127 protein-coding genes and 1 tRNA gene (2 of these 128 cut by a window edge) are annotated in these 108165 nt (G+C 70.7%); 26 read left to right on the forward strand and 102 right to left on the reverse strand.

Annotated elements, in window-relative coordinates:
* Together ACZ5VD_RS01390 and ACZ5VD_RS01395 are read right to left on the reverse strand one after the other, a co-directional pair.
* Positions 1-643, reverse strand: partial view of a hypothetical protein gene (locus tag ACZ5VD_RS01390; protein ID WP_468680033.1) — the 5' portion only. 599 nt of this gene lie to the left of the window's left edge; 643 of the gene's 1242 nt are visible here — the first part of the coding sequence; the start codon lies at positions 641-643; its stop codon lies beyond the left edge, outside the window.
* A complete protein-coding gene (locus tag ACZ5VD_RS01395; RefSeq protein ID WP_468550562.1) occupies positions 540-1505 on the reverse strand; it encodes a phosphatase PAP2 family protein in 966 nt (321 codons plus the stop codon). The genes ACZ5VD_RS01390 and ACZ5VD_RS01395 overlap by 104 nt, the downstream gene beginning before the upstream one ends.
* A 191-nt stretch (positions 1506-1696) precedes the next feature.
* Between ACZ5VD_RS01395 and ACZ5VD_RS01400 the strand changes: the two genes are divergently transcribed.
* On the forward strand, positions 1697-2290 hold the full coding sequence (locus ACZ5VD_RS01400) for a histidine phosphatase family protein (RefSeq protein ID WP_468680035.1): 594 nt from the start codon (positions 1697-1699) through the stop codon (positions 2288-2290).
* Positions 2291-2321: 31 nt separating this feature from the next.
* Here the strand turns inward: ACZ5VD_RS01400 and ACZ5VD_RS01405 are convergent, their stop codons facing one another.
* Positions 2322-3767: a hypothetical protein gene (locus ACZ5VD_RS01405; RefSeq protein WP_468550560.1), complete on the reverse strand. Its 1446-nt coding sequence runs from the start codon at positions 3765-3767 to the stop codon at positions 2322-2324.
* A 300-nt stretch (positions 3768-4067) separates the two neighbouring features.
* Here ACZ5VD_RS01405 and ACZ5VD_RS01410 point away from each other — a divergent pair, with 300 nt between their 5' ends.
* Complete coding sequence (locus ACZ5VD_RS01410; RefSeq protein WP_468550559.1) at positions 4068-4484, forward strand: hypothetical protein; 417 nt, start codon at positions 4068-4070, stop codon at positions 4482-4484.
* A 53-nt stretch (positions 4485-4537) separates the two neighbouring features.
* Positions 4538-5401: a spermidine synthase gene (locus ACZ5VD_RS01415; protein WP_468550558.1), complete on the forward strand. Its 864-nt coding sequence runs from the start codon at positions 4538-4540 to the stop codon at positions 5399-5401.
* 81 nt (positions 5402-5482) lie between these two features.
* On the opposite strand, the gene ACZ5VD_RS01420 is transcribed toward ACZ5VD_RS01415, so the two are convergent.
* Positions 5483-6016, reverse strand: coding sequence for a hypothetical protein (locus ACZ5VD_RS01420; RefSeq protein ID WP_468680036.1), 534 nt, complete (start codon positions 6014-6016; stop codon positions 5483-5485).
* A gap of 123 nt (positions 6017-6139) precedes the next feature.
* Between ACZ5VD_RS01420 and ACZ5VD_RS01425 the strand changes: the two genes are divergently transcribed.
* Both ACZ5VD_RS01425 and ACZ5VD_RS01430 read left to right on the forward strand, forming a co-directional pair.
* Entirely contained in the window at positions 6140-6844 is a 705-nt protein-coding gene (locus ACZ5VD_RS01425) for a response regulator transcription factor (protein WP_468550556.1), read from the forward strand.
* The gene (locus tag ACZ5VD_RS01430; RefSeq protein ID WP_468680039.1) at positions 6841-8250 is read left to right on the forward strand and encodes a sensor histidine kinase; all 1410 of its coding nucleotides are present in this window, start codon (positions 6841-6843) and stop codon (positions 8248-8250) included. Before ACZ5VD_RS01425 ends, ACZ5VD_RS01430 begins: the two co-directional genes overlap by 4 nt.
* Before the next feature lie 170 nt (positions 8251-8420).
* Here the strand turns inward: ACZ5VD_RS01430 and ACZ5VD_RS01435 are convergent, their stop codons facing one another.
* The 4 genes from ACZ5VD_RS01435 to ACZ5VD_RS01450 form a co-directional block, all read right to left on the reverse strand.
* Complete coding sequence (locus ACZ5VD_RS01435; protein ID WP_468680042.1) at positions 8421-9860, reverse strand: GH1 family beta-glucosidase; 1440 nt, start codon at positions 9858-9860, stop codon at positions 8421-8423.
* A gap of 185 nt (positions 9861-10045) precedes the next feature.
* A complete protein-coding gene (locus tag ACZ5VD_RS01440; RefSeq protein ID WP_468550553.1) occupies positions 10046-10960 on the reverse strand; it encodes a carbohydrate ABC transporter permease in 915 nt (304 codons plus the stop codon).
* 11 nt (positions 10961-10971) lie between these two features.
* Complete coding sequence (locus tag ACZ5VD_RS01445) at positions 10972-11985, reverse strand: carbohydrate ABC transporter permease (RefSeq protein ID WP_468550552.1); 1014 nt, start codon at positions 11983-11985, stop codon at positions 10972-10974.
* Between the two features lie 5 nt (positions 11986-11990).
* On the reverse strand, positions 11991-13322 hold the full coding sequence (locus ACZ5VD_RS01450) for an ABC transporter substrate-binding protein (protein ID WP_468680044.1): 1332 nt from the start codon (positions 13320-13322) through the stop codon (positions 11991-11993).
* Between the two features lie 355 nt (positions 13323-13677).
* On the opposite strand from ACZ5VD_RS01450, the gene ACZ5VD_RS01455 reads away from it, so the two are divergent.
* Positions 13678-14733 carry a LacI family DNA-binding transcriptional regulator gene (locus tag ACZ5VD_RS01455; protein ID WP_468550550.1) on the forward strand — a complete coding sequence of 352 codons (1056 nt, stop codon included), beginning with the start codon at positions 13678-13680 and terminating at the stop codon, positions 14731-14733.
* A 524-nt stretch (positions 14734-15257) separates the two neighbouring features.
* Here the strand turns inward: ACZ5VD_RS01455 and ACZ5VD_RS01460 are convergent.
* The gene (locus tag ACZ5VD_RS01460) at positions 15258-15746 is read right to left on the reverse strand and encodes a GNAT family N-acetyltransferase (RefSeq protein WP_468550620.1); all 489 of its coding nucleotides are present in this window, start codon (positions 15744-15746) and stop codon (positions 15258-15260) included.
* 482 nt (positions 15747-16228) lie between these two features.
* Between ACZ5VD_RS01460 and ACZ5VD_RS01465 the strand changes: the two genes are divergently transcribed.
* Complete coding sequence (locus tag ACZ5VD_RS01465; protein WP_468680046.1) at positions 16229-16465, forward strand: helix-turn-helix domain-containing protein; 237 nt, start codon at positions 16229-16231, stop codon at positions 16463-16465.
* Positions 16466-16533: 68 nt separating this feature from the next.
* Here ACZ5VD_RS01465 and ACZ5VD_RS01470 read toward each other — a convergent pair whose 3' ends face one another.
* The 40 genes from ACZ5VD_RS01470 to ACZ5VD_RS01665 form a co-directional block, all read right to left on the reverse strand.
* A complete protein-coding gene (locus ACZ5VD_RS01470) occupies positions 16534-16911 on the reverse strand; it encodes a hypothetical protein (protein ID WP_468680049.1) in 378 nt (125 codons plus the stop codon).
* On the reverse strand, positions 16908-17372 hold the full coding sequence (locus ACZ5VD_RS01475; protein WP_468680051.1) for a hypothetical protein: 465 nt from the start codon (positions 17370-17372) through the stop codon (positions 16908-16910). The genes ACZ5VD_RS01470 and ACZ5VD_RS01475 overlap by 4 nt, the downstream gene beginning before the upstream one ends.
* 87 nt (positions 17373-17459) lie before the next feature.
* Complete coding sequence (locus ACZ5VD_RS01480; RefSeq protein ID WP_468680053.1) at positions 17460-18302, reverse strand: helix-turn-helix domain-containing protein; 843 nt, start codon at positions 18300-18302, stop codon at positions 17460-17462.
* Positions 18299-18835 (reverse strand): DUF6879 family protein, encoded by a 537-nt coding sequence (locus ACZ5VD_RS01485; RefSeq protein ID WP_468680055.1) that lies wholly within the window; start codon positions 18833-18835, stop codon positions 18299-18301. Before ACZ5VD_RS01485 ends, ACZ5VD_RS01480 begins: the two co-directional genes overlap by 4 nt.
* Positions 18828-19046: a hypothetical protein gene (locus ACZ5VD_RS01490; protein ID WP_468680057.1), complete on the reverse strand. Its 219-nt coding sequence runs from the start codon at positions 19044-19046 to the stop codon at positions 18828-18830. Before ACZ5VD_RS01490 ends, ACZ5VD_RS01485 begins: the two co-directional genes overlap by 8 nt.
* A 158-nt stretch (positions 19047-19204) precedes the next feature.
* Positions 19205-19477, reverse strand: coding sequence for a hypothetical protein (locus tag ACZ5VD_RS01495; protein WP_468680058.1), 273 nt, complete (start codon positions 19475-19477; stop codon positions 19205-19207).
* Positions 19477-19905, reverse strand: a complete 429-nt coding sequence (locus ACZ5VD_RS01500) for a hypothetical protein (protein WP_468680060.1) — start codon at positions 19903-19905, stop codon at positions 19477-19479. The genes ACZ5VD_RS01495 and ACZ5VD_RS01500 overlap by 1 nt, the downstream gene beginning before the upstream one ends.
* The gene (locus ACZ5VD_RS01505; RefSeq protein WP_468680062.1) at positions 19905-20174 is read right to left on the reverse strand and encodes a hypothetical protein; all 270 of its coding nucleotides are present in this window, start codon (positions 20172-20174) and stop codon (positions 19905-19907) included. Before ACZ5VD_RS01505 ends, ACZ5VD_RS01500 begins: the two co-directional genes overlap by 1 nt.
* Before the next feature lie 17 nt (positions 20175-20191).
* Positions 20192-21112 (reverse strand): N-acetylmuramoyl-L-alanine amidase, encoded by a 921-nt coding sequence (locus tag ACZ5VD_RS01510; protein WP_468680064.1) that lies wholly within the window; start codon positions 21110-21112, stop codon positions 20192-20194.
* A gap of 62 nt (positions 21113-21174) precedes the next feature.
* A complete protein-coding gene (locus ACZ5VD_RS01515) occupies positions 21175-21462 on the reverse strand; it encodes a hypothetical protein (RefSeq protein WP_468680065.1) in 288 nt (95 codons plus the stop codon).
* A gap of 60 nt (positions 21463-21522) precedes the next feature.
* Positions 21523-22041, reverse strand: a complete 519-nt coding sequence (locus ACZ5VD_RS01520; protein WP_468680067.1) for a hypothetical protein — start codon at positions 22039-22041, stop codon at positions 21523-21525.
* Positions 22038-22478: a hypothetical protein gene (locus tag ACZ5VD_RS01525; protein WP_468680069.1), complete on the reverse strand. Its 441-nt coding sequence runs from the start codon at positions 22476-22478 to the stop codon at positions 22038-22040. The genes ACZ5VD_RS01520 and ACZ5VD_RS01525 overlap by 4 nt, the downstream gene beginning before the upstream one ends.
* Before the next feature lie 10 nt (positions 22479-22488).
* Entirely contained in the window at positions 22489-24933 is a 2445-nt protein-coding gene (locus ACZ5VD_RS01530) for a LamG-like jellyroll fold domain-containing protein (RefSeq protein WP_468680071.1), read from the reverse strand.
* A gap of 1 nt (position 24934) precedes the next feature.
* Positions 24935-28708, reverse strand: a complete 3774-nt coding sequence (locus ACZ5VD_RS01535; protein ID WP_468680074.1) for a hypothetical protein — start codon at positions 28706-28708, stop codon at positions 24935-24937.
* Positions 28709-28785: 77 nt separating this feature from the next.
* Positions 28786-29361, reverse strand: coding sequence for a hypothetical protein (locus tag ACZ5VD_RS01540; RefSeq protein WP_468680076.1), 576 nt, complete (start codon positions 29359-29361; stop codon positions 28786-28788).
* 11 nt (positions 29362-29372) lie between these two features.
* Entirely contained in the window at positions 29373-29885 is a 513-nt protein-coding gene (locus ACZ5VD_RS01545; RefSeq protein WP_468680078.1) for a hypothetical protein, read from the reverse strand.
* Between the two features lie 9 nt (positions 29886-29894).
* Positions 29895-30881, reverse strand: coding sequence for a phage tail tube protein (locus ACZ5VD_RS01550; protein ID WP_468680079.1), 987 nt, complete (start codon positions 30879-30881; stop codon positions 29895-29897).
* A 3-nt stretch (positions 30882-30884) separates the two neighbouring features.
* Positions 30885-31109 (reverse strand): hypothetical protein, encoded by a 225-nt coding sequence (locus ACZ5VD_RS01555; protein ID WP_468680080.1) that lies wholly within the window; start codon positions 31107-31109, stop codon positions 30885-30887.
* A 10-nt stretch (positions 31110-31119) separates the two neighbouring features.
* On the reverse strand, positions 31120-31593 hold the full coding sequence (locus tag ACZ5VD_RS01560; protein ID WP_468680082.1) for a hypothetical protein: 474 nt from the start codon (positions 31591-31593) through the stop codon (positions 31120-31122).
* Entirely contained in the window at positions 31593-32414 is an 822-nt protein-coding gene (locus ACZ5VD_RS01565) for a hypothetical protein (protein ID WP_468680083.1), read from the reverse strand. The genes ACZ5VD_RS01560 and ACZ5VD_RS01565 overlap by 1 nt, the downstream gene beginning before the upstream one ends.
* Positions 32415-32504: 90 nt before the next feature.
* Positions 32505-33176 (reverse strand): hypothetical protein, encoded by a 672-nt coding sequence (locus ACZ5VD_RS01570; RefSeq protein ID WP_468680085.1) that lies wholly within the window; start codon positions 33174-33176, stop codon positions 32505-32507.
* On the reverse strand, positions 33176-33583 hold the full coding sequence (locus tag ACZ5VD_RS01575) for a hypothetical protein (protein ID WP_468680087.1): 408 nt from the start codon (positions 33581-33583) through the stop codon (positions 33176-33178). Before ACZ5VD_RS01575 ends, ACZ5VD_RS01570 begins: the two co-directional genes overlap by 1 nt.
* A gap of 67 nt (positions 33584-33650) precedes the next feature.
* Positions 33651-34895, reverse strand: a complete 1245-nt coding sequence (locus ACZ5VD_RS01580) for a phage major capsid protein (protein ID WP_468680089.1) — start codon at positions 34893-34895, stop codon at positions 33651-33653.
* A 69-nt stretch (positions 34896-34964) separates the two neighbouring features.
* Positions 34965-36215: an HK97 family phage prohead protease gene (locus ACZ5VD_RS01585; RefSeq protein WP_468680092.1), complete on the reverse strand. Its 1251-nt coding sequence runs from the start codon at positions 36213-36215 to the stop codon at positions 34965-34967.
* Entirely contained in the window at positions 36215-37540 is a 1326-nt protein-coding gene (locus ACZ5VD_RS01590) for a phage portal protein (RefSeq protein WP_468680094.1), read from the reverse strand. The genes ACZ5VD_RS01585 and ACZ5VD_RS01590 overlap by 1 nt, the downstream gene beginning before the upstream one ends.
* Positions 37537-37776, reverse strand: coding sequence for a hypothetical protein (locus tag ACZ5VD_RS01595; RefSeq protein WP_468680095.1), 240 nt, complete (start codon positions 37774-37776; stop codon positions 37537-37539). Before ACZ5VD_RS01595 ends, ACZ5VD_RS01590 begins: the two co-directional genes overlap by 4 nt.
* The gene (locus ACZ5VD_RS01600) at positions 37773-39380 is read right to left on the reverse strand and encodes a terminase (protein ID WP_468680097.1); all 1608 of its coding nucleotides are present in this window, start codon (positions 39378-39380) and stop codon (positions 37773-37775) included. Before ACZ5VD_RS01600 ends, ACZ5VD_RS01595 begins: the two co-directional genes overlap by 4 nt.
* A gap of 545 nt (positions 39381-39925) precedes the next feature.
* Positions 39926-40366, reverse strand: coding sequence for an AAA family ATPase (locus ACZ5VD_RS01605; RefSeq protein ID WP_468680099.1), 441 nt, complete (start codon positions 40364-40366; stop codon positions 39926-39928).
* A gap of 36 nt (positions 40367-40402) precedes the next feature.
* Entirely contained in the window at positions 40403-40681 is a 279-nt protein-coding gene (locus ACZ5VD_RS01610; protein ID WP_468680101.1) for a DUF4873 domain-containing protein, read from the reverse strand.
* Between the two features lie 61 nt (positions 40682-40742).
* Positions 40743-40937: a hypothetical protein gene (locus ACZ5VD_RS01615; RefSeq protein WP_468680103.1), complete on the reverse strand. Its 195-nt coding sequence runs from the start codon at positions 40935-40937 to the stop codon at positions 40743-40745.
* A gap of 3 nt (positions 40938-40940) precedes the next feature.
* Positions 40941-41156, reverse strand: a complete 216-nt coding sequence (locus ACZ5VD_RS01620; RefSeq protein ID WP_468680105.1) for a hypothetical protein — start codon at positions 41154-41156, stop codon at positions 40941-40943.
* Positions 41153-41377 (reverse strand): hypothetical protein, encoded by a 225-nt coding sequence (locus ACZ5VD_RS01625; RefSeq protein WP_468680107.1) that lies wholly within the window; start codon positions 41375-41377, stop codon positions 41153-41155. Before ACZ5VD_RS01625 ends, ACZ5VD_RS01620 begins: the two co-directional genes overlap by 4 nt.
* Before the next feature lie 2 nt (positions 41378-41379).
* Entirely contained in the window at positions 41380-41595 is a 216-nt protein-coding gene (locus ACZ5VD_RS01630) for a hypothetical protein (protein ID WP_468680109.1), read from the reverse strand.
* Positions 41588-42001, reverse strand: coding sequence for a hypothetical protein (locus ACZ5VD_RS01635; protein WP_468680111.1), 414 nt, complete (start codon positions 41999-42001; stop codon positions 41588-41590). The genes ACZ5VD_RS01630 and ACZ5VD_RS01635 overlap by 8 nt, the downstream gene beginning before the upstream one ends.
* Positions 42002-42003: 2 nt before the next feature.
* Positions 42004-42219: a hypothetical protein gene (locus tag ACZ5VD_RS01640; protein ID WP_468680113.1), complete on the reverse strand. Its 216-nt coding sequence runs from the start codon at positions 42217-42219 to the stop codon at positions 42004-42006.
* 2 nt (positions 42220-42221) lie between these two features.
* Positions 42222-42467, reverse strand: a complete 246-nt coding sequence (locus ACZ5VD_RS01645) for a hypothetical protein (protein ID WP_468680115.1) — start codon at positions 42465-42467, stop codon at positions 42222-42224.
* 24 nt (positions 42468-42491) lie between these two features.
* Positions 42492-42890 carry a hypothetical protein gene (locus ACZ5VD_RS01650; protein WP_468680116.1) on the reverse strand — a complete coding sequence of 133 codons (399 nt, stop codon included), beginning with the start codon at positions 42888-42890 and terminating at the stop codon, positions 42492-42494.
* A 2-nt stretch (positions 42891-42892) separates the two neighbouring features.
* On the reverse strand, positions 42893-43183 hold the full coding sequence (locus ACZ5VD_RS01655) for an HNH endonuclease (RefSeq protein ID WP_468680118.1): 291 nt from the start codon (positions 43181-43183) through the stop codon (positions 42893-42895).
* A gap of 3 nt (positions 43184-43186) precedes the next feature.
* The gene (locus ACZ5VD_RS01660) at positions 43187-43549 is read right to left on the reverse strand and encodes a hypothetical protein (protein ID WP_468680120.1); all 363 of its coding nucleotides are present in this window, start codon (positions 43547-43549) and stop codon (positions 43187-43189) included.
* 229 nt (positions 43550-43778) lie between these two features.
* Entirely contained in the window at positions 43779-43994 is a 216-nt protein-coding gene (locus ACZ5VD_RS01665) for a hypothetical protein (protein WP_468680122.1), read from the reverse strand.
* A 125-nt stretch (positions 43995-44119) separates the two neighbouring features.
* Here ACZ5VD_RS01665 and ACZ5VD_RS01670 point away from each other — a divergent pair, with 125 nt between their 5' ends.
* Positions 44120-44362 carry a hypothetical protein gene (locus ACZ5VD_RS01670; RefSeq protein WP_468680124.1) on the forward strand — a complete coding sequence of 81 codons (243 nt, stop codon included), beginning with the start codon at positions 44120-44122 and terminating at the stop codon, positions 44360-44362.
* Positions 44363-44369: 7 nt separating this feature from the next.
* Positions 44370-45014, forward strand: coding sequence for a hypothetical protein (locus tag ACZ5VD_RS01675; protein WP_468680125.1), 645 nt, complete (start codon positions 44370-44372; stop codon positions 45012-45014).
* Between the two features lie 95 nt (positions 45015-45109).
* Here the strand turns inward: ACZ5VD_RS01675 and ACZ5VD_RS01680 are convergent, their stop codons facing one another.
* Positions 45110-45742 carry a hypothetical protein gene (locus ACZ5VD_RS01680; RefSeq protein WP_468680126.1) on the reverse strand — a complete coding sequence of 211 codons (633 nt, stop codon included), beginning with the start codon at positions 45740-45742 and terminating at the stop codon, positions 45110-45112.
* 141 nt (positions 45743-45883) lie between these two features.
* Entirely contained in the window at positions 45884-46045 is a 162-nt protein-coding gene (locus ACZ5VD_RS01685; RefSeq protein WP_468680128.1) for a hypothetical protein, read from the reverse strand.
* Positions 46046-46088: 43 nt separating this feature from the next.
* Between ACZ5VD_RS01685 and ACZ5VD_RS01690 the strand changes: the two genes are divergently transcribed.
* Positions 46089-46307, forward strand: a complete 219-nt coding sequence (locus ACZ5VD_RS01690; RefSeq protein ID WP_468680130.1) for a hypothetical protein — start codon at positions 46089-46091, stop codon at positions 46305-46307.
* Positions 46308-46401: 94 nt separating this feature from the next.
* On the opposite strand, the gene ACZ5VD_RS01695 is transcribed toward ACZ5VD_RS01690, so the two are convergent.
* The 5 genes from ACZ5VD_RS01695 to ACZ5VD_RS01715 all read right to left on the reverse strand — a co-directional run bounded on the left by ACZ5VD_RS01695 (position 46402) and on the right by ACZ5VD_RS01715 (position 50565).
* Positions 46402-46998 (reverse strand): hypothetical protein, encoded by a 597-nt coding sequence (locus tag ACZ5VD_RS01695; RefSeq protein ID WP_468680132.1) that lies wholly within the window; start codon positions 46996-46998, stop codon positions 46402-46404.
* Positions 46995-47507, reverse strand: a complete 513-nt coding sequence (locus ACZ5VD_RS01700) for a hypothetical protein (protein WP_468680134.1) — start codon at positions 47505-47507, stop codon at positions 46995-46997. Before ACZ5VD_RS01700 ends, ACZ5VD_RS01695 begins: the two co-directional genes overlap by 4 nt.
* Entirely contained in the window at positions 47504-48031 is a 528-nt protein-coding gene (locus ACZ5VD_RS01705; RefSeq protein ID WP_468680136.1) for a hypothetical protein, read from the reverse strand. The genes ACZ5VD_RS01700 and ACZ5VD_RS01705 overlap by 4 nt, the downstream gene beginning before the upstream one ends.
* Positions 48032-48161: 130 nt before the next feature.
* On the reverse strand, positions 48162-49811 hold the full coding sequence (locus tag ACZ5VD_RS01710) for a hypothetical protein (protein ID WP_468680139.1): 1650 nt from the start codon (positions 49809-49811) through the stop codon (positions 48162-48164).
* A gap of 463 nt (positions 49812-50274) precedes the next feature.
* Positions 50275-50565, reverse strand: coding sequence for a hypothetical protein (locus tag ACZ5VD_RS01715; protein ID WP_468680141.1), 291 nt, complete (start codon positions 50563-50565; stop codon positions 50275-50277).
* Between the two features lie 149 nt (positions 50566-50714).
* On the opposite strand from ACZ5VD_RS01715, the gene ACZ5VD_RS01720 reads away from it, so the two are divergent.
* Complete coding sequence (locus tag ACZ5VD_RS01720) at positions 50715-50972, forward strand: hypothetical protein (protein ID WP_468680143.1); 258 nt, start codon at positions 50715-50717, stop codon at positions 50970-50972.
* 41 nt (positions 50973-51013) lie between these two features.
* On the forward strand, positions 51014-51229 hold the full coding sequence (locus ACZ5VD_RS01725; protein ID WP_468680145.1) for a hypothetical protein: 216 nt from the start codon (positions 51014-51016) through the stop codon (positions 51227-51229).
* Between the two features lie 86 nt (positions 51230-51315).
* On the opposite strand, the gene ACZ5VD_RS01730 is transcribed toward ACZ5VD_RS01725, so the two are convergent.
* The 24 genes from ACZ5VD_RS01730 to ACZ5VD_RS01845 form a co-directional block, all read right to left on the reverse strand.
* Positions 51316-52002 (reverse strand): hypothetical protein, encoded by a 687-nt coding sequence (locus tag ACZ5VD_RS01730; RefSeq protein WP_468680147.1) that lies wholly within the window; start codon positions 52000-52002, stop codon positions 51316-51318.
* Between the two features lie 48 nt (positions 52003-52050).
* The gene (locus ACZ5VD_RS01735) at positions 52051-52407 is read right to left on the reverse strand and encodes a hypothetical protein (protein ID WP_468680148.1); all 357 of its coding nucleotides are present in this window, start codon (positions 52405-52407) and stop codon (positions 52051-52053) included.
* Complete coding sequence (locus tag ACZ5VD_RS01740; protein ID WP_468680150.1) at positions 52407-53096, reverse strand: hypothetical protein; 690 nt, start codon at positions 53094-53096, stop codon at positions 52407-52409. Before ACZ5VD_RS01740 ends, ACZ5VD_RS01735 begins: the two co-directional genes overlap by 1 nt.
* A complete protein-coding gene (locus tag ACZ5VD_RS01745; RefSeq protein WP_468680153.1) occupies positions 53093-53680 on the reverse strand; it encodes a hypothetical protein in 588 nt (195 codons plus the stop codon). The genes ACZ5VD_RS01740 and ACZ5VD_RS01745 overlap by 4 nt, the downstream gene beginning before the upstream one ends.
* A 15-nt stretch (positions 53681-53695) precedes the next feature.
* On the reverse strand, positions 53696-54136 hold the full coding sequence (locus ACZ5VD_RS01750; protein ID WP_468680155.1) for a hypothetical protein: 441 nt from the start codon (positions 54134-54136) through the stop codon (positions 53696-53698).
* Positions 54129-54455 carry a hypothetical protein gene (locus tag ACZ5VD_RS01755; RefSeq protein ID WP_468680157.1) on the reverse strand — a complete coding sequence of 109 codons (327 nt, stop codon included), beginning with the start codon at positions 54453-54455 and terminating at the stop codon, positions 54129-54131. Before ACZ5VD_RS01755 ends, ACZ5VD_RS01750 begins: the two co-directional genes overlap by 8 nt.
* A 94-nt stretch (positions 54456-54549) precedes the next feature.
* Entirely contained in the window at positions 54550-54684 is a 135-nt protein-coding gene (locus tag ACZ5VD_RS01760) for a hypothetical protein (RefSeq protein ID WP_468680159.1), read from the reverse strand.
* Positions 54681-55283, reverse strand: coding sequence for a hypothetical protein (locus tag ACZ5VD_RS01765; protein WP_468680160.1), 603 nt, complete (start codon positions 55281-55283; stop codon positions 54681-54683). Before ACZ5VD_RS01765 ends, ACZ5VD_RS01760 begins: the two co-directional genes overlap by 4 nt.
* Before the next feature lie 198 nt (positions 55284-55481).
* Complete coding sequence (locus ACZ5VD_RS01770) at positions 55482-56810, reverse strand: WhiB family transcriptional regulator (protein WP_468680162.1); 1329 nt, start codon at positions 56808-56810, stop codon at positions 55482-55484.
* A complete protein-coding gene (locus ACZ5VD_RS01775) occupies positions 56807-57787 on the reverse strand; it encodes a DNA-methyltransferase (protein WP_468680164.1) in 981 nt (326 codons plus the stop codon). Before ACZ5VD_RS01775 ends, ACZ5VD_RS01770 begins: the two co-directional genes overlap by 4 nt.
* Complete coding sequence (locus tag ACZ5VD_RS01780) at positions 57784-58101, reverse strand: hypothetical protein (protein ID WP_468680166.1); 318 nt, start codon at positions 58099-58101, stop codon at positions 57784-57786. Before ACZ5VD_RS01780 ends, ACZ5VD_RS01775 begins: the two co-directional genes overlap by 4 nt.
* Entirely contained in the window at positions 58091-59731 is a 1641-nt protein-coding gene (locus tag ACZ5VD_RS01785) for a hypothetical protein (protein WP_468680168.1), read from the reverse strand. The genes ACZ5VD_RS01780 and ACZ5VD_RS01785 overlap by 11 nt, the downstream gene beginning before the upstream one ends.
* 92 nt (positions 59732-59823) lie before the next feature.
* Complete coding sequence (locus tag ACZ5VD_RS01790) at positions 59824-60210, reverse strand: hypothetical protein (protein ID WP_468680170.1); 387 nt, start codon at positions 60208-60210, stop codon at positions 59824-59826.
* A gap of 78 nt (positions 60211-60288) precedes the next feature.
* Entirely contained in the window at positions 60289-60843 is a 555-nt protein-coding gene (locus ACZ5VD_RS01795) for a hypothetical protein (RefSeq protein WP_468680172.1), read from the reverse strand.
* Positions 60844-61084: 241 nt separating this feature from the next.
* Positions 61085-61924 carry a hypothetical protein gene (locus tag ACZ5VD_RS01800; protein ID WP_468680174.1) on the reverse strand — a complete coding sequence of 280 codons (840 nt, stop codon included), beginning with the start codon at positions 61922-61924 and terminating at the stop codon, positions 61085-61087.
* The gene (locus ACZ5VD_RS01805) at positions 61921-62457 is read right to left on the reverse strand and encodes a hypothetical protein (protein ID WP_468680176.1); all 537 of its coding nucleotides are present in this window, start codon (positions 62455-62457) and stop codon (positions 61921-61923) included. Before ACZ5VD_RS01805 ends, ACZ5VD_RS01800 begins: the two co-directional genes overlap by 4 nt.
* The gene (locus ACZ5VD_RS01810; RefSeq protein ID WP_468680178.1) at positions 62457-62825 is read right to left on the reverse strand and encodes a DUF6303 family protein; all 369 of its coding nucleotides are present in this window, start codon (positions 62823-62825) and stop codon (positions 62457-62459) included. Before ACZ5VD_RS01810 ends, ACZ5VD_RS01805 begins: the two co-directional genes overlap by 1 nt.
* Entirely contained in the window at positions 62825-63277 is a 453-nt protein-coding gene (locus ACZ5VD_RS01815; protein WP_468680182.1) for a hypothetical protein, read from the reverse strand. The genes ACZ5VD_RS01810 and ACZ5VD_RS01815 overlap by 1 nt, the downstream gene beginning before the upstream one ends.
* Positions 63277-63885 (reverse strand): hypothetical protein, encoded by a 609-nt coding sequence (locus tag ACZ5VD_RS01820; RefSeq protein ID WP_468680184.1) that lies wholly within the window; start codon positions 63883-63885, stop codon positions 63277-63279. The genes ACZ5VD_RS01815 and ACZ5VD_RS01820 overlap by 1 nt, the downstream gene beginning before the upstream one ends.
* The gene (locus ACZ5VD_RS01825; RefSeq protein ID WP_468680188.1) at positions 63885-64169 is read right to left on the reverse strand and encodes a hypothetical protein; all 285 of its coding nucleotides are present in this window, start codon (positions 64167-64169) and stop codon (positions 63885-63887) included. The genes ACZ5VD_RS01820 and ACZ5VD_RS01825 overlap by 1 nt, the downstream gene beginning before the upstream one ends.
* On the reverse strand, positions 64166-64735 hold the full coding sequence (locus tag ACZ5VD_RS01830; RefSeq protein ID WP_468680189.1) for a hypothetical protein: 570 nt from the start codon (positions 64733-64735) through the stop codon (positions 64166-64168). Before ACZ5VD_RS01830 ends, ACZ5VD_RS01825 begins: the two co-directional genes overlap by 4 nt.
* Positions 64732-65220: a hypothetical protein gene (locus ACZ5VD_RS01835; RefSeq protein WP_468680191.1), complete on the reverse strand. Its 489-nt coding sequence runs from the start codon at positions 65218-65220 to the stop codon at positions 64732-64734. Before ACZ5VD_RS01835 ends, ACZ5VD_RS01830 begins: the two co-directional genes overlap by 4 nt.
* Before the next feature lie 80 nt (positions 65221-65300).
* Positions 65301-65579 (reverse strand): helix-turn-helix domain-containing protein, encoded by a 279-nt coding sequence (locus ACZ5VD_RS01840; protein ID WP_468680192.1) that lies wholly within the window; start codon positions 65577-65579, stop codon positions 65301-65303.
* Entirely contained in the window at positions 65576-65878 is a 303-nt protein-coding gene (locus ACZ5VD_RS01845; RefSeq protein WP_468680194.1) for a helix-turn-helix domain-containing protein, read from the reverse strand. The genes ACZ5VD_RS01840 and ACZ5VD_RS01845 overlap by 4 nt, the downstream gene beginning before the upstream one ends.
* Before the next feature lie 266 nt (positions 65879-66144).
* On the opposite strand from ACZ5VD_RS01845, the gene ACZ5VD_RS01850 reads away from it, so the two are divergent.
* The gene (locus ACZ5VD_RS01850) at positions 66145-66549 is read left to right on the forward strand and encodes a hypothetical protein (RefSeq protein WP_468680196.1); all 405 of its coding nucleotides are present in this window, start codon (positions 66145-66147) and stop codon (positions 66547-66549) included.
* A gap of 480 nt (positions 66550-67029) precedes the next feature.
* Entirely contained in the window at positions 67030-67302 is a 273-nt protein-coding gene (locus tag ACZ5VD_RS01855; RefSeq protein ID WP_468680198.1) for a hypothetical protein, read from the forward strand.
* A gap of 1 nt (position 67303) precedes the next feature.
* Here ACZ5VD_RS01855 and ACZ5VD_RS01860 read toward each other — a convergent pair whose 3' ends face one another.
* The 5 genes from ACZ5VD_RS01860 to ACZ5VD_RS01880 all read right to left on the reverse strand — a co-directional run bounded on the left by ACZ5VD_RS01860 (position 67304) and on the right by ACZ5VD_RS01880 (position 71548).
* Positions 67304-68596, reverse strand: a complete 1293-nt coding sequence (locus ACZ5VD_RS01860) for a tyrosine-type recombinase/integrase (RefSeq protein ID WP_468680200.1) — start codon at positions 68594-68596, stop codon at positions 67304-67306.
* 110 nt (positions 68597-68706) lie between these two features.
* Positions 68707-68779 (reverse strand) — tRNA-His (locus tag ACZ5VD_RS01865).
* Between the two features lie 109 nt (positions 68780-68888).
* The gene (gene orn, locus ACZ5VD_RS01870; RefSeq protein WP_468550549.1) at positions 68889-69491 is read right to left on the reverse strand and encodes an oligoribonuclease; all 603 of its coding nucleotides are present in this window, start codon (positions 69489-69491) and stop codon (positions 68889-68891) included.
* Between the two features lie 128 nt (positions 69492-69619).
* Complete coding sequence (locus ACZ5VD_RS01875; protein ID WP_468550548.1) at positions 69620-70855, reverse strand: GlxA family transcriptional regulator; 1236 nt, start codon at positions 70853-70855, stop codon at positions 69620-69622.
* A gap of 387 nt (positions 70856-71242) precedes the next feature.
* A complete protein-coding gene (locus ACZ5VD_RS01880) occupies positions 71243-71548 on the reverse strand; it encodes a hypothetical protein (protein WP_468550547.1) in 306 nt (101 codons plus the stop codon).
* 324 nt (positions 71549-71872) lie between these two features.
* Between ACZ5VD_RS01880 and ACZ5VD_RS01885 the strand changes: the two genes are divergently transcribed.
* Positions 71873-72400 carry a universal stress protein gene (locus ACZ5VD_RS01885; RefSeq protein ID WP_468550546.1) on the forward strand — a complete coding sequence of 176 codons (528 nt, stop codon included), beginning with the start codon at positions 71873-71875 and terminating at the stop codon, positions 72398-72400.
* A 313-nt stretch (positions 72401-72713) separates the two neighbouring features.
* On the opposite strand, the gene glmS is transcribed toward ACZ5VD_RS01885, so the two are convergent.
* Both glmS and ACZ5VD_RS01895 read right to left on the reverse strand, forming a co-directional pair.
* Entirely contained in the window at positions 72714-74531 is a 1818-nt protein-coding gene (gene glmS, locus ACZ5VD_RS01890) for a glutamine--fructose-6-phosphate transaminase (isomerizing) (protein ID WP_468680202.1), read from the reverse strand.
* 13 nt (positions 74532-74544) lie between these two features.
* Positions 74545-74802 carry a hypothetical protein gene (locus ACZ5VD_RS01895; protein WP_468550619.1) on the reverse strand — a complete coding sequence of 86 codons (258 nt, stop codon included), beginning with the start codon at positions 74800-74802 and terminating at the stop codon, positions 74545-74547.
* Between the two features lie 171 nt (positions 74803-74973).
* Between ACZ5VD_RS01895 and ACZ5VD_RS01900 the strand changes: the two genes are divergently transcribed.
* Positions 74974-76563, forward strand: a complete 1590-nt coding sequence (locus ACZ5VD_RS01900; protein WP_468680204.1) for a purple acid phosphatase family protein — start codon at positions 74974-74976, stop codon at positions 76561-76563.
* Between the two features lie 58 nt (positions 76564-76621).
* On the opposite strand, the gene ACZ5VD_RS01905 is transcribed toward ACZ5VD_RS01900, so the two are convergent.
* Complete coding sequence (locus ACZ5VD_RS01905) at positions 76622-77512, reverse strand: DUF4429 domain-containing protein (protein ID WP_468550543.1); 891 nt, start codon at positions 77510-77512, stop codon at positions 76622-76624.
* Positions 77513-77575: 63 nt separating this feature from the next.
* Here ACZ5VD_RS01905 and ACZ5VD_RS01910 point away from each other — a divergent pair, with 63 nt between their 5' ends.
* The gene (locus tag ACZ5VD_RS01910; RefSeq protein ID WP_468680206.1) at positions 77576-79153 is read left to right on the forward strand and encodes a beta-N-acetylhexosaminidase; all 1578 of its coding nucleotides are present in this window, start codon (positions 77576-77578) and stop codon (positions 79151-79153) included.
* Positions 79154-79247: 94 nt separating this feature from the next.
* Here ACZ5VD_RS01910 and ACZ5VD_RS01915 read toward each other — a convergent pair whose 3' ends face one another.
* The 10 genes from ACZ5VD_RS01915 to ACZ5VD_RS01960 all read right to left on the reverse strand — a co-directional run bounded on the left by ACZ5VD_RS01915 (position 79248) and on the right by ACZ5VD_RS01960 (position 92505).
* On the reverse strand, positions 79248-81017 hold the full coding sequence (locus tag ACZ5VD_RS01915) for an IucA/IucC family protein (RefSeq protein WP_468680208.1): 1770 nt from the start codon (positions 81015-81017) through the stop codon (positions 79248-79250).
* Positions 81014-81559: a GNAT family N-acetyltransferase gene (locus ACZ5VD_RS01920; RefSeq protein ID WP_468550540.1), complete on the reverse strand. Its 546-nt coding sequence runs from the start codon at positions 81557-81559 to the stop codon at positions 81014-81016. Before ACZ5VD_RS01920 ends, ACZ5VD_RS01915 begins: the two co-directional genes overlap by 4 nt.
* Positions 81556-82839: a lysine N(6)-hydroxylase/L-ornithine N(5)-oxygenase family protein gene (locus tag ACZ5VD_RS01925; RefSeq protein ID WP_468680210.1), complete on the reverse strand. Its 1284-nt coding sequence runs from the start codon at positions 82837-82839 to the stop codon at positions 81556-81558. Before ACZ5VD_RS01925 ends, ACZ5VD_RS01920 begins: the two co-directional genes overlap by 4 nt.
* On the reverse strand, positions 82823-84289 hold the full coding sequence (gene desA, locus ACZ5VD_RS01930) for a lysine decarboxylase DesA (protein WP_468680211.1): 1467 nt from the start codon (positions 84287-84289) through the stop codon (positions 82823-82825). The genes ACZ5VD_RS01925 and desA overlap by 17 nt, the downstream gene beginning before the upstream one ends.
* Positions 84290-84490: 201 nt before the next feature.
* Positions 84491-85378: a siderophore-interacting protein gene (locus ACZ5VD_RS01935; RefSeq protein WP_468680213.1), complete on the reverse strand. Its 888-nt coding sequence runs from the start codon at positions 85376-85378 to the stop codon at positions 84491-84493.
* Between the two features lie 48 nt (positions 85379-85426).
* Complete coding sequence (locus ACZ5VD_RS01940; RefSeq protein ID WP_468680215.1) at positions 85427-86476, reverse strand: ABC transporter substrate-binding protein; 1050 nt, start codon at positions 86474-86476, stop codon at positions 85427-85429.
* A 175-nt stretch (positions 86477-86651) separates the two neighbouring features.
* Positions 86652-87812, reverse strand: coding sequence for an acyl-CoA dehydrogenase family protein (locus tag ACZ5VD_RS01945; protein WP_468680217.1), 1161 nt, complete (start codon positions 87810-87812; stop codon positions 86652-86654).
* Between the two features lie 6 nt (positions 87813-87818).
* On the reverse strand, positions 87819-88847 hold the full coding sequence (locus ACZ5VD_RS01950) for a hydroxymethylglutaryl-CoA lyase (RefSeq protein ID WP_468680218.1): 1029 nt from the start codon (positions 88845-88847) through the stop codon (positions 87819-87821).
* Complete coding sequence (locus tag ACZ5VD_RS01955) at positions 88844-90874, reverse strand: acetyl/propionyl/methylcrotonyl-CoA carboxylase subunit alpha (RefSeq protein WP_468550534.1); 2031 nt, start codon at positions 90872-90874, stop codon at positions 88844-88846. Before ACZ5VD_RS01955 ends, ACZ5VD_RS01950 begins: the two co-directional genes overlap by 4 nt.
* A 14-nt stretch (positions 90875-90888) precedes the next feature.
* Entirely contained in the window at positions 90889-92505 is a 1617-nt protein-coding gene (locus ACZ5VD_RS01960) for a carboxyl transferase domain-containing protein (RefSeq protein WP_468550533.1), read from the reverse strand.
* 108 nt (positions 92506-92613) lie between these two features.
* Here ACZ5VD_RS01960 and ACZ5VD_RS01965 point away from each other — a divergent pair, with 108 nt between their 5' ends.
* The 4 genes from ACZ5VD_RS01965 to ACZ5VD_RS01980 all read left to right on the forward strand — a co-directional run bounded on the left by ACZ5VD_RS01965 (position 92614) and on the right by ACZ5VD_RS01980 (position 96465).
* Positions 92614-93207: an SACE_7040 family transcriptional regulator gene (locus ACZ5VD_RS01965; protein WP_468680220.1), complete on the forward strand. Its 594-nt coding sequence runs from the start codon at positions 92614-92616 to the stop codon at positions 93205-93207.
* A 120-nt stretch (positions 93208-93327) separates the two neighbouring features.
* Positions 93328-94485: an acyl-CoA dehydrogenase family protein gene (locus ACZ5VD_RS01970; RefSeq protein ID WP_468550531.1), complete on the forward strand. Its 1158-nt coding sequence runs from the start codon at positions 93328-93330 to the stop codon at positions 94483-94485.
* A gap of 51 nt (positions 94486-94536) precedes the next feature.
* Positions 94537-95409 (forward strand): acyl-CoA thioesterase, encoded by an 873-nt coding sequence (locus ACZ5VD_RS01975; RefSeq protein ID WP_468550530.1) that lies wholly within the window; start codon positions 94537-94539, stop codon positions 95407-95409.
* 18 nt (positions 95410-95427) lie between these two features.
* Positions 95428-96465: a cation diffusion facilitator family transporter gene (locus ACZ5VD_RS01980; protein ID WP_468550529.1), complete on the forward strand. Its 1038-nt coding sequence runs from the start codon at positions 95428-95430 to the stop codon at positions 96463-96465.
* Here the strand turns inward: ACZ5VD_RS01980 and ACZ5VD_RS01985 are convergent.
* Positions 96404-97192 carry a phosphatase gene (locus tag ACZ5VD_RS01985; RefSeq protein ID WP_468550528.1) on the reverse strand — a complete coding sequence of 263 codons (789 nt, stop codon included), beginning with the start codon at positions 97190-97192 and terminating at the stop codon, positions 96404-96406. The two genes, ACZ5VD_RS01980 and ACZ5VD_RS01985, sit on opposite strands and share 62 nt — an antisense overlap.
* A gap of 82 nt (positions 97193-97274) precedes the next feature.
* Complete coding sequence (locus ACZ5VD_RS01990) at positions 97275-98741, reverse strand: PucR family transcriptional regulator ligand-binding domain-containing protein (RefSeq protein ID WP_468680222.1); 1467 nt, start codon at positions 98739-98741, stop codon at positions 97275-97277.
* Between the two features lie 122 nt (positions 98742-98863).
* Here ACZ5VD_RS01990 and ACZ5VD_RS01995 point away from each other — a divergent pair, with 122 nt between their 5' ends.
* From ACZ5VD_RS01995 to ACZ5VD_RS02010, 4 genes are all read left to right on the forward strand, one after another.
* Entirely contained in the window at positions 98864-100324 is a 1461-nt protein-coding gene (locus tag ACZ5VD_RS01995; protein WP_468550526.1) for a sodium:solute symporter family protein, read from the forward strand.
* 56 nt (positions 100325-100380) lie between these two features.
* On the forward strand, positions 100381-101349 hold the full coding sequence (gene speB, locus ACZ5VD_RS02000; RefSeq protein ID WP_468550525.1) for an agmatinase: 969 nt from the start codon (positions 100381-100383) through the stop codon (positions 101347-101349).
* Positions 101346-103031, forward strand: a complete 1686-nt coding sequence (locus ACZ5VD_RS02005; protein WP_468550524.1) for a thiamine pyrophosphate-binding protein — start codon at positions 101346-101348, stop codon at positions 103029-103031. Before speB ends, ACZ5VD_RS02005 begins: the two co-directional genes overlap by 4 nt.
* A gap of 112 nt (positions 103032-103143) precedes the next feature.
* Entirely contained in the window at positions 103144-104121 is a 978-nt protein-coding gene (locus ACZ5VD_RS02010; RefSeq protein WP_468680224.1) for a phosphotransferase enzyme family protein, read from the forward strand.
* Positions 104122-104188: 67 nt separating this feature from the next.
* Here the strand turns inward: ACZ5VD_RS02010 and ACZ5VD_RS02015 are convergent, their stop codons facing one another.
* On the reverse strand, positions 104189-104992 hold the full coding sequence (locus ACZ5VD_RS02015) for an endonuclease I family protein (RefSeq protein WP_468550617.1): 804 nt from the start codon (positions 104990-104992) through the stop codon (positions 104189-104191).
* Between the two features lie 194 nt (positions 104993-105186).
* A complete protein-coding gene (locus tag ACZ5VD_RS02020) occupies positions 105187-107445 on the reverse strand; it encodes a mannosyltransferase YkcB-related protein (protein WP_468680225.1) in 2259 nt (752 codons plus the stop codon).
* 155 nt (positions 107446-107600) lie between these two features.
* Between ACZ5VD_RS02020 and ACZ5VD_RS02025 the strand changes: the two genes are divergently transcribed.
* Positions 107601-108165, forward strand: partial view of a serine hydrolase gene (locus ACZ5VD_RS02025; RefSeq protein ID WP_468550521.1) — the 5' portion only. 287 nt of this gene lie beyond the right edge of the window; the window shows 565 of its 852 coding nt (coding positions 1-565); the start codon lies at positions 107601-107603; the stop codon falls past the right edge of the window.

Here is a 108165-nt window from a genome sequence, read left to right on the forward strand (position 1 = left end):
CGGCGGCGCCCACCTTGGCCGGGTCGGCCGAACCGTCCAGCATCGGGAAGGACTTGATCTCCACGACCGTCCAGCTGCCGTCCGGGTGCACGACCACCGCGTCCGGCTCCAGGAAGGCGGGCGAACCGGCGACCTCCAGGGCGAGCATCGGGTGGTCGAGGAGCGCCCAGCGGCCCGCCGCGGTGGCGTCGCGCAGGGCGAGGGCCGTACGCGCGCTGCGGCCCTCGGGGCCGATCGCGGCGAGGTCGGGCACCTCGGCGTCCGAGGGGGGCTCGGCCTTCCGGTCCAGCTTCTCGTGCACCAGCCGCAGCAGTTCCGCGCCGCCGTCCGCCTTGACCCGCTTCTCGAACGCGTTGCCGCGGGTCAGCGCGAACTGGGACTGGCCGAAGGCGGAGGGCGAGCCCAGCGCGTCCGCCAGCACCGCCTTGTTCACCCCGGCGCCGTCGAGGATCGCCCGCCGCCGGCAGCCCGGGTTGGCGGCGAGGGCCGCCAGGGCGCGCGCGTCCAGCGCCTTGGCCGGTACCTCGGGGCCGCGCAGCTCAGCGAGCCGCTGCCGGAGCCCCGTCTCCCGCGTCCGTGGGAGCGGTACTCGGCTCGGCTCCGCCTGCGAACTGGGACTCGCGCTGCCGTGGGATGTGCTCACTCGCGGAAGTCTGGCATCCGTCACTGACAATCGAGGCCGGAGTGCCGGGAGAGTCCGCCGCGACGCCCGGGAACAGCGCCTCGATCCGCGCCCGCAGCGGCACCGTGACCCGTGCCGCGTACCGCGTCACATGCGGGGCGAGCAGCAGGCCGACGCCCATCACGGCCGCGCCCGCCACCGCGTCGAGGAAGTAGTGGTTGGCGGTGCCCATCACCACGATCGTCGTCACCAGCGGATAGACGACACCGGCGGTCTTCGCGGTCCGGGTCCGGCCGTACTTCCACAGCATCACCCCGCACCACAGGGCCCAGCCCACATGCAGGCTCGGCATGGCCGCGTACTGGTTCGTCATGCCGCCCATGCCCCGCGGTGCGCTCGCCTCGCCGCCCCACCAGCCGTACGAGCTGTACTGGGCCATCGTGTCGACGAAGCCGTGTCCCGAGGAGAGCAGCCGGGGCGGGCAGGTCGGCAGCAGGGTGAAGCCGATCAGGCCGATGAACGTGGACGTCATCAGCCAGGTGCGGGCCGCTCGGTAGCGCACCGTACGGGACCTGAACAGCCAGATCAGGATCGCGGGCGTGACCAGGTAGTGCAGCGACGCGTACCAGAAGTCGGCCGGTACGCCGATCCACGCCTCGCTGGTGAAGAGCCGGTTGAGCGGGTGCTCCGCGTTGAGGTAGAGGACCTTCTCGATGCGCAGGATGGCCAGACCGTGGTCGACCGCGCTCGTGACGTCCCCCCGGGCGAGCAGCCGGCCGGCGGAGTAGCAGGCGTACACCAGCAGGAGCAGCGGCAGCTCGGTCCACCAGCGCAACCGGGTGTGCGAGGCCGCCTCGATGCCTGGTGTCTCGGTCTGCGGCATCCGATCGCCCTCCCCCTCGTCGCGCGCGTCCGGTGGTCCCGTCCGGGCGAGCCACTTTACGGCGTGTGCGCGTACCCCCGTGGCACGCCCCCAGCCCTCAAAGACGCAGAGATCGCCCACCGGGTTGCCCCTGTCCAGCGTGCGCGATGATGGAGGGGTTCCGCCTCTGATTTCTCCCGGGAGGGTCCCTCATGGCTTCGCGCATCCTGCTGGCCCGGCACGGACAGACGGAGTGGTCGCTGTCCGGCAAGCACACCGGCAGGACCGACGTACCGCTCCTCGAAGAGGGCCGGCGCGGCGCCAAACTGCTCGGCGAGCGCCTGTACCGGGCGCCGTACGACGGGCTGGCCGGGGTCGAGGTGCGGACCAGCCCGCTGGTCCGCGCGCGGGAGACGTGCGAACTCGCCGGCTTCGGCGAGCGCGCGAGCACCTGGGACACGCTCATGGAGTGGGACTACGGCTCCTACGAGGGGATGACCCCGCAGGAGATCCAGGACGTCCGGCCCGGCTGGCTGATCTGGCGCGACGGCGTGCCGCGGGGCGAGTCGCTCGCCGAGGTGTCGGCCCGGGCCTACGAGGTGGTGGCCTGGGCGCGCGAGCGGGACCGGGACGTGCTGGTGTTCGCGCACGGTCACATCCTGCGGTCCATAGGCGCCCGCTGGCTGGGGCTGCCCCTGGACTTCGCGGCGCGGATCCGGCTCAACCCGACGTCGTTGTCGGTGCTCGGCTGGGCCTACGGGGAACCGGCGATCGAGAGCTGGAACGACCTGGGGCACCTCGCCTAGCACCTCGCGCACCGTGCTGTCCCGTGCCGCCTCATGTGATGCGCGGCAGACTCGCGTGGCGTTCCAGGAACGCCGACACCCCCGACGCCCGCCGGTGCGGCAGCAGGACGCGTGCCGTGCCCGCGAGCATGGTCTGGATCCTGGACGACTGGACCTCGCCCAGCAGCTCCAGCACCCGCAGCCCGGCCGCCGCGGCCTCGTCGGGGCGGCCCTCGCGGGCGAGGTCGTCCGCCAGTTCCGCCGTGTACAGGGCGATGTTCCGCTTGAAGTGCGGGTCCTGGAGCTGGGCCGCCCGGCGTGCGTGCCGGGCCGCGCGGCGCCAGTCGCCGAGCGTGGACCAGCACTGCGCCTCCAGCCCCTCCAGCTCGGCCTCTCCGTAGAAACTCATCCACTCGGGGTCGGCGTCCGAGCGGCCCCGGTCGTAGAGGGCCTGCGCGCGGGCGAGCGACTGTTCGCAGCCGGTGCGGTCGGCGAGCCCGGCCCAGCCGCCCGCCTCGCGCAGCGCGAGCAGCGACAGCAGGCGGGGTGAGCCCAGCGGGCGCGCGACCCGTTGCGCGGCCTGCGCGGCGCGCACCGCCTCCCGGGGCCGGCCGGCGTCCCGCGCGAGGAACGCCGTATTGCAGAAGGCGTGCGCCTCCAGGCCCGGGTCCTCGGTCATCCGGGAGGTAGCGAGCGCCTCCGCGTAGTGCGAGCGGGCGTCGTCGAAGCGGCCCGAGTCGTGGGCCAGCCAGCCCACCGAGATGGCCAGTTCGCCGGCGCTCGAATGGAGCCGGTCGGCGGTCGTCTGCCGGGTCGTGTTGGCGTCGAGCAGCGCGTAGGCGGCGCGCAGCGGGGCCGCCGCGCGCCGGTAGAGGCCGTCGGCGCCGTGCCGGTCGTCGAGCAGCCGGATCCTGCGGACGGCCTCTTCGAGGGCGCCCGCCTCACTGGCCCCGACGCGGCGGGCGGGGCGTTCCGCGGCCGAGGCGTCGACGGCGAGCGTGAAGGGTCCCAGCGAGGCGGCGGCCATCGTGGCGCCCCCGCTGGTCATGAATGCGCGACGCAGCACGTCGCTCTCCTCGTGGTTGTCGTGCGTCTCGTACGGGCCCTGCGTGGTGTCATACGGCTCGACCGCCCCTCGCGTCTCACTCGCGGCATATGCCAGACTTGTCGCGTGCGGCGAGGGCGTGTCCTCGGGCACGGGTGCCCTCCTGCCGCGGACCGAAGACCGGGACGCGAACCCGAGGTCGGTGAGCGTGCGGCCGGGGAACATGTGCAGGAACACCCGTTCGTACGCATAGTTGGGGCAGCGGATCTCGCCCGCCTCGACCCGTCCGACATAGCGCGCGTCGCAGCTGACCCGCTCGCCGATCTCGCGCGCGGACCGCCGCACCGCCGACGCGAACTCGGCCGGCGAGCGCTGTCCGCGCAACTGCCGGAACGCGAGGTTCGGTTGCGGTGGTCGGGGGATCGGGGACGAGGTCACCATTGACGACGCCATGGCCGGGTCCTCTCATGCGAACCGTCGAACCCTGCCGGAACGGAGGTGGTTTCGCGGTGAGTTGTCCGTGTGACTCCCTGTTTCCGGCGGGCAAGAACGTACCGGCTGTGTCGGACCCGCCACACGGTGTTTGGCTACAAACCGGATATCTCATCCGAGATCTGCCATGAACTGCCATCCTTTGAGACGGACTTCCGCCGTAGCCGTTGACACGGACGGGCGTTGAACCCGGCGGACCGGGAGCCGCCCGACTCCCGACCCGTTCGCTGGAGGAGGAGTTCCGTGGTGGTGGAAGCCTGGATGGGGACCAGACACAGCGCTGATCCCCGTACGCCGCATACGACCCCGCACCCGTCCCCGTGTCCGGACGCGGCGTGCGACCTCGTCACGGTGCCGACGCGCCAGGGCCTGGAGGCGGTCGACATCCTGCGGCGCGGGGCGGGCGACGACGCGGTCGGACCGGTCCTGCACGACGACGACTGCGACACCCTCGGATTCGTGGTGCCGCCGGGCACCGCCGCCGCCTGGGACGTCCCGGGCAGCACCTGCACGGAGACCGACGGCCGGGGCCTGCGTCTGGCCCCCGAACCCCCGGTGCCGGGCTCGGACTGGCTGCTGCCTCCCACGGACGCCGACCTCGCGACGGACCCCGCCGTACTGCGGGCGGCCCTGGACGAGGCGGCACGGCTGATCGAGGCGGCGGACAACTGCCGGTGAGGCAGGCCGGGGCTCGCTGAGCCGACCGTCGCGCGGTGCCGGACAATGGCCCCATGGGAAAGTCCAGGAACTCCCGGCGGGAGAACGCCGCCGCCGTCGTCGAGGCCGTCGACGGAGGGCTCGCCGAGCTCATGCCCGACCGGGACCGGACGCGGGCCTGGACACTCCTCGTCGACGGGGCGCCGCAGTCGCACGTGGACCTCGACGACCCCGCGTACCTCTCCTTCGAGTACCAGCGCAGGCTCGGGCACGTCATCGACCTGGCCGCCCCGCCCGGCCGGCCCGTGCACGCCGTGCACCTCGGCGGTGGCGCCTTCACCCTCGCCCGGTACGTCGCCGCCACCCGCCCCCGCTCCACCCAGCAGGTCGTCGAGCGTGACGCGGCCCTCGTCCAACTGGTCCGCCGGGAGCTGCCGTTGGACCCGGGGGCCCGGATCCGGGTGCGTTCCACGGACGCCCGCGAGGGCCTCGCCAAGGTGGCCGACGGATGGGCCGACCTCGTCATCGCCGACGTGTTCAGCGGCGCCCGCACCCCGGCCCACCTCACCTCGACCGAGTTCCTCGACGAGGTCCGCCGGGCGCTGAAACCGGGCGGTGTCTACGCCGCCAACCTCGCCGACGGGCCGCCGCTCGCCCACCTGCGCGGCCAGATCGCCACCGCGGCCGCCCGCTTCCCCGAACTCGCCCTGATCGCCGACCCGACCGTGCTGCGCGGCAAACGCTTCGGCAACGCGGTCCTCGTCGCCTGCGACCACCCGCTCCCGATCGCCGAACTCACCCGCCGCGCCGCCTCCGACCCGCACCCCGGTCGCCTCGAACACGGCAGGCAGCTCACCGACTTCACGGGCGGGGCGGTACCGGTGGTCGACGCGGCCGCGGTGGCCTCGCCCGCACCACCGGCAGCCGTGTTCAGGTGACCGGGCGGCTCCGCACGGCACAGCGGGTCCCGCCGATCCACCAGGTCCCGACGGGTCAGTAGGTCCTGACGGTTCAGTGGTTCAGTAGGTCCCGATCTCCACCCGCGGCGGTCCGTCGTGCCAGGTGCAGAACACCGACACCCGGTCCGCGCCCGAGGAGAACTCCACCCGGATCCACGACTCCGTCTTCCACACCTGCATCGACCAGCCGGTGCCGGGCGTCGCCGACACCAGCGTCGCGGACGTGTTGCCGAGGTCGAAGACCGCGCGCCCGCCGTCGGTGTCGTAGCTCTTGACCCGACCCGAAGCGGCCGGACCCGAAGCGGTGGGGGAGGGGGTGGTGTCCGCGGTCCGTGAGGGCGTCGGGGCCGGCTTCGGGGACGCCTCGCGGGCACGCGGCGACGGGCTCTTCGACGCGGTCGGCGTCGGCCGGTCCGTCGAGGACGCCAGCGGCTTCGACTCCTGCGTGGTGGCGTCGGCCGTCGTGACGGGCAGGGCGCGCGGCGGGTCGTACGCCGTGCCCTCCATCACCGTGTGGACACCCCACCACGACAGCGTGACCGCCGCGCCCGTGGCGAGCGTCCAAGCCAGGAGGTGCATGAGTCCTCTGCGCATCGCGGGCCATACTGCCTCACGCGCCCCACCCGTGTCGCCCGGTCGGGGACCCGGTCGTCCACAGGCGGGAAGTTGTCCACAGGCACCGGATGGGGTTCCGCCGCATGGCGTAGGTTGCGGCGCATGGCAAGTGTGCTCGTGGTCGAGGACGACCAGTTCGTCCGCTCGGCGCTCATCCGGCATCTCACCGACGCGGCCCACACGGTGCGCAGTGTCGGCACCGCGCTGGAGGCGCTGCGCGAGGTCGCCCACTTCCGTTTCGACGTGGTGATCCTCGACCTCGGTCTGCCCGATCTGGACGGCTCCGAGGCCCTGAAGATGCTGCGCGGCATCACCGACGTCCCGGTCATCATCGCCACCGCCCGTGACGACGAGACGGAGATCGTCCGGCTGCTGAACGCGGGCGCGGACGACTACCTCACCAAGCCGTTCTCCGTGGAACACCTGTCGGCCCGGATGGCGGCCGTGCTCCGGCGCTCCCGCACCGCCGTCGGGGAGGCGGCCCCGGAGAGCGTGCTGCGCGTCGGCGGCCTGACCGTCGACCCGCTGCGCCGCCAGGCCCAACTGGACGGTGTACGACTGGACCTGACCCGGCGCGAGTTCGACCTCCTCACCTTCCTCGCCGGCCGCCCCGGTGTCGTCGTCCCCCGCAAGGAACTCCTGGCCGAGGTGTGGCAGCAGTCGTACGGCGACGACCAGACCATCGACGTCCATCTGTCGTGGCTGCGCCGCAAGCTCGGTGAGACGGCGGCGAGCCCGCGCTATCTGCACACCCTGCGGGGCGTCGGCGTGAAGCTGGAGCCACCGGGATCGGAGCCGGCCCGATGAGGTGGGCACTGGTCAAGGTCTCCCTCGCCGTCACCACCATGGTCGTGGTCGCCTTCGCGATCCCCCTCGGGCTCGTCATCAAGGAGCTGGTCCGCGACCGCGCCTTCTCCAACGCCGAACGCCAGGCCGCGGCCGTCGCCCCGGCCCTGTCCATCACCACCGACCGCGACCAGCTGGAGCGGGTCGTCGCCTCGGCGGGCTCGGACGCGGGCCTGGCCGTGCACATACCGGCCTCCGGCGACGCGAGGGCCGTCGACCTCGGGCGGCAGCGCGCCGCCGACGCGGACATCGCGACCGTGCGGAAACTGGGCCGCGCCTCCACCAGCGAGGTGTCCGGCGGCTCCACGCTGCTCCAGCCGGTCGCGCTCAGCTCCGGCGAGATCGCGGTCGTCGAGGTGTACGTCCCCCAGGCCGAGGTCGGCAACGGCGTCACCACGGCCTGGGCGATACTCGCCGGCGTCGGAATCGCCCTCGTCGTCGGCTCGGTCGCCGTCGCCGACCGGCTCGGCGTCCGGATGGTGCGCCCGGCCCGGCGCCTGGTCGAGGGCGCGCACGAACTGGGAGAGGGAAAGCTGGGCGCCCGGGTGCCCGAGGAAGGACCGAACGAACTGCGACTGGCGGCCGTCGCGTTCAACTCAATGGCCGACCAGGTCGTCCAACTCCTCGCCAACGAACGGGAGCTGGCCGCCGACCTGTCCCACCGGCTGCGTACCCCGCTGACCGTGCTGCGGCTGAACGCGGCCTCGCTGGGCGAGGGGCCGGCCGCCGAACAGACCCGGGCCGCGGTCGCCCAGCTGGAGCGCGAGGTCGACACCATCATCCGTACCGCCCGGGACGCCAAGCCGCAGACCGCGGCGGCCGGGCCCGGCGCCGGGTGCGACGCGGCCGAGGTGGTCCGGGAGCGGATGGGGTTCTGGTCGGCGCTCGCGGAGGACGAGGGCCGCAAGTGGCGGGTGGCCGGGGCCGACCGGCCGGTGCGGATCCCGGTGGCCCGCAGCGACCTGGTCGCCGCGCTGGACGCCCTGCTCGGCAACGTCTTCCGGCACACCGCGGAGGGCACCGCCTTCGCCGTCGACCTGCACAACGGCGAGGACGCGGTGATCGTGCTGGTGTCCGACGCGGGCCCCGGCATACCCGACCCCGAGGCGGCGATGGCCCGCGGCCGGGGTTCGGGCAGCGCCGGGTCGACCGGGCTCGGTCTCGACATCGTGCGCCGCCTCGCGGAGGAGACGGGCGGGGACGTGCGGATCGGGGCCTCCGTGCTCGGCGGCACCGAGGTGCGGATCTGGATCCAGCTGGACGGACGCGAACCCGTGCGCCGGGGCCACCGGGGAGCAGGGGCCGTACGACGCCGTCGGCGCGGCCGACTGGTCTCCCCCTTCAACCGGTCCCGATCCCGTCCCTGAGCGCACCCTGGCTCGCCGATCCCCGCCGCAGGACCAGTTCGCCTCCCCGAAGGCGTGCGCCGTCTACGGGCGACCCCCGGCACGTCCGGCGTCCGCCGGGACGCCCACGGGGCGCGACACCCCCACAGTGCCGCGCCCCGCCCCCCGACTCCCCCCGAAGGGGCGGTGGCCTACTCGGCCGCCGCCACCGGGGGGAGCGTTCCTGTCCGTGCCGCCTGGGCGTACCAGTGGGCACTCGATTTCGGTGTGCGCTCCAGCGTCGCGTAGTCCACGTAGACAGCGCCGAAGCGCTTCCCGTAGCCGTACGCCCACTCGAAGTTGTCCATCAGCGACCACAGGTAGTAGCCCCGGACGTCCGCGCCGTCCGAGATCGCGCGGCGGACCGCCGCGAGGTGGCCGTGCAGATAGGCGACGCGCTCCGGGTCGTGGACGCGGCCGTCGGGGTCGGGCTTGTCGTCGTAGGCCGCGCCGTTCTCGGTGATGTACAGCGGCAGGCCGGGGGCCTCGCGGGAGTAGCGCATGATCAGGTCGTGCAGACCCGTCGGGTCGATCGTCCAGCCCATCTCGGTGCGCTCGCCCGGCGTCTGGTGGAAGGCGACGTCGTCCGCGCCCGGCCAGGGGGAGAAGGAGCTGGCACCGTGCCCGTCGGCACGCTGCGCGGTGGCGTGCGGGTCCGTCGCCGCGACCAGCGCCGGGGTGTAGTAGTTGAGGCCCAGCGCGTCCAGCGGCTGGTTGATGGCCGTCAGGTCGCCCTCCTGGACGTACGACCAGTCCGTGATCAGCTCCGTCGCGGCGTACAGGGTCTCCGGGTACACCCCGTGCAGCATCGGGCCGTGGAAGACGCCGTTGGCCAGGTCGTCGATCTTCCGGGCCGCCGCCAGGTCCGCCGAGTCCTGCGAAAGCGGCCTGACGACCGAGGAGTTGAGGCTCACCGCCACCGAGTTGCGGGCCGGCATCGCGGCGCGCAGGGCGGTGGTGCCCAGCCCGTGCGCCAGGTTCAGGTGGTGGGCGGCCTTGAGCGACGCCGCCGCGTCGGTGCGGCCGGGGGCGTGCACCCCGGAGCCGTAGCCCAGGAAGGCGCTGCACCACGGCTCGTTGAGCGTGATCCACTGCTCCACCCGGTCGCCGAGCGCCTCGCCGACGATCTGCGTGTACTCGGCGAAGCGGTACGCGGTGTCGCGCTCGGGCCAGCCGCCCGCGTCCTCCAACTCCTGCGGCAGGTCCCAGTGGTAGAGGGTGAGAGCCGGCTTGATGCCCTTCGCGAGCAGCTCGTCCACCAGCCGGCGGTAGAAGTCCAGACCCCGCTGGACCGCCGGCCCCCGGCCGGTCGGCTGCACCCGCGACCAGGAGACCGAGAACCGGTACGCGGACAGGCCCAGGTCCGCCATCAGCGCCACGTCGTCGCGGTAGCGGTGGTAGTGGTCGACAGCGATGTCACCGTGCTCGCCGCCGGCCGTCCGGCCCGGCGTGTGACTGAAGGTGTCCCAGATGGAGGGCGTACGGCCGTCCTCACGCACCGCCCCCTCGATCTGGTAGGCGGAGGTCGCGGCGCCCCAGAGGAAGGCGGGCGGAAAGGTCACCGGGGTCGCCGGCGTTGCGGACTGAGGCATGGAAGCGCTCCCATAGGAGGTCGGGTGGACCGACAGTCGGGGGGAAGTGGGGAATGCGGGAACAGGGGAGAGGGAGGGAGGGAGGAGAGAGTGGGGGCGAGCGGGGGCCGAGGCGGCGGTGGCTCGGCCCCCGGAACGCGAGGGAACACACTGGAACGCAGGGGGAAACAGGGGCGAGAGAGGTCTCAGCCCTTGACGGCACCCTGCATGATGCCGCCCACGATCTGCTTGCCGAAGATCGCGAAGACCAGCAGCAGGGGCAGCGTACCCAGCAGTGCGCCCGCCATGATCAGGGACTGGTCGGGCGTGTAGCCGCGGCCCAGGGCGGCGACCGCGACCTGCACGGTCGGATTGCCCGTCTGGGTCAGGACCAGGAAGGGCCACAGGAAGTCGTTCCAGGTCTGCACGAACACCAGCATGCCGAGCACGGCCATCGCCGGCCGGGCCGCCGGGAACACCACGTGCCACACCACCCGCCAGCTGCTCGCCCCGTCGACCCGGGCGGCCTCGATGATCTCGTCCGGCAGGGCCTGGATCAGGTACTGCCGCATGAAGAACACGCCGAACGCGCTCACCAGGGACGGGAAGATGACGGCCTGCAGCTGGTCGGTCCAGTCCAGCTTGGCGACCATCATGTACAGCGGGATCACGCTCAGTTGCGGCGGCACCATCATCGTGCCGATCACGATCAGCATCATCGCGCCACGGCCCCGGAACCGCAGCTTGGCGAAGGCGAACCCGGCGATCGTCGACAGGAACACGACGGTCACCGCCGAAATCCCCGCGACCAGCGTGGTGTTGAAGAACGCCTCGCCCAGGTTGGCTTCCGTCCAGGCCACTTCGATCTTGTCGAAGAGGCCGCCGCCGAACCAGAACGGCGGCGGGGTCTGCGCCAGCCGGTTGTTGTCACGTGAGGCGGCGATCGCCGACCACACCAGCGGGAACAGCGAGACGATCGTGAACAGGATGAGGATCGCGTACGCGATCGGGCCGCCGTGCAGTTGTCCGCCGGCCCGCGCGGACTTCGGCAGGCGCGAACGCCTGGCCCTGGCCGGGGGTTTCTCGTCGGGGGGCGTCACCGTGGTCGTCGTAGTCGTCACGGCCGAACTCCTTAACTACTGGCGCGCAGCCGGCGCGAGATGACGTAGTTGATGATGCCGATGACGATCAGCATCAGGAACATCGTCCAGGCGATCGCCGAGGCGCGGCCCAGGTGCTGGGCGACCCAGCCCTGCTCGTACAGGTACAGGCCCAGCGTCTGGAACTGGTGTTCCGCGCCGCCGGACGTGCCCTTGTTGGCGTCGAACAGCAGTGGTTCACCGAAGACCTGGCTCGCCCCGATCGTCGACACCACCACGGTGAACAGGATCGTCGGGCGCAGCGCGGGCACCGTCACATGGATGAACTGCTGCCAGCGGCTGGCCCCGTCCAGGGCCGCCGACTCGTACAGGTCGTGCGGGATCGCCTGCATCGCGGCGAGGTAGATCAGCGCGTTGTAGCCGGTCCAGCGCCAGATGATGATCGACGAGACGGCGATCTGCGAGGGCCACTTGTCGTTCTGCCAGTCGACCGGATTGATGCCGACGGCGTCGAACGCCCAGTTGATCATGCCGTAGTCACGGCCGAAGAGCAGGACGAACACCAGCGAGGCGGCGGCGATCGAGGTCGCGTACGGCGCGAGCATCGCGACCCGGAAGAAGGTCGAGGCCCGCAGCTTGTAGTTGAGTATGTGGGCGATGCCCATCGCCATCAGCAGCTGCGGAACGGTGGAGATGATGCCGATGGTCAGGGTGTTCTTCGCCGCGTTCCAGAAGAACTCGTCGTCGAAGATCCGGGTGTAGTTGCGCAGCCCCACCCAGTTCATGTCCGTCGGCGCCGTCAGCTCCACCTGGTGCAGCGAGGCCCAGCCCGTGTAGAGCAACGGGAACAGGCCGAACGCGACGAACAGCAGGAAGAACGGGGAGACGAAGGCGTACGGGCTCCAGCGCTTGTCCCGCTGCCAGCGCCGGGACAGCCGGGCCCGCCTCTTCTCCGCCGCGGCCGAGGCTTCGTCCTCGGGCGGGCGTCCCGGGGCCGCGCCCCCCTCCTTCACGGGGGGCGCGGCGGTGTCGTGACGGGTGGTCATACGGGTCACTGGTCCAGCTTGTTGTCGATGGACTTGACGGCCGAGTCCCAGGCCTCCTGTGCGGACTTGCCCTTCGTCACCAGGATGACGCCGTTGTCCGACAGGCCCTGCTGGATGATCTGGTCCTTCGGGCCGATCACCTGGACCGGGGCGGTCTTGGCGGCCTCGGCGAAGACCTTGCCGATCGGCTGGTCACCGGTCATCTGGTTCACCGCGCCGGTGACTTCGGGTGAGGTGTAGGCGGCCGGGGCGCTCGGGAAGCTGCCCTGCACCTTGAACAGCTTCGCCTGCTGCTCCGGCGCGGTCAGCCAGGCCACGAACTTCTGGGCCTCGGCCACGTGCTTGCCGCTCTTGGGCACGGTCAGGAAGGTACCGCCCCAGTTGCCGCTCTTGGGCGCGTTGGCGACGGCCCACTTGCCGGTCGCCTCCGGCTTGGAGTTGTCCTTCAGGGTGCCGAGCATCCACGGCGGGCAGGAGATCGCGGCGAACTTGTTGTTGGCGATCGTCGAGTTCCAGGCGGGCTGGAACTGCGTCTGTGCCTGGACCAGTCCCTTCTCGGCGGCCTCCGCCGTCAGGTCGAAGGCGGCCTTGACGGCCGGGTTCGTCTTGTAGATGACCTTGCCGGAGGAGTCGTAGAACTTCTCCTTCTCGCTTCCGATGATCCCGTTGAGCAGACCGCCGGGGGAGTCCATGAAGACGGTGCCCTCGGGCGCCTTCTTCTTGTACTGCTCGCCGACGGTGATCAGCTTGGACCAGTCACCGGCCCACAGCGCGCTGACCTCGGCGGGGTCCGTGGGCAGGCCGGCCTCCTTGAAGAGGTCGGTGCGGTAGCAGATCGCCATCGGGCCGACGTCGGTGCCGAGGCCGATCGTCTGGCCGTCCTTGGTGGTGGCCTGCTCCCACTTCCAGTCGAGCCACTTGCTCTTGTCCACTCCCGAGACCTTGGAGAAGTCCGAGAGCTTGGCGGCCTGGGTGTTCACGATCTCGGCGATGTTGGCGACTTCGACCGCCTGTACGTCCAGCAGACCGCTGTTGGTCGTGAGGTGGTTCAGCAGCGGCGGGTAGTAGTTCTCGTTCCGCTGGATGACGTTGTCGGCGATCTTGATCTTGGGGTTGAGCTTCTCGTACTCGGTGTAGAGGCCGGCTTCCTTGAAGCCCATGGTGCCGAAGAGTCCGAGCGTGATCGTGGTCTTGCCGCCGCCGCCGCTGTCCGGAGACGAACCGTCGCCGTCGCCGTTTCCGTCGTCGGCACAGCCGGCCAGCAGCCCGGCGCCCAGCGATGCGACAGCCGCGAGGACTACCGCCCTGTTGCGGGCGGATCGGGTACGTGCTCGCATTGCGTCCTCCTGTTTGCCCTGACGTGCCGACCCCCCGGCCAACTGCGTTGTTGGACCCGTTAGTTCTAGCTGCGGCTCGGGCGGGGAACGTGCGGGATGTGTATGTGTCAGGTACCGTGGGAGCGCTCCCACCGGTGATGTGTTGAAGGTTCGTCGGTCCGGGCGGGGGTGTCAAGGGACTGGGACCGGAGAGATGCGTTCAGTTATCGGGCTGTTAACTAGAGCCGGGGGATCGCGATCCGGCCACCCACGGGTGCCTTCCTGCGGAAACCCCGGAGCCTGCCACGGACAGGCTCCCCACCGGCACGACTGTTAGATTCCAGGCCAACGCAAGGTCGACGGGAGGGCGAAGCCCATGGCAAGCCACGGAGCGCGGAGCCGGAGCGGTGGCCGGCCCACCCTCGAAGAGGTGGCAGCCCGTGCGGGCGTCGGCCGCGGCACGGTCTCGCGGGTGATCAACGGTTCGCCCCGGGTCAGTGACGCCACCCGCGCCGCCGTGGAGGCGGCGGTCGCCGAGCTCGGCTACGTCCCCAACACCGCCGCCCGTGCCCTCGCCGCCAACCGCACCGACGCCATCGCCCTGGTCGTCCCCGAACCGGAGACCCGCTTCTTCGCCGAGCCGTACTTCTCGGACATGCTCAAGGGCGTCGGCGCGGAACTCTCCGACACCGAGATGCAGCTCCTGCTGATCTTCGCGGGCAGCGACCGGGAACGGCAGCGGCTGGCCCAGTACCTTGCCGCGCACCGGGTCGACGGCGTCCTGCTGGTCTCCGTCCACGCGGACGACCCCCTCCCCGACCTCCTCTCCCAGCTGGAGATACCGGCCGTGATCAGCGGCCCGAGGTCGGCCGCGGAGACCCTGCCCTCGGTCGACTCCGACAACTACGGCGGCGGTCGCTCGGCCGTCGAGCACCTGCTCGCCCGGGGCTGCCGCACGATCGCCCACATCACCGGCCGCCTCGACGTGTACGGTGCCCAGCGCCGCGTCGACGGCTACCGGGACGCCCTGCTCGGCGCGGGCCACGCGGTGGACGAGCGGCTGATCCAGCCGGGCGACTTCACCGAGGAGGGCGGCCGGCGCGCGATGACCGAACTGCTGGTCCGCCGCCCCGACCTGGACGCGGTCTTCGCCGGCTCGGACGTGATGGCGGCCGGTGCCCGTCAGGTGCTGCGCGAGAAGGGCCGTCGCATCCCCGACGACGTGGCACTCGTCGGCTACGACGACTCGGCCATCGCCCGCCACATGGACCCGCCCATGACCAGCGTCCGCCAGCCCATAGAGGAGATGGGCCGCAGAATGATCGACCTCCTCCTGACCGAGATCGCCGACCGCCGCCCCGCGGTCACCCGGGAACTGGAACGCCGCCAGATGGTCCTGGCCACGGAACTGGTGACGCGGGCGTCGTCGTGACGTGGGCGTTGTCGTGACGCGGGCGTTGTCCTGAGGCGGCCGTTGTCCTGAGTCGGACGTCGCCACGACGTGGAGGGTGGGCCGGTCGCGCCGCCGCGACCGCCCCGCCGCGACCGCCCCGCCCCCGCCCCCGCCGTTCGGCGGCATCCCCACCGGTGCCACTCCCCGTCGGCGCCCCGTGCACCGGTCGCTCCGTGCGGTGGGTGACCAGCCGGGCCACCCCCAGCAGTACGGCACCGGTCAGCCGGAAGAAGGTCATCAGCCGCGCCCCGACGAAGCTGTCCGGGTCGTCGGCCTGCGGGCAGACGTCCGTGCCGCACGCCCCGCCGCCCTGGCCCGCCGCGTCCTGGGCCACCACCGGTCACAGCGGCATCGCCAGGTCGAAGGCGAGGATCATCCACGTCACCAGCCGTCACCGATTCCCCCGCCGGGACGTCATCACGAGCCTCCCCACCGCACGAACGGCCCATGAGGCGACCGTACGGCTCCGTAGGTCAAGGGGAGTTGGCGTCAGATCCTGGGTCTCACCGGCCCCGCAGGTCCCGTAGCCACCGTCGCTCACCGTCCTGCTCCTCGGCGGTCGGCGTCAGTCCGGCGGCCGTGGCCACGGAGGCCGAGGCGAGGTGGTCGGGGTGGATGTGGGCGACGACCCTCTCCACGGACCGCTGCCCGAGCCGGTCGACCAGAGCCCGTACCGCTTCTGAGGCGAACCCGCGACCCTGCCAGGGGGTGCCGACCACCCAGGCGATCTCGGCGGTACGCCCCCGGGTGACGGTCGCCTGGACGGTGCCCACGAGGCGATCCTCCGCGCGCAGCCGCAGCACCCAGTTGTGCCAGCCGACGTCCGGATCCGGCGAGCCGGCGACGAGCCGCCGGTAGCGGATGCGAAGGGTTTCGACGGAGTGGGGAGAGCCGCCGATGAAGGTGTGCAGCGCCGGGTCGGACAGCACGGCGGCCATCTCCTCGGCGTGCTCCACGAGCAGGGGGAGGAGGTCGAGGCGGGGGGTGCGGATCGGCTCCGCGCTGTGAGATCGGACGGTGGGCTCCCGGAAAACACCTCAGCCGGTGACCTTGTCTCCAAGGTCACCGGCTGATGAATCAGGGTGAGTGACGGGACTTGAACCTGATTTTGTTACACGGCTGACCTGCGAAGATGCAGGAAGTAGGTGCAAAACGGGCGCGTTCGGTGACGCTGAATGTCGCTCCATGCCGCCTCGCCCCGTCGTTCGTTCCCATGGGAACAGGAGGGTACCGAGGTTGCCCAGGCGGTGCGGGGCCTGAGTGCAGAACGGCCTTACCGACAGTCATGTGAACGTGACAGCGCCCCCGCTGATGCGGGGGCGCTGCTGCCCTCGCCTGTCCGCCTGGGGAGCTGGTCAGGGAGGGCGTCTATGGGCGGGGGGTACGTGATCCGTCCTCCCCCTGTCGATCCAAGATCACACAAATTAGGGTTGACCCTAATCCTTTTTGATCATGTTGTCGGGAACGTGGACAGGTGCCACGTCTCACTGCATCCGACGATCGGGTCGTCGCCCGCCGGCGTGCGGTGGGCGAGCAGATCCGCCGCGTACGCGAGCACAAAGACCTGACCCAGCCAGACGTGTGCGGCCGGAGCGGGATCGACATCGCCACGTACAGCCGCATTGAGCAGGGCCACTCGTCGCCCTTGCTGGACACTCTGATCCGCATTGCCGATGCAATGGGCGTTGAGCTCGTCGACCTCGTCCGCTGAGCGGCCGCCCCCAACGGGGGACGTAGGGACGGCCGCCCGCTTCGTGGCCATGCAGCCGGCCACGAAGTTCAGAAGCGGGTGCCGACAGCGATGGTCTCGTTGCCGGACAGGCGAAGGATCGCGCGCTGGATGATGAGGAGACGCCGCTCGTCCAGGTCCTCGACTGCGGCGAGGGTGATGTGCCCGATGCCCAGGATCGACAGCACCAGGCCGAGGAACGCGCGCTGCTGCGCGTCCAGGCCGAGTGCGTAGAGCCGGCCCATCAGGCGTTCCCACCGGGCGGTCGTTACTCCGCGCACCTCTACGACGAGGAGCGCGCACACGGAGGGAAGGTCGAGGATCGTCTCCTCGTCGGCCAGGGCCTGCGCGGCGATACGGTCCCGGTCTCTCCGCGAGGACTCGACGAGCAGCTGGCCGAGCTCCGCTGTGTCCATGGTGGTCGTCATGCAGGTGCCTCCGCAGGGGAGCGGTACCCGCCGGGGCCTAGGGCGGCGGCGAGTACGGCGGGGTCGGTGAGATGGCCTGAGCCGTCCGGGCGCCACAGCCAGTGCAACTGCTCGATCTCCCGGCCTACGGGTGGACACCGCAGGATCCAGCCGGCAGGGCTGACCGCGACCCTTCGGATGTCCGCGAGTTCCTCGGCCGCGTTGAGGGGGACAAGCCACCAGGCTGCGCCGCCGTACGGGTCGATCAGCACGGGACCGCGCTGCTCCTCGCGGATGCGGGAGGCTGCCGGCAGGCCGTGAGCAACGGTTGTCTTGGCAACGAGCCAGCGAGCGCCGGAGGTTATCGAGGCGAGCGTGCCGGCATGCCACGCCCGCCAGACGAGGGCCGGGTGCGTGGAGCAGTCGGCGAGCCACACGTCTCCGGTCTCGTGCTGCTGGGCGAGGCGCGTCGATAAGGGCATGCTTGTGACCGTACGGATGCGCATCGGAGCAATGGGTGTGGATTTCTCGAAATTTCTAACGCGCCATCCGGCCGTTCTCGGTGTTGCTCACAGCAGCTTCTGAAGCGACGCTCGCGCACGGCCGATCAGCCGGTGAGCCTCGTGATCGGTGACGGCCGCTTGGAGGAGCTCGTCCCACACCTGCCGGTATAGAGCGAGTTCGGCCGGGTCGGTGAGCCGCAGTTCGGCACCGATCGTTTCCGCCATGACCAGCCGGTCATCGAAGATCCAGAACCCGTGCGTGGGTACGACGGTCAGTTCAGCACCGAGCGGAACGATGCCGAGCTGCACGGTGGACATGCCGAAGACGCCCGCCAGCCTGTCGAGCTGACCAGCCATCACGTCACGTGGGCATACCAGCATGTGAAGCGCCGACTCCCAGAGCAGGAAGTGGAAGGTGCGGCCGGGGGTGTACAGCGCCAGCTGCCGCTGCATGCGGGCGTTCACACCAGCCTCGATGTCCTGGGTCGTTCGATGCAGTGCGGTGGTGCGCAGGAACATGTGGCGGGCGTACTCGGGGGTCTGCAAGAGGCCTGGGACCACCGCCGACTCGAAGTTCCTGACCTCCGTGGACACGCTCTCTGTCGCGTGCCAGGCTTCTTGGCGGGCACGTACGCCTGCGGCCAACTGCCGGCGCCACACCGCGTAGTGCGTCTCCAGGGTCCGCAGCCTGCCGGTCAACTCGTCGAGGCTCTCGGGCGATCCCACACTGTCGGCCCACGCCCGAATGTCGTCGAGTGTCGGAGTCTGCTTACCCGTCTCGATCTTGCTGACCTTCGATGCCGGCCACCCGAGTGTCGCGGCAAAGGCCTTCCCGCTCAGCCCAGCATCGGCGCGCAGCTCACGGAGCCGCGCGCCGAGTGCGAGCCTGGCGGTCTGGTAGTCGCTCACTGCGGAGGAGCGTTCTCCTTCTGGTAGGCCTCGAAGGTGATCGCATGGTGCCATGCTGCGCCCTGCCACTGCACGTGGCGAAGGATGTCGGCTGGAGCGTCGGAGAGCAGGACACCGAGGAAGCGATCGTGTTCGCCGAACTGGAGGCGGGCCAGGATCCGGCTGTCGAACAGCCAGTAGTCGTACGCAGGCAGGTCCAGGGCTGAGGCCTGGGCTCGGGCGAGGTAGCGGATGTCTTCCCCGGCGGCGAGGTTGTACGGGGTACCCCAGAGCTCGAACCGCAGGTAGTCGGAGGGCGGCTCGTCGATGACGCGGACGCGGTGCACCCGCTTACCCTTGCCGGTCTCCTCGCGCATGAGGTTCAGCCACGGCTCGAACCAGCCGACGCCGGGATCATCGCCGTTGAGGAAGCGGCGATAGGGCTCGTCCTCTTCGGGAATCCCATACGAGGTGCGCACTTCCAGCCGGAAGGCGGTGTGCTCGACGTCGCGGAAGAGCTGGAGGAACGTCTCGCCGCTGACCAGCTCAGGCACCCGGCACCTTCTCCGCGTGCAGGGCGAACAGAACCGCCGGCACTACGACCGCGTCCTCACCCGGCTTGAGCTGAAGTAGTTGAGCCCGCTGGTCGGGGTCGGTGAGCGCGAGGCCCTGGACCACAATGTCCCCGGTTTCGGTGTCGCGGTAGAAGCTTGGGCAGCCACCGCCCTGTGAGGTGTTGCTGCTGCCGAGGAACTTGAGCGCCATGGTCTCAACCCTTCGTGTCGGTTGGACTGCTCAGTGTGCGCAGAATGGCAGGAGAAAGGGCTAGGTTTGCTCGAAATTTCTCAATCTCTCCATGGCTCGGCCGAGTTGCTCGCAACGCACGAAAGCGGCCCCGCCCTCCGAGGAGAGCGGGGCCGCGGTCACGGTCGCCAGGGTGTGAGGTCGAGTTCGTGTGGTGCCTCGGGTGGCGGGCCGGCCGGGGTGTCCGGGCCCACCCGTTTCGCCCATCCCCAGATGTCGAGGTAGGCGCGGGTCAGCAGCTTGCGCTGCGTGCGTTCCTCCTTCAGTTCCCGGTCGAGGCGCTCTGTGATCGCCATGAAATCCGAGCGGCGGTTCGTCGACCTGGACTGCCCCCACGACAGCAGGCCCACCACCAGGCCGACCGCACCACCGACCATCGCCCCCACATCCATTAGCCCCGCCCCTTTCTCAGGTACGGCGGCGGCGGGTCGTCCATGCCGGACACCAGCACCACGCCGATCGTGAACGCCCCCCACCCGCAGGCCGATCCAACGGCCGGCGGGAACGGGCCCGACGCAGCGACGGTGAACACCCCCGCCCACAATCCGGCCGGGACGGCGAGCGCCACATAGCCGACGGCCTGGATCCGCGGGCAGTTGACGATCAGTCCCGCCAGGGCGGCCACGACACCGCACGCCACCCACATCCAGCCGAGCACGTCGAGGGGCACATGCCGGGTCAGGTCGACCAGGCCCCGGGCCGTCCCGTACCGCGGGTTGTCGATGATGCCGAGCCCGCCGTACCCGGCCCAGCCGAGACCGACGGTGACGAGGAAGGCGCGGCGGCGCGAGAACGCCGGCCGCGCCACCGCGCCCCACATCAGACGCCCTTGGCGAGGCTCGCGCTGTTCTTCGTGCCGAACGCTCTGGCGAGCATCCCCTTGAGCAGGGACCCGGAGGCGGCGATGCCGGCCGCGCCCATGGTCTGCCAGAAGCTGGCGTGGAACATGTCGGCGGGGCCGGCCGCGATGCCGACGCCGGAGGCGGCGACGACGAATGTGGCCACGGTCCGCTCGGCGAGGTCTCGGCCGTAGGCGGCGGCGGTCTTCACGACGGTCTCGGCGTCGCCGGGCAGGGTGTATTCGGGCATGGTGATTCCCTTCGGGGTCAGGCGACGACGGTGAATCCGTATCGGTCGCCGAGTTTCTTGAGCGACGTCATCCCGGGGATGCCGTCGGCGGCGGTGCCGCTGTAGCCGAGGTGGCGCTGCCACTTCGCGTAGGCCTGCACGGTGACCGTGCCGTAGTGCCCATCCGAGTACGCCTTGGCCAGGTAGCCGCCGTCGACGAGAGCGGTCTCGACGGTGCGCACGCCCGCGTAAGTGACCGGGCTACCGGCCGCCTTCGGGTTGGACTTCGCCGCAGCGACCAGCCTCGACAGGTCGACGACCGGCCGCGTGGGCTTCGGCAGCGAGGGGGTCGGGGTGGCGGGCTCGTCCACGTCGAAGCGGCTGCGGATCCGTTCCCGCATCGCCGCCATGGTGAAGCCGCGCGGGTCGACCTTGCCGGGCTGCCACTCCAGGTGGCCGATGACGGATCGTTCCGTCCAGCCGTGGTGGCGGCAGATCGCGGCGGCCGTCTTCTCGATCGCGTCGAGCTGGGCTTCGGGCCAGGGGTCGTCGCCGTCGCCGAGGTTCTCGCACTCGAAGCCGTAGAAGTGACGGTTGCCGTCGGTGTTCGCCTCGTCGTCGCCTGGCACGGCCTTGTCGGAGATGACCGCGCGCAGCACGTCGTCGTCGCCCAGGCCGGCATGGTTCGCCCGGCCGTAGCCGACGAGGTGGACGGTGCCGTCCTTGGCGATGACGCCATGGCAGAGCGGCCCGGGCAGACCGGAGTATCCATCGCGGCAGATCTTCACTGTGGCGGCGGTTCCCCGGGTCACGGTGTGATGGATCAGCACGCCGTGGACCGGACCCCAGGGGCCCTTGCCGTTTCGGTTGTGGTCTTCCCAGTCGCCGACCTCGACGACGACCAGGCCCTCGGCGCGCAGCAGCTGCGCGAACACGGACGCGGTAGGCGGTGTGGCCATGCGGTCTCCAGACATGAGAAAGGCCCCGGCCATCTGGCGCGGGGCTGTGGAGTGAGGCGGGTTCAGGGCGAGGGCGGGAACGGATCCCCTGTCACGGGGCCGTTGTAAGACCGGGAGACGCTGCCCGGGGTACCGGGGTACGCGTTCTCCACGGTGTTCCGGAAGGCCAGGAACGCGGCGGCCAGGGCGTCGTCCAGGAGCTCGCGCATGTCCCCGTGCGTGCCAGCGTCCGGCAGCGCTGTCTCGTACTCCATGCCGATCTCGATGTGCGGGACGCCGGGGTGGCTGACGTCGCCGTTGTAGTACGAGATGCGGTAGGCAACAGAGGCTGCGCCAGTGGGGGCAGTCATTGATCCCTCCAAATCAGAAAAGCCCCGGCCATCGGCGCGGGGCTGCGGGGTGGGGAGCGGTCAGGAGGCGGCTTCGTAGCGGCCGTAGATGTAGAGGATGTCGCCGGCGGCCCAGGTGAAGGGGGCGACCGAGTCCCAGATCGCGGCGGAGGATGCCTGCTGGTCGACGAGGCTGCGGATGCTCCCGCCGTTGGCGGTGGTGTACACCGCGGCGGCGCCGTAGTGGAGGGAGGAACTCGCATCCAGCGCGTCGCCTTTGACGGTGCGGTAGGAGAACCCCGCGGCCGGAGGCGCTGGCAGGGTGAACACCCAGTTCTCCCCGCCGGCGCCGCCGCCCGGTGCGGTCGTCGACCCCCACGTGAGCTGGATGACCCAGTCCACAGTGCGCCCGACCTTGAGGTAGCGGCCGCCAAGGACGCCGTTGCCGAGGGTGGGGGCGGCCCCGCCCTCGGCGAGCCAGCTGGGGGTGTAGCTGGTCCACGCGCCGAAGACCGAGTTGAGCTGGTCGCGGATCTCCTGGTTCATGATGGCGGCCGAGACCACCTCGCCCACCACCCAGGTCCTCGGAGCGAACGTCACGGCGCCTCACCCCCGGCAGCGGCCGGTGTCCGGAGGGCGGTCGCGGCGGGGTTGTTCGGGTCCTGGGGATGCCACCAGTTCCGCAGGGCGGGCTTGAGCGGCAGCAGCTCCGTCTCGACGGCGGCGACGTCGGCGGGAAAGACCAGCACCGACCAGCCCCATCCGCATTCGGTGCACGCGTAGCGCGGGTCGGCAGGTGAGACGACGGCCGCCGAGCCGCACGAGGTGCAGTCGGCGAGCCACCGGTTCTGGTTGATGCGCGCGTACCAGGTCTCGCCCGTCGACTCCTCGTCCACGGGCGGGGTGGCACGGCGGTTCAGGCGGATCTCGATCCACTTCCACACGAGCAGTGCGGCGGGGACGTCGGCCCACAGGTCGGCGGGCTGGGCGGGCGGCGGCTTGTAGAACGTCTCGGCGCGGACGACGGCGATCGGCATGGGAGGGCTCCTAGTAGGCGAGGCGGGTGGTGGAGTCCAGGACCGAATAGGTCGGGTCGTCCAGCACCCACACGCTGTCGTTGTTGGTGGTGCTGGTGTGGAACTGGATGAGGTGCGACTTCTCTTTGATCGTCTCGGTGTAGCCCTCGACGGTGACGCGGGCCGAGGACCACGGCGCCTGGACGGGCAGGCCGGTCACGGAGAAGTAGGAGCCGATGTCGGCGTCGAGGATGTCCAGGTAGGAGTCCATCGTGTACGCCTCGATGGGCACCTCGCGCAGCTCCGGTGCCGGGTCGGCGTAGCGGGACACCCGCCAGTACGCGGCATCCAGCACGCTGTTGTCGGAGGTCTTGAGGATGGAGATCGCGCCCGGGTCGTAGACCCCGAACGCCAGGATGCTCGCGGGCGCGGTCACCTTCTGGGTCGCACCGCCCGGCCTCGACGCCTCGATGGTGTTGACGAGTTTCTGGTCGTCGTCGGCCAGCTCGAGAGCGTTCGTCTCCAGGTCGGCGTAGGCGATCGTGAAAACCTCGGACCCCGGGTCAGGGTTGTAGCGGATGTCGCGGGACTGGAAAGCGAGCCCGTACCAGTCGCGCTCGGCGAACAGCCGGGCCGACTCCGTCGATTCGACCTCCCGCATGCGGGCGACGACCCCGGAGCCGCCCGGGCCCTGGGAGGCGATCGGGTCGAAGGTGCTCCCCCAGACGGTGACGGACGTGAACTGCGCGTACCAGGCCAGGCGCTGGATCCGGGCGTCTGCGTCCTCGCCCGCGTATCCGGTCATGCCCGCGTCGTAGTGGGTGAACGCGACCGGTCCAATGGACAGCGACTGTGTGGCGTACACGACGGCGTGGCCGATGCTGCCGTTCCACAGGCGGGTGCCCCGGTAGCCGCCCACGTGCAGGACTCGCTCGTAGAAGCGGCGCGGCACGGCCAGGCTGGAGTCGGCCAGTGCCCCGTCGATCCAGATCTTTCCTTCGCGCTGGTCGTAGAGGACGTGGTGCCAGGTGCCGTCGGCCAGGGTGGTCGGCCCGGCGACGGCCTCGGTGGTGAGGGCGCTGCCGTCGGAGGTCCATTCGATCTGGAGTCCGCCGCCGGCCGCGATGGACAGCACGTGCTGGTTGACGAGGTCGGCGGAGTGGACGCCCATGATGCAGCGGCCCGTGGTCGTGGTCTTGAACCAGGCCTCGAAGCACAGGTACAGGGCGAAGGAGTCCTCGAACTGGGGGCCGAGGTCGGCGGACAGCCACTTGCCGGCGGTCGCCGAGGACGGTGTGAAGACCGGTGCCTGCTCGCCGGTTTCCGGCGGCCCCTCCTCGGAGGCCATGGTGAGGGTGCCGCCCACCCCGGACTGGGTGATGGCCAGGGAGGGGGCACCGCTGCCGCCGATGTCCCCGGCCGTGACCGAGTCGGCCGGCTCGGTGAGCGGGTAGTAGACCAGCGGGCCCAGGCCGCGGATCTCCTCGGCCAGCATCGAGCGCAGCGCGGGCAGCCGGTTGAGGCGCTTGAACAGATCGGTCGCCGTGACGGGCACGGAACTGCCGAGGCCCCGGAAGCCGACCGGGAATTCGTTGACCGTGCCCCAGAAACGCGGCCTGACCTCGGCGCCGAGGAGGTCCCACTCGATGGTGTCGGTGGTGCCGCCGGTGCGGGTTCCGGTGAACTCCACCTCGGCTATCTGCGAGGTCACCCAGGCCGGGGTGGCCAGCGAGCGGCGCACGGTCCAGCCGAAGCCGTCCCCCGACGTCTCCCAGTAGACGGTGCCGCCCGACTCGCGGACCCGTAGCCAGGCGTGGCTGATCGGGCTGTACGTCAGCACGGTGTGGCCGGCGTCGCCGAACCCGACGTGGTTGTCGGCGAACAGTTGCCCGGTGGCCGGGTTGTAGGTCCAGCCGATCCGCGTTCCGCCGGTGGTGGACTTCACCCACATGCTGGCTGCGCCGGTCGACGAGCCGTTGGCGGCCGGCACCTTGTGCAGCTTGGCCGTGACTTTCGACCCGGTCAGCGTCCACTCCCGGAAGGAGAGGAACCCGGCGAACAGGCCGGGTGCGCACGGGATGCGGGCCTTCCCGTCGACAAGGCCGGCGCCGCCGTAGACGTTCGTCCACCGGGTGCCGTCCACGCGGGAGGCGTCGAAGTCGTCGCCGAGGCGGGCGAGCGGATAGGGCGCTGCCCCGGACTTCACCGGGATGACGGCCTTCGCGATGCGGATAGGGGCGTTGCGCCGCACATACGGGTAGTACGGCGAGGTCGCGTTGCCCGGTGTGAGTGCGCCGTCGAGATTGTCCACGCGCAGCGAGGCAGTCCCGGGCTGCGTCTCCGACAGTTCGTCGGAGGCGCCCCGGGTGATGGTCACGCCCTGGACCATGTCGACGCGGGAGGAGATGTCCGCCCACGTGATGGTGGTGGGCGCCTGGACCAGGCCGCCCCACCCCACCTCCACCAGCAGCGGCATGTCAGCCCACCCCCAGGTTCACGTTGACGCCGTAGTCCCGCTTGAGGCGCAGCAGCATCCGCTGCATCTCCTGGGCCAGGGCGATGGGATCCGTACCGAAGCCGGCCTCGACCTTGAGGTGCACGGTGGTGGTGCCGCCGCCCGCGATGGCGGCGGCCCGCCCGGTCACGGGCAGGAGAGTCGCCTTGCCTGCCATCCGGCCGGCCACGGTCTTCATGGCCCGGTCGATGTGGGGCAGGCCCTTCAGCGCGCCGAGCGCGACACCCTTCGTCGTGTTCTCGCCGTCGGGGATCATCTTGGTCGCCGGGCTCTTGATCCCCAGGGCCTCGCGCAGCGCCGTCTGCATGGCCTTGGCGATCTTCAGCATGGTCGCCTTCAGCTGCTTCTCCTGGGAGAGGAGCCCGGTGAGGAAACCCTTGCTTGCGTTCTTGCCGGAGTCGTACAGCGCGTCGGCGCCGGTCTTCCCCAACTTCGTTGTCGAGTCGTTGACCTGCTCTTGCAGCTTGTTGATCTGCGAGAACGTGGCTTTGTCCGCGCCGGCCAGTGCGGAGGCGTAGGCGTAGCCGGCCTCCGGGCCCATGCTCAGGATCTGCTTGAGTTGGGACTTGTGCAGGCCTCGCTTGGCGAGGACGCCGATGTACTTCGTGAACTGCTTGATCTGAGCGAGCTTCTTGGCCAGGCCGCCCTTGATGCCGCCGGCCGTGACCTCTTCCGGCTCCATACCCAGGTTGTCGAGCCGCGCCCCGCTCTTGGCTGTCGACGCGGTGTCCTTGGCGAACTGCTTGGCCTCGGCGATCCGGGCCGCGACGGCGTCCCGCTTCGCCGCCAGGTCGAGCAGCTTCTTCGTCTGCTTGTTGACCATGGCGACAAGGGCGTTGTCCTTCTTGCCGGTGAACGCCTTCCAGATGTCGGCGGCCAGATCCTTGGCTGTGGCTTTGATCTTGTCGCGGCTGCCGGTCAGGCCGAGGATCATGCCCTTGCCGACGTCGGCCATCAGGGCCTTCGTCTTCTTCGACGGGCTGGAGATCTCCAGCTCTTCGCGGATGCCGAGCGTGACCGCGGACGCCATCGCCCGCGCCGCCGCCCCGACCGTCGAGGTCGCCCCGGCCATGCCGGAGGCCAGGCCCGCGCCGGCGAGCGTGCCGGCTTCCTGGCTGGGATTGATCATCGACATGGACTTCTGGTGGTCGAAGATCTTCTCTGTGCCGTCGAAGCTCATGAGCTCGGGGCCGTGTTCGCCGACCCAGGCGACCTCGCCGGGCCGGGGCGTACCGCCGCCCGCGTAGCCGTTGAGCTTGGCGTTCTGGCGGCCGGCCGTGCCCTCGACACCGAGGGTGTGCTGCACGGTCGTGATCGTGACCGTCTTCGAGCGGACCCTGTCGATGGCCCGCTTGATCGCCGCCGCCACCGACGAGGACCTGTCGATGGCGCGGATCGCGACTGCGGCTTTCTGGCGCAGCCCGTCCAGCTTCGCCTGAGCGGCCGTGATCTTCCGGTCGAGGTCGGTCTTCTCCGCGCCGACCGCGGTCTTCCGTCTCTGCCTGAGCGAGTCGACCTTGCGCTGCGCCGCCTCGACCTTCGCCTGCAGGTCCTCGACGTCCCCCTTGAGCAGGGTGGTCTTGTCGGGGATCTTCAGGATCTGGTCGGCGAGGGCGCCGGCCTCCCTCGTCGTCAGACCCATCGCCTGGGCGCTCGCCACGAGCTGCGACCGGCCGCGCTCGTAGATCCCGTTGACCGCGGTCCACGACGACCCCGACTCCCGTGCGCTGGCCGCGGCCTCGTCGGTCTTCGTCGCCAGGTCCTGCAGAGCGGACGCCGCCGTCCGGGACTTCTCACTGTTGAGATTTAGCTGCCCGTGCGACATGGACAGCGCGCCGGCGTTCTCGGTCGCGGCCTTGGCAGCCGCGTCGATCGCCGCCTCGAAACCGATCATCCCGCCGAGGCCCTGCCGGGAGGCCTCGTTGAGCGCCATGATGCTCTGGCGCAGTCCGTCCGCCGACTGCTTCTGCGCGTCGAGTTTGGTCTGCGCGGACTGGGCCTGCTGCCCGAACAGGCCCATCGACGCCGCGGTCAGTTCAGCTTCGAACTTCGCGTCGGCCAGCGCGCCCTCGTAGTCGCCGAGTTCCGCGCGGAGTTCGCTGCTGCTCATGCCCTGCTTGCGCATGGCGGCCGAGACCCGCTCGTAGGCTGCTGCGGCGAGGTCTCCCTTCCCGCCCTGCACGAGGCCGGCCAGCGCCTTGTCGACCGCGTCCAGGTCCTCTTTGGCCTGGGCTACCGGGGTGGAGTCCATCCCGATCAGCGAGGTCAGGAACTGCTGTGTCGCGTCCAGGTTCGAGGGGCGGGACAGGGTGCGCAGCGAGTCGGCCAGCCCGCCGAGGTCGGTGCCGAACGCGCGCGCGGCCTCGCCCGTCACCTTGCCGGTGCGGCCCAGGTTGCCGAGCGATGTCGTCAGCCGGTCGACATCCGGCGGCGTCTTCTTCCCCGCGCTCGACAACTGCGCGAGGAGGATGACCAGCAGGCCGATACCGCTGCCCACCAGGGCCAGCTTCGCCCCGCGCGACATGGCGCCCATCGCCGCGGTGACCGCGCCGAGACGGCCGGGTGCGCCGCCGGCCGCCGCCTGCATGGCGAGCATCTGCACGGCGAAGGCAGCCACGGCGGCACGGCCGGCGGCGAGCCCGAGGGCCGCTGCCTTCGTCAGCTTCATGGCCAGCGCGAGCTGCAGGAAGATCGCGATGGCTTCGGGCGGCACCGCCGACACCAGATCCGAGACGACCTCGACGGCATCGAGGAGGCCGACGCCCACCTCACTGCCCGCGTCCAGGACGTGGATGAGCGTGGTGGCGACATTGCTGAGGATGCTCGCCACCGTGGGGCCCTGGGCGCGCGCCCAGGCCATGAACTCGCGCGCGTTCCCGCCTACTTCGTCGTCGCCCGACGTGCGCAGCAGGTGCACGAGTTCGTTATTCATGCCGCGCAGGGTCCGCTGCGTGAACGAGGTGAACTCGCTGTTCAGACGGTCGAGGCCGGGCGAGGCCATCTCGCCGCCGACTATCGTGAGGAACCGGTCCGTCTCGCTGCTCGCTGCCTTGGCCAGGCCGGTCGTCTTCGGCAGCAGGGCGTTGGTGAGCTGGACGCCCTTGGTGAAGGGCGCCATCGTGTCGCCCGCCAGGGACTCCGACCACGCCTTGTACTCGTCCTTCAGGACGCCCACGGCGGCCGCGGCCTCGCGGGTCTCCGGCGGCAGTTCGGCCATGATCCGCGCGTACTCGTTCTGCGCCTGGACGGCCTCCTGCGAGGTGCGGCCGGACTTCCCTACGGCGTCCTCGTACTTCTTCTGGGCGTCCGTCGCCTCGCCGAGCTGGGCGATCTGCGGTGCGATGGCGGCACCCATCGCCGCCACCGCCACGGCGACGGTGCCCGCCCCCGCCGCGATGGGCGCCAGGGACGCGGCGGCCGGGATCGCCGCCGGCGCCAGCATCATGGCCACGGACTTCAGCTCGTCCACGGCCTTGCGGCCGGTCACCGCCGTGGTGCGCCACATACGGCTGGCCGCGTCACTGAGCTGAGCTGACGAGGCGTTGACCGCGACGTAGCGGCCGTTGAGGTCACGCAGGCGGCCGTCCGCGTCCCGGGTGAATCCGGCCATGCTCCGGGTCATGCTGCGGGCGTGGTCGTCGATCCGGCGCTGCAGACGCTGGCTCGCGTCGCCGGCCCCGTCCATGATCCGAGAGAGCTGGTCGCGGCCGGTGAGGATGAAGTTCAGCGACGGCATTCACTCACCGCCTTCCGCCCGCTGGGCCGCCTGGTACTGGTCGATCCAGACGACGAGGTTGTAGAAGTCGCGGACGCTCAGGTCGTCGACGGCTCCGGGAGGGATGTGGAGGAGGTGGGCGAAGAGTCCGAGGTAGAGGTCCCGGGCGCGGCAGATGTCGGGCTCGGGCTCGGGGAGCTGCCCTGCTCCTGCTCCTGCGTCTGGTCCGTCGCCGCCGGCGGGGCCTCTGCGGCCGGCGTCTCTTTTGGGTCCGGGGCCCGCGCGGCCAGCAGTTCCCTGGCCCGCTCCGGGTCAAGCGCCACCGCATCGAGCCGGGCACTGAGGAGGCTCTCGATCGTCTCCCATTCCAGCTCCGGGTCGGCCTTGGCCAGCAGCACGTCGAGGAAGCGGGCGACTTCCTCGTTGTCCATGCGGGTGGTCATCTCGGCGACGCCGGGGTCGAAGTCCCCCCACCGCAGCGAGGGGTTCGACCGCTTCTTGATCACCCACACGATGCCGCGCATCGCGTCCAGGTCATCGGTCTCCAGCCCGCCGAGGATCTCCTGCCACTTCTGGTCGATGGATTTCTGCACGATCGCCGCTTCGGAGACCTTCAGGCTGGTGGCGTCGTAGTGCTCGGGCTCGCCGCCCTTGGGGGTGTACACGATGATCAAGGGGAGTGCTCCTACTCAAGGTGGCGGCGCACGTCGTCGATGACGCGCTCCATCTCGCGGGTGATGCGGGGCTGGTGGGCGCGCACGATCTTGTCCCACCACAGAGGGGTGGTGGTCTGCTGCGCCCACCGGCTCCGGTTGCCGAACACCGGGTGGCGCAGGCGGCCTTCGTTGAGGCGGTTGACCATGCCCGCTGTGATGTCGGCAGGCAGACGGGATCTGTCCAGCCAGACCCGGGCGCCGGGGGTGCCGGTGGTGCGCACGCTGATGCGGATCGCCGCGGCGATCGTGGCCCGCAGAGGCCTGGTCGTCGGCGAGGGTCCGCCGCGCTTGCCGGCCCTGCGCCCCTGCGAGCGGATGTCGAGGTGGCGGACCGTGTTCTGCAGGTCGTCGCGCAGCGGCTCGGCCGCGCGCCGGGCGCGGCGCTGCATGGACTGGCGGATGTTCTCGTGACCGGCCCGGCGCAGCCGCGCCTGCAGTTCGAGCAGCTGGCCGGTGCCGATCACGCGGATGTCCTGCACCATGAGGTCACCTCACAGAGCGATGTCCGTGCTCATGTATTCGATCTTGGGCTGGTTCGTGCCGTCGTACAGGCCGGTGTAGGTGAAGGTCGGCTTCACGACGCCGTAGCCGTCGACGACCGGGGGGCCTTCGTCGAGCTTGATCGCGGGCAGGATGATCCGGAACGTCTCGTAGTGCGTCACCGCGATCAGCGGCCCGATGAACTCCCACACCAGCGAGGTCGTTCCGTCGCTGGTGTGCAGGTCGTCCAGGGTGGTGGCGACGTAGTCTGACTCCAGTGACCCGGTGATCTTGACGAGGTCGCTCTCGATCGGCTCGGCCTTCAGCGCCGACCGGTTGGCGTAGAAGCGCTCGGTGTCCTGGGGCCGCTCGATCTTGCAGGACACCTTGCGGATCCCGTCCAGCGCCGTCTCCGCGCCGAAGCTGCCGGTCTTGAGCCCCATCTGCCCGAAGTGGAAGGGGCTCATGTTGCTGTAGGAGGCGGCGGCCAGAGTCTGCGCCTCATCGCAGTCCTTGCCGTCGATCTCGAAACTGCCGGTGAGCATCTCGCCCACACCGCACGAGAATTCACCCGAGGTGATCTTGCAGCCGACGAAGCTCTTGTCGGTGACCGCGCCGCTGGTGAGGGGCACACCCTTCTGGATCGTCAGGCTCTTGCCCGCCACCGACGCCAGGGTGTGGCTCTGCAGATAGGCGGCCGTCGCCGCCTGCTGCACCGGCGTGACCGATGTCCCCATGAGGCACTGCAACAGCAGGCCCATGCCCTTGTTGGCGACCTCCATCTCCAGTGACCCGGCGGCCTCCCTCCGGGTCACCACACGCCGAGAGGCGAGCGCGAGCAGACGGTTCGCCGCGATGCCCTGCGACGTCGCCGTGGTCTTCTTGACAGCCAGGCTCTCCTTGGTGAACTCGATGAATTTGGCCGGCGCCACGAAGGTGCCGTAGACACTCTCGGACGCGATCCCGATTTGGGCGCCGAGCCCGGATCCGATCGCCATGGATCAGTCCTCCTTCTGCAGCGCCTTGGCCGCCGCGCTCTTCTTGGCCGGCGCCGACGGCACCGGATCTTCCTTGGGCTCCTCGACGGCCTCCCATGTGGAGGTCTGGCACACGTAGCCCTCGAACCTGGCGTCCGGCACCTCGACGACCTCGTCGAGCTCCACCAGGCGGCCGCCGAGCTCGGGCACCATCACCGGCTCCGGGCCGATCAAGCGGACACGCGACATTGATTCCTCCTCAGATCCGGGCCTGGCAGGACACCGAGAAATCGAGGGCAGCCCGGACGCCCTGTTCGGTGAAGTACTGGCGCAAGTTGCCCCTGGTCAGATGCGCCCACAGCACAGCCCCGTTGAGGGTCGGCGCCTCCGGCGCGGCATCCGATGCACGGAGCGCGTTCTCGATCTCGCCGACCAGCTCGAAGACGCGGGCACGGAGGACGTCGAACGTGCCGCCGCCGTTCCACACGTCGATCACGCCGTTGATCGCGAACGTCTCGTCGCGGGTACGGGCGCCGGCGGCGTTGAAGTCCTGGACCATCTCGACGGCCTGGCCGCCCTCCTCGGACGACCAGCCCACAGCCAGCAGGTCCGAGCGGGACACGTCGACGGTAGGCGGTCCGTCGAGGACCAGGACGCCGGTCTGCAGGGCTGGCCGGGTGCGCAGGATCTCCAGCAGCTGGGTGATCGCGGCGGGTACTGCGGAGGTCGCCATCACGCCATCCCCGGTGGTAGTTGGTCCGGGCTGAGCAGCTGCAGCGCCCGGTTCGGAATCGCGTAGCCCAGGCCCGGGATGGGCTCGGTGACGTCGAAGTCGCCGGTCCCCAGTTGCGGCCGGCCACTGCCGTACCGGGTGCGGTACAAGTGCTGAAGGATCAGCTCCGTGGCACCGCTGATGTTCTCCTCGACGATGCGACGCCCCGCCCGGTAGGTGACGCGCAGCGGCCCACAGAACCGGCCGCCGTCCTTGCGGCGGACGATGCCGTCGTAGCCGTCGAGATCCAGCGTGCTGACGTCGTACGACGTCCCGCCGTCCAGCACCGGCACCACGCTGGTCAACTGCAGCGCGGGCATCTTGCGCAGCGCGAGCGCCTGCGCCTGGCCCACGTTGTGGGTCTCGGTGACGGTGCGCTCGGCGACCGGGCCGACGAACCACTCCACCGCCGCGGTGGTCGCGCCGATCCACCGGCGGACGCTCTCGTCCTCGGACGTGGTGTGGGTCAGCTTCAGCTGCTCCTTCGCGTCGGCCAGCGAGATGATCCACGTCGGGATCGCCTCGCGTACGTCGAACACGTCCACGTACGCCGTCGCGTTGAGACCGGTTCCCAGCCAGCGCACGGCGTGACGGCCCGCCTGAGTCGTCGCGTACGTGTACCGGTACTGCCCGGCCGACACCGGCACCACCGGATCGAAGACGCTGACCGACCCGTCCGGCAGCGTGACGGTCAGCGCCATGGATCCGGCATTGGCCGGCTGCCCGTCGTCGGCCGTGACTGTCATGGCCAGGCGCGCGGGTGCTCCCAGGTCGAAGGGCATCTCAGCCTCCCCTCACAGTTTGAAGGCGTGGGCGGCTCGTCGCCGCGGCCGCCGCCGCGGCGACGAGGTCCACCACCGCCGGCAGGGCGGCTACCAGGCGCGGGTCTCCGGCGCCTCGGCGCCGCCTCCACCGCGGGAGAAGTCGGCGGCCTTCTCCGCACCGCCCGGGCCCCCGCCCTCCGCCGCGTCCCGCGCTCGCGCGGCTTCGAGGACCTGGTCCCGGTTCTTCGCGATCCCGGCCCGGTTCTGGCCGGCAGCCTCTACTTCCAGCACGCGCAACGCCTCCTGCTCTCCCACACCGTCGAGGTAGGCGAGCACTTCCTTGTTGCTGTGCTCGTCGGGGTTGAACAGCACGGCGTCCTCCGGGTCCTGGTTCTCGAGGTCTGCCGCATCCGCCGCCGGATCCGTCAGCGACTCAGGCCCGGGCGGCGGGCTGTCGCTGCCGGCGGCCGGAACAGGCAAACGCACGGTCACCGACCACTGCACCCACTTCGGCCCGTCCTCGACACCGGCGGGCGGCTCACATTCCTCAAGCGTTGCCGCGATCACCTCGAGCGGCCAGCCGTCCTCGCCGACCACCACCGGCTCCTGGTGCACGACCACCGGTGCCCGGCCTCCCGCCTCCTGGTCCTCGGCGACGAGGACTGCGCGGTACCCGTCGGCCCAGGTGGCGGCTTGCTCCTCGGTCACCTCGACGACGTCGCCGGGCGACCACGAGAAGTCGGCTCCGGCGATCGCCTCCAACACCCTGATGTGAGCCATCAGTTCCGGACCACCGGAGCGACCCGCGGGTTGGACAGGATGATCTGCGCGGCGTACACACCGCCGGTGGACGGCGACCCGGCCACCGTGGTGATGACCCGCACGTAGCGCTTGAGACCCTTGTAGCCGATCTCGTACACCGTCTCGTCGGTGCTCGACGTCACGGCCGGCTCGGTGCCCTGCAGGTAGGTGTCGGCGACGGCCGCCCACGACGAGTTGTCGTCGGAGTCCTGCACCTCGAACGTATGCGTGCCGTCGGTCACGGTGCCGACCGCGATGACGGCCATGGCGTCCTGGAACATGCTGCTGTCCTCGGCCCGGTCGACCGTCGTCCCGTTCGTCGACGTCGTCCGCGCGGCCGGCGTCAGGGTGCCCTTCACGAGCAAGTTGCTGTACGCGTCCCTCACGACGCGCTCCTTCCTGTGAATGCCGACGGGTCCAGGCGCGAAGTCCTGGACCCGTGAGCGGCGTTGGTCAGCTGGCGGGGTGCTGGTACAGGCGGATCGCGGACGAGTCGTTGATCATGCCGTCCATGCGGGCGAACCCGAGGAAGGCGACCTGGAGGTACTCGGCGTACCGCTCGACGAGGCGGAGTGTCTGCACGTCGAGGACCTGACGGATCAGGTAGCCGGCCTTGAAGTCGCCGAACGCGATGCTCTTGGCGCTGGCGGCCGGGACGGGCATCGAGTTGTCGATGTTGTACGTGAACCCGTTGATCGTGGCCGGGAACCCCGGCGCGGGGATCGGCTGCCACAGCGGCCGGCCCTGGGTGTCCTTCAGCTTCCGGATGACCTTCAGCATCAGGTCGTGCATCAGGTACTGCGCGCTCGCCCGGTAGGCGACGTCGACGGAGTGCTCGATGTCGACCAGGTCGTCGTAGATGATCGACGTGGTCTGGCCGTTCGCGCCGGTCTTCCCGACGATGGCGCTGGTGGTGATGCCTTCGGGCTGGTCCACACCCGTGCCGGTGGTCCAGGCCCTCGCGGCGCGGCGGCCGATCCGCTCGCCGAGCTTCTTCGGCACCCACGACTCGAGACCGAACGCGCTGTCCTGCAGGAGCTGCAGGGACAGCCGGACCTGCCTCGAGCTGAAGGTGTACGCCTTCAGCTTCTTCCCGCCGACCAGCAGGTCCTGCTCGCCGGCGGGAGTGTTCTCGCCGAGGATCTCGCCCTCGTTCGACGTGTCGTCGTTGGTGGGCCAGTTCAGGTCCGCACCGGTCGACGTCGTGATGACGTCCGCCAGACCGAAGACGCCACCGAAGGCCTTCATCGTCTCGGTCATGATGTTGCGGAACTCGTCCGGCACAGTGAAACCGCCGCCGACGTCGGTGTTCCCGCCCATCGCGCGCAGGTCGACCTCCTGGTCCATCATCATGGTCCGCTGCTCAGGCGTGAGCCGGTCCATACCGCCGCGCAGGTAGAGGCCGAACGCGTCGCTGTAGCGCTGCGCCTGCCCGTCCCGATCGCTGCCGCGGCGGCCCTCGGGCTCACCGGTGGTGGTGACGATCTGGCTGCGGTCGATCTTGTCGAGCGCGGCCATCTTGTTGAGGCGCTCGATGTCGCCGGACACCTCGGTGAGCCGGGCCTCGGCCTCGTCCCAGTTGGCGCGCTCCTCGGCCGTCCAGTCCCGGCCCTCGCGCTCGGCGAGAGTCTGGATGTCCTGCATCCGCTGCCACGTCAGGTTCTGCTCTTCGATCAGCCGGGTGAGCTGTGCGGGCATGTCTGATTCCCTTCAGGCATGACGATGGCCCCAGCTCACAGAGCTGGGGCCATCGGGGTGAGTACGGAGTTACGAGGAGGCGTGCGGCAGGCCGAAGCGTGCGGCCAGCCCCCTCATGCGGAGTACGCGCGCGTCCTGGACGGTCCGAGTGGTCTCTGCCGGCTCGGTGCCGCTGGGTGCCGCGGGTGTGGTCTCCGGTGTGCTGGTCTCGCGAGTGGACTCACCCGGCTCGCCCTCGACCTGCTTGAGTTCTGGTGCCTTGATCCCGGCGTCCTTCAGGTGCCGGGCCAGGTGCTTGTAGACCGCCTGGCGGTCCTCCTCGGGGATCGTCGTTCCCCCGCGGGCGCCGTTGAGGACGCCGATCGCCGTGGTGCACGCGACCGTCGAAGCCGCGCCCACGTCGCCGTCCACGCCCACGAAATGGTGGATGAACCGGTACGAGGCCTTCGCTGCGGCGTCGCCGTCCGGGTCCACCCAGGCGTGAGCCATCCGCAGCGCGCTCTCCTCCTGGGGGAGGTCGCTCGAGTTGGCCGGCCCGTCCCATGCCGCGTCCGAGGCGTCGGTGGAGTGCACGGCCAGACCGCCGCGCTCCTCGGCGTCCGCGCCTGCCCGTACGGCCGGGACGACTTCGGGAGCCCGGTCGCTTGAGTCGCTGCCGACCAGCTGCAGCAGATCCCGCAGCTCCGGCCGGAACTTGGCGCGCTTCTCGATCGCGGCCTGGTCGCCGCGGCTGACGAGCGCGGAGGCGACCGACGCGAGCTCCGCCTCGGTGTCCTCGTACGCGGGGAACGTCACGGCGCTGACCTCGACGAGGCGGACCTCGAGGATCCGCCGTACCTCGACCTGGGCGACCTGCCCGTTGAGCTCGACGTCCTCGAGCGTCCAGTCGTCCTTCACCACGTAGAAGCCGAAGCTCATCCCGGTGATGTTCTTGTTGCGGACGTTCGCCTTCAGGTCGTTCACGTACGACAGACCCGTGTCGAGGGCCGAGTCGACGGGAAGCCCCAGGGCGTCCTCGGCCAGCGTGAGCGTGTTGGCGGATACCCGGGAGACCACGTAGTACGAGTCGTGGTCGATGAGCATCCGCGCATCGCCCTCCTGCAGCGTCTTCGTGAAGGCGCCCGGAGCGATCTCCTCGTAGAAGCCCCACTTCAGCGGATTGCCGATCGCTGTACGGGAGTTGAACTTCGCGGCGTAGCCGATGAACCGCTCGCCGCCGGTATCTGCGGCGGCGCCTTCTGCCGCTCGGATCACTACCTCTGCCGTGGACAACGGCAGTTGGCGGCGCTCCTCGGCCGTAGTCCTCGTCAGGGTCCTCATCAGGTGCCTTCCTCCGTCTCGTCCGGTGTCTGCAGCAGGCGCTGCGCCTCCGCAATCAGCCCGGCGGCCCGCGCCCGGTTCGAGCCCGCGGCCGGCTGCTCTCCGTCCGGGGCGAGCGGGTTGGAGCCGAGCGGCGCCATGTACATCGGCTGCAGGTAGACGTCCCCGCCCGCGCCCGCAGGCAGCGGCGGCATCTCCTCAAGCGCACGGATGTCGTCCGCGCTGTACGCTCCGACGTCACGCATCGCCCGGTAGAAGGTGGCCCGGGCCGCGGTGTCGCCGCGCAACAGGCCGCCCATGTTGTAGTTGGCGTACTGATCGCGCGGCAGCAGCTCCTTGGTGACGCGCTGCTCGGTCGGCGTGAGCCAGGTGGGATTGAGGTCGAACGTCACCCAGCCCTGTGCCTGCTGCTCAAGCCCGGTGCCCCATGAGGTGGACTTCTCCGTGGACATCAGAAGGAATGGCGGCACGCCGAACATGCGCGCGATCTCGGTGACCTGGAACTGCCGGGACTCGAGGAACTGAGCGTCCGTGCTCGGCATCTGTACCGGATTGAAGCTGGCGCCTGAGTCGAGGACAGCCACCTCATGGCTGTTGTGGACGCCGGACAGCTTGGCCTTCCAGCGTTCCTTCAGCCGGGCGGCCTGGTCTGGGTCGAGGCGCTGCTCGGTCTGTAGGACACCGCCGATCATGTTGCCGCTGCCGAACATCCTGGCGGCCGACTTCTCCGCGGCCTGCGCCAGCGCGATGCCCTGCCGGGCCAGCCTCACCGGCGAGCAACCAGTCAGCCCGTCGTAGCCCAGGCCCGGGATGTGGAGCATCTCCTTGGGCGTCCACACGTGGTGCACGCCCCAGTCGTCGGTGACCTCGAACAGCTTGCCCGATGGGTTCGCCTCACTCGGCTTATCCCTGGTCACTCCGACCCGGTACGCAGACACCGGCCACAGTTCCTTGACCTGTCCTGCTCCGTTGCGGACCTTCTGGATGTAGGTGTTGCCCCACAGGACCCGGTACAGGTACGCGAACCGCCACAGCTCCACCGGCGTCAGATCCGGATGCGGATTCTTCAGCAGCTCCGCGGTCTGCTTCTCCCGTGTGTTGTCCCGGTACACGGGCATCGGCAGGGCCGCCGAGACGCCGGCAATGAGGGACACAGCCCGCCACACCGGCGAGGCCGCTAGCGCCGATGTCTCGGACACCGCGATCCCCGCGTCTGACTGTGCCCCACCCAGATGTTCCAGGAGCGCGGTGGAGGTGAGCGGCTGTGCCGGGCTCTCCAGTCCTCTGCTCGTTGGCCCGTCGAACAGGCCGAACAGGCCGCTCACTGTCGCTCACCCCCCACCGCTTCCCCACCGCGCCGCACCCCTGCGGCACGCCTGTCAGCCAGCGCGCGCTCGCACGCCAGCACACCCAGCACCCCACCTACGACCAGCGCAGCGGGCACACTCCACAGCCCCAGCCCTGCGACCAGGACCAGGACGAACACCGTCTCGAGGGCCACAAGCCGCCGCATCCGCCGGTGCTCGCGCGCCGCCTGCTCGTCCTCGTCCGCTTTGCTCACCACAGGTTCGGCGCCCCTTCTTCCTCCACGTCGTGGAACTGCTCCCAGCCCCACAGTGCGTACGTCGCTGACACCAGCGGGCTCACATCGGTCCCCTCGCTGCGCCGGGTCCACGCCCAGGCATCGCCCAGGTCGCGCTTCTTCGCGCCCGCTACAGCGCTGGTCAGAGGCGCCTGCCCGAGGTGACGCAGCGTGCCGTCCTGCGTCCGGTCGTAGAACTGGCCGCACGCCTGGGCCAGCTGACGCACCTTCGGCGCCACGACCAGGTGGTCACGGCCGAAGCCGCTGCCCACCGGATGGTCACCGGCGAGCCTCTTGCGCAGCTCAGCGGCCAGGGATCCGGCGGGGCCGCCCTCGTCGATCACCCACACGCAGGGCTTCCACTTCTCATCCCGCTCGGCCGCCCAGTCGACGACCCAGTCCGTGCCGGGCCGGTGCGCCACGACCTCGACGTGCCGGCCTTCACCGGCCGCGCCCGCCACGCTGATGGCCGTCCAGGTGCGCTCTGGGTTCGTGTCGATGGCGAAGCCGACCGGGTCTTCGAGCGCCGACCGCGGTACGGCCAGGCCCTTCCAGGTCACCTCGTCGATGACCTGCCAACTGTCCTCGGCAACCTGCGGGTACTCGCCCACTCCGAGCCGCTCACGATCGAACAGGTCGGGCCGCATGGTCGCGAGCTCGCGTCGTACGGCCTGCACACGGATCCGGATCCCCAGCGCCGGATTCGACCGCTGCCACGCCCGTGCGTCGTCCCGGTGGTCGTGCTCGTCACACACGATCTGTCCGTCCTCATCCCGAGGGCACTCCCGCGTGTGCGGCACGATCGACCACTCCAGATAGGTCAGCGACTCGTCCGGCTGCGACGTGCCTGCCAGAGCCCGGGCCCGCAGCGTCGCCAGCTGCTCGCTCTCCGCGCCGATGCCCGCGCTGCAGGTGTAGACGAGCTGGGGGTTGTGCCGCGCGGACATGATCGGCAGGAGGGCTCCGATCGGTGCGGACCGCAGGCTCATCGCCTCGTCCATGATCACCAGGTCGCCGGAGAAGCCACGGCCGGATCCGCCGGTGCGGGCCAGGAAGAGGATCCGGGCCCCGTTGTGGAACTCGAATCCCTCCTCGCCGTGCGCGCGCAGAACGCGCTTCACACGGCGGCTGAGGGCGTACGAGCCCTCGATCATCTGGTCCAGCCGGCGGAAGGACTCCCGCGCGGTCTTGAACTCGTGCGCGGTGTGCACGATCAGCTTGTCGCCGAAGAGCATGACCCCGGCGACCTGGCGGGCCTCGAGGTATCCGCCCTTGCCGTTTTGCCTGGTCACGTTCTGGACGACTTCGAACGAGGTCCACCGGCCCTCGTTATCCTCAGCGAGGCTGTGGTGCAGGCCGAGCTGCTGCCACCGGTCGAGCTTCAGACCGGAGTCGTCGGCCAGCTCGATGGCCTCCTGACCAGCAGGGGATCGAAAGTCGAGCGCCGCCTGGTCCTCAATCCCGCTCCACCGACCGCTCTCGATGCGTCGGTAGTGCGGTGTGGAGATGATCCGCGGGCTCTGGCAGCCAATCGGGTCCGGGTTGCTACGCCGAGTGGCGGGGACGCCGTGCCGCAAGCTCATCGATCTTGTCCCCCCGTTCCTTCGGCGGGGCCAGCGCTCGCACTGTGTGCATGGCCTGCCGCAACTCGCGGGCCGCAGAGGCCGCGTCCTTGGGGTCCTGCGCCGAGTCGAGCTCCTTCGCCAGCCGGATTGCTGCCGCCGCAGACGCGTTCGAATCGGGGGATACGCCCAGTTCAGCGAGTTCGGCCTTCGTCGCTTTAGTGACTGCCCCCGCTCGGAGAGAGCGGCGCTTCGGCTCGTCGTCCATGATCACCCCCGAAGGTCGAGCGTCACGGAGCGTGACAGATGGCGACGGTCACGGACTGTGACGGTCGAGCGGGGGTGATCATGGTCGCTAAATGGGTCGAACTCGGTTCGCGGTGATTAGCGATCGGCGCGGGGAGAGAACCGAGCGACAAGGGCGTTTGGGTCGCCCGGTCATCCGCTGAACTCTTGATCCACTCTCTCCCGTCGGCCACGCGAGCGATCATGAACGGGCCGCGCCAGCCGCTCCGAACGGGCCGCGGCGTAGCCCTCCGTGACGGGCCGGGCGGGGTGGCGGAGCGTCACCAGTCACGCGACGACTGCGTGGCTGCCGGCACCCGGGCGCCTCCGCGGTAGTGCCGGTACCAGCGGGTGACCACGCGGTCCATCGCGCTCGATCGCATCGCTCGCACGCGCTCGCGCACCACTTGCTCGCCCGGGTCGACCGTGATGATCTCGGCACCGAGGCGGCGGTAGCGGGCTACCCAGGTGGGGCTGGGCATGGTGTGGATCAGGTACACGTCCACGGCCTCGAGGTGCTTGACCGCCTCGTCGATGGCGGCGTAGCGGGCGCGCAGCGCGACCTTGGACGCGATCGGGTCGTGGTTCCACTGGGGTGCGCCGGGGCCGGTGAGGGCGCGGGTGATGCGGTCCAGGTCGATGACGATGTCGCGGGCCTTGGCGCGGGCCTCGATCCAGCTGGACTTGCCCGCGGCCGGCGGGCCGGTGATGACGTACAGCACGGCGCGTCACCACCTCCCGGTCCTCGGCGCGGGGTGTCAGTCCCCGAAGGGGGGCCGACCGCTGCCCTGGATGGTCATACCCGTTGAGCCGGCCGCGGAGCGTTCAGCGAAGAAGGAGCCCTCGCGGCCGCTGTCGATGCGCAGCTTGGCGTCACGGGACTCCGCAATGTTCCAGGCTGCTTCCTCGTCCTGGGTCTCGATCGATCCGTACCACTCCTTGAGGCCTCCGCCGCCGGAGGCGAGAGTGAGTTGGACGGTCACGTCGTATTCGGTGCCGTCCGCGATGACCGTGGCGGGACCGTCGTATGTCGTCATGCGCCCATGGTGGCCCAGGGGTCTGACAACGGCGGGGCGGTTCTGCGAGTACGAGGTGCGCCTACCGCGGCCTCGCCGTCGGTGGCAGATCCGTAGCGAAGCGGGCCTGGTGGCTGGCCATGTGCTCGCGGATCGGAGCCGGGTCGATGGCGACGCCGACCTTGGTCTTGCTGAGGTGGCGGACCTGGACGGGGTACGTCACGGGTTCCTTGCACTCGGGGCACTGGACAGTCCCCGTGGTGATGCCGTCTGCCATTGCTCACTCCTCGATGTGGGGTAGTTCGAGGTTGCCTTCGATGCGCCTGAGCTGGGTGGGGGACATGGCCTTGGCCCAGCGCTGGCCTTCGATGGTCCAGCGGGTGTGGCAGCCGGGGCAGGTCCAGATGCGTGGTGCGCGCCAGCGCCAGCGGCGCAGTGGGCGGCGGCAGGTGGGGGTGCAGCCGATCAGGTCCCAGTTGCAGAGGCTGTCCGTCACCGTGGGTCGAGCCAGTCGATGAGTGCTTGCTGGGCGCAGGAGTCGCAGCCGCCGCAGTGGCAGTCGGCTGGCCTGGTCTCTGCGCGCATGCGCTCGGCGATGGCGGCGAGCAGCTGGGTGGCGGCCTCGTCGTAGGAGCCGAGGAAGAGCTTGGTCCCGTCCACTCGTCCGAGTTCGGCGACGACGACCTGGTGGAGCGTCGGTTGGTCGTTTGCTGCCATGGTCACCACCACTCCCGTTCCTCGACCTGTGCGCCGTGCAGCGGGGTGCCGGGCTTCGCGTCGCCGAGCAGGCCGTCGAGGCTGACGGCGATGGTGCAGACGTTGTGCTCGTCGGGGTGGTGGACGCAGACGAACCCGCCGGGGAACTCTGCACCTACCCACGCGCGGCCGTCAGCCAGGCGCAGGAGGAACGGCACGGGTCGATCGGGGTCACTCATCGTCAGCCTCCCGAGGCGGTCCCTGGACGGGGACGAGGGCGTAGCGGGCCTCGACCTCGGACGGGCGGTTGAGGTCGGTCCTGCAGCCGGGGCAGAACTCCTCGTCGGTGCCCTTGTTGAGGTGGCCGCAGTGGTGCAGCCAGGCGCGGGGCAAGAGCGTGGGCTCCTGGTCCTCGGGCACGGAGCCCGCTGCGGATGGCCGGTAGACCTCGACGCCCTCGGACCCGGGCAACATCAGCACTTCGACGCCAGGCAACTGGTCGCGGAGCCGCTCCGCGACGAAGAACAGCAGTTCGCGTGGGGTGTCGCGGTGCATGCGGACGAGGATGGTGTCGCCGGGGCGGATGACGGTGAGGTCGGCGGCGAGGCGTACGTCGATGCTGAAGGCGTCTGGGTCCGCGCTCACGGTCAGCTCCTGGGGTGGTCGGTGCGGCCGCGGCAGGTGGCGTTGTGGCGGCCGAGAAGGCGGCAGGCGAGGCGGCGCGGGGCGCAGTAGGCGAAGTCGCGGGGCTCGCCGAGCGCGTAGCGCAGCCAGTACGCGAGGCCGGTCGCGTCGGAGCGGTACAGGCCCGGGCGGCGCGAGGTGGTGCGAGGCTGCAGCTTGCCCCTGGGGTCGTTGCTCACGGTCACCACTGGCGTGGGTGCTTGGGCGGGGCGATGCAGGTCCAGTTATGACGGCGGAGTAGCCGGCAGGCAAGGCGGCCGGGGATGCGGTCGCGGGCGCTACGGGGGTCGTCGATGGTGTTGCGGAACCAGCGTTCGAGGCCGGTGGCCTCTGGCCGGTGCCAGCGCAGGACGCGGGGATAGCGGGTGCGCAGGGCGGTGAGGATGCGGGCTTCAAGGTCGGTGCGGGCCTGGTCGTGCGTGGGCATGGTCACCACCTCTGTAGGGCTGGGTCAGGACGTGAACAGGGGTGGCGTGTGGCGAGGCATCTCTGTCAGCCCGGCCTCGGCGAGCGCCAGGCGCAGGATGTCGGCCATGGGTACGTCGACCGCCTCGGGGGTGAGCGTGGGCTCTGGCGCCCTGCCGTGCCACACCTCGGTCATGTCCTCGCCGTCGAGCGTCTCGACGCGGATGGGGTTGTGGCTGGTCTCGATCTCGACGACCGTGACTGTCTGCTCGATCGTCGGCAGCAGGTAGCGGCGGACGAGCTGGACGAGGGGGAAGTCGACCTTGGTGTCGTCGACGCCGTTGGCCTCGCAGTAGTCCAGCCAGTCGTCTGGGTCGGCGCCGTCGTTGAAGCCCCACTTCGATAGCAGGCTGCTGCTGAACAGTGTCAGGAGAGGCAAGGACATGCTCACCACCTCCGTGACGACCGTACGGGCTGGCGGTGGACGTCGGTGCGGTTGCCGCGGGCGCTGTTGCACTTGCGGTGCGCTGAGCGGGCGTTGGCGGGGTCGAGGAGGTCGCCGCCCTTCGACAAGGGGATGGCGTGGTCGAGGGTAAAGGCGTCGCGGTGGCGCTGGGCTGCGAAGCCGGTGAGGTCGTAGCGGATGGGCTCGCCACACCACCAGCAGGGCAGGAGCAGGGCGCGCTGCCGGGTGCAGAGGCGGCGGTAGGGGCGGCCGTTGCGCGGGTTGGCGGCCACGGGCTACGTGGGGCTGTGGCCGAGGCGCTCGGCGGAGGCTGCGGCCTGGTCCAGGGCCTGGCGTGCGCTGGCGGGGTCCAGGGCGACGTGGAGGTCGTACGTGGTGGGCTGGCCGTCGGCGCCGGCCGGGGTGGCGAGGGCGGTAGCGACGCGGGCCCAGGTCTCGGCCATGGCCCGGGAGCGCTCGGCGCGGGCATAGGAGTCGGCGGGCAGGGCGCCGCCGATGCCGGTGCGGTCGGCGCGCTCCCGGAGCTGCTCGGCCTGGTCGTAGTGCTCCTGGGCGGCGTGGGCGTGCTCGTAGGCGCGCTGTTGGGCGTTGTGGAGTGCTGCGGGCCGGTCGAAGGCGGTGGGTGGCGCGTCGGGCATGCGGGGCTCCCGGAGAGTGGGGGTGCGCCCGCCGTACGGGTGCCGGCGCCCCTCAACTCCCCAGTGGTGGGTGCCGGCCTGAGCGGCCGTCGTACGGCGGGCGCGGGCACGGCGAAGGCCCCGGAGTTCAGGTCTCCGGGGCCTTCGCGGTGCGTATTTGGATGTCCGGTTTTGGACATGGGTGTGCGGGAAGATCGTGGCGCACGGATCGTCGCACGTCAAGCAGGGTTTACCGCGTGGCGCGCTGGCCTGCTCGTGTGGGCTTCGCGGCGATCTTGGCGGTCATGACGTCGCCGACGCGGTAGAGGGGGCGGCGGGGTGAGCCTCCGCAGCGATGGAGGAGGCCGCGCCGTACCCAGTCGCGGATGGTGGCGGGCTCCACGCCGCAGGCCATGGCGGCCAGGCGGGTGGTGAGGAGGCCGGGTGGGAGGTGCGTGTACTCCATGTGGCCCATGGTGCGACAGGTGTTCGGGGTGCGCGGTGTGCGGGGCGGGTGCGTCGGCCGGTGCGTGGGTCACGAACTCGTCACTCTCGCGCGGCGCATAGGGTGCGCACGCCACAATCGCGCGCATGTCAGACACCAGTGAGGCCAGTGCGGCCAGAGGTTGGCGGCCCTCCCGTACGCAGAAGATCGTCGCTGCCCTGTTCCTGCTGCTCGTGTGGACGATCACGGCGAACTCGTGGACGGAGAAGGGCTGCGACCTGAGGCAGGGGTACGTGTTCGTGATCAGTCATGGCGGGAGTCCGGACCGTGATCAGGGTTGCGAGGACGAGCCGGGCGGGCCGGCCTACACCGACCAGTACTACGGCTAGGAGCGGCGTGGACCCACAGATCCAAGGGGCGCTGGTCGGTGCCACTGCCACAGCAGTTGGCGGGGTCATCGGCTGGCTGGGTGCCCGCTCTCAGGCGCGCGCCGCCCTCGAGGCGGTCCGCATGCAGGTCCGCGGGCAAAGGTTCGATGCGCGCTGGCAGTACCGGCGTGAGGCGTACGCGGCGTTCTTCAGCAGCGTGGAACAGACTCGCGTCGCCATGACCCATGCCTACAGCACCTGGATGGCGTCGATTCAACTGGCCGGAGCCCAGGGCATCGGGCCCGGGAGTGAGGCTCGGGAGGCACGTGCAGCCGTGGACGAGGTGATGAAGGATCTGATGTTCCAGCACTCCCTGCTTCGGCTCTCCGTGGGCGGGACGGAGCGCACCACGGCAGACAGCTTGGTGTCCCAGGTGGTGGGCGTCAGGAACACCCTTGAGGCCTGGTGCATTGCAACGGAGCGCGATACGGCGGGGGGCCGGGAACTGGCCTGGCGGTTCATCAACCGGGCGGCGGAGCTCGACTCGACGGTGGAGCGCGTCATGGAGACCGCGAAGGGTTGGCTGGACGTCACGCCGGACGTTGACCGGCCCAGGGAAGCGTTCTGGCGGCGGCTGTCGTCACGGCGGCTGCGCAACCGGGGCCCTGAGTAATCCCTGTTCAGGGACTGGTTGACAGTTCTGCACGGACGAGTCGGTCGCCGGGACGGCGGCCTTGCGTGACGTCCTCGACGGTACTGTTGTCCGCGCTACTTCACCTTGCCCGTGAAGATCGCAGTCTCTGACTCGTAGTCAAGTGTCACCTCCACCTGCAACACCTGCTCCCCCTTCGGCAACGCGCACCCCCATGCCACGGACAGTGACCTGCCGGCCAACAGCTTTGTCGTCGGCGAACCGCTCAGCCCTTCGTCGAACACCGAGTCGCTGCTCTGCCCGTCAATCCCGTACGAGCAGCTCACCCTCATCAGCCTGGTATCGACCGTGGCGTCACTGCCGTTCTTGATCTTCACGGTGAACTTCACGTACGGCGTGTTCTTCGGCGCCGCGTCCGAGCTCGACGTCGCCCGCTGGAACTTTGACAGGCCGACCTCCACCCCGGTCTCGTACTTCACCCCTTCGGAGAGCCCGAACACTTCCGGCCCTGTGCCCGACGGGGAGGCCTCCGGTTCCTCGGCCGCGGTGACGGTCTCCTCGGCCGGTGCGCTCGTCTCCGCCACAGCCGGACTGCTGTCGTCGCGGGAGTTCACCACCACGATTCCGGTGCCGATGATCACGGCGATGACGGCGGCAGCCGACCCGATGATGACCGCGGTGGTGCGGGATTTCTTCGGCGGCGCCAGCGGCCCGGGCGGTGGCGAATTTGGCGGTGTGGCGTTGCTCATGGTTCCCCCAGGGATGGTGGGCAGGTGGGCGGGATCGTAGCCGCCGAAACCGGCAAACCGGGACGTGAACGGCGAAAGCCCACCACGACGGGGGAATCGTGATGGGCCTTCTTCGCTGAACACTCCCAGTGTGGCAGGCGGTCAGCTCTTGCGCGGCTTGTCCGGAGTGCCAGGCACGGGCTTCTTCGCGGCGGGGAAGTGCCCGCCCCTGGACGCCTGATAGTCGGTGGCGTGCCGGGCGAGCTGCTCTGGTGTCATCTTCGCGCGCAGTTCCTCTTGGGATCCGGTCCTACGGAACGCCATGATGGCGGTCCTCCTGTCTCTCGGGATGGGTGGGAACCGGGGCGTGGCCGCGCTCTCTTGGCGGATGGAGCGGCCCGCCCCGGGGGCAGTGGAGGGTCAGGTCTGCTGGCCGAACGGCACGGTCATCGAGGCCTTTGGTCATGTCGCGGAGCTCGGTGCCGTCCGTGGTGCGGGTTTCGAAGCGGGCGATTGCCTCGCTCTTGAGTCGCTCGGTCTCGGCGCGGTCGCCGCACTCTCGGGCGGCGATGTAGTCGCGGACTGACTGGTGGCTGGTCTGCACGGAGGAGTTCTCCCTTGGGCAGATGCCGGGTAGATCGGCCGGTAGACGGCGGTAGATGGTCCGGTAGACGTGCAGGTCAGGCGGCGGTAGACGGCGCGGGAGATGCCTCCGGGGCGGGGGTCGGGGAAGGGGTCTCGAGGTCGCTCCGGCGGACCCCCCAGGTGGGGATCCCGCCCACCTTCACGCCGCGCTCGTGGGGGATGTCCAGGTGGGCCAGGCGCAGGCGCATGTCGGTGACTGAGCGGCCCTCCCAGTGGCCCTCCTGCTGCAGGCGGGCGAGGACGGTCCGCAGGTGCACCGCGGGGGCGTCCCCCATCACCTGCAGCAGGAGGGTCCGTACGGCCTCCCGGTCGGGCGCCGGAGCGGGGCTGTCGGCGGCCTCGGCGGAGGGCTCATCGGTGGGGCGGCCGGCGCGCCAGGCGGCGGCGGTCCACCAGGCGGTGAGGAGCCACAGCAGGGCGGGTATGGCGCGCAGGAGGCGCCACAGGATGTAGGCGGCGAGGGCGAGGAGTCCGAGGCGGGCCCAGCAGCCGAGGGCGGCCTTCCAGCCGGTGAGGTCGGTGCGGCGGCCGCGGGCGACCCAGGCCGCGGCGTGGGTGCCGAGGCGGCGGGCGAGGACCGTGGATCCGGTGGCGAGACGGGCGGCCGGCCGGGCGAGACGGGTCAGAGTCACAGGAGACCAGACCCCTCGATGGCGGCCTTGACGCCGTCGCCGGCCGCGTTGAGGGCGCCGGGGAGCCAGGCGAGGGCGCCGGCGACGCCTGCGGTCAGGCAGAGCACGGAGGCCACGTACGCGCCGCCGATGATGCGCCGCTTGTCCTTCTTGCCTGCGCCCTTGTAGGCCAGGCCGACGAGGAAGACTGCGAGTACGGCGATGATGGCGCCGGTGCTGCCGAGGCCGACGAGCTGGCCGCTGGTGAGGCCTTCGGAGGAGGTCGTGCCTGCGGCGGCCGCGCTGGTGCGTTCTCCGGCGCCGTTGGCGAGGGTGCCGGAGCGGGAGTGGGCCCAGCCGAGGATGCCGCCGGGGCAGGCGGCGGTGCAGGCGCCGGCGGCGGCTCCCTTCCCGAAGGAGGAGAGCTGGGCCATGTCGCGGCCGCCGGTCCACCAGGGGTGGAGGTTCGCGATCAGGATGAGCAGGGCGACCAGGAGGCCGCCGAGGGTGAGGCCGGTGGTGGCGGTCATCGTGAGACTCCGGTGAGCAGGTAGATCGGGTCGTACCAGTGCAGGACGCCGAAGGCGCCGAGCCCGGCCGTGACCAGGAGGAAGCGGGGCAGGAAGCGGCCGGTGCGCCGGTCCAGGGCGACGGCGGCGGCGAGGGCGACGGCGGCGATGACGTAGGCGGCGCCGATGCCGGCCTCGGTGCGGGCCTGGTGGACGGTGCGGGACCAGATCCCGACCGGGCTGTGGCCGCCTGCCCATGGGGTGAGGGCGGCGACGATGGCGCCGATCATGCGCCAGGTGACGAGGTGGTCCCACAGGCGTGCCCACAGGCCGGGCTCGGGTTCCGGCTCGGGGTCGACGAGGAGGACCTGGTGGACGTGCCGGACCTCGACGATGCCCGTGGGTGGCGGAGCAGCCGGTGGCGGGGGCGGAGGGGGCGCGACGGCCGGAGGGGCTGAGGCCGGGGCCGGGGCGCGATTGGGCAGTGGGGTGCCGGCCGGGATGATCCGGGTCGGCTGGATGGGGCGGCGGGGCCCGTGGGGCATCGGTGGTGTCCTTGGGTCCATGGGATGGGAGTGGCCGAAGGGCCGGGCGCCGAGCCGGGCCAGGAGGTGGCGCACGCGGCGCTCGTCCGGCTCGGGCGCCCGGCTCACAGGCAGAGACCTGTCGTGGTCATCAGCGGCCCTGGCGGGTGCTGTCGAGGGCTGCGCGGATCTGCTGGGCCTTGGGCTGGCCGATGTGCAGCTCGGTCTTGAGGGTGTGGATTGACGCGGGGCGGCCGTGGTCCTGGCGGTGGGCGGCGTCGACTTTCTGGGCCCGGGCGAGTAGGGCATCGAACCCACCTGCACTCGCCGTACCTGGCGCCTTGGGTACGCGCTGTACCTGAGGCGCGGGGTGTACCTCGCGTACGGGTATGGCCGTGGGTGCGGGTCCCGCCTGAGACTCGGCGAGCTCGTCGGCGAGGTCCTCGGGGCTGAGGCCGGCGAGGTAGGCGCGGACGCCGCTGCTGGCGTTGGCGACCTCCTCGAGCTGCTCCAGCACGTCGGGTACGCGGGCGTGTACCTCACTGCGGGTACGGGTGGGGCGGATCATCGCGGCGGGTACGGCGCAGGCGTGCTCGGCGCGTACCTCGGTCTCGGTGGTGAGGTCGAGGTGCAGGTCACCGTGCTGGTAGGCGTACTCGATGGTGTCGGGTACGGCCCGGTGCATGGCGGGTAGCGCGGCTGGGGCGGCGTATGGCGTGGCGAACAGCTCGGGGTGCGGGGCCGTCTGTACCCGGGCGGGTACGGGGGTCTGCTGTACCTCGGGTAGGGGAGCGGGTACGGCGTGGAGGGCTACCTGTACCTGTGCCTCGGATACGGGTACGCCGTACTCGGTCGACAGCGCGGCGAGCTCGGCCGGTGTGGCGTTGGGGTGCGCGGCGTGGATCAGGAGGATCGCGTTGAGGGGGTCCATCCGGCGTAGTTGGGCGCCGGTGACGCCGAGCGGGGTAGCCGGGTAGGGCTCAGGTACGGGCTGGGGTAGCCAGGGTGAGACGACGGATACGGTGCGCAGTTCGGCGGCGCCGCGGCGGGCGGCGAGCTGCTGCAGGAGGTCGTGGCGTTGGGTGCCGTCGACGGCGGCGCCGGACCGGTGTACGGAGGCCTTGAGGGCGGCGTGTCCCCAGACGCCGAGGTGCCGGCGGGAGGCCAGGCGTACGGCGCGGACGGTGGCGCGGTCACGGGAGACCTGAGCTGCGGTGCGGCCGCGGACGGCGAGGCCGAGGTAGGACAGGAGTCGCTCGCGGAGTTCGTGCCCGATCTGTGCGGGCAGTCCGGTGGACAGGGCCTCCGGCTTGGTGACCCGGATCTCCAGGCCCATGGCGAGGTGCCAGAGCAGGGCGGCCATGACCGGGCCGAACACGGAACGGATCAGGCCGCCCCAGACGCCGGACTCGGCGAACGCGGGCACCAGCTGCACACCGGTGATGCACCAGACGAGGACGCCGGGCACGCCCGGGGTGCCAGCCTCCGTCGCGGTGGCGGTGGCCTTCTTGTTGGCGCGGGCCATGACCGCGCACGCGATGAGGGCGATCTCACCGGCGGCGAAGAGGGCGGCGCGCTCGCCGTTGGTCATGCCGAGTTCGTGGCCGGCGAATCGCCAGGAGGTGTCGGCGGAGAACGCGGTGGCGACGAGGGCGCCGATGCCGGCGGTGAGGACGGCGCCGCTGGTCCGGTGGATGATGAATGCGCAGGTGGCGGTGAGGAGTACGACGAGGACGCCCGCGGCCAGGAGGGCCGCCATGGGGTGGCTGGCCGACCATGCGAGGGACTGGTCCAGAGACACGTGGGCTCCAAGGACGAAGAAGGTGGGGGGCGGTCCCGCGCGGGGGTGGGACGCGGGACCGCCGGCTGGGAGGGGTGGTTCAGGCCTCGGGTGTGTCGGCCTGGCCCTGGGCACCGTCGCGGTGGTCCTGCCTCGCACGCTTGGACTCGGCGTCGGTGTAGTCCTGGTCGCACACGTCGTGCAGCTCGGCCACCCGCTCGGCGCGGGTGCGGGGCTGGCTCGGCTGCCTGGCGCAGCAGCTGGGCGTAGGCGCGGCGGGTGATCGGTTCGGTGATCTCCGGCGCCTTCGCTCGCAGTGCGGTGGCGAGCGGGGGCGACATGGTGGTCGCCTGGATCAGGGCGATCCGGCCGACCGCGGTGAGCGGCACGCCGGGGCGGTGGGCCTCGAGGCGCTCGGCCATCTCGATGAGCATCTGCCGGACCAGCTCGGCGGTTTGGGCGTGCTGGCGCCCGTATCGCCCTCTCATCCGAGGTTCCGCGCGGCGCGGTTCAGGACGAGGGCGTACTCGCCGCGGCTCCCGGTGAGGGGCGGGAGGACCGAGCGGGCGCGGAGGGACGCGGTGTGGCGCACGGCCTCGGGCAGAGTGCCGACGATCGTCTCCTCGGCGGTGGTGAGGTCGGCGTCGAGGTTCCACGGTGTGACGGGGTCGACGCAGCCGCGCAGGAGGAGGCGCGCGGCGACGGTGACGATCTGCAAGGCGTAGCTCGGTTCGGCGAGGACTTCGCCGAGGGGGCTGGGCTGGGTACGCTCCATGCGGACCTGCTCCTTCGATCGCTTCGAGGCGGGTCCACCCCTCGGCCCGGAGTTCCCGCTCCGTAGTGGGCCGAGGGGTTTTCCCTTTACCGAGAACGAGCGTAGCGACTTCCTAGCTATATGGCTAGGAAGTGCGGGAAGATGGTGCCATGCCCGAGGCTGAAGGAGGGCCTGAGTTGCTGTCGTTGAGCGAGGTCGCGCGCCGTGTCGTTGCCGAAGGCATCGAGGAGCGGATGAGTCACCAGCGGGTGTCGCAGCTGTCTCGCGAGGACCCGGCCTTTCCGCCCGTCGTGCTCGTCGGCCGGTCCAAGGTGGTGGACTGGCGGCTTGCCGCGCCGTACTTCCAGAAGCGCGTCAAGAGGCAGGGAGAGCGCACGGATCTGCCGAAGAACGACCCCGCGGAGTAGCCCGGCATGCGGCAGGCGAGCTGCACGGCGACTCTGGACCCATGACGTCCGCGATTCCCGTAGTGATCTACCCGCCTGACGATCAGGGCGGTCGCCGCGTGCGCGTCGATGGAGCGATCCTCGGGCTGGCGTACTCGGTACAGGACGTCGTGGCGCTGCTTCAGACGGCCGGCCTGCAAGGCTGGGACGAGATGGACGTGGTCCGCAGCGCGTTGATCGAGTGGCGTGAGGGCGGGCCGGAGGTATGGACGCGTTGACCGACCTGCGCGTACGGTCGAGAACGCACAGAGGGGGCACCCTCGACGGCCCGCCGCACCCCATGAGGACGGCGGGCCTCGTGCTGTCAGGCAGCGGACCGGAGAGGGCCCTCCTCGGCGGCCGCTTCGGGGGCGGACTGGGTGCGCGTGGGCTGGTGGTGGCGTAGTGCGAGCCACGTGCTCGGCGGGTAGGGGCACAGACACCACGTGCACTGCACGGTCGTGGTCATGTTCGCGTAGATCTTCGCCCCGCAGATCACGCCGGACTGGTCGACGGCGATGCAGTAGCCGAGCAGTGTGGGCGGCTGCTCACGGTCGGGGTCACGGCCGGGCTCGACGACCTGCCGTACGCGCTCCACCAACTGGCGGACCTCCAGACCCAGTTGTCCGCCCTGCTCCCAGAGCACGATGAAGTGGATCTGCGCGACGAGGCCGGCCGCCGCGGCGCGGACACGGTGTCCGAGGGACGCGGCGCGCTGAGGTCGGGGCAGGTTGCGGGCCTCACAGACGGCGTCGTGCCAGTCCTCAAGGACGCCGGCGATCCCGCCGGCGGCGCGCAGGGTGAGGACCTCGCTGTCGAGGGGAAGAGGTGCTTCGGCGCGGCGGACGCGGCCGCCGTACTGGGCACTGCCGGACCGGCCGGGGGTGAGCCAAGCCTCGAGGGCAGCCCACAGGCGGGGCAGGCGGCGGAGACGGTCGAGGGTGTCGAGCATGCAGTCGGGGCAGATGTAGAGGTGATCGAGGGTGCGGTGTTTGCACAGGGTGCAGATCATGGGGTCGGTCCGCCTTCCTGCGGGTTGTACGGGGTGGGGTGGTGGGGCTCATGGGGCCTGGCGCTCGAGGTCTTCCTCGATGTACGGGTAGCCGATGAAGTAGCCCACCCATGCGGTCTCGACGTAGCTGTGGGAGCGGCAGGGCATGCACACCACGTACACGCGGCCGTCGTCGATGGTCGGCTGCCGGATCTGCACGCGCCCCTGGGAGTCGAGGAGTTGGCTCTCGAAGCGGAAGCTGACGGGCTGCCACTGGTGGGTGCCGTCCTGCGTGTTCGGGCAGCGGGTGGCGTCGTTGCTGTCGCGGAGTGGGCGATGCCGCTTGGCCGTGCACCCCTCGTGAGCGCAGCTCTGCCACTCGCTGCTACTGGGGTCGGTGGTCCAGTAGTGCTCGCCGGGGTGCATCAGTACTCCTGTCCGGACAGTTCCGCACGGATCTGGTCCATGGCGAGGACGCCGTGGTCGAACTGGGCGAAGGCGAACAGCAGTTGGTCGCGGCGGGCTGGGCTCACGGCCGCGGGCACGGTGAGGACGGCCCCGCCGACCTGTACGGACCAGGTGGAGTGGTCCGGGTCTTGTCGCCACGCTGGCAGTCCGATGCCGGCCGCGGCATCCTGTGGCTCGTCCACCCCCTGCGGGGCGTCTGCCTGCGTGTTCGTCTCCTGGTGGACTAGCCCGTGCGGCACAGGGCCTGGCTCGTCCACCTGCTCCGGCAGTTCGAGGCCGAGCTCGTGGCGCAGGCGCCGAAGCCGCTGCTCGGTCCAGCAGGACAGGTCGTGGTGACGGGCGATGTGCTCGGGCAGGGCGCCGGCCAGGCGTGCGTGGGCCAGAACGTGCAGCCAGCCAACCTCGACCCACTCGGTGTGGGCATGGCTGCGGCACCAGCGCGCTCGGGTGTCGGCGAAGCCGTGGCCGGGGCAGCCGACCTCGACGGGCGCCCCGGAGCTGCGGACGATCATCAGGTCGCAGTCCGGGTGCCCGCTGATGCCCTTGCGGATGGCGTCCTCGGCCTGCTCGGGCCGGTTGGAGTCAGGGTCGTAGGCGATGATCGCGGGATCGTGGGACAGGCACGGAACGCTGAAGCTGCTACTCATGGCTGCAGCTCCGTCGGAAGGCTGCGGTGGCCTTCGGGGATGGCTGCGAGGTCGCGGCTGCGGGCGAGGCGTTCGGGCGTGGTGCCGAAGCCACGGTGCCGGTTACAGCGGGCGCATCGGCCGTAGCCGTCGTGGTCCAGGACGGGGTCATGGCAGGTACAGGTGGCGTGCGCGGTCTTGATGGCCGAGCAGTCCGCGTGGAACAGACCGGTCTCGCCTCTCCACCACCGGCCGCGGGGCCCGTCCCAGGTGTGGGAGCGGTTGACCGGGTCGGTCTTGGTGTGGCGGCCAGAGCACCAGGCACAGTGAGTGAGGAGACGGCGCCGCAGTTCCTGTAGCGGGCGGACCTGGATGCGCCAGTGGTGGAGGTGCAGGCGCCACCGCTTGGCCCGGCACGTGGTGTGGTCGTAGCCGGACGGGTCGCGATGCCACACGGTGATCAGGCTGGGGAAGTACAGGCCACGCCCGGCGAGCACCCAGAACGCGTCTCCGGTCTTCCAGCGAATGCCGGCCGTGGCGGCCTGCTTGGTCTTCCATGTGTCGGTCCTGGGCCATGGCGAGCGGATCTCGAATGCGACGGTCATGGGGTCGTGCATGAGTCAGTCCTCCTTCGTGTCGGTGTCGCGGAAGGGCTCGGTCGGCAGGGGCCGGCCGAGTTGGTTGGCCCACCAGCCGGCGCAGATCAGCTCGCCGAGCGGGATGTCACGGGGGTGGCCGTCCGGCCGCCACGCGCCGTACGGGACGTTGCTGCCGCCGTAGCCCCGGGCGGTGCCGTGGTGGCACCAGAACGGGCTGTCCTCCGGGAAGCACGCGCCACCGTCCTCGAGCTCCGGCGAGCCCGGCCGGAACGCACAGTCGCGGCAGGCGGTGCGCATCACGCCGGGCGGGACGGGCGCCTCGACGACCATGTCCGGCGGGAAGTGCTCGACGTCGTTGGTGAGGCCCGCACCGCCGCAGTGCAGGCACCGCCCCGTGGACGGCCCCATGTCACCGTTCGCGCACAGCGGGCACAGGTACCGGTAGACGAGCAACTCAGCCACGGCCTGCCCCCAGCCGCTCCGTGCAGTCGGGTGCGTGGACCTGGCCGTCGGAGTGCTTCCAGAACGAGCAGCACGGCACCGCCGGGGTGGGCACGATCCACCCGCCGAGCGCGGCCTCCTGGCGTGCTCTCTCGTGCCGGGCCCGCTCGAGGAGGTGCTGCTGCTGGTAGCAGCCTCCAACGTAGGTGAGGAACGCCGCGCCCCACAGGAGTACGACGGCGAGAATCCACTCTTGCTCCGCGCCCATCCAGCAGGAGCTGCCGAGGGTGGCGAGGGCCGCCGTGCGGCAGGCGAGGGCGGTGCGCTGATGGGGTGTCACGGCTTGCTCCGATCACGGCGGATGAGGACGACCAGGACGAGGGCGGCAATCACGAAGGAGAGAGGGCAGGCCGCGCCGAGGACGTTGGCGGCGTTCACCGTCGGCCTCCGGACGGGATCTGAGGCCCGGGCTGTCGCTGCGCGCCCGGCTCGTCACCGAAGCGGACCCAGCGGACGGTCGCCAGGAAGGTGACAGCGATCGTGGTCACTACATGCACGGCGACGATCACGACGGCTCCCCTGGTACGCCCTCGCTGGGACGGCGCATGTGGGACAGTCCCTCGGCCGCACGATCGGGGTCGTCGGCGGGCAGCTGCTCGGCGACGACCGCCAGGAGGTCCTGCAGCCCGCCGCCCGTCCTCCGGTCGATGGCCTGGACCCAGGCGACCTTGACCGCGATGGCCTGGATCAGCTCGGCGCGGAGGGCGGCCGGGTCGGTCTCGGCGTACGCCTCGTAGTCCTCCTCGCGGGAGATGTGGGACCAGGTAACCTCGCCGCGCGCGGCCGCGGCCTTGCAGACGTCGCGGAAGTGGTTGGCCAGCTCGAGGTCGCCGTCCCTGCCGGTGCCGTCGGGGTGGTTCTGCTCCCCCCACTGCGCGTCCTGCCGTGCCCGCTCGGCGGCGACCTCATCCAGGACACCGGCCAGCCCGGGACGGCGCGCCCAGGTGTCCGCGACGTGCCGCAGGACGCGCGCGGCCCAGGCCCTGTCGATGCCGTCGGCCCACGCCTCAAGGGCGATCTCCTTCTCGTTGGTGCCGGGACGGATCAGGACGCCGGCCAGAGCATCCCGTCCGTCGGTCGCTGCCGGCTTGCTGTGTTCATTGCTCACGTGCTGACTCCTGGTCATCAAGGGGGAGCTGGCCGTCCGTGACGGGGGAGGGCCGAGCAAGGGCCGCACGGACGCTGGCGGGGTCGCGGCGGATGGCGGCGCGCTGATCGGGCCGGAGCTTGCGCCAGCAGCCGGACCCGATCCGCCGCGCCCGGGCGGCGGCGGACCGGACGGGCTTGCGGCACAGCGCGCACTCGCTCACGGCGCGACGGCCTTCCCGGTAGCGGCACTCCAGGCGTCGACGACCTTCTTCGGTACGCGGCCGGTCGCCGGGCACTCGAGGTCGTTGGCCTTCGCCCAGGCGCGGACCTCGGCCGCCGGGTAGCCGACGGGCCGACGCTGCGTCTTCTGCTTGGCCGGGGTCAGTTCGGCCTGGCGGGACCGGAGTTCGGCGAGCCGCTGCTGCAGCTGCTCGGCCTCGGTGGTGATGGCGGCCAGCTCCTGGTCGGCGGCGTGCCGCTGGCGCAGGCCGCCGAGGATGGCTCGGGCACGTGTGGCCTGGTCCTGGACGTCCGGGTCCAGGTGCGCGTCGCCCCAGGCGAGGAGCTTGCCCTCGGTCAGGCTCGTGAGGGCGATCGGCACGGTGGGTGTGGCGGCGGCCGGGGTGTCGGGCATGGGGTCGCTGGTCCTTTCGGTGGGCGGGGTGTCGTCGAGGTGCAGGCGGTTGTCGCGGGCGGCCTGCGGCCCGCCCTGCTGGTCGATCTCGTCGAGCAGGTTCCGTAGGGCCTTGACCGTCACGGGCTCCTCCGGCGGGGCGGCGTTGCGCAGCTGGGTGTCGGTGAGGTGGGCACCGGTCATGCATGTGGTCTCGCCGCAGTTGCTGCGCACGGGGCCGACGGGCGGGCGGCCGTGATGCTGCTCGAACACCACCTGCCGGGCGTTGAAGGTGCGGGCCTCGGCGCAGAGTTGGGGCATACGGCCGGCCATCGGGCCGGTCCACCGGGAATGCCCGTCGCCGTACGGCTCGATGGACTCGGCCAGGCCCTCGGCCTTCGTACGGGCGGGGTGTCCGCCGGTCAGCCCGGATGGCGGGATGCCCGCCTGCCGGCGGATCCGGGCGATGGTCGGCGCGGTGATGCCGACCTCGGCCGTGATCTGGCTGTTCGACGCCCCGGCCCGCAGCAGCTCCCGCGTGCGCTGCTCGAACGCGGCGCGCACTTCGGGCGAGTACCGGCCGCCCGGCTTGGCGGGGGTGACGGGGATGCTCACGGGTGGAGTCGCTTCGGCCACAGGCTCGGTGGTGTCGGAGCCGTCCGTGAGGAGGTCGCGCAGCACGGCGATCGCCTGGGTCCTTTCAGGGGGCAGGGACGGGAGCGCGCGGCGTTCCTTGCGGGTGAGACCGCCCCAGATCCCGATGGGTGAGTCCGCATCGAGGGCGTCGTACAGGCACTCGGGCCGGACCGGGCAGCCCGCGCAGATCTCCTTGGCCTTGGCGTCCGAGGCGCGGAAGAACACCGCGCTGTCGCTACCGCCGCAGGCCGCGGACCCGTGCCACTCGCCCGCGACCGCCAGGTCCTGGTGTGTCATCGCGCCTCCTCGGCGGGCACGACGAAGTCGAGGACGCCCTGTGAAAAACGCTCGCGGGCGAGGTCGTGGTAGGCAGGGTTGAGGTCGATGCCGATGTACTTCCGGCCGAGCTGGCGGGCAGCGGCGCCTGTGGTGCCGGAGCCGGAGAACGGGTCGAGGACGGTCCCGCCGGGCTTGCAACCCGCCTTGATGCAGCGGAGCGGCAGCTCGATGGGGAAAACGGCAAAGTGGGCGGCCGGGTAAGGCTTGGTGGTGATGTCCCAGACGTCGCCGGGGTTGCGGCCGAGGGGGTGGCCGTCGACTCCGGGTTCCTCGCGCTGCGAGGTGGAGTGGGTCTGCGCCGGGAGGATGCCGAGGCGCTGCCGCTCTTTGTGACCTCGAGGCCTGCGCTGTGGACGCATGGTGTGCGGCTCACGGATGGCGTCGAGATCGAACCAGTACCTCGGGGCCTTCGACAGCAGGAACAGGTGCTCGTGCCGTGACGACAGCCGGTCCGTGACGGACTCGGGCATGGCGTTGTGCTTGTACCAGATGACCTCGTTGCGGAGGATCCATCCGTCGTCTTGCAGCGCGAACGCTGTACGCCACGGCGCACCGATGAGGTTCTTCGTGGGCAGCGCCGTGGTGCCGCGGATCGTCTCGGCGGTGAAGGTGCAGTCTTTTCGCTGCCCGGTCTGGCCCTGCTTGTGGGTGGAGCCGGGCGGATAGGCGTAGCTGTCGCCGAGGTTGAGCCACAGCGTCCCGTCGTCGGCGAGTACGCGGCGTGCCTCAGCGAACAAGACGCGCATCGTCTCGACGTAGGCCGCGGGTGAGGCATCGAGGCCGTACTGCCCTTCGGTGCCGTAGTCGCGGAGTCCGTAGTACGGGGGCGAGGTGACGATGCAGTCGACGGAGCAGTCCGGCAGGGTGCGGAGCTGTTCCAGGGCGTCGCCGAGGAGGAGCGTCACCTGATCGTCGCGGTAGTACTCGGCGGTCATCGGGTCCACCGCCAGGCGGCGGCCCGTACGACGGGGCGGCGGCTCTTCGAGGCGGCCCGCGGTCGGGGCCGGGACCGCGGACTGGTGCAGGTCGCGGCGTGCGGCATCGCCTGCCACTCGGCGCCCTCGAGGCGGGTGCGGTCACCGGACAGGACGCGGACCTTGAGGGTCCCGGTCCCGTCCTTGTACGCGCCGAGGTTGCCCTCGGGGTCGGGGTCGGCGTTGACGGCCTGACGTCGGCCGTGCGCGGTGATCGCCCACCGGATCCGCTCGGAGCAGCCGTCGCACAGGACGGCGTCGTGGTCACTGGGCATGGGTCCTCCGGGCGGTACCGGTCTCGGGTGGGATGCGGCCGGGCAGGAGCGGCAGAGTCCTGAGGTGGCCGTAGATGTGGAGGGCGACAGCGGACCCGCGGGAGGCGATCGCCGCCCGGATCTCGTCGTCGGACGCGCGCTCGCGCTGGCGGTATGTGGCCTTCGGCGGCAGCACCGCAGTGCCGGCCGGCCGCACCTCGCCGGGCAGGCCGGGAAGAGCCAGCTGCTCCTGGCGCTCGGCGCGCAGCTGCTGCAGCCGGCGCTCGAGGTCGCGGGCCTGGGCCCACTGGGCGCGCTTCACCTGCCGGTGGTGGGCGCAGATCTCGCACGGCTGGCCGGTCGGCCACACGTAGCCGTCCTCGCACGACGGCACGCCGCAGCCCTTGTGCACGATGCCGACGGACAGGAGCCAGGCGCCGATGTCGCGGATGTCGGCGCGCAGCACGGCGAGGTAGCGGGCCTTGATACGGGCGGCCATCCGCTCGGGGCTGGTGCCGGTGTCGAGCTGGCGGCCGATCTCGCGGGCGATACGGCGCAGGACGAAGCGGCGGATGCCGTCGAGTTCGTGGCGGACCGGAGCGAGGGCGGTGTGGATGCGCTCGGTCCAGCGCAGTTCAGGCCCGGTGTAGCCGCCGGGGCTGTCGTTGCGCTGGCTGTTGGCCGGGGCGGCGGAAGGGCGGTTGCCGCGCGGAGCGCGAGAGGTGGCCGAGCGGAAGGTGTCCGGCACCGCGTTGTCCACAGGAGCCGTGACCCACTCACGGTCACCTCGCCTACGGCGGGAACCCCCCACAGCGGGCGTCTCAACACGTCGGTCAGTCAGGTGGTCTTCCCTAGACGCGAGGGATCCGTCATGATCGCCCGCACCCGATCCGTCATGAATGACCGGTGTACCGGCGTCCTGCTCGGCGGCCTGGTCCTCGAGGGCCTCGGCCTCCGCGGACGCGCTCGATGCCGGGACGGCGTACAGCGGGCGACGGTGGGTCTCGTAGGCGTGGCGGCCCTGCTCTCCCTCGCGGCGGCGCACGGTCAGCCAGCCCGTGGTGGCGAGCTCGTCGACCAGGCGGCGGGCCTGCCGTTCCCCGAGGGATTCGCCGGCCTTCTTCCCGGTGTGGTGGCGGAGCATCTCGCCCGCCTCGGTGACCGTGACCGGGATTCGGCGGGCGGTGGCGTAGGCGAGGAGCGCGTACAGACGCAGCAGCCGCGGAGTGAGGGCCTCGGCGGCGCGGACGGGGATGCGCACCCACAGCTCGCCCTTGGCGAGCGGGCGGGTGACGCGGTGCGCGGACGTGCCTGTCCCGCCACGCTTGGTACGCCGGACGGTGGGGACTTCGACCAGGCCGTCGACGGTGTCCGGGTGGGCGAGCGGGCGAAGGCCCCGCTCCACCGCGCTCTTGGACATGCCGAGGTAGGTGGCGAGGGTGGAGACGCGGGCGGTGCAGCCCTCCGGGCGGAGGGACAACGCTGCGATCTTGACGTAGGTGCTCAGGGCCGCATCGGGATACTGAGCACCTACGACCAGGCGCAGGGGGACCTTGACGGTGTGTCCGCCGTCGCGCGGGTGCACCGCGGCAGCCGCGTGGGGCGGCTGGGGGTGCGGTGCAGCCTGGGCTGCGAGCGCGACGGCGGACATGCGCGTTCCTTCAAGGGTGGGTCAGCGGGTGGTGCAGGCGCAGACGAGGGCGATCACGGTCAGGGCCATGCCGAGGAGGGCCAGGAGGCGAGTCATCGCGGGCGGCGGCAGGTGTGCTCACGGCCCTGGGTGAAGAAGCCGGCCTGACAGCAGTCCTGTTGAGCGGCCTCGTACGTGGCCCGGCGGTCAGCGAGGAGCCGGGCTGCCCGTTCCTTGCTGGCGAGCATGTCCTTCAGGAACTCCTCGCCCGCGTCGCTGCCGCGGCATGCCTCGATGTAGGCCAGGACCGCGCCGAACAGGCCGGGCGCGACGCAGGAAGGGAGAACGATGCCGATGTCCTCGGTGGTGCCGCCCCGCTTGCTGAAGAGGTGGAGCGAGACGGCCGGAGCGCCGTGGGTACAGGGGTGATCGAAGTTGAGGCCGGCGCCGCCGTCGGTAGCGAGGAAGAGGCGGCTGGGCTCGGTGATCCTGATGTCCATGGGATGCCTGTCTGCTGGTCGAGGTGGGAGCCGGGCGGGCGCGTGTGGTCAGCGCCCGCCCAGCCGTCGAAGGGGGTGTCAGCTGGCGGGCTGGGGCTCGTGAGCCCGGGCGCGCAGTTGCTCGAGGACCCAGGCGGGTACGGCGAGCTGCATGGTGAGCTGGCCGGCGCGGGGCCCTTCGGCGATAGACCGGGTGTAGAACCAGCCGCGCTGGGTGAGGACCTCGATCTGGACCAAGACCTGGCTGGTGGTCAGGCCGGTCGCGTAGGCGAGCTCCTCGGTGGTGGGCGCCCACCGGGTGTGGATCATCCCGGTGTTGAAGTTGGCGTACCCGAGGAGCGTGAGCGCGATGAGGCGGGCCTCGGGGTGCATGCGGCTGATCCGCAGTCCCTGCTGGTAGAGCGGACGAAGTCGCTCCTTGCGGCCGAGGACGCCAGGCCTGATCGAGTCGGCGGCGCTCAGCTTCTTCGGGATGTACGGCTCGCGTTCCACCGGCTGGGTGGCCGCAGCAGGCTGCACCCGGGCGCCCTGGGCGCGGGGCGCGGGCGGCCTCGACGCTGGGATGTCGGAGGCCGGGCGCGGGGTGGGCCTGGGCGCGGTCCGTCGGGCGAGGTCAGCAGGAGTTGGTGTCATGACGGTTCCTGTTCGTGCTCGGTGCCGGTGGGGGCGGCGGCCTCGGGGTCGGTGCCGTGTGGGGGCTGGCGGTGGAGGGGCCAGCCCGGGCCGGGCGGGGCCTCGGGCTTCCCGGCGAGGGCAGCCGGGGTATGCAGGGCACACCGCCAGCCGCAGGGATAGAGGCGGGTACCGGGCGCGTGCGGGCCGGCCGTGTGCCCGCACAGTCCTGCTCGGCCCGGGCCCCACCGGTCGTCGGTGCTCACTCGGGGGTGTCCGGCCAGTCGGGCTCTTCCTGCACGGGGCCGGTCGGCTCGTCGTCGAAGTCGTCGTCCTCGTGGGGGCGTTCGAGTTCGCGGCCGGCGTGCCAGGCGGCGCGGGCGATGTCGCGGCGGGCCGCGCCCAGCCAGTAGCCGACGTCGCCGGTCTGGGTGTACCGGGTGATGGCGAAGTCGGTGCTGCTGTGGGCGCTGCGGGTGTGCTCGCGGAGTCCGGGCAGTGGGGCGGGGAGCTCGCGGTCGTGCGGAGCGTAGGTCCACGCCTCAATGGCGAACTGGTGGTTGCCGCCGGTGTTGCGCTGCTGGAGAGCGTCGCGCAGCTGGACGGCGTGGACGATGCTGCAGGCAGGCTGGTACTCGAAAGTCTGCAGCTGCGGGCCGGCCGCGATGTAGACGGTGTCGGGCGTGCACAGGTGCTTCTCGCCCTCGGTGTGGGGGCAGACGGCGCCGCGCGCGGTGGGCTCGGATACATGCTGGTCGACCAGGCCGAAGCGCACGGTCCGGAAGGCGGGCGCCTTGCTGCAGCCCTTCATCCAGCACCGCTTGTACCGGGCGTATGCGTAGTAGCTGCACTCGTCGCAGACGCAGCCGCCGCCGCAGTTGCAGCCGAGGGACTCGCCGTCCTCGTCGGTGCCAGCGCAGCCGCAGTACTCGTCCGGGTCCTCGTCGTCGTAGTCGTCGGCGCTGCCGGCCACTACCTCCTTCGGCTGGTCGCCGGGCAGGAGGTGGCCGGGGGCCCAGGCCCGCATGAGGATGCGGGTCGCGGCCTCGATCTCCGCCGCTGTAGGAGCCGTAGGGACCGGGCTCGGGGTGGTGTCGGTCATGGCGCTCCGATCGAGGCAGCGGACGTGGGGAGGAGTTCGGTGCAGGTGTGGCGCTCCCAGAGCCCGGCGAGTGCGTCGGCGGACTCCGCGGAGGTGATGCGTCCCAGGCGGCGGCCGCACTGGCAGGTGCCGAGGAACTGCTGGCCGCCGAACTCGATGACCAGGGCATGGCCACCGGCGAGGGTCTCGGCCACCTGCCGGTCGGGCAGGTCGGCATGAGGCTCGCGATAGACCCGGGCGAGGAGCTCAGCGGCGGCGGGCAGGTTGTAGCCCGCGGACCGCAGGACGGCGAGGAGTTCAGCGCGAGCAGTGGACGTCGTCCCCGGAGGGATGTCCTTCTCCTCGCGCTCCGCCCGGGTCAGGGCGGTGTCGATCGCGGCGGCGAGCAGCCCCGGGGGCGCCTGCCAGGTCGGGGCCGTGGTGCCGGGCCCGAGCAGCTGCACGACCGAGCCGCGCAACTCGTACGCGAGCGGCTCACGTACGGGCTGCGGATGCCGAAGCACCGCGGCGATGGTCTCCGTGCGGGAGGGCATCAATTGTCACCGCCCTCGGCGGCCTGAGCCTGCCCGAGCGGGACGACGTTGATCGTGCCGAGGAAGCCGATGGTGGACGGGTGGCCGTGGTAGCCGGGCGTCTCGGTCTCCTGCCAATTCCACTCGGCGCCGGGCGCCGGGGCGTAGCCGAGCTCGGCGAGAGCGGCAGTGCGCTGGTCAGGCGTGGGGGTCTGGTGTCGGCGGGAGGCCGGCCACTTGTGAGCAGGCCACTCGTCCGTCGTGTTGTAGACGACGAGGTACAGCTCCCAGTGGGCGCGGCTGGTGGAGCCGACCAGCTTGCGGGGGCTGGAGTCGCAGCACCGACGGCGCAGTTGGGCGCGCTCCACGAAGGGCGCTTTCTCGGCCATCAGGAAGCACCGGCCTTGTCGCGTTCCGGGGAGCACTGGCCGTCGTGGGCCACACGCCGTTCGCAGGTGTGCGGCGGTTCGTCGCGGCCGAGGTCGGCGCCGCAGAAGAAGTACTCGTCCGTTAGAGCCTGTGCGGCTTGCTGTTTGGCGACCTTGTCAGGGTCCAGACGCCAGTCCCCATCGCGGTGTACGGCGAAGCGGGTGAGGTGGCGCCAGTGGTAGTGATCCGGCTGGTGGTGGTACATCGACGGCGGGGTTGTGGCCAGCCAACGCCGGATGATCTCCCATCCGATCTTCTTGACCAGCGTGCCGGCCAGTTCGTCGCCGAACGGGGCGGGGTTGAACTGGGCTGCGTGCCACAGCGCCACCAGGTAGTCGTCCGCGACGCGGGTCAGGGCGCCGAGGTCGGCCTCGATGGTGATCGTTGTCTTGGTGGTCGGGTCACCACTCATCAGACGGCCACCACCAGCGTGTGCACGGACGGGAGGTCGGCGGTGGCGATCCAGGCGGTGGCGTCCTCGAGGGCGGCCAGGCCGCGGGAGGAGTACCGCCACCGGGTGGTGGAGACCTGGTGGGCGCCGGCCTCGTCGGGGACGGCGGCGGCGATCCAGCGGTGGACGTGGTCGGCGTCGCGGTAGCCGGTGATGATCCCGTACAGGGTCTCGGCGGTGAGGGCGGCGGGCTGGCGGGTGACGAGGTACTGGTGCGGCCGGCCACCCGGCGTGACGGGCTGGCCGGGCCACAGCCACAGGTCGCCGTGCCGGGTGGGGGTCTGTCCCCAGCCGGTCAGCTCGGTGGTCGAGTGGGCCTCGGTGAGCCCCTCGCCGCTGATCGTGCGGACGGTGCGGCAGTCCCGGCACAACAGCCGGATCTGCACCCGGCCGAACGTGCCGGTGTGGGAGCACACGTCGTTGGGGCAGGTGCAGGGCTCGGCGCCGGTGGGCTGGGGGCGGGCGCCCTCGGTACGGCGGATCTCCACCGTGTCCCAGGACGGGGCCGGGCAGTCGACGGGGTGAGACAGCGGGTCCCATCCCAGGTAGAGCTCCTCGATGAGCTGCATTAAGCGGCTTCCTTCGCATGGCGTGCGCGGTAGGGCTGCACGCAGGTGACGGGCTGGGTCTCGTCCGGGGCGGCCGGCGTCGCGTGCCGAGCACGCGGGCGCTGGGGCGGCGCGTAGTGAGGCAAGGCCGGAACGGGCGGTGCAGGCGGCTTTCGGGTGGCCCAGTAGTCCGGCAGGGCGTCGTAGTCCAGGGCGGCCTTGACCAGGCCGAGGAGTACGGCGCCGCTGCCGGTGCCGATGCCGCCCGCGGCCAGCCACTCGGCGGTGGTCGCGGGCCCGCTCACTGCGTGCCCGGTGCGATCACACCCGCGAGCCGGGCCGCCGCACGGTCGGTGAGCAGGCCGGGCACGCCGTCGCCGCGCAGGTGCACAGTGACGCCGCGGCGGTGGCCGGTGGCCGTGGCACTTCCGCCGTCGGTCTGGACCGTGGCCGGGTCGATGGCGAAGTAGTGGATCCACCAGCGCCAGGCGTCGATCGATTGCGGGTCGACGGTGATACCGAGGGTCGAGGTGTCGGGGACCTCGGTCGCCGTCACGTCCGGCTGCGTCGACCGCAGATGGTGTGCCAGCTGTGCGGCCGCCGAGTCGAGGTCCACGTCGGTGCGGATACGCGAGGTGCAGCCGGCGTACTCCGAGACGTCCATGTCCGCGGTGACGGAGGGGTCCGCGACGGCATACGCGACGGGCACGCTGGCGCCGATCTGGTCGGCCTGCTCGGCGAGCAGCGCCTTGATCGCCGGGGTGAGCTCGACGGCCAGGCGCTCGATGTCCGCGGCGGTCAGCGGCAGGTCGAGGATGGTGACGGCCGTGTCGAGGCGCGTGTGCAGCTGGTGCTGCAGGGCCTGGCTCACTGCGCGGACTCCGCGGCCGCAGTGATGGGGGTGACGGCGGCGATGTGGGCGAGGACGCTGGCTCCGAGCGGTACAGGGTGTGCGGCCGGCGCGCTCGGGGTGGTGTCCGTGTGGCCGGGCAGGGTGGCCGACTCGTCGAGAGCTGCGGCGGCCGCCTTCGACAGGAGGACCTCGGCGCAGACCGGGATGCCGTCGACGATGGCGCGGGCCTCGAACCAGACGGCGTTGGAATCGGCCGAGCGCTTGGAGGCGACGTCCGTGATCCGGGCGAACTCGACGACGCCGACCGGTTCGTCGGTGCCGAAGTTCAGCCGGATCCGGAAGCCGGTCAGGTCACCGACGACCGCGGTGCTGCGCGGGAGGGTGGTGAGCTGGCCGACGATGCGGTCCGCGACCGCGGCGGCCCGCTTGTAGGCGAGGCGCTCGCTGTTCTGGAGGGCATCGGTGGGTGCGGCAGAAGTGGTGGGCTGGGTAGCCTGGTCCACGTGAACCTCATTTCAGAGTGGTGAGGTGATCTGCTTTGCGGGGCTGGTCCGGGTCGCGTCCGGGTCGGCCCCGCGCCGTTTCAGCGGGCGTTCGTGAGCGCGGCCCCGCGGGCGGGCAGCGGGCGCAGGTGACTCAGCGGGTGCCTGCTGGCCCCGGGCTGGGGCGTCGCCGCGGTGGCCAGAGGGCCGGCCGTCGGCTCGTGGTGGTGAAGGGCGTCGATGCGTTCGAGGTCCATGTCCGAGAACGTGACGACGCGGCCCTTCTTGGAGTGCGGCAGTCGCTTGATGTGCCGGCGCAGCCACGACTCCTCGACGCGAAGGATCTCCGCGGCCTCGGGGTAGGTGTGGCGGTCCTTCATGCCGACATCGCCGCCGTACGGAGGCCGTCGCTCTGCTGGCTGTCCTCAGTCGGGACGGCCCGTCCAGTCGGCGCCCAGAGGATCAGCACATCCACCCCGATGGCGCTCGCGATGGAGTGCGCAATGTGGCTGGGCTGAGTCTTGGTTGCGCCGTTGAGCAGAGCGTCCACCGTGCCGTGAGGGATGCCGACCTGCGCGGCCAGTTCACGGCCGCTGACGCTGGATCCGGTCCCTGTGCGCTCCATCAGTTCGCGCAGGAGAGTGGGCTTCACCAGCCGATATCGGGGTTCACGAATCACAGGCACACCTCTTGGGCACGTTGTCCAAAAATTTGGGCACGGCCTAAGCATGCAGGGATTTGGGCACGGTGTCCAGATTTTTGGGCAGCGCGCTTCACCAGTTTTGGTCAAGGTCCCGAGGTGGACTGGCGGAGAGCGCCCAAAAAGCTGGACACTGTGGCTAACGCAGGCGCACCTAATGACGCGCTGAACTGGACGAACGCCGCATACGTATCACTGGTCACATGGGCACCAGGCGGAGCTGCGGTGACTGGGAGAAGAGGACGATGACGGGCGAAGGCACGCCGAGGCGGACTGACCTGTCCGACCTCCTGCGCAGCCGCAAGGAGGAGCTAGGCAAGAGCATCCGGATCCTTGAGGCGGAGTGTGTCGATCCTGATCACCCGGAGCGTGGCTCTCTGTGGAAGCGCGGCACCCTCGAAAACCTGATGAAGGGTGCCGGCACCAAGGGGCCCAGCATTGAGCAGTTGAGGGCGCTCGCCGCCGGGTTCCAGTTGTCGCTCGGCCGGGTGCAGGAGGCCGCCGGCGCTCAGTTTTTCGGCATCGACACGGTCTGGACCAAGGATGCCAAGGTCCGTGCGCTCGTCAATGACTTCCGCGACCTCAGTCCCGAGGACCAAGAGTGGGTGCACGCCATCATTCAGAGCCGGCGCGCCCCCGATCAGGGCTGACGGAAAACAGACCGTACTGCGCCACTCCGAGTGTGAAGGTGGATTTCCGGGGTGGCGCTTCTGTGCGCTATCGAGGCCTCAAAGTCGACAAGCCGGTAGCCGTGGCGTCTGTCATATGCCGCCCTTCCAGCATGTATGCGCGAGCGGGGTGACGTGCCCTCGTAGCGGTAGTCGATCCTCCAGTTGTGGCCAGATCTGCTACGCAGCGTGAACTTAAAACAGACCAAGTGTGCTGTTTTCTCTCGCTCAGCCGGGTGGGGTGACGCTCCGGGTTACCACCAGTCCGGGTGCGGCAAGGCTGTGACCAGCCATGGCGTGAGGCGGAGGCAATCTCAGCTACCCACAGCGTCACTCTGGTCACGGGGTACGCGGTATGGCATCGTCGGTGGTCCGCCTGGGGGGCGTAACTGGATTGGTTCGCTCGCGCGTTCGAATAAGCTGGCGAGCGCGCGGGGCATGGCCACGCAAGGGGGTCCATAGATGGCAGAGGGAAACGCACCGGCGGGGGGCGACGACACCCCAGACGACGACGGCCAACCCGTGTCCTTCGAGGTCGACATGGAGTTCGTCGAGGCGCTCCCCGGAGGCAGGGCCGTCATGCCAGTGGAGCGTCAAGGACGATTCGTCTGGCTCGTAGTCCAAGGCCATATCTCGCCACAGGCGCGCGCCGAGATGGTGGATGGCCTGAACCACATAGTTCGGTCCGGCCTGTGGCAGCAGAACTGGCTGCCACCACAAGCCGACGACATCTGAGTCACACCACCCGCTGCAGGTGCGAGCGCGGCTCAGGCGGCGCCATGGCGGCCTCGACGGCGGCGACGATCTCGCCGTCGAGGGACCGCACCAGATGCCCGTAGCGATCGACCGTCGTGGTGATCGACTCATGTCCCAACCGAACCTGGATCGCGGGCAGCGGCACGTTCGCGCCGATCAGCCACGACACGTGCGTGTGCCGTAGATCGTGCATCCGTGGCCGCTTCGTCAGCCCTCTCTTGGCTGCCGCGTCCAAGGCCCTCAGCCACTTGCGGTTGTAGAAGTTGGAGTGCCGCCACGCCGCCCCGTTTGCACCCCGGAACACGAAATCTTGGGGGGCGCGCCCGAGCAGGTGGTGCCGCAACAGCTCCACCTGCCCGGGTGTCAGGGCCAGGGTGCGCCTCGCCTTCTTCGTCTTCGGCGGACCGACCTGGAACGTGTTGTCCTCCTGCCGACGCCAGGCGCGTTGGATGCTGATCGTCTTCTTGCGCTCGTTCACATCGCGCCGCTGCAGCGCAGTGATCTCGCCCCAGCGCAAGCCCGTACCCACCAAGAAGTCGGCCAGATCCGCGGCGGCCGGGTCGATCGTCCGCAGCTCGCGGCTGATGAGCGCGTACTCCTCGTGCTCAAGGAAGCACATCTCTTCTTCGGTCTCATCGTCCGTACGCGGCAGCCGTGTCTTGGCGCACGGGTTCGCCGGCCGTAGCTGCTCCGCGGCGTCCACAGCGGCTTGCATGACGCAGAAAAGCAAGCCGTGCCAGTTCCGGATGCTCTTCGGGCTGGCCTTCCGGATCAGCCAGGACTCGGGCTTGTCCGGGACCCGGACGCCCTCCTCATTGGCGCGCACCCAGTCCTGCAGATCGTCCGTCGTCACGTTGCAGACGGTGGCCGCCGAGACGTGCCCGGACCGGCGGGTGTGCACCAGGCCGCCGTAGCTGCGCTCCACGCCGTCCCTGCCGGTGTGCAGGACGGGCGCGAAGTGCCTGTCGAGGTCCCGGTGATAGTCGGCCTTGGTGCGCGCCGTGACGCCCGTGAGGCGGTCGACGTAGCGGTGCGCCCACACGAGGAGCGGGACGTCGTCGGGGTTCTCCTCCGGCTCGACAAACCCCTTGCCCCGGATCCAGCCGAAGGGCCACTTGTTGCCGTGCGCCTCGACGAGGCTCTTGAACTGGTCGGCCTGCGTGGCGCCTTCGTCACCCCCGAAGTTCTCGGTCTGCCATGCGCCGTCCTGACGCCACTTCACCTGATATGTGCTCGGCCCGGTCTTCTTCGGGCGCTCCACGATGCTCGCCATGAGGGTGAAGATACGGACCAAATCCCATGATCGGTTCCCGTGATGTTCCCAAAAAGCAGAAAGAGATCAAGGCCTGACCCAAACTTGCAGGTCAGACCTTGATCTTTAAGGGTGAGTGACGGGACTTGAACCCGCGACTTCCTGGACCACAACCAGGTGCTCTACCAGCTGAGCTACACCCACCATGTCGGCTGTTCGAGTTTCCCCGACCGGCCGAGAAAAAGTGTACAGGGTCCGAAGGGGTGCTCGCGCCCGCCTTTCCTGGGCGCTCCCCGACGGGGTGCGGAAGGGCTTACTGCACAGGCAGGACGTACTTCGCGGCGATCGTCCGCGCGGTGTCCGAGTCCGGTCCGGGCTGCGGTACGAAGACGGCCTCGCGGTAGTAGCGCAGCTCCGCGATGGACTCCCGGATGTCGGCGAGGGCGCGGTGGTTGCCGTTCTTCTCCGGGCTGTTGAAGTAGGCGCGCGGATACCAGCGGCGGGCCAGTTCCTTGACGCTGGACACGTCGACGATCCGGTAGTGGAGGTAGCCCTCCAGGGTCGCCATGTCCCGGAGCAGGAAACCGCGGTCGGTGCCGACCGAGTTGCCGCACAGCGGGGCCTTGCCGGGTTCCTTCACGTGCTCGCGTACGTACGCGAGGACCCGTTCCTCGGCGTCCGCGAGCGTCGTGCCGCCGGACAGTTCGGTGAGGAGGCCGGACGCGGTGTGCATCTGACGCACCACCTCCGGCATCGTCTCCAGCGCCTGGTCGGGCGGTCGGATGACGATGTCCACACCGTCGCCGAGGATGTTGAGCTCGGAGTCGGTGACGAGGGCGGCCACCTCGATGAGCGCGTCGTCGGACAGCGAGAGGCCGGTCATCTCGCAGTCGATCCACACCATGCGATCGTTCATGCGACCACCCTAAGGCTGAGGCCCGCGTCCGGGACGACCGGCGTCGCTCCGGACCGCATGTCAGGGGGCACCGGATCGTATGTCCGGGGCCTCAAGGGGGACAAAGCCCCTCGGGCCCCGGACACACGTCACATTCCGCTGCGCTGTCCCGGCAGGCTCGCCCGGCTCCCCGCGTACGCCTCACGGCCGTTGTCCGAGGCCGCGGCGAGGGACGCGGAGGTCCCGACCGGGCTCGGCGACGGCGTGCGACGCGTCTGGAGGGGCACCGGGCCGCTCTCGGGGTGCAGGGGAGAGGGCGCGTTCGGCGGACCGGCCGCGCTCTCGGGGTCCGGCTGCCGTTCCGACTGCGGTCGGCGCGCCCGGTAGGCCGCCCGGTAGGCGGCCGGCGACGAGCCGAGCTGGCGGCGGAAGTGCCCGCGCAGCGCCACCGGCGAACGGAAGCCGCAGCGGCCCGCGACCTCGTCCACCGAGTAGTCCGACGTCTCCAGCAGCCGCTGTGCCTGAAGCACCCGCTGGGTGATCAGCCACTGCAGCGGCGCGCTCCCGGTGAGGGAGCGGAACCGGCGGTCGAACGTACGACGGCTCATGTACGCGCGCGCCGCGAGCGTCTCCACGTCGAACTGTTCGTGGAGGTGCTCCAGCGCCCAGGCGACGACCTCGGCGAGCGGGTCGGCGCCGATCTCCTCTGGTAAAGATCGATCGAGGTAGCGCTCCTGGCCGCCGCTTCGGCGCGGAGGGACCACCAGGCGGCGGGCGAGCGCACCGGCCGCCTCGTTGCCGTGGTCACTCCGCACGATGTGGAGGCAGAGGTCGATTCCGGCCGCGGTGCCCGCCGACGTCAGTACGTCACCGTCGTCGACGAACAGCTCCCGCGGATCGACGTGCACCGACGGATAGCGCTTGGCCAGCGTCGGGGCGTACATCCAGTGGGTGGTGGCCGGACGGCCGTCCAGCAGTCCCGCCGCGGCCAGGACGAAGGCGCCGGTGCACAGCCCGACTATGCGGGCGCCCTCCTCGTGCGCTCGGCGCAGTGCGTCGAGCGCGTCCTCCGGCGGCGGCGAGGTGATCGAACGCCAGGCCGGCACGACGACGGTGCCCGCCCGGGAGATCGCCTCCAGGCCATGCGGCGCGGTGAGTTCCAGGCCCCCTGTGGTCCGCAACGGTCCTTCTTCGCCACCGCACACAAGAAGGCGGTAGCGCGGAACGCCCGCGTCCTGTCGGTCGATTCCGAACACCGACAGCGGTATGGAACTCTCGAAGATGGGGCCGCCGCTGAACAGCAGCACCGCGACGATCTCCTTGCGGCGTCGCCCGGAGAGTTTCCGGGCCGCGGCTTCCGGCGCGGCAGTGGAGTCGTGGCTCATACTGCTAAGCCCCCCTCGGTGGTCGCGGCACCCTTAACCCTTCGGGTCTGTCGCTCCAACACGTTTCCCCTCGGTCCTGCACGAGTCCCCCGCCGTAAGACAGTCAAGATCGAATCTACTGCGTCCCGTGATGCCAGGGTGACCAGTTCGTCATCCGGCACATTGTCGACTTGGCAACTTGGCGTGAAGCATTCGATCACGAAGCGTTGCACTCGTGGGGCGTGCAGGGAAGTGCGCCTTGTCGCAGTGGCCAATCCACGTAGGGTGCGCGGGGTGCCCCAGGCCCTTTCCGTGCAGGTGGAACGGGGGTTGGGGGGTGGTCGGGGCCCGGAATGCGCGGTGGCCGGAAGTTGGCTGAAAAGAGTCGGACGCGTGCGCTGAAACCGGTCAGCCGACCGGTGTACTTCCCCCGCTGTGACGTCCGCCTCGGTGCGTACCGGATCCGGCCCGGTGATGGCGTCCGCGAGGGGGCGCCTGCTCCTCGGCCGACAGACGGGCCGCGCCGCGTTCGGACTGGCGCAGGAGGATACGGCAGACCGCGGTGACGGCGGCGAGGCCGAGCGCCGTGCCCGCCGCGCCGGCGAGGGAGCTGCCGTACCAGAGGAGCACCACGGGGACGAGGACACAGCTGAAGGCCGCCCAGCGGACGACGTCCGTCGCTGAGTCCTGGGTGGGGGGTTGCGGTCCCGGCATGGCGTACTCCCTCTCCCTGTGACGTGGCTCAGGGGGTTCAACGCGTGTTCGATCCGTCGGTCACTGTGCGGCCCGGATCGGGTACCGAGGAGGCCGTCCGGTACGTGAATCCTGTGCAAACCGCCTGTACAGCGCAGCAACCATTGCGTTACGGGCGCCCCCTCGTGCATGCTCCCTGGAATCCCCACGCATCGTGGGCGCGATCTGGGCTTAGGAGGCGTGCCGCCGTACCCTTGGGGGTATGGGGTTGGGAAGATGATTCCCGGACAGCTCCGCCGCTCTCTGTCGGCCCACCCATAAAAGGATCACAACGCCGAGACAGCCATGGCCGGTCACGAATTCTTCGAACCAGCGGACCGCAAGCGGCCCGTCGCCGACCCCACGGCGGCCGAGCCCCTGGCGGCGGAAGAGCCACGCCAATCCTGCGACCCCGCCTTCAAGCACGGCGTCGTGGTCGGCTTCGACGGCTCCACGTCCAGTGAGCGCGCCCTCGCGTACGCCATCGGTATGGCCCATCGCTCAGGGTCGGGCCTGATCATCGTCCATGTCGCCAACCGGCTGCCCACCACCGTGTGGGCCGGCTGCGAGCCGCCCGTCTTCGTCGACGTGCCGGACCACCGCACCGAGGTGCTCGGTCTGGAGCTCGCCTGCGCGGAGTACCTCGCGGAGGTGCCCTGGATCCTTGTCGAGCGCGGCGGCGACATCTGCCACGAACTCGAAGAGGTCGGGCGGGAGTACGAGGCCGACGCGATCGTCGTGGGGTCCACCCACGGTCTCGTCGGACGGATCTTCGGGTCCGTGGCCGGCCGGCTCGCCAAGCGGGCCAAGCGGCCGGTCGTCGTCATTCCGTGAGCAGCCGAACTCCCTTGTGCGGCGCGCGAACCTACTGGCGCGTAGAGGTGTTCGTGTCCTTGTGAAGGGCATATAGCGGTCACCGCGACGCGCTGCCGGTCGGGGCGTGACGGCAACCGGGTGGCTGCGCCGGCTGGGAGTTGGGCGGCTCCCGGCGAACGAGAACGGACCCCCTGTGGTTGGTGGCAACACGTGGGGGTCCGTTCTGCTGTTCGGCCGCTGCGGGTGCGTGAGGGCTTGTCGCGCCCACGCGGCGAAGCCGCAGACAGACACGGCCTCGCGCCCCTTCGGGGCGCTGCCGCGCGGGGCGTTTCTACTCCACCGTCACCGACTTGGCGAGGTTCCTCGGCTTGTCGATGTCCCTGCCCAGGGCCAAGGCCGTGTGGTAGGCGAGGAGTTGGAGGGGGATGCCCATGAGGATCGGGTCGAGCTCGTCCTCGTTCTTCGGGACGACGATCGTCTGGTCGGCCTTCTCCTGTTCGCGGTGGGCGACCGCGAGGATCTTGCCGCTGCGGGCCTTGATCTCCTCCAGGGCGGCGCGGTTCTTCTCCAGGAGGTCGTCGTCGGGGACGATCGCGACCGTGGGGAGCGCGGGCTCGATGAGGGCCAGCGGGCCGTGCTTGAGCTCGGAGGCCGGGTACGCCTCGGCGTGGATGTAGGAGACCTCCTTGAGCTTCAGGGAGGCCTCGCGGGCCACCGGGTAGCCCCGGACCCGGCCGATGAAGAGCATCGAGCGGGCCTCGGCGTACTGCTCGGCCAGCTTCTTGATCTCCTCCTCCTGCTCCAGCATCTCGGAGATCTGCGCGGGCAGCTTGCGCAGGCCCTCGATGATCCGCTTGCCGTCCCGGACGGAGAGGTCGCGGGTGCGGCCGAGGTGGAGGGCCAACAGGGCGAAGGCGACCGTGGTGTTGGTGAAGCACTTCGTCGAGACCACGCAGACCTCGGGGCCGGCGTGCACGTAGATGCCGCCGTCGGCCTCGCGGGCGATGGCCGAACCCACCACGTTCACCACGCCCAGCACCCGCGCGCCCTTGCGCTTCAGTTCCTGGACGGCGGCCAGCACGTCGTACGTCTCACCGGACTGGGAGACGGCGATGTACAGGGTGTCGGGGTCGACGACCGCGTTGCGGTAGCGGAACTCGGAGGCGGGCTCGGCATCGGCGGGGATGCGGGCCAGCTCCTCGATCATCTGGGCGCCGATCATGCCCGCGTGGTACGAGGTGCCGCAGCCGAGGATCTTCACGCGGCGGATCTGGCGGGCCTCGCGGGCGTCCAGGTTCAGGCCGCCGAGGTGCACGGTGGAGAAGCGGTCGTCGATGCGGCCGCGCAGCACGCGGTCCACGGCGTCGGCCTGCTCGTGGATCTCCTTGTGCATGTAGGTGTCGTGGCCGCCCATGTCGTAGGAGGCGGCCTCCCACTCCACGGTGGTCGGCTCGGACGTGGTGCGGGTGCCCTCGGTGGTGTAGGTGCGGAAGTCGTCGGCCTTGAGGGTGGCCATCTCGCCGTCGTCGAGGGTGACGATCTGGCGGGTGTGGGTCACCAGCGCGGCGATGTCCGAGGCGACGAACATCTCCTTCTCGCCGATGCCGAGGACGACCGGGGAGCCGTTGCGGGCGACGACGATCCGGTCGGGGAAGTCGGCGTGCAGCACGGCGATGCCGTAGGTGCCCTCGATGACCCGCAGGATGTCGCGGACCTTGTCCTCCAGCTTCTCGGCCTGCGAGCGGGCGATCAGGTGGACGAGGACCTCGGTGTCGGTCTCGGAGAGGAACTCGACGCCGTCCGCCTCCAGCTTGCGGCGCAGGTCGGAGGCGTTGTCGATGATGCCGTTGTGGACGACGGCGACCTTGCCCTCGGCGTCCAGGTGGGGGTGGGCGTTCACGTCGGAGGGGGCGCCGTGGGTGGCCCAGCGGGTGTGGGCGATGCCGGTCGTGCCCTTGAAGCGGGCGGGGACCTTGGCCTCCAGGTCGCGGACCCGGCCCTTGGCCTTGACCATCTTCAGGCCGGCCGCCTTCGGGGAGGTGACGACGATGCCCGCCGAGTCGTAGCCGCGGTACTCCAGGCGCTGCAGGCCCTCCAGGAGCAGGGGCGCGACGTCACGCCGCCCGATGTATCCGACGATTCCGCACATGTATATGTATTCCTCAGCCGTAGACGATGCGGCGCAGCTGCCTGAGCGAGAGCTCCGGTGGTGCGACCGTCCGGTATTTCAGGTCCGCCTCGATCCGTTCGAAGATCTCCGCGTTCACCAGGCCCTGGGCCTGGAGTTCGCGGTGGCGGCGACGGACGTACTCCTCGGTCGTCTCGTCGAAGTAGGCGAGCACGTCCTGGATCACCCGCAGCGCCTCGCCCCGCTGGAGGGGCGTGGACCGCGTCAGATGATCAACGAGTTCGTCGTGCACCCGGTAGATCCTGGGGGACGCGGAAGGGTTTCGCAAGAATCCTGCCCGATTTCGGGCAGGTCCCTGTTGGGAAGCCTTGGGGGAACCTTGAATGTGTTATGAGCGCTTGTTCGCGCACCGTCCATGTGGCGTCTTGCGGTCCGTCGCCCGAAGCGACGAGTTTCAGACACCATGGACATTCCTCGTATGGGCGTACCCGACCAGCTCGCCGAGCGCATGAGCATGGCCGAACAGCACGAATACCTGCGCGCCAGATTCTCGCGGCGCACGATGATCAGGGGCGGCGCCGTCACCCTGGGTGCCGTCGCCGGTGGCGCGTTCGTGCCGGGCGCCACCGCACAGGCCGCGACCCCGACCGCCACGCGCACCGAGACCTTCGCACGCACCGCGACCGTCGACGGCGCTCTCGTCGCCCCCTTCGGGCGCCATCTCGCCTTCGGCGGCGACCCGCGCACCGAGATCACCGTCTCCTGGCAGGTCCCGGTCGCCGTCAGGAAGCCCTTCATCCGGATCGGTGCCCGGCCCTGGGACCTGTCCCGCAAGATCGAGGCCGAGGTGCGCACCCTGTACACCCCGGCCGGTGTCGGTGCCAGCGCCGACCACACCCAGTACTACGTGCACGCCGAGCTCACCCACCTCAAGCCCGGCCGGACCTACTACTACGGCGTCGGCCACCAGGGCTTCGACCCGGCCGAGCCGCATCTGCTCGGCACCCTCGGCACCTTCACCACCGCCCCCGCCCACAAGGCGCCCTTCACCTTCACCGCCTTCGGCGACGAGGGCGTCGGCTACCACGGCCTCGCCAACAACAGCCTGCTCCTCGGCCAGAACCCGGCCTTCCACCTGCACGCCGGCGACATCGCCTACGCCGACCCGGCGGGCCAGGGCAGGAGCGACGACACCGGCTTCGACTCGCGGATCTGGGACCAGTTCCTCGCCCAGACCGAGTCGGTCGCCAAGTCCGTCCCGTGGATGCCGGCCTACGGCAACCACGACATGGAGGCCTGGTACTCGCCCAACGGCTACGGCGGCGAGGACGCCCGCTGGAACCTCCCGGGCAACGGCCCCGACAAGAAGAACCTGCCGGGCGTCTACTCCTTCGTCTACGGCAACACCGCGGTCATCTCGCTGGACGCCAACGACATCTCCTTCGAGATCCCCGCCAACCTCGGCATCTCCGGCGGCACCCAGACCAAGTGGCTGGAAGCCCAGCTGAAGAAGTTCCGCGCGTCCAGGGACGTCGACTTCGTCGTGGTCTTCTTCCACCACTGCGCCTACTGCACCTCCACCTCGCACGCCTCGGAAGGGGGCGTGCGCCAGGAGTGGGTGCCGCTGTTCGAGAAGTACACCGTCGACCTGGTGATCAACGGCCACAACCACCAGTACGAGCGCACCGACGTCATCAAGAAGGGCGCGGTCGCCAAGAAGCTCCCGATCGGCGGCACGGCGTACCCCGAGACCGACGGCGTGGTGTACGTGACGGCGGGCGCGGCGGGCCGCAGCCTCTACTCGTTCACCGCCCCGCTGTCGTACGAGGGCCACGAGGACCAGGTCGAGTCCGTGTCCTCGTTCGTCAACCTCAAGGGCGGCAAGCAGAACGAGACCGTCACCTGGTCCCGGGTCCGCTACCTCGACTACTCGTTCCTGCGGGTGGACGTCGAGCCCGCGGCGAAGGGCCACTACGCCAAGCTGAAGGTCTCGGGCATCGCCGAGACCGGTGACCGGATCGACCACTTCACGGTGACGCGCAGGGCGAAGTAGGCGGCGGGGTGTGTCCGGAAGGCGGGGCACACTCCGCGAGCGAGTGGGCGGGCGGTCCTCACATCCCCTTGAGGATCGCCCGCTTGGCCGTCGTGAACTCCTCGTCCGTCAGCACCCCCGTGCGGTGCAGCTCGCCGAGTTCGCGCAGCCGACGCAGCAGGGCGTCGTGGCCGTCCTCGGCGGCGGGCGCGGGCGCCGGCGCGGTGAGCGCCTTGGCCTCGGGCGGCCGTACGCCCTTGGCGGCGGACGCCGCCGGATGCGGGAGCCGGGCCTGGACGGCCGCCGCGACCAGCGCCATCAGCGGGTCCTTCTTGAAGCCCCACAGCTCCACGGAGTTGGGGTCGTACTTGGGCGGGGCCTTGGTCGGGGCGTTCTTCACCGTGAAGCGGAGACAGCCGTTCTCCAGGCCGGCCGCCGGATGCCACTCCACGGCGGTGAGGTCGGCGAGCGCGAGGGTGCGGGGGCCGGCGGCGGCCTTGGCGTCCTCCGTCTTCCAGTTCCACTCCAGCCGGATCCGCTCGCCGTCGAAGGTCGCGGTGCCGTCCCCGGCGGCGACGGAGAGCGGCAGCGACGGGCCCGGCAGCAGATACCCGTCCACCGGGTCGGTCGGCACCCGGTCCAGGAGGAGAGCGCCCCGGACCTCGTCGACGAAGTACTCGGCGACGCCGTACCGGTCGGACTCCACGACCAGTTGGTACGGATCGTGCGGCTCGGTGAGCCGGCCCCCGGTCGCCAGCAGCAGCGGGTCGGAGCCGTCGCGCAGCCGCAGCCTCAACCGGCCGCTCTTCTTGCCCTGTTCGAAGGAGATACCCGCCAACGCGCCCAGCGGGACCACGAGTTCACCGAGGGTCCTGCGGAGCAGGCCGACGTTCTTGTCCCGCCCCGGGGTCAGCCGCAGGGCGTCGCCGTCGAAGACCCAGGTGCCGTCCTTCTGGAGGATTTCCGCCATGGGGGGATTGTTTCACCGGTTCTGCGGCAGGGTTGGTCTATACCCATTCCGAAGGGAGCGCATATGAGACGGCACCTTCTCGGCCCGCTGCTGCTCGTGGCGGCGGTCGGCACCTTCACCACCGGGGCCGCGCCGGCCCCGGCGTCCGGCGGGGCGAGGCCGCTGGGCGAGGTCGTTCCGGCCCCCGCCTCGGTCGCGCCGGGCGGATCCCCCTACCGCCTCACCGACGGCACCCGCATCCGGGTCGACGACACCCGTGAGGTGCGCAGGGTCGGTGAGTACCTCGCGGGCATCCTGCGGCCCGCCACCGGCTACCGGCTTCCCGTCACCGCGCACGGCGACGGCGGAGGGGTCCGACTCCGGCTCTCCAAGGGGTCGTTCGGCCCGGAGGGGTACCGTCTCGTCAGCGGTCGCGACGGCGTCACCATCACCGCCGCCCGGCCCGCCGGGCTCTTCCACGGCGTCCAGACCCTGCGCCAACTCCTCCCGGCCGCCGTCGAGAAGGACTCCGTGCAGCGCGGACCCTGGCTGATCGCGGGCGGCATCATCACGGACACCCCGCGCTACGCCTGGCGCGGTGCCATGCTCGACGTGTCCCGGCACTTCTTCACCGTCGACCAGGTCAAGCGCTACATCGACCAACTCGCCCTCTACAAGATCAACAAGCTGCATCTGCACCTCAGCGACGACCAGGGCTGGCGCATCGCCATCGACTCCTGGCCCCGGCTCGCCGCGCACGGCGGCTCCACGGAGGTCGGCGGCGGCCCCGGCGGCTCCTACACCAAGGCCGACTACCAGGAGATCGTCCGGTACGCCTCCTCCCGCTTCCTGGAGGTCGTCCCGGAGATCGACATGCCCGGCCACACCAACGCGGCCCTCGCGTCCTACGCCGAACTCAACTGCGACGGCGTCGCGCCCCCGCTCTACACCGGCACCGAGGTCGGCTTCAGCTCGCTGTGCGTGTCGAAGGAGATCACCTACGACTTCGTCGACGACGTCATCCGGGAGCTGGCCGCGCTCACCCCCGGCCGCTACCTCCACATCGGCGGCGACGAGGCGCACTCCACCCCCCACGAGGACTACGTCAAGTTCATGGACCGGGTGCAGCCGATCGTGTCCGAGTACGGGAAGACGGTGGTCGGTTGGCACCAGCTGACCGGCGCCACCCCGGCGAGGGGCGCGCTCGCCCAGTACTGGGGGCTCGACTCCACCGGCGCCGAGGAGAAGGCGCAGGTCGCCGCCGCCGCGCAGCACGGCACCGGACTGATCCTGTCCCCGGCCGACCGGGTCTACCTCGACATGAAGTACGACGAGAGCACCCCGCTGGGGCTGGACTGGGCGGGCCTGGTCGACGTGAAGCGGTCCTACGACTGGGACCCGGGCGGCTATCTGCCGGGGACGCCCGCCTCCGCCGTACGGGGTGTCGAGGCGCCGCTGTGGACGGAGACCCTCCGGAGTTCCGCCGACATCGAGTACATGGCCTTCCCGCGGCTCCCGGGCGTCGCCGAACTCGGCTGGTCGCCGGCGGCTACGCACGACTGGGACACCTACAGGGTGCGGCTGGCGGCACAGGGGCCGCGCTGGGACGCGCTGGGGATCGGGTACTTCCGCTCACCGCAAGTGCCCTGGCCCGCCCGGTAGTTCCGGCCGGTCCCGGCCGCTGCGCGCGGGTGCGGGAACGCTGACGAGCCCCCGGAGGACCGTGCTCCGGGGGCTCGTCGGTCTGCGGGGCCCTCTACAGCCCGGCGATGGGGTTCTGCAGGTGGCCGATCAGCTGCAGGGCGCCGGCCGGGTCGGCCAGGTCCACCATCTGCTTGTTGTTGCGCAGTTGGAGCCGGTTGAGGCAGGACAGCGCGAACTCGGGCGCGAACATGTCGTACTGCTCGAACTTGTCGGCGAGTTCGGGCACCGAGTGCTGGTAGTCACGGGTGACCTCGGCGACCGTCCGCCAGAAGGCGTCCTCGTCCAGGATCCCCTCGCCGGCGAGGTTCGCGGCGAGGAAGCGGAAGAAGCAGTCGAAGACGTCCGTGAAGATCGACAGGAGTTTCTTGTCCTCGGGGACCTCGACGCGCAGTCGCTCGACCGTCGGCGGCAGCACCGCGTCCGGGTCCATGACGGCGATCTCCTCGGCGATGTCCTTGTAGGTCGCGCGCTCCACCACGCCGTCCCGCAGGACCAGGATGACGTTCTCGCCGTGCGGCATGTACACCAGGTCGTAGGCGTAGAAGCTGTGCAGCAGCGGGGTGAAGTACGCCCGCAGATAGCGGCGCAGCCACTCCGTCGGCGTCAGTCCGGACTGTTCGATCAGCGCGCCCGCGAAGGACGCGCCCTCGTGGTCGACGTGGACGAGGGAGGCCATGGTGGCCAGCGACTCGCCCTCCTGGAGGGTGGCGACCGGGCTCTCCCGCCAGAGCGCGGCGAGCATCTTGCGGTACGGCGAGTAGCGGTCCGTCGCCCGCTCGTACTCCAGGTGCCGGTAGCCGACCGCGGCCCGCTCCCGGATGATCGACAGGCCCGTCGACTTCAGTACCGGGTCGCCCTCGATGAGCTGGGCGAGCCAGTCGTTGATCGCCGGGGTCGCCTCCATGTAGGCGGCCGAGAGTCCGCGCATGAAGCCCATGTTGAGGACGGACAGGGCCGTCTTCACATAGTGCTTCTCGGGGTGCGAGCTGTTGAAGAAGGTCCGGATGGACTGCTGGGCGAGGTACTCGTCGTCGCCCTCGCCCAGGCACACCAGGAGGCCGCGGGCGACCTCGGCCGCGAAGGTGACGGTGAGCTTGTTCCACCACTGCCAGGGGTGGACGGGGATGAGGAGGAAGTCGGCGGGGTCCAGACCCCGGTCGGTGAGCTGTCGGTCGAAGCGCTCGACCGTCTGGGCGCCCAGCTCGTCCCGGACGAACGACTCGTACGCGATGCCCACACCGGCGGTGAACGCGGCCCGCGAGCGGTGTGCGGCCAGCCACACCAGGCGGACCGGGCTCGCGGTCTCCGGGGCGTACGACAGGTACTCGTGGATCCCGAAGCCGAGCCGCCCGTTGTTGGCGACGAAGCAGGGGTGGCCCTCGGTCATACCGGTCTCGATGGCCTGGAAGTCGCTCTTCACCAGTTCCGCGACCGGGATCTGCGGCTTGGTGAGCTTGTAGCAGATGCCGGAGAGCGTGGAGGAGATCTCCTCCAGGTAGACCGGCAGGATCTCCTCGCTCAGGCCCAGCGTCTCCTGGAGTTCGATGAAGAAGTCCAGCGCGGCGAGGGGGAGTTCGGCACCGTCCCGGGTGCGGCTGAGGGAGTCGGCGTCGACCTGCCAGTGGTCGAGGGCGTGCCGGGCGGCGGTGAAGCGGTACTGGGTCAGACCGTCGTCGCTGCGGACGACGTACTCCTCGCCGTCCTTCACGGGCGCGATCAGGCGCTCGTGCGCGAACTCGGCGAGCGCCTTGCGGATCAGCTGTCGGTTGGCCGTCTCCCAGCGTTCGGGGGAGAGGTGGGCCACGGAGTCGGCGAGGCTCATGCGGTCACCCCCGTCGTGGCCAGGCCCTGCCGGTCGAGAAAGCGTTCCCGTGTGCAGAAACTCAGCAACGCCTTCTTCTCCGGCTTCTGGATCTCGCGCTCGGGCACGAACCCGACGGCTTCGTTCAGGGCGTGGACGGCCGTGTTGGTCACGTCCGGTTCGACGACCACGCGCTCGGTCGCCGGGTCCTCGAAGAGGCGCGCCATCACGGCGGTGATGACCGCGCGGGTGAACCCGTGAACGGGCTTGTCGGTGGCCGGAGTCAGGAAGTGCATCCCGACGTCACCGGGCAACGGCTCGTACAGCCCGACCAGTTCGCGGTACCGGGGGTCGTAGTACTCCATCAGGAAGGCCGGTTCGCCGTCCTTGAGTCCGAGCAGCGCCTGCTGGTGCTCGTCGGACGCGATCTCCAGGTAGGCCCGTTCGACGTCCACCGGGGTCGCGTCCTGCATCATCCAGAAGGCCGCCTTGGGATGGGTGACCCAGGAGTGCAGCAGCCCGGCGTCCTGGACGGGGTCGAGGGGGCGGAAGGTGAAGGTCATACGGAGAACTCCTGGAACGCGATGGTCTTCTCGACCGGGTAGTACTCGCTGCCGAGCAGCTCACTGATGATGTAGCTGTTGCGGTAGGCGCCCATACCCAGGTCGGGGCTGGTGATGCTGTGCGTGTGGACGCCGGCGTTCTGCAGGAACACGCCCCGGCCGGTCACGTCGATCGCGTAGTTGCGGGCGATGTCGTAGTTGCCCTGTGTGTCGTAGAGCAGCCGGTCGCGGACGGGCTTGAGGAACTCCGGCTCGGTGTACTTGTATCCGGTGGCGAGGACCAGGCCCTGCGAACGGACCTCGAAGTCCTTGCCCTGCTCCTCCTGGCGCAGCCCCAGCGTGTACGTGCCGTCGTCGTAGGTCACGCTGTCGAGCGAGGAGTTGGTGAGCAGCCGGGTGGGGACCGGGCCACCGAGGTTCTTCTGGTAGAGCAGGTCGAAGATCTCGTTGATCAGGTCGCCGTCGATGCCCTTGAACAGGCCCTTCTGCTCGGCCGTCAGACGGTAGCGGGTCTTCTCCGGCAGCGCGTGGAAGTAGTCGACGTACTCCGGGGAGGTCATCTCCAGCGTGAGTTTCGTGTACTCCAGCGGGAAGAAGCGCGGCGAGCGGGTGACCCAGTTCAGCTGGTAGCCGTGGACGTCGATCTCGCTGAGCAGGTCGTAGTAGATCTCGGCGGCGGACTGGCCGGACCCGACGAGGGTGATCGACTCCTTGCGCTGCAGCTCCTCTTTGTTCTCCAGGTAGCGGGAGTTGTGGAGGAAGTCGCCGCCCAGCCCCTGGCAGGCCTCGGGGAGGTAGGGCGGGGTGCCGGTGCCGAGCACCAGACGGCGGGCGCGGAAGACCTCGCCGGCGGTGGTCCTCACGACGTACAGCTCGGCGCCCTCGTCGTACGTCACGTCCTCGACCGTCGTGCCGAAGCGGACGCAGCTCAGTTTGTTCGCGGCCCAGCGGCAGTAGTCGTCGTACTCGACGCGCAGCGGGTAGAAGTTCTCGCGGATGTAGAACGAGTACAGCCGGCCCTTCTCCTTCAGGTAGTTGAGGAAGGAGTACGGCGAGGTCGGGTCCGCGAGGGTGACCAGGTCCGACATGAACGGGGTCTGGAGGTGGGCGCCCTCCAGGAACATGCCGGCGTGCCACTCGAAGTCGGGCTTGGAGTCCAGGAACACACCGTCGAGACCGTCGATCGGCTCGGTCAGACAGGCGAGGCCGAGGTTGAACGGGCCGAGCCCGATCCCCACGAAGTCATGGGTGGTGGTCGGGTTTTCAGGACGCGCGGTCAAGGGACTCTCCCAGGTACTGCTCGGCGTGGCCGGCTATCAGATCGAGTACGGCGGCCATGTCGTCGACCGTCGTCTCGGGGTTGAGCAGGGTGAACTTCAGGTAGTGGCGGGCGCCCACCTTGGTGCCCGCGACCACCGCGTCGCCGGAGGCGAACAGGGCCTTGCGGGCGTACAGGTTGGCGCGGTCGATCTCGGCCGGGTCGGTGACGGCGGCCGGGATGTAGCGGAAGACGAGGGTGGAGAGGGACGGCTCGACGACCACGTCGAAGCGGGGGTCGGCGGCCAGCAGCTGCCAGCCCTCGACGGCCAGGTCGCAGACCTCGTCGAAGAGCTGCCCGATGCCGTCGGCGCCCATCACCCGCAGCGTCATCCACAGCTTGAGGGCGTCGAACCGGCGGGTGGTCTGGAGGGACTTGTCGACCTGGTTGGGGATGCGCTCCTCCACCATGCGGGCGGGGTTGAGGTACTCCGCGTGGTAGGTGGCGTGGCGCAGCGTGCCCGCGTCCCGGACCAGCACGGCGGACGAACTCACCGGCTGGAAGAAGGACTTGTGGTAGTCGACGGTGACCGAGTCGGCGCGCTCGATGCCGTCGAGGCGGTCGCGGTACTTGACCGAGGCGAGCAGTCCGCAGCCGTAGGCGGCGTCGACGTGCATCCACACGCCGTACTGCGAGCACAGCTCGGCGATCTCGGGCAGCGGGTCGATGGAACCGAAGTCGGTGGTGCCGGAGGTGGCGACGACGGCCATGGGGACGAGGCCGTCCTGCTTGCAGCGCTCCAACTCGCGGGCGAGTGCGACGGTCTGCATGCGCTTGTCGGCGCCGACGGGGATCGACACGACGGCGTCCTGGCTGAGGCCGAGCAGTTTCGCGGACTTCTTCACGCTGAAGTGGCTGACCTCGGAGGCGAAGACGCGCAGGTCGGTGAAGGAGTCCGCCGCTTCCCGCCCGGCCCGCCCCGGCTTGGCCTCCTCACGGGCCAGCAGCAGGGCCTGGAGGTTGGACTGGCTGCCGCCGGAGGTGAACACGCCGTCGGCGTTCTCGCCGAGGCCGATGCGGTCGGTCGTCCAGTCGATCAGTTTGCGCTCGATCAGGGTGCCGCCGGCCGACTGGTCCCAGGTGTCCAGGGAGGAGTTGACGGCGGAGAGGACCGCCTCGCCGACCACGGCCGGGATGACGACGGGGCAGTTGAGGTGGGCGAGGTAGCGGGGGTGGTGGAAGTAGACCGCGTCCCGGAGGTAGACGTCCTCCAGTTCGTCGAGCACCGCGGCGGTGTCGCGCAGCGGCTTGTCGAGGTCGATCTCTTCGATGCGGGGGGAGAGGGTGTCGACGGTGACGCCGGTGAACGGACGGGAGGTGGTGGCGAGTTTGGCCGCCACCCGCTCTATTCCTTCGGTCACGGAGCGGCGGTAGTGCTCCGCGGTCGTGTCGTTGAGCAGGTGCGAGCGCATTGCGGGTTCCTCCGGTGGGGGACAGTCCGTGGGGCGGGGGAGAGGGGGCGGAGCCTCGGCTTCAACTTAGGTAAGCCTAACCTAATTAACTTTGGCGAAACCTCGCACCAGCCGTGACTGCTGTCACTCCGAACACAGCCCGACTGTGTGTGCGTTGCCGTAGGCCTCCTGGGCCCCGGGTGGGTCACCCGGGGCGGCGGGTCACGCCTGCTCGCGCAGTTGCTCCTCGCTCAGGCCCTGCCGCCAGTAGCCGACGAAGGTGACTCTCCGGCGGTCGAGGCCGCGCTCGCGCACGAAGTGCCGGCGCAGTTCCTTCACGCACCCGGACTCGCCCGCGATCCAGACGTACGGGTGCTCGGCGGGCGGCAGTTGGGCGGCTCGGAGGGCGCTGAGGGCCAGCGGGGCCGAGGCGGCCGTGGGGGAGCCCTCCTCGGCGTGGTGCTCGCCCTGGACCAGCCAGGTGATCTCGGCGTCCGCGTCCGTCACCACGTCCTGGATGTCACCGGCGTGCGGGACCTCCAGCCACACGTGGGCCCGGGTGCCGGCCGGCAGCGACTCGACGACGGAACAGGCCGCCGGTACGGCGGTCTCGTCGCCCCAGATCACCACGAGGTCGGTGTCCTCGGGCGGTCGGAACCGGATCGCCCGGTTGTCCGCGACGGCCGGGCCGAGGAGCAGGACCCGGTCGCCGGGCGCGGCTGCCGAGGCCCAGCGCGCGGCCGGCCCCGCGGAGGCGGCGGCACCCGGCTCCAGACCGTGCAGGACGAAGTCGATGTCGATCTCGACCGTGTGCCCCGCACCGTCCCGGCGCAGCGCGCGCAGGGTGTATGAGCGCATCACCGCCCGTACGTCGTCGGGGAGTTCGCGCCACGCCTGCCACCAGCCGTCGCCGAGTTCGATGGGCACCCGGGGCTCGTGCTGGCCGGGGTGCGGCAGGAACAGCGACAGCGACTGGTCCTGCCCGTGGGAGTGGAACCCCCTGAGATCGGATCCGTCGAAGGTGACCCGGAGCAGGGACGGGCCGAGCCGCCGCGTCCGTACGACCTGGAGGGAGAAGAAACGGAACGGGGCGGCCACGGCGGTAGTCACTCTTGTCTCCTGGGAGTCAGGAAGCTGTGCGGCGGGCGGGCGCGGTGGTCAGCTGACCTTCTTCGCGTTCTCCAGCGCCTCGGCGAGGGTGGTGAGCAGCGGGGTGCACTTGTCGTAGGACAGGATCGGCTCGGGGGAGCGCGCGATGACCTGGCCGGCCTTGACCGCGGGCAGCTTCTTCCAGGTGGCCTCGGTGATGTCGGCCGGCTGAATGGTCGAGGAGCGGTCGTCCATCATGATGATGTCGGCCTGGTACTTGTCGACGTTCTCCCAGCTCAGCGACTCGAACCAGCCGCCGCCGACCTTCTTGGCGCTCTCCGGCGGCTCGACGAAGTTCACGCCGAGGGCCTTGAAGTACTCCAGGTCGATGGAGAGGTTGGTACCGGAGACGTAGAACAGCTCCGCGCTCGCGGAGCCGGCCAGCACCTTGATGTCGGGCTTCGCCTTGGCGGCGGCGCGCAGCCGGGTGGCGGCCGTCTCGAAGGCCTTCTTGGCGTCGGTGACCTTGGTGGTGGTCAGGTCGGCGCCGAGGGACTCGGCCAGCTCCCACATGCGCTCCAGCGGCGCGGTGAGCTGACGGTCGTAGACGGAGATGCCGACGCTCGGGGCGAGCTTGGCGATCTTGTCCTTGGACGCCTCGGGGACGTACCAGAGGGTGCCGGCGTCGTCGAACATCGTGGAGATCAGCACGTCGGGCGCGAGCGTCGCGTACTTCTCGACGCTGAACTGGTCCCAGACGTTGCCGAGGATGGTGACCTTGCTGATGTCCATGTCGCCGGCCTGGACGTCGGCCTTGCCGTCCGTGGTCCTGGTCGGGCCGAACACGCCCTTGACCGAGACGCCGTAGTCGTGGAGGGCCGCGGCGACGCCGGTGAAGGCGACGATGTTCGCCGGGACCTTGTCCAGCTTCACGGTCGTGCCGCGGTCGTCCTTGAAGCTCCAGGGGCCGGACGAGGCCTGGGCGGACGCCGTCGAGTCCGAGCCGCCGGCCTCCGAGTCGCCGTCGCCGCACCCGGCCAGGAAGGCGCCGAGGCCGAGCGCGCCGCCGGTGGCGAGGAGCCCGCGACGGGAGAGGTGGGCGGTTCTGGCGTTCGACATGGGAGGGATCTGCTTTCGTGCGTACGGTGCCACGGTGGAGGTCCGCGCGTGCGGGTGGCCGGGGATCTTGCTTAGGTTAGCCTAACCTTCCACCGTGTCCAGAGGGCCCCGGGTACCTGTGCCGAACCTGTGGGAACCCTCTGGAGAAGCGCTGTCGGTGGCACCGACGTGACGCTCAGCCCGTCAGACCCAGCTCCCTCGCGATCAGCATCCGCTGCACCTCGCTCGTGCCCTCGCCGATCTCCAGGATCTTGGAGTCGCGCCACATGCGGGCCACCGGGTACTCGTTCATGAAGCCGTAGCCGCCGTGGATCTGGGTGGCGTCACGGGCGTTGTCCACCGCGATCGTCGACGAGTACAGCTTGGCCAGGGCCGCCTCCTTCTTGAAGGGGTCGCCCGAGACCAGCCGGGAGGCCGCGTCGCGCCAGGCCAGGCGGGCGGTGTGGGCCTTCATCTCCATGTCGGCCACCTTGAACTGGATGGCCTGGTTGGCGCCGATGGGGCGCCCGAAGGCGTGGCGTTCCTTCGCGTACTTCACCGACTCGTCCACACAGCCCTGCGCCAGGCCCGTCGCCAGCGCCGCGATGGCCACCCGGCCCTCGTCGAGGATCCGCAGGAACTGCGCGTACCCGCGGCCCTCCTCGCCCAGCAGGTTCGCCGCCGGGACCCGGACGTCGGAGAACGACAGCTCACGGGTGTCGGAGGCGTTCCAGCCGACCTTCGAGTACGGGGCCGCGACCGTGAAGCCCGGGGTGCCGGAGGGGACGATGATCGCGGAGATGCGCGGCCGGCCGTCGGGCTTCCGGCCGGTCACCGCGGTGACCGTGACCAATCCCGTGATGTCCGTGCCCGAGTTGGTGATGAAGCACTTGGTGCCGTTGATCACCCACTCGTCGGTCTCCGGGTCGAGCCGGGCGCTCGTGCGCGTCGCGCCCGCGTCGGAGCCGCCGTCCGGTTCCGTCAGACCGAACGCGCCGAGGATCTCGCCCGCGCACAGGCGGGGCAGCCACTCCCGCTTCTGGGCCTCGGTACCGAAGAGATGGATCGGCATCGCGCCCAGCGAGACGCCCGCCTCCAGCGTGATCGCCACCGACGAGTCGACCCGCGCGAGTTCCTCCAGCGCGATGCCAAGGGCGAGGTAGTCGCCGCCCATGCCGCCGTACTCCTCGGGGAACGGCAGCCCGAACAGGCCCATGCGGCCCATCTCGCGGACGATCTCGTACGGGAACTCGTGCCGCTCGTAGAAGTCGCCGATCTTGGGGGCGACCACGTCGTGGGCGAACTCCTCGACCGTGCGGCGGAGTTCCTCCAGCTCGGGGGAGAGACGGTGGTCCATCGTCGTTCACTGCTCCTTGTGGGACAGGGCTCGGACTGTGCGGGACGGGCTGGGTCGGCCCAGTTGGTCGGCCATCCAGACGCTGGTGGCGACGAGACGGCCGAGATCCACTCCGGTGTCGATGCCGAGACCCCGAAGCATCCACACGAGGTCCTCGGTGGCGAGGTTGCCGGTCGCGGACTTCGCGTACGGGCAGCCGCCGAGGCCGCCCGCGGAGGCGTCGACCGTGGTGACGCCGTACTGGAGCGCCGCCACGGTGTTGGCGAGCGCCTGGCCGTACGTGTCGTGGAAGTGCACGCCCAGCACGTCGGTGGGCACCCGCTGTTCGGTGAGCGCGGTGAGCAGGGCGAGGACATGACCCGGTGTCGCCACCCCGATCGTGTCGCCCAGGCTCAGTTCGTCGCAGCCCAGGTCGAGCAGGGCCCGGCAGACGCGGACGACCTGCGGGATCGGGACCGGCCCCTCCCACGGGTCGCCGAAGCACATCGACAGATAGCCGCGGACATGGACGCCCTCCGCCTTCGCCCGCGCCACCACCGGCTCGAACATGGCCAGCGCCTCGTCGACCGTGCGGTTGAGGTTGGCCTTGGCGAAGGACTCGGTGGCGCTGGCGAAGACGGCGACCCGCCGGGCGCCCAGCGCGAGCGCCCGGTCCAGGCCGCGTTCGTTCGGCACCAGCACCGGGAGTGCGACGGGCAGGTCGGCGACGAGCGGGAACAGCCGCTCCGCGTCGGCCAGTTGGGGCACCCACTTCGGGTGGACGAAGCTGGTGGCCTCGATGGTGGTCAGCCCCGCGCCGGCCAGCCGGCGGACGAACTCCGCCTTGACCTCGGTCGGGACGACACCCTTCTCGTTCTGCAGGCCGTCCCGCGCGCCGACCTCGTGGATACGGACGCGCGCGGGCAGCCCCGGGGCCGGTACGGCCACGGGGAGGCCGGGTTCGGGCGCGCTCCGGGCGCGGCCAGGTTCGGGAGTGGCCTTCTGGAGGCCCGGGTCGGGCGTGGCCCCGGGGAGGTCCGGTCGCGGAGTGTTCATGCCGTCTCCTCCGCGGTGGGGGCGATGACCGCCAGTACCTGGTCCATGGCGACCGTCGTGCCCGGCGCCACGTCCAGCTCGGCGACCGTGCCGGCGTGCGGGGCGGAGATGACGTGCTCCATCTTCATCGCCTCGACGACCAGCAGGCTCTGTCCGGCGGCGACCTCGTCGCCGACGGCGACCTTCACGACGGTGACCGTGCCGGGCATGGGGGCGGTGAGCGAGTCGGCGCCCGCGTGCCCGGAGCGGGAGAGCGAGGCGGCGACCGGGTCGTGGTCCCGCACCTGCCAGGCGTCGCCGTCGCGGCCCAGCCAGCCGCCTCCCGGCAGGGCGGCGAAGGTGTGGGCGACGCCGTCGAGGTGGAGGGTGAAGCGAGGGTCGCCGTCGGGGCCCGGCGGCAGGCCCGCCCGTGCCCGCAGGGGGGTCTCCGAGCCGTCGAGGAGGACCTCGGTTCCGCCGTCCGACGTGCTGCGCACGCGGACGGTGCACGGGTCGTGCCCGGTCACCCGCAGGTGGTGTGGCGTCCAGGCCCGTTCACCGCCCAGTCGCCAGCCGTCCGTGCCGGAGAACGGGTCCGACCAGCCGGGCGCCCGCGCGCCGAGGGCGGCCTGACGCAGGAGCGCCGCCGCCGCGTACACCTCCCGCGGCACCTCGGTCGGGACCAGGCCCTCGGCCTCCCGCTCCACCAGCCCCGTGTCCAACTCGCCCGCCACGACCGCCGGATGCGCGAGCAGCCGCCTCAGGAACCCGGCGTTGGTCGGCACCCCCAGGGTGACCGTCTCCGCGAGGGCGGCGCGGAGCCTGCGGAGCGCGGTGGCGCGGTCCGGCCCGTACGCGATCACCTTGGACAGCATCGGGTCGTACAGGCTGCCCACCTCGGTGCCCTCGGCGAGCCCGGAGTCGGTGCGGACGCCGTCGCCCTGCGGCTCGCGCAGTCTGAGCACCGTGCCGCCGGAGGGCAGGAACCCGCGCGCGCCCTCCTTGACGGACACGGTCTCCGCGCAGATGCGGGCCTCCACGGCGTGCCCGGTGAGGGTGACGTCCCGCTGCCCGAAGGACAGCGGCTCCCCCGCCGCCACCCGCAGCTGCCACTCCACCAGATCGAGCCCGGTGACCAGCTCGGTGACCGGATGTTCCACCTGGAGGCGGGTGTTCATCTCCATGAAGTAGTACGACGACGGGTCGCGGCCGGGGACGATGAACTCGACCGTGCCCGCGCCCCGGTAACCGCAGGAGCGGGCGGCCTGGACCGCGGCCTCGCCCATCGCCGCGCGCGTGGCCTCGTCCAGGAGGACGGACGGCGCCTCCTCGACGACCTTCTGGTGCCGGCGCTGGAGCGAGCACTCGCGCTCGCCCAGATGCAGCACGTTCCCGTGGCCGTCGGCCAGGACCTGGATCTCGATGTGCCGGGGCCGGTCGACCCACCGCTCGACGAGCAGCGTGTCGTCGCCGAAGGAGGCGCGGGCCTCGCGGCGCGCGGCGGCGATCTCCTCGGCGAGCGCGCTGTCGGCCCGGACCAGTCGCATGCCCTTGCCGCCGCCACCGGCGCTCGGCTTCAGCAGCACCGGCATGCCGATCTCCCGGGCGGCGTCGGCCAGTCGGTCGTCCGTCAGCCCGCTGCCGCTGGACCCGGGCACCACCGGGACCCCGGCCGCCCGCACCGTCTCCTTGGCGCGGATCTTGTCGCCCATGAGCGCGATGGCCTCGGCCGGCGGCCCGACGAAGACGAGCCCGGCGGCGGCGCAGGCGCGCGCGAAGCCGGCGTTCTCCGCGAGGAAGCCGTAGCCGGGGTGGACGGCCTGGGCGCCGGTGCGGGCGGCGGCCGTCAGCAGCCGCTCGGCGGACAGATAGCTCTCGGCGGCCGGCGCCGGACCGATCCGGACGGCCGTGTCGGCCTCGCGGACGTGCCGCGCGTCCGCGTCGGCGTCGGAGAAGACGGCCACCGAGCGCACCCCCAGCGAGCGCAGCGTACGGATGACCCGGACGGCGATCTCGCCTCGGTTGGCCACAAGGACGGTGTCGAACATCGTGTGGAAGCCCCTCACATCCGGAAGACGCCGAACTGGGCGTCGCCCAGAGGCGCGTTGGCACACGCGGTCAGAGCCAGGCCGAGCACCCGCCGGGTGTCGAGCGGGTCGATGACCCCGTCGTCCCAGAGCCGGGCGGTGGCGTAGTAGGCGTTGCCCTGGCGCTCGTACTGGGCGCGGATCGGGTCCTTGAAGGCCTCCTCCTGCGCCCCGGACCAGTCCTCCCCGCGCGCCTGCGACTGGTCCCGCTTGACGGTCGCGAGGACCGAGGCGGCCTGCTCGCCGCCCATCACCGAGATCTTGGCGCCCGGCCACATCCACAGGAAGCGGGGCGAGTAGGCCCGGCCGCACATCGAGTAGTTGCCCGCCCCGTACGACCCGCCGACGACGACCGTCAGCTTCGGCACCCGCGCGCACGCGACCGCCGTGACCATCTTGGCGCCGTGCTTGGCGATGCCGCCGGCCTCGTACGAACGCCCCACCATGAAGCCGGAGATGTTCTGCAGGAAGACCAGCGGGATCCCGCGCTGGTCGCACAGCTCGATGAAGTGGGCGCCCTTCTGGGCGGACTCGGAGAACAGGATGCCGTTGTTGGCGACGATCCCGACCGGGTGGCCCTGGATGTGGGCGAAGCCGGTGACGAGGGTCTGCCCGAACTCGGCCTTGAACTCGGCGAAGCGGGAGCCGTCGACCACGCGCGCGATGATCTCCCGCGCGTCGTACGGGGTGCGGGAGTCGACCGGCACCGCGCCGTACAGCCCGCACGGGTCCACCTTCGGCTCGACGGCGGCCCGGACCTCCCAGGGGAGGGGCCCGCGCGCGGGGAGGGTGGCGGCGATGGTCCGCACGATCCGCAGCGCGTGCGCGTCGTCCTCCGCGAGGTGGTCGGTGACGCCGGACACCCGCGCGTGCACCTCGCCGCCGCCGAGCTCCTCGGCGGTGACGACCTCGCCGGTGGCGGCCTTCACCAGGGGCGGCCCGCCCAGGAAGATCGTGCCCTGGCCGCGCACGATCACGGCCTCGTCGCTCATCGCCGGGACGTACGCCCCGCCGGCCGTGCACGAACCGAGCACCGCGGCGATCTGCGGGATCCCGGCCCCCGACATCCGGGCCTGGTTGTAGAAGATCCGGCCGAAGTGCTCGCGGTCGGGGAAGACCTCGTCCTGGAGGGGGAGGAAGGCGCCGCCGGAGTCCACCAGGTAGAGACAGGGGAGGCGGTTCTCCAGGGCCACCTCCTGCGCGCGCAGGTGCTTCTTCACCGTCATCGGGTAGTACGTGCCGCCCTTGACGGTGGCGTCGTTGGCGACGATCACGCACTCGCGCCCGCTGACCCGGCCGATCCCGGCGATGACGCCCGCGGCGGGGGCCTGTCCGTCGTACATCCCGTCGGCCGCGAGGGGGGCCAGCTCCAGGAAGGGCGAGCCGGGGTCGAGGAGGGTGTCGACCCGGTCCCGGGGGAGCAGCTTGCCGCGCGCGGTGTGCCGCGCCCGGGCCTTCTCGCCGCCGCCGAGCCGGGCGGCGGCCAGCTTGCCGCGCAGTTCCCCGACGAGGGCGCGGTGGGCCTCCTCGTTGGCCCGCCAGGCCTCCGACGCGGGCTCTGCCGCGCTGGTCAGCTCTGCTGCCTCCTGCATCCTGCGGTCCCCTCACCCAGCTGTTCGCCCGGCGGCCGGGCGGTTAATGAGCGTTAACCATTTCCATCAGGTTAACGACCGCTAACCTCCCTGTCTAGAATTGCTTCCATGGCCACCAGAACCGACGCCCCCACCCGCCGCGAGCAGATCCTCAAGGAGGCCGCCCGCCTCTTCGCCGAACGCGGATTCCACGGTGTCGGCGTCGACGAGATAGGCGCCGCGGTCGGCATCAGCGGCCCCGGCCTCTACCGGCACTTCGCCGGCAAGGACGCGATGCTCGCGGAGCTGCTGGTCGGCATCAGCGGCCAGCTCCTGACCGGCGCCAAACGCCGCTTCCAGGAGGCGGACGGCGTGGGCCCCGAGGTGCTCCTGGACTCCCTCATCGAGGGCCACATCGACTTCGCCCTCGACGACCGGCCGCTGATCACCCTCCACGACCGCGAGCTGGACCGTCTGCGCGACAGCGACCGCAAGCTGGTCCGCCAGTTGCAGCGCCAGTACGTCGAGCTGTGGGTGGAGGTGGTGCGCGAGGTGTACCCGGCCCTGACCGAGCCGGTCGCCCGCTCGGCCGTGCACTCGGTCTTCGGCCTGCTGAACTCGACCCCGCACCTGGGCCGGCCGGGAGCGCTGCCGGGCCGGGGGGCCGTGGCGGGGCTGCTGCACCGGATGGCCCGCGGGGCCTTCGCCGCCGCGCGAGCGTGACGAGCGTTACGGGGGCGCGCGGGGGTCCTCCTCTGGACGCCTCTCCCTACCCACCGGTACGGTGATGTTCTGAGCAAGCGCTTAGATTCGGAACCTTGAGCCAGGTGGAGGTGGCGGCACGTGCGCCGTACGGTGTTCAGCGAGGATCACGAGGCGTTCCGGGAGACCCTGCGCGCCTTCATCGAGGCCGAGGTCGTTCCGGTCTACGACGAGTGGTTCGCGGCCGGCCAGGCGCCGCGCGACTTCTACTACAAGCTCGCCGAGCTCGGCGTCTTCGGCATCCGGGTGGACGAGGAGTTCGGCGGCGCCGGCATCGACTCGTACAAGTTCGAAGCCGTGATGTACGAGGAGACCGCGCGCGCGGGCGTCCAGTTCGGCGGCTCCGGTGTGCACGTGCTGCTCGGCCTGCCGTACATCAAGATGCTCGCCACCGACGAGCAGAAGAAGCGGTTCCTGCCGAAGTTCGTCTCCGGCGAGGAGATGTGGGCCCTCGCGATGACCGAGCCGGGCACCGGCTCCGACCTCGCGGGCATGAAGACCACCGCCAAGCTCTCCGAGGACGGCACGCACTACGTCCTCAACGGCTCCAAGACCTTCATCACCGGCGGTGTGCACGCCGACCGCGTGATCGTCTGCGCCCGCACCTCCGCGCCCACCGCCGAGGACCGCCGCTTCGGCATCTCCCTCTTCGCCGTGGACACCAAGGCCGAGGGCTACTCCATCGGCCGCAAGCTCGACAAGCTCGGCCTGAAGACCTCCGACACCGCCGAGCTGGCGTTCGTCGACGTGAAGGTCCCGGTCGAGGACCTCCTCGGCGAGGAGAACAAGGGCTTCTCCTACCTCGGTCACAACCTGGCCTCCGAGCGCTGGGGCATCGCCTTCGGCGCCTACGCCCAGGCCAAGGCCGCGGTCCGGTTCGCCAAGGAGTACGTGCAGGACCGCACGGTCTTCGGCAAGACCGTCGCCTCCTTCCAGAACACCAAGTTCGAGCTGGCCGCCTGCCAGGCCGAGGTGGACGCGGCCGAGGCCGTCGTCGACCGCGCCCTGGAGGCCCTGGACGCGGGCGAGCTGACGCCCGCCGAGGCCGCCAGCGCCAAGCTGTTCACCACCGAGGTCGCACACCGCGTGATCGACCGCTGCCTCCAGCTGCACGGCGGCTACGGCTTCATGAACGAGTACCCGATCGCCCGCCTGTACGCGGACAACCGCGTCAACCGGATCTACGGCGGCACCAGCGAGATCATGAAGTCGATCATCGCGAAGGACATGGGCCTGTAAGGACATGGAGCGGTAAGGCCCCCGAAATTACTGGCCAGTAGAAATGACTCCATGAGCCAGGCACTACAGGATCTCCTCGATCTGCTCGACCTGGAGCAGATCGAGGAGAACATCTTTCGCGGCCGTTCCCGGTCCGCCGTCATCCCCCGGGTCTTCGGCGGGCAGGTCGCGGCCCAGGCGCTCGTCGCCGCCGGACGGACCGTCCCCGAGGACCGTCTCGCCCACTCGCTGCACGCGTACTTCCTGCGCACCGGCGACCCCGGCGCGCCCATCGTCTACACCGTCGACCGCATGAACGACGGCCGCTCCTTCACCGCGCGCCGCGTCCTCGCGGTCCAGCACGGACAGCCGATCTTCGCCCTCTCCGCCTCCTTCCAGCGGCACGAGGAGGGCTTCGAGCACCAGTGCCCCATGCCGTCCTCCGTGGACCCGGTCACGCTGCCCACCTCCCAGGAGCGGCTGCGCGGCTACGACCACATCGCCCCGGACGTCGTCGAACGCTTCCTTGAGGCCCGCGAGGCGATCGACCTGCGGTACGTCGACGAGCCGCCGTACGGACAGTTCGGCGAGCCGCGCGAGCCGCACTCCCAGGTGTGGTTCCGCACCAACGGCAAACTCGTGGACGACCCCCTCCTGCATGTCGTCCTCGCCACCTACGTCTCCGACATGACGCTCCTCGACTCGGTCCTCCTCGCGCACGGCCGCGGCGGCTGGGCGGTCGGTGACGTCGTCGGGGCCTCCCTCGACCACGCGATGTGGTTCCACCGCCCGTTCCGCGCCGACGAGTGGCTCCTCTACGACCAGGAGTCGCCGTCGGCCCACGGCGGACGCGGCCTCGGCCAGGCCCGCATCTACACCCAGGACGGCCGCCTGGCCATCTCCGTCATCCAGGAAGGCGTGGTCCGCGCCCCGCGCACCCCCTGATCGGCAACACTGGACGGCATGGCGCAAGAGCGGGAAGCAGAAGCAGGGACAGAGGCAGAACAGGGCGGCGGCGAGAGCACCTTCACGGTGATCGTCGCCGCCGTCGCCAATCTCGGGATCGCGCTGGCCAAGGCGGTCGCCGGAGTCATCAGCGGCTCCAGTGCGATGCTCTCCGAGGCCGCCCACTCGGTCGCCGACACCGTCACCGAGATCCTGCTGCTCACCGCCCTCAAACGCAGCGGGAAGCCCGCCGACGAGGAACACCCCCTCGGCTACGGCCCGGAGCGGTACATCTGGGCGATGCTCGCCGCCGTCGCCACCTTCGTCGGCGGCGCCGTCTTCTCGATCTACGACGGCGTCCACACCCTGATCGCGGGCGAGGAACTCGGCGACCCGCTCGTGTCGTACATCGTCCTCGCCCTCGCGTTCCTCCTGGAGGGCTACTCCCTGCGCACCGGCGTCCGGCAGGCCCGCGGCGAGGCGGCCCGCTTCAGGGCGCCGTTCCTGCGCTACCTCCGCCACACCCCCGACACCGCGGTGAAGGCCGTCGTCCTGGAGGACTCGGCCGCGCTCGTCGGCCTCGTCCTCGCCGCGGGCGGCCTGCTCGGCGGGCAGCTCACCGGGTCCGGGGTGTGGGACGCGACCGCCTCGCTCCTCATCGGCCTGCTGCTCCTGTACGTGGCCTGGGTCCTCGGCCGCTCCAACGCCGAACTGCTCATCGGCCGCCCGCTGCCGAAGCCGATGCGGGAGCGGATCCGGGCGGAGCTGCTGGCCGTGGACGAGATCGAGGCCGTACTCGAACTGACGACCCTCGTGCAGGGCCCGCGCGAGGCGCTGGTCGCGGCGAAGGTCGACTTCCGGGACGTGTCGACGGCGGCGCAGATCGAGTGGGCCTGCGAGCGGGCCGAGCGGCGGCTGCGGGCGGCGTTCCCCTCGGTGAGCCGCGTCTACCTGGACCCGACGCCCACACCGGGCGCGCCGGAGCCGGACCCGGCTACACCAGGCCCGCCTCCGCCAGCAGATACGCCGTCATCGGGTCGTAGTGCCGCGGACTGACGACATGGTCGTCCAGGGGGACCGTCACCTGGACGGTGCCCTCCGCCTCCGCGAGGAACAGCGCCGGGTCGTTGCAGTCGGCGTACCCGACGGAGTCCACGCCGTGCTGCCCGGCGTAGCCCGCCCAGCCGTGGTCGGCGACGACCAGGTCGGGCAGCGGACGGCCCGCCCGTTCCAGGGCGGTGAGGATGGCCTTCATCGGCTCCCCGGAGTGCGTGTGCCACAGCGTGGCGCCGTGCTCCAGGACCGCCACGTCCGCGAACTGCATCACGTACCCCTCGTCGGTCTGCAGCCCCTCGGGGATGACGACGATCTCGCAGCCCGCCGTGCGCAGGGCCGCGGCCGTGGCCCGGTGCACGTCGAGCAGACCGCCCGGGTGGCCGGTGGCGAAGAGCACCCGCTGCTGCCCGTCGGCCGCCTTGCGCAGCCGGCCCGCCATCCGCTCCAGGGCCGCCACCGTCAGCTCGGGGTCGATGGTGTCCTGCCCGTAGCGGTACTCCGCGTCGTCGTTCACGCCGACCCGCTCCGCCATCACCGCGAGCACGTCCTGCTCGTCGGTCCAGCGGTCACCGAGCTCCAGGCCGAGCCAGTAGTTGCGGACGCCGTTGGCCAGCTGGCGGTAATGGGAGAGGTTGTTCTCGCGCGGGGTGGCCACATCCCCCGCGATACGGGTCTTCACAAGGTGCTCGACGAGCTCGTCGCGGCTGGGTGTCCCGGATATCGGCATGCCCCCATTGTGAGGCAGACCTCTGCGCGCACACCTCTCGTCCCGACCGCTGGGACGTGCGTCACGTGGTGACCCGCGGTGCTCAGGGCCGCCGCAGCGCGAACCACAGCTCCATCCGTACGTCCGGGTCGTCCAGGTCGGCCGCCAGCAGCGCCGCGCACCGGGCGACCCGCTGCCGCACGGTGTTGCGGTGCACGGACAACGCCACCGCCGTACGGTCCCAACTGCCGTGCAGCGACAGCCAGGTGCGCAGCGTCTCGGCGAGCACCGGGGCGAGGGGCGCGAGCAGCGCCCGGGCATGGGCCTCGGCGTCCGCCTCGGGCACCAGGTCGGCGAGGGCCGGGCGGGCCCCGTGGCGCACCAGCGGCACCCGGGTCGCCCGGGCCCGGGCCAGTGCCCGCCCCGCCTGCGCGTCGGCGGAGACCCACTCGGCCGGGCCGACGGCGGTGCTGACCCCCAGCGTCCAGCCCGGCTGCGGCTCCGGTTCCCGGTCGCCCGGCACCAGCACCCGTACGACGTCCCGCGCCAGGTCGACCAGCGGCGACCCGAGGGCCGCACCCAGCGCGGAGGCCGCCACGGCGTCGGGGGCGTGACCCTCCGGCCGGGCGTGCACGACGACCCACCGCGCCCCGCCGAGCAGCGGTGCGACCGCCTCCGGCGCGGCCCCCAGCAGCAGCCGCACCAGCGCCGACGAACGGGCCGCCCCCTTCCCGCTCTGATGCTCGCCGGTGAGCAGCGCGAGCAGCACGGCGGCCACGGAGACGATGGTGTGATCCCCGGCCTCCCGTCGCGGCGCGGCCACTCCGAGCACGAAACCCGGCCCGGAACCCAGGGCGTAGGCGGCGAGCTGACTTCCGGCGAGGGTGTCGGTGGCGGAGGCGGGGGCGGGGCGCTGTGCCGTGGTCGGCGGCCGTACCACCGACGCCAGCCCGGCCAGCGCGTCCGCCACCTCGTCCGCCGGTCTGCGGCCCGCCGTCGCGATCTCCGTGCCCTCCGGGCCGTACAGCACCGCCCGGCCGCCCACGCGCCCGGCGAGCTGCCGCAGGACGGAGGGGACCGGGTCGGGGCGGGAGGCCGCGGCGGCCAGGCTCTGCTGGGCCTCGGTGACGCGGCGGAGTTCGGCCAGGCGGGCCTGGGCCATCAACTGCCAGACCGCGCGGGCAACCCCCGAGAAGGTGGTCTGCGGCGGGACCTCCAGCAGCGGTAGTCCGTACGCCTCGCAGGCCGCGACCAGCGCCCGCGGCACGGTGTCGTGCACCGGCGCCACCCCGAAGCCGAGGGCCGCGCCGCCCGCCGTGACGATCCGGGAGACGTAGTCGTCGAAGTAGGTGCCCGAGCCCGCCGCCTCCGGGATGTGCACGCCGGCCGTGAGCAGCAGCTCGCCGCCCAGCAGATACGGGTACGGGTCGGCCATCTCCGAGGTGTGCGCCCAGTGGACGGCGAGGTCCGGGTCTGCGGGGCCGGCGATCTGTCGCAGGGCCAGGTCCTCGCGGGCCAGCAGCGAGGCCAGCGGTACCGGTGGGGTGGGAGGGACGGCGGGGTCCGGCACGGTGGACGTTTCCTCCGGTCAGGGCTGCTCGAATGGATGAAACGTACACTTCGCAGGCGCTTTCCGGCCACCTAGTGTCGGTCCCTGTCACCCGCCGGCGACACCGAGCGAAGGAGGGTCCCATGGCCGTCGACTACACAGTGATCGTCGTCTATCTGGCCGGCATGCTGGCCGTGGGCTGGTGGGGCATGCGCCGCGCCAGGTCGAAGAGCGAGTTCCTGGTGGCCGGGCGTCGCCTGGGGCCCGTCATGTACTCCGGCACCATGGCCGCCATCGTCCTCGGCGGCGCGTCCACCATCGGCGGTGTGGGCCTCGGCTACCGGTACGGCCTCTCCGGCGCCTGGATGGTCTTCACCATCGGCCTCGGGCTGCTCGCCCTCTCCGTCTTCTTCTCCGCCCGCATCGCCCGCCTCAAGGTCTACACCGTCTCCGAGATGCTCGACCTGCGCTACGGCGGCCGGGCCGGAGTCATCTCCGGCGTCGTCATGTGGGCGTACACCCTGATGCTCGCGGTCACCTCGACCATCGCGTACGCCACGATCTTCGACGTCCTCTTCGACATGAACCGCACGGTCGCGATCGTCCTCGGCGGCTCGATCGTCGTCGCCTACTCGACGCTCGGCGGCATGTGGTCGATCACGCTCACGGACATGGTGCAGTTCGTGGTGAAGACCATCGGCGTGCTGCTCCTGCTGCTGCCGATCGCCGTCGTGAAGGCGGGCGGCTTCGGCGAGATGAAGGCGCAGCTTCCCGCCGAGTACTTCGACCCGCTGGGCATCGGCGGCGAGACGATCTTCACCTACGTGCTGATCTACACGTTCGGCATGCTCATCGGCCAGGACATCTGGCAGCGCGTGTTCACCGCGCGCGGCGACACCACGGCCCGGTGGGGCGGCACGGTCGCCGGTACCTACTGCCTGGTGTACGCGCTGGCCGGTGCCGTCATCGGGACGGCGGCCAAGGTCCTCTACCCGAACCTGGCCAACGCCGACGACGCCTTCGCGACCATCGTGAAGGACGAACTCCCGGTCGGCGTCAGGGGACTGGTGCTGGCCGCCGCCCTGGCCGCGGTGATGTCGACCTCCTCCGGCGCGCTCATCGCCTGCGCGACCGTCGCGAACAACGACATCTGGTCGCGGTTGCGGGGGATGGTCGGGCCCGGCGACGAGGAGCGCGACGAGGTCCGGGGCAACCGCGCCTTCATCCTGGTCATGGGCGTGGCGGTGATCTGTACGGCCATCGCGCTGAACAACGTCGTCGAGGCGCTCACCGTCGCCTACAACCTCCTGGTCGGCGGCCTCCTCGTGCCGATCCTCGGCGGCCTGCTGTGGAGGCGTGGCACGGCCGAGGGCGCCCTCGCCGCCGTCGTCGTCGGCGGCCTCGCGGTCATCGGCCTGATGGCGTCCTTCGGCATCCTCGCCAACGAGCCCGTCTACTACGGCCTGTTGTCCTCCCTCGCCGTGTACCTCGTCGTCTCTCTGGCGACGAGGCCCACCGACGCGGCCGTCCTCGCCGCCTGGCGCGAGCGCCTCGCCGGACGGTCCCCCGAACTCACGCCCGAACCCGTCCCGACTCCCCGCTAGAGCCGTAGCAGAAGCCGTACATACGCGATGAAGCGTAGGAAAGAAGGCAGTACGTCATGAGCAGCCACGAGACGCCCCGCGGCCCCGTCGACTCGTCCCGCGTCCCGCGGTACGCCGGTCCCGCGACCTTCGCCCGGCTGCCCCGCCTCGACGAGGTCGGCCGCGCCGACGTCGCCGTGGTCGGGGTGCCGTTCGACTCGGGCGTCTCGTACCGGCCGGGCGCCCGCTTCGGCGGCAACGCGATCCGCGAGGCGTCCCGGCTGCTGCGGCCCTACAACCCGGCCCAGGACGCGTCCCCCTTCGCCCTCGCCCAGGTCGCGGACGCCGGTGACATCGCGGCGAACCCGTTCCACATCCACGAGGCCGTGGAGACCATCGAGGCGGCGGCCGACGACCTGCTCGGCACCGGCGCCCGCCTGATGACCCTGGGCGGCGACCACACCATCGCGCTGCCCCTCCTGCGCTCGGTGGCGAAGAGGCACGGCCCGGTGGCGCTGCTGCACTTCGACGCCCACCTCGACACCTGGGACACCTACTTCGGCGCGGAGTACACGCACGGCACCCCGTTCCGGCGGGCGGTGGAGGAGGGCGTCCTCGACACCTCGGCCCTCTCGCACGTCGGCACCCGCGGCCCGCTCTACGGCAAGCAGGACATCACCGACGACGAGAAGCTGGGCTTCGGCATCGTGACGTCCGCGGACGTCATGCGGCGCGGTGTCGACGAGGTCGCCGACCAGCTCCGTCAGCGCATCGGCGACCGGCCCCTCTACATCTCCATCGACATCGACTGCCTGGACCCGGCGTACGCGCCCGGCACGGGGACGCCGGAGGCGGGCGGCATGACCTCCCGCGAGCTGCTGGAGATCCTGCGCGGCCTGGCGTCCTGCCACCTGGTCTCGGCGGACGTCGTCGAGGTGGCCCCCGCGTACGATCACGCGGAGATCACGTCGGTGGCCGCATCCCACACGGCGTACGAACTGACCACGATCATGTCCCGTCAGATTGCAGAGGCGCGCGCGAAGTGACCCACGACCACGACCTGGTGCTCCGTCCGACGCAGGCGCAGATCTCCGCCGCTCTGAACCCCCCGGCCGGCCGCAACGGCGGAGACCTGGTCGTGGAGACACTGGCGGCGCTCGGCACGACGACCGTCTTCGGCCTGCCCGGTCAGCACGCGCTCGGCATGTTCGACGCGCTGCGCCGCTCGGACCTGCGGTACATCGGTCTGCGGGTGGAGAACAACGCCGGGTTCGCGGCGGACGCGTACGGCCGGATCACCGGCGAGGCGGCCCCGCTGCTGCTGTCGACCGGACCGGGCGCGCTGACGTCCCTCGCCGCGCTCCAGGAGGCGGCCTCGGCCTCCGCCCCCGTCCTGGCGATCGGCAGCCAGGTCCCGACCGCGGGGCTGGGCGGCGGCCGGCACGGCTACCTCCACGAACTCCCCGACCAGGCCGCCTCGTTCCGGGGCGTCGTGAAGTCGGTTCACACGGTCCGTACCCAGTCGCAGATCCCCTCCGCGATCGAGGCGGCGTGGAAGTCGGCGCTGACCGTTCCGCACGGTCCGGTGTGGGTGGAGATCCCGCAGGACGTCCTGCTCGCCCAGACGTCGATCCCGGTGGTGACGGGCGGCGACGCCTTCCCCGACGAGCTCCCGCCGCGCCCCGAACTGACCGCGGTGGCGGCCGACCTGCTGTCCCGCGCCGCCCGCCCGGCGATCATCGCGGGCGGGGGAGTCGTCCGGTCGGACGCCTCGGGCAAACTGAAGCGACTCGCCGAGGTGTTGCGGGCCCCGGTGGTCACCACGCCCGGCGGCAAGGGCGCGTTCCCCTGGAAGCACCCGCTGTCCCTGCGGTCCTGGATCGAGGACCGTCACACCACGGACTTCCTGGAGGACGCGGACGTCCTCCTGGTCGTCGGCTCGGGCCTCGGCGAACTCTCCTCGAACTACCACACGTTCAAGCCGCGCGGCCGGGTCGTCCAGATCGAGGCGGACCTCGGCAAGCTGGAGTCCAACCACCCGGCGCTGGGGATCCACGCGGACGCCCGACTGGCGTTGCAGGCGCTCCTGGAGACGGTGACGGAACGCGAGGACCCGGAGGCCGCCGAGCGCGTGAGCGGGGTGCTGGCCAAGGTCGCCGACCGTATCGCCGCCCAGGAACTCACCCTGGAACAGGAGGTGTTGGCGTCGGTCCGCAAGGCGCTGCCCGCCGACTCCCCGTCCTTCTGGGACATGACGATCCTGGCCTACTGGGCCTGGTCGGCCTTCGACGCCAAGGGCCCCAACCACATGCACTCCGCCCAGGGCGCGGGCGGCCTCGGCTACGGCTTCCCGGCGGCGCTCGGCGCGGCGGCGGCCGACCCGACCCGCCCGGTCCTGGCGGTGTCCGGCGACGGCGGCGCCCTGTACTCCATCGCCGAACTGGCCACCGCCCGCCAGTACGACATGAACGTCACCTGGCTGATCGTCGACGACGGCGGCTACGGCATCCTCCGCGAGTACATGACCGACACCTTCGGCGAGGCGACGGCCACGGAACTGACCCGGCCGGACTATGTGGCGTTGGCGGAGTCGTTCGGGGTGCCGGGGGTACGCACGTCCCCGGAGACCCTCGCCGACGACCTGGCGAAGGCCCTGGCGTCCCCCGGTCCCGCGGTGGTCGTCCTGCCCGCGCTCCTGCGGATGTTCGCACCGACGCACCTCGACTGAGACGGATTCCTGAGACGGGTTCCCGCGCCGGGATCGCGCGGAATCCGGAGGCGGATTCCCGAGGTGCCGTCCTACGGTGGGCAGTCGACACGGCGGGACAGAGGGGCACTTCATGCAGAGCGCAGCCGACTTCATCGCGGACACCTACGCGTTGGGCGAGGGACCGTGGACGACGGCACCGGTCACCCGGGGCGCGCTCGGCCAGATCTGGAAGCTGTCGGGGAGCGGCACCTCCTGGGCGGTCAAGGAACTGCTCTTCGGCTGTGACGAGGCGCAGGTCGACCGGGAGGCCGCGCTCCGGAACGCCGCCGAGGAACGGGGGATCTCCGCACCGCGCCTCATGCCGAACCGCGCCGGCGCCCATGTGTCACAGCTCGCCCCCGCGCTGGGCGGCTCCTACGTGAAGCTGTACGACTGGGTCGACGGAACGCCGGCGGACGCCACCGACCCGGAGATCCTGGGCTGGTGCGGCCGGACCCTGGCCCTGCTCCACCGGGCCGGCGCGGGGGCGCGCGAGACGCCGGGCGCCTGGTACGAACAGTGCCCGCGGGCCGCCGACTGGGAGGAACTGCACCAGGAGACCCACCGGGCGGGCATGCCGTGGTCGGACGACCTGGGCCGCTTCGTCGCCACCTCGGCCCCGGAGCTGACCCGCCACGTCACGCCGTCGGGCCCAGGCGACCTGGTGACGTCCCACCTCGACCTGCAGCCCCCGAACGTGCTGGTCGGCGCGGCCGGTCCGGTCCTCCTCGACTGGGACAACGCCGGACCCGTCTCGGCGGAACGCGAACTCGCCCGTGCCGTGTACGTCTGGGCGGGCGGCAACGACTTCGACGCCGAGGCCGCGCGCCGACTGGTCAAGGCGTACCGGGAGGCCGGAGGCCCCGGAGCCGTCAAGGGCCCCGGCTCGTTCGCGATGCTCTTCGCGACGTTCCTCAACTACGTCCAGGTGCAGGCGGAGTGCGCGACCGACGCGACGGTGACCGACGCGCAACGCGCGTTCGGGAGCGCCCAGGTCGTCGCCCTGCTGCGGAACCCGCCGGACCCGGCCGCCGTCTCCCGACTGGCCGAAGTCCTCCAGGGGCGCTGACCGGAGGTGGGCGCGGTGCTGTGGGGGCACCGCGCCCGGTGTGCGTGGTGCGGACCGGGTGCCGGTCCTACCAGATCGCCTCGACCCACTCCGGGTGGTCGATGAACGGGTTGCGGTTGTGCTGGTAGGTGTCGTAGATCACCTGGTTGCGCTTCTCCTCGAAGGCGCTGGGCGGGTCCGCCTCGTTCCACGCCTTGAGTACGGCGAGCTTGCCCATGTAGGGGTTGCTGCCGTTGCCCACCTTCTCGTTGGGCTCCAGGTCGGCCCAGCCGTCGTCACCCTCGTAGCGCACGGCCATGTAGAGGATCATGCGGGCCACGTCGCCCCGGTCCGCCGCGCGCGGCGCGAAGGAGTCGGAGTCGACGGTGCTGCCGCCGCCGTTGGTGACGGCGCTGCCGCCGTTGTCGAAGTCCAGGTTGCCGCGGATGCTGTTGACCTGGACGTCCGCGGGACGCAGGTGGTGCAGGTCGGTGCCGGGACCGGTCGCCTCACCGAAGTCGCCGTGGGACTTGGCCCAGGTGTGCTCGCGGTTCCAGTCGCCGACGTCACCGCCGTTGAGGGATTTGCTCCGCGAGACACCGCTGTACAGCAGGATCACGTTGCTGCTGTTGTTCGGGTCCTGGTCGGTGACCTTGAGGGCGTTCCAGACCGCGGAGTACGAGATCTTCGTCTGGCTGCTGATGATCGTGTGCAGCGAGGACTTCAGGCTCGTCCCGGTCTTGCCGACCGCGTTCTTGTAGTACGTCGTGTCGTACGCGGTCGTGGTGGCCGCGGCGGGGGTCGCGGTCACCGCCGGCACGGTGAGTCCGGCCAGGACGGCCACGGTGGCCAGTGCCACCGGCTTCCAGCGGCGTATTCGTGTTGTCGCCAGCATGAGGGGGGTCCCATCTACGCGGGTTGAACGGAGGCGGCAATCGGGAGAGTGGCATGTACATGCGGCCGTGTAAATGGACGGCGCGTGTCCATCACGTGACCGGTTCCGGCAAATCGCCCCTTGTCTACGCGAGTTGACGTACCAAAACGGCCCCCGACCGCGTGGTCGGGGGCCGTTCGCCGGTGCCGGACTCAGCTGACGTCCGACGCGTCCAGGCGGTAGACGGTCGAGGTGCCGCTCTGCGAGGAGGTGTCCGAATCGGTGGAGCCGGAGTTGGAACTGGAGCCGGAGTCGGAGGTCGAGTCGGAGCTGTACTCGCTCTCCTTCACCGCCGTCCCGTTCTTCTGCACCCAGGCGGTGATCTCCTGGTTGAGCGTGCTGTTGCCGCCCATACCGCCGCCGCCGAGCTGGATGTAGTGCAGCTCGCCCTTCTTCACCAGCTCCTTGAGCCTGGCGAGGGTCATCGCCTTGTCGGAGCCGGTGAAGCCCCACATGGAGATGACGGGCTTGTGGGTGCTGAGGATCAGCTGGCCGGCGCCCTGCGAGTTGGACACCGCGAGCAGCCACTTGGCGCCGTCCTGGTGCTTCTCCAGGTACGAGACGAGCCCGCTGTCGACGCTGCCGCCCATACCGCCACCACCGCCCATACCGCCGCCGGGGCCGCCGCTCGTACCGCCACCGCCGCCGGGAGCCGTACCGGTCCCACCGGTGCCGCCGCCGGACGCGGTGCCGCCGGGAGCCGTACCGCCGCCCGGAAGCTCACCGTTGCCGCCACCCGGCGTCATCCGGCCGCCGGTGCCACCGCCGCCGGGCAGCTCCCCGTTCGCCCGGCCGCCCTGCTGGGTGCCGCCCGGCATCTCGCCGCCGGGGCCACCGCCGCTGCCGCCCCGGCCGCCGCCCATGCCGCCGCCGGGACCGCCCATGCCGCCGCCGGTCGACGGGCCCGCGGTCGGGTTGGTGCCGCCCATACCGCCGCCGGAGGTGGAGAAGGCCGGCGAGGCGGCGTAGGCCGTCGGGCCCGCGAGGGCCGCCACGATCGCCGCGGTGACGGACACGGCGAGCAGTCGGACCCTGGTGCCGGAGTTCGCGGAGCGGAAGACGAACAGGCCCACGATCGCGAGGACCATGACCACGCCGATGACGGGCCACAGCCAGGTGTTCCAGCCGGTGGCCCGGCGCAGCACCACGATCGCCCAGACACCGGTGACCGCGAGTCCGGCGGGCAGCACCCAGGACCAGCGGGCGTCCCCACCGCGGAAGGCACGCCACAGCATCACGCCGCCACCACCGCACAGGGCCGCGATGCCGGGGGCGAGCGCGGTCGTGTAGTACGGGTGCATGGTGCCCTCGGCCATGGCGAAGGTCAGGTAGTGCAGCACCAGCCAGCCGCCCCACAGCACCAGCGCGGCCCGCGTCCGGTCGACGCGCGGGGCGCGCCCGCACCGCACCAGGCCGGCCACGAGCGCGATGAACGCGAAGGGGATCAGCCAGGAGATCTGGCCGCCGAGGACGTCGTTGAACATACGGCCGATGCCCGCGGTACCGGCGAAGGTGCCGCCCCCGCCGCCTCCGCCCCCGCCGTTGCCCTCGCCGCCGAGGACCCGGCCCAGGCCGTTGTAGCCCATGATCAGGTTCCAGGCGGAGCCGTCGGTCGAGCCGCCGATGTAGGGCCGGTCGTCGGCCGGGACCAGGGACACGGCCGTCGCCCACCAGAAGCTGGCCACGGCCAGCGCGACCGTGGCCAGGGCCAGGTTGACGGCCTTCTTCCTCCAGCCGAGCTGCGACGCGTACACGTACACGGCGAAGACGGCCGGCAGGGCGATGTAGCCCTGGAGCATCTTGGTGTTGAAGGCGAGCCCGAAGAGGACCGCGGAGCCGATGAGCGGCAGCAGCCTGTCGTTGCGGGTGGCGCGCAGCGCGAGGGCCGCGCCGCCCACCATGAGCAGAACGAGGATGGTGTCGGGGTTGTTGTCCCGGTTGATCGCGACCGTGATCGGCGTCAACGCGAGGACGAGCGCGGCGATCGTGGCCGCCACGTGCCCGAAGACCCGCTTCACGGAGGAGTGCAGGATCCAGATCGTGCCCAGGGCGGCGGCGATCTCGGGCGCCATCATCTGCCAGGTCCCGAAGCCGAAGACCCGGCACGACAGCCCCATGACCATCAACGCGAAGGGCGGCTTGTCGACGGTGAGGAAGTTGCCCGCGTCGAGCGAGCCGAAGAACCACGCCTTCCAGCTCTGCGTGCCGCTGTAGACGGCGGCGCTGTAGAAGCTGTTGAGGCTGGATCCGGACAGGTTCCAGGCGTAGAGGACCGTCGCCAGGACCAGGATCGAGACCAGCGCGGGCAGCGACCAGCGAGGTGCCGTCTCCGGGGGCGCCGCGGGCGGGGCCGGCGGCGGCAGATCGGGGGTCACGGTCGTGTGGGGGTGGGAATCGGTGGCTGATGTCACCCCGGCATGCTCCAGAGCGCGCGTGGGTGCGCGCTGTGCCGGACCTTGTCCCCGCCTGTGAATTCACCAAGGGCCGGGTAACGCCTCGTGCAGTCTTTGCCCAACCGTTCGCCGATGCGTACAACCTTTCGCTCGAACTTATGCGTCAACAGGGCATGACTCACGGGATATCCATACGCGCGAGAGTGGTGGCGGCCGGTGTCGGCGCCGGTGTTCTCCTCCCCCTCGTGGCCGCCGCCGCGCCCGCCGCCGCAGCCGCACCGGCCGTCAGCTGTACGTCCGCGAAGGCGGGCCTCGCCGCCAAGCTGAAGAAGGACATCACCGCCGCCCTGGCGAACCGCAAGGGCACGATCGGCGTCGGTGTCTACGACCGCACCACCAAGACGACCTGCACCCTGAGGCCCTCCACCGCCTTCGACTCGGCCAGCGTCGTCAAGGTGACCGTCCTCGCCACGCTGCTGTGGGACGCGAAGAAGCACAACCGCTATCTCACCGACACCGAGTCCTCGCTCGCCAAGGCCATGATCACCAAGTCGGACAACAACGCGACCAGCAAACTCTGGAAGCAGCTGGGCCTGACGAAGATCAAGGGCTTCCTCGCCGCGGCCGGTATGACCCAGACCAAGCCGGGCGCCAACGGCTACTGGGGCCTCACCCAGATCACCGTCACCGACGAGCAGAAGCTCCTCAAGCTGGTCACCGCGAAGAACACCGTCCTGA

This window comes from Streptomyces sp. NPDC032822 (assembly GCF_055578825.1).

Bases quoted from the DNA above. Each gene is read 5' to 3' on its own strand.
- desA (WP_468680211.1), bottom strand. From the start codon at position 84,289: ATGCGCTCGCACCTGCTCAACGACACGACCGCGGAGCACTACCGCCGC.
- ACZ5VD_RS01410 (WP_468550559.1), top strand. From the start codon at position 4,068: ATGGGGACCAGACACAGCGCTGATCCCCGTACGCCGCATACGACCCCG.
- ACZ5VD_RS01980 (WP_468550529.1), top strand. From the start codon at position 95,428: ATGGCGCAAGAGCGGGAAGCAGAAGCAGGGACAGAGGCAGAACAGGGC.
- ACZ5VD_RS01400 (WP_468680035.1), top strand. From the start codon at position 1,697: ATGGCTTCGCGCATCCTGCTGGCCCGGCACGGACAGACGGAGTGGTCG.
- ACZ5VD_RS01525 (WP_468680069.1), bottom strand. From the start codon at position 22,478: ATGCCGATCGCCGTCGTCCGCGCCGAGACGTTCTACAAGCCGCCGCCC.
- ACZ5VD_RS01940 (WP_468680215.1), bottom strand. From the start codon at position 86,476: ATGTCGAACGCCAGAACCGCCCACCTCTCCCGTCGCGGGCTCCTCGCC.
- ACZ5VD_RS01450 (WP_468680044.1), bottom strand. From the start codon at position 13,322: ATGCGAGCACGTACCCGATCCGCCCGCAACAGGGCGGTAGTCCTCGCG.
- ACZ5VD_RS01875 (WP_468550548.1), bottom strand. From the start codon at position 70,855: ATGAGCCACGACTCCACTGCCGCGCCGGAAGCCGCGGCCCGGAAACTC.
- ACZ5VD_RS01910 (WP_468680206.1), top strand. From the start codon at position 77,576: ATGAGACGGCACCTTCTCGGCCCGCTGCTGCTCGTGGCGGCGGTCGGC.
- ACZ5VD_RS01600 (WP_468680097.1), bottom strand. From the start codon at position 39,380: ATGAGCTTGCGGCACGGCGTCCCCGCCACTCGGCGTAGCAACCCGGAC.
- ACZ5VD_RS01720 (WP_468680143.1), top strand. From the start codon at position 50,715: ATGCCCGAGGCTGAAGGAGGGCCTGAGTTGCTGTCGTTGAGCGAGGTC.
- ACZ5VD_RS01995 (WP_468550526.1), top strand. From the start codon at position 98,864: ATGGCCGTCGACTACACAGTGATCGTCGTCTATCTGGCCGGCATGCTG.
- ACZ5VD_RS01965 (WP_468680220.1), top strand. From the start codon at position 92,614: ATGGCCACCAGAACCGACGCCCCCACCCGCCGCGAGCAGATCCTCAAG.
- ACZ5VD_RS01395 (WP_468550562.1), bottom strand. From the start codon at position 1,505: ATGCCGCAGACCGAGACACCAGGCATCGAGGCGGCCTCGCACACCCGG.
- ACZ5VD_RS01705 (WP_468680136.1), bottom strand. From the start codon at position 48,031: ATGCCCCACGGGCCCCGCCGCCCCATCCAGCCGACCCGGATCATCCCG.
- ACZ5VD_RS01565 (WP_468680083.1), bottom strand. From the start codon at position 32,414: ATGCCCTTCGACCTGGGAGCACCCGCGCGCCTGGCCATGACAGTCACG.
- ACZ5VD_RS01510 (WP_468680064.1), bottom strand. From the start codon at position 21,112: ATGGCCACACCGCCTACCGCGTCCGTGTTCGCGCAGCTGCTGCGCGCC.
- ACZ5VD_RS01960 (WP_468550533.1), bottom strand. From the start codon at position 92,505: ATGCAGGAGGCAGCAGAGCTGACCAGCGCGGCAGAGCCCGCGTCGGAG.
- ACZ5VD_RS01505 (WP_468680062.1), bottom strand. From the start codon at position 20,174: ATGCCCGAATACACCCTGCCCGGCGACGCCGAGACCGTCGTGAAGACC.
- ACZ5VD_RS01670 (WP_468680124.1), top strand. From the start codon at position 44,120: ATGTCAGACACCAGTGAGGCCAGTGCGGCCAGAGGTTGGCGGCCCTCC.
- ACZ5VD_RS01645 (WP_468680115.1), bottom strand. From the start codon at position 42,467: ATGCCCACGCACGACCAGGCCCGCACCGACCTTGAAGCCCGCATCCTC.
- ACZ5VD_RS01795 (WP_468680172.1), bottom strand. From the start codon at position 60,843: ATGACACCAACTCCTGCTGACCTCGCCCGACGGACCGCGCCCAGGCCC.
- ACZ5VD_RS01745 (WP_468680153.1), bottom strand. From the start codon at position 53,680: ATGACCGTCGCATTCGAGATCCGCTCGCCATGGCCCAGGACCGACACA.
- ACZ5VD_RS01530 (WP_468680071.1), bottom strand. From the start codon at position 24,933: ATGCCGCTGCTGGTGGAGGTGGGGTGGGGCGGCCTGGTCCAGGCGCCC.
- ACZ5VD_RS01810 (WP_468680178.1), bottom strand. From the start codon at position 62,825: ATGGCCGAGAAAGCGCCCTTCGTGGAGCGCGCCCAACTGCGCCGTCGG.
- ACZ5VD_RS01665 (WP_468680122.1), bottom strand. From the start codon at position 43,994: ATGGAGTACACGCACCTCCCACCCGGCCTCCTCACCACCCGCCTGGCC.
- ACZ5VD_RS01805 (WP_468680176.1), bottom strand. From the start codon at position 62,457: ATGCCCTCCCGCACGGAGACCATCGCCGCGGTGCTTCGGCATCCGCAG.
- ACZ5VD_RS01660 (WP_468680120.1), bottom strand. From the start codon at position 43,549: ATGCCCGACGCGCCACCCACCGCCTTCGACCGGCCCGCAGCACTCCAC.
- ACZ5VD_RS01780 (WP_468680166.1), bottom strand. From the start codon at position 58,101: ATGCCCAGTGACCACGACGCCGTCCTGTGCGACGGCTGCTCCGAGCGG.
- ACZ5VD_RS01455 (WP_468550550.1), top strand. From the start codon at position 13,678: ATGGCAAGCCACGGAGCGCGGAGCCGGAGCGGTGGCCGGCCCACCCTC.
- ACZ5VD_RS01555 (WP_468680080.1), bottom strand. From the start codon at position 31,109: ATGTCGCGTGTCCGCTTGATCGGCCCGGAGCCGGTGATGGTGCCCGAG.
- ACZ5VD_RS01500 (WP_468680060.1), bottom strand. From the start codon at position 19,905: ATGTGGGGCGCGGTGGCGCGGCCGGCGTTCTCGCGCCGCCGCGCCTTC.
- ACZ5VD_RS01610 (WP_468680101.1), bottom strand. From the start codon at position 40,681: ATGACGACATACGACGGTCCCGCCACGGTCATCGCGGACGGCACCGAA.
- ACZ5VD_RS01615 (WP_468680103.1), bottom strand. From the start codon at position 40,937: ATGGCAGACGGCATCACCACGGGGACTGTCCAGTGCCCCGAGTGCAAG.
- ACZ5VD_RS01585 (WP_468680092.1), bottom strand. From the start codon at position 36,215: ATGAGGACCCTGACGAGGACTACGGCCGAGGAGCGCCGCCAACTGCCG.
- ACZ5VD_RS01790 (WP_468680170.1), bottom strand. From the start codon at position 60,210: ATGGACATCAGGATCACCGAGCCCAGCCGCCTCTTCCTCGCTACCGAC.
- ACZ5VD_RS01495 (WP_468680058.1), bottom strand. From the start codon at position 19,477: ATGGATGTGGGGGCGATGGTCGGTGGTGCGGTCGGCCTGGTGGTGGGC.
- ACZ5VD_RS01850 (WP_468680196.1), top strand. From the start codon at position 66,145: ATGACGGGCGAAGGCACGCCGAGGCGGACTGACCTGTCCGACCTCCTG.
- ACZ5VD_RS02010 (WP_468680224.1), top strand. From the start codon at position 103,144: ATGCAGAGCGCAGCCGACTTCATCGCGGACACCTACGCGTTGGGCGAG.
- ACZ5VD_RS01535 (WP_468680074.1), bottom strand. From the start codon at position 28,708: ATGCCGTCGCTGAACTTCATCCTCACCGGCCGCGACCAGCTCTCTCGG.
- ACZ5VD_RS01770 (WP_468680162.1), bottom strand. From the start codon at position 56,810: ATGACACACCAGGACCTGGCGGTCGCGGGCGAGTGGCACGGGTCCGCG.
- ACZ5VD_RS01815 (WP_468680182.1), bottom strand. From the start codon at position 63,277: ATGAGTGGTGACCCGACCACCAAGACAACGATCACCATCGAGGCCGAC.
- ACZ5VD_RS01880 (WP_468550547.1), bottom strand. From the start codon at position 71,548: ATGCCGGGACCGCAACCCCCCACCCAGGACTCAGCGACGGACGTCGTC.
- ACZ5VD_RS01625 (WP_468680107.1), bottom strand. From the start codon at position 41,377: ATGGCAGCAAACGACCAACCGACGCTCCACCAGGTCGTCGTCGCCGAA.
- ACZ5VD_RS01715 (WP_468680141.1), bottom strand. From the start codon at position 50,565: ATGGAGCGTACCCAGCCCAGCCCCCTCGGCGAAGTCCTCGCCGAACCG.
- ACZ5VD_RS01685 (WP_468680128.1), bottom strand. From the start codon at position 46,045: ATGGCGTTCCGTAGGACCGGATCCCAAGAGGAACTGCGCGCGAAGATG.
- ACZ5VD_RS01725 (WP_468680145.1), top strand. From the start codon at position 51,014: ATGACGTCCGCGATTCCCGTAGTGATCTACCCGCCTGACGATCAGGGC.
- ACZ5VD_RS01945 (WP_468680217.1), bottom strand. From the start codon at position 87,812: ATGGACCACCGTCTCTCCCCCGAGCTGGAGGAACTCCGCCGCACGGTC.
- ACZ5VD_RS01470 (WP_468680049.1), bottom strand. From the start codon at position 16,911: ATGACGACCACCATGGACACAGCGGAGCTCGGCCAGCTGCTCGTCGAG.
- ACZ5VD_RS01650 (WP_468680116.1), bottom strand. From the start codon at position 42,890: ATGTCCTTGCCTCTCCTGACACTGTTCAGCAGCAGCCTGCTATCGAAG.
- ACZ5VD_RS01405 (WP_468550560.1), bottom strand. From the start codon at position 3,767: ATGGCGTCGTCAATGGTGACCTCGTCCCCGATCCCCCGACCACCGCAA.
- ACZ5VD_RS01550 (WP_468680079.1), bottom strand. From the start codon at position 30,881: ATGGCGATCGGATCCGGGCTCGGCGCCCAAATCGGGATCGCGTCCGAG.
- ACZ5VD_RS01435 (WP_468680042.1), bottom strand. From the start codon at position 9,860: ATGCCTCAGTCCGCAACGCCGGCGACCCCGGTGACCTTTCCGCCCGCC.
- ACZ5VD_RS01840 (WP_468680192.1), bottom strand. From the start codon at position 65,579: ATGAAGGACCGCCACACCTACCCCGAGGCCGCGGAGATCCTTCGCGTC.
- ACZ5VD_RS01735 (WP_468680148.1), bottom strand. From the start codon at position 52,407: ATGCACCCCGGCGAGCACTACTGGACCACCGACCCCAGTAGCAGCGAG.
- ACZ5VD_RS01730 (WP_468680147.1), bottom strand. From the start codon at position 52,002: ATGATCTGCACCCTGTGCAAACACCGCACCCTCGATCACCTCTACATC.
- ACZ5VD_RS01430 (WP_468680039.1), top strand. From the start codon at position 6,841: ATGAGGTGGGCACTGGTCAAGGTCTCCCTCGCCGTCACCACCATGGTC.
- ACZ5VD_RS01570 (WP_468680085.1), bottom strand. From the start codon at position 33,176: ATGGCTCACATCAGGGTGTTGGAGGCGATCGCCGGAGCCGACTTCTCG.
- ACZ5VD_RS01915 (WP_468680208.1), bottom strand. From the start codon at position 81,017: ATGAGCCTCGCCGACTCCGTGGCCCACCTCTCCCCCGAACGCTGGGAG.
- speB (WP_468550525.1), top strand. From the start codon at position 100,381: ATGAGCAGCCACGAGACGCCCCGCGGCCCCGTCGACTCGTCCCGCGTC.
- ACZ5VD_RS01975 (WP_468550530.1), top strand. From the start codon at position 94,537: ATGAGCCAGGCACTACAGGATCTCCTCGATCTGCTCGACCTGGAGCAG.
- ACZ5VD_RS01785 (WP_468680168.1), bottom strand. From the start codon at position 59,731: ATGTCCGCCGTCGCGCTCGCAGCCCAGGCTGCACCGCACCCCCAGCCG.
- ACZ5VD_RS01630 (WP_468680109.1), bottom strand. From the start codon at position 41,595: ATGAGTGACCCCGATCGACCCGTGCCGTTCCTCCTGCGCCTGGCTGAC.
- ACZ5VD_RS01950 (WP_468680218.1), bottom strand. From the start codon at position 88,847: ATGAACACTCCGCGACCGGACCTCCCCGGGGCCACGCCCGACCCGGGC.
- ACZ5VD_RS01490 (WP_468680057.1), bottom strand. From the start codon at position 19,046: ATGGCGCTCAAGTTCCTCGGCAGCAGCAACACCTCACAGGGCGGTGGC.
- ACZ5VD_RS01885 (WP_468550546.1), top strand. From the start codon at position 71,873: ATGGCCGGTCACGAATTCTTCGAACCAGCGGACCGCAAGCGGCCCGTC.
- ACZ5VD_RS01920 (WP_468550540.1), bottom strand. From the start codon at position 81,559: ATGACCTTCACCTTCCGCCCCCTCGACCCCGTCCAGGACGCCGGGCTG.
- ACZ5VD_RS01475 (WP_468680051.1), bottom strand. From the start codon at position 17,372: ATGCCCTTATCGACGCGCCTCGCCCAGCAGCACGAGACCGGAGACGTG.
- ACZ5VD_RS01580 (WP_468680089.1), bottom strand. From the start codon at position 34,895: ATGCCCGCACAGCTCACCCGGCTGATCGAAGAGCAGAACCTGACGTGG.
- ACZ5VD_RS01900 (WP_468680204.1), top strand. From the start codon at position 74,974: ATGGACATTCCTCGTATGGGCGTACCCGACCAGCTCGCCGAGCGCATG.
- ACZ5VD_RS01445 (WP_468550552.1), bottom strand. From the start codon at position 11,985: ATGACCACCCGTCACGACACCGCCGCGCCCCCCGTGAAGGAGGGGGGC.
- ACZ5VD_RS01420 (WP_468680036.1), bottom strand. From the start codon at position 6,016: ATGCGCAGAGGACTCATGCACCTCCTGGCTTGGACGCTCGCCACGGGC.
- ACZ5VD_RS01855 (WP_468680198.1), top strand. From the start codon at position 67,030: ATGGCAGAGGGAAACGCACCGGCGGGGGGCGACGACACCCCAGACGAC.
- ACZ5VD_RS01700 (WP_468680134.1), bottom strand. From the start codon at position 47,507: ATGACCGCCACCACCGGCCTCACCCTCGGCGGCCTCCTGGTCGCCCTG.
- ACZ5VD_RS01515 (WP_468680065.1), bottom strand. From the start codon at position 21,462: ATGACTGCCCCCACTGGCGCAGCCTCTGTTGCCTACCGCATCTCGTAC.
- ACZ5VD_RS01905 (WP_468550543.1), bottom strand. From the start codon at position 77,512: ATGGCGGAAATCCTCCAGAAGGACGGCACCTGGGTCTTCGACGGCGAC.
- ACZ5VD_RS01955 (WP_468550534.1), bottom strand. From the start codon at position 90,874: ATGTTCGACACCGTCCTTGTGGCCAACCGAGGCGAGATCGCCGTCCGG.
- ACZ5VD_RS01800 (WP_468680174.1), bottom strand. From the start codon at position 61,924: ATGACCGACACCACCCCGAGCCCGGTCCCTACGGCTCCTACAGCGGCG.
- ACZ5VD_RS01545 (WP_468680078.1), bottom strand. From the start codon at position 29,885: ATGGTGCAGGACATCCGCGTGATCGGCACCGGCCAGCTGCTCGAACTG.
- ACZ5VD_RS01415 (WP_468550558.1), top strand. From the start codon at position 4,538: ATGGGAAAGTCCAGGAACTCCCGGCGGGAGAACGCCGCCGCCGTCGTC.
- ACZ5VD_RS01775 (WP_468680164.1), bottom strand. From the start codon at position 57,787: ATGACCGCCGAGTACTACCGCGACGATCAGGTGACGCTCCTCCTCGGC.
- ACZ5VD_RS01860 (WP_468680200.1), bottom strand. From the start codon at position 68,596: ATGGCGAGCATCGTGGAGCGCCCGAAGAAGACCGGGCCGAGCACATAT.
- ACZ5VD_RS01985 (WP_468550528.1), bottom strand. From the start codon at position 97,192: ATGCCGATATCCGGGACACCCAGCCGCGACGAGCTCGTCGAGCACCTT.
- ACZ5VD_RS01560 (WP_468680082.1), bottom strand. From the start codon at position 31,593: ATGGCGACCTCCGCAGTACCCGCCGCGATCACCCAGCTGCTGGAGATC.
- glmS (WP_468680202.1), bottom strand. From the start codon at position 74,531: ATGTGCGGAATCGTCGGATACATCGGGCGGCGTGACGTCGCGCCCCTG.
- ACZ5VD_RS01680 (WP_468680126.1), bottom strand. From the start codon at position 45,742: ATGAGCAACGCCACACCGCCAAATTCGCCACCGCCCGGGCCGCTGGCG.
- ACZ5VD_RS01820 (WP_468680184.1), bottom strand. From the start codon at position 63,885: ATGCAGCTCATCGAGGAGCTCTACCTGGGATGGGACCCGCTGTCTCAC.
- orn (WP_468550549.1), bottom strand. From the start codon at position 69,491: ATGAACGATCGCATGGTGTGGATCGACTGCGAGATGACCGGCCTCTCG.
- ACZ5VD_RS01425 (WP_468550556.1), top strand. From the start codon at position 6,140: ATGGCAAGTGTGCTCGTGGTCGAGGACGACCAGTTCGTCCGCTCGGCG.
- ACZ5VD_RS01740 (WP_468680150.1), bottom strand. From the start codon at position 53,096: ATGAGTAGCAGCTTCAGCGTTCCGTGCCTGTCCCACGATCCCGCGATC.